The organism is Streptomyces mauvecolor (genome assembly GCF_039532965.1).
Lineage (GTDB): Bacteria > Actinomycetota > Actinomycetes > Streptomycetales > Streptomycetaceae > Streptomyces > Streptomyces violascens.
This window is the reverse complement of sequence record NZ_BAAASQ010000018.1, coordinates 1-112,946: the sequence shown is the minus strand read 5'-3', so window position 1 is coordinate 112,946 and position 112,946 is coordinate 1. Positions and strand designations below refer to the sequence as shown.

The window sequence follows — 112,946 nt, the reverse complement described above, 5'->3', positions numbered from 1 at the left end:
GGTGGCCCAGGGGCGCGCCGACGAGGAGTTCATACGGGAGCGCACATCGGGGTGGGAGGCGGCGCGGGCCGCGGTGATGGCCCACTGGCCCGAGCTGGTGGAGAAGATAACCGGCGTTCCGGTGCCCCATCTCCGCGCCGCCGTGGCCATGTTCTGCGACGCGCCGGACGGGATGGTGCTGACCGCGCGCGGCGCCGAGCAGCACTCCAAGGGCACCGACACGGTCGGCGCGTGGATCAACTTCTGTCTCGCGACGGGCCGGGCGGGCCGCCCGCTGTCCGGATACGGCTGCCTCACCGGCCAGGGCAACGGCCAGGGCGGCCGCGAACACGGCCAGAAGGCCGACCAGCTGCCCGGCTACCGCAAGCTGACCGACCCCGCGGCGCGCGCCCATGTCGCCGGGGTGTGGGGCGTCGAGGCGGACGCGCTGCCGGGGCCGGGGCGCAGCGCGTACGAGCTGCTCGACGCGCTGGGCGGTGAGGTGAAGGCGCTGCTCGTGATGGGTTCGAACCCGGTGGTGTCGGCGCCGCGCGCGGCGCACATCGAGGGCAGGCTGCGCGCGCTGGACTTCCTCGTGGTCGCGGACGTGGTGCTTTCGGAGACCGCCGAGCTCGCGGACGTGGTGCTTCCGGTGACGCAGTGGGCGGAGGAGACCGGGACCATGACCAATCTGGAGGGCCGGGTGCTGCTGCGGCGGGCCGCGCTCCCCCCTCCGGAGCACGTACGCAGCGATCTCGAAGTCCTCAACTCCCTTGCGGAGATGCTCGGTTCGGAGTCGGCGGCCAAGGGGTTCCCGGTCGATCCCGAGGAGGTGTTCGAGGAGCTGCGGCTCGCGTCGGCGGGCGGCGCCGCGGACTATTCGGGCATCAGCTATGCCCGGATCGAGGCCGAGGACGGGGTGTTCTGGCCGTGTCCCGAGGTGGGGCATCCGGGTACGCCCCGGCTGTTCCTCGACCGGTTCGCGACCGAGGACGGGCGGGCGCGTTTCGTGGAGGTCGCCCACCGCGAGCCGGACGAGGAGACCGACGCGGACTATCCGGTGGTGCTCACGACGGGCCGGGTGCTCGCCCAGTACCAGTCGGGCGCGCAGACCCGGCGGGTGCCGGAGCTCAACGCGGCCGCGCCCGGCGCGTACGTCGAGATGCATCCGCTGCTCGCCGGCCGGATCGGGGTGGGCGACGGCGACGCGGTGACGGTGACCTCGCGGCGCGGCCGGGCCACCGCCCCGGCCCGGGTGACCGGCGCGATCCGCTCGGACACCGTGTTCATGCCGTTCCACTGGGCGGGCGAGGGCCGGGCCAACAACCTGACGAACCCGGCGCTCGACCCGGTCTCGAAGATGCCCGAGTTCAAGGCGTGCGCGGTACGGGTGGAGCGGGCCGGGCCTGCCACGTGAGCCAGTCGCCGCCGGGGATCGGGGTGCCGCCCGCGATCAGCTCGCGGGCCAGGCGGGGCGCGGCGAGATAGGTCCACGCCCGTACGGGCCGGCCGTCCACCAGCGCCTCGCGCACCAGCCGGTCGTAGAGGTTGCGGGGGTGACCGGGGCCGACGTACTCCTCCAGCTCGTCCAGTGCGGCGAGGATTTCGGGGTGGTCGGCGGGCGCGACCTCGATGAGGGTGCCGGTGATGGTGCCGTCCCCGGCTATGGCGTACGGGTAGCCGGGGCCGTCGTACAGGAGGGCGCCGCTGAGCAGCGCCGGGCGCTCGGAGACCGTGCGGCCCTGCAGGAAGCGCCGGTAGTAGCGCTCGCCGGGGCGGAGCGTGCCGTACACGAAGAAGGGGAGCGGCGGCTCGGCGGCGGGGGTCATCGGCGGGTCGTCTCGGCCGTGATCCAGGACAGGTACGCCGGAGCGCCGGCCACCACCGGGGTCGCGATGATCTCGGGGGTCTCGTAGTCGTGGGCCGCCAGGAGGTGGCGTTCGAGTTCGGCGTAGCGGGCGGCTGTGGTCTTGAAGAGGACCTGCCATTCCTGCGTCGTCTCGATGCCGCCCGCCCAGTGGTAGACGGAGGTGACGGGGCCCACGATCTGCGCGCAGGCGGCGAGGCGGGCCTCCACCGCGCCGCGGGCGAGCGCCGCCGCCTTGTCGGCGCTGTCGGTCGTGGTCTGCACGGCCATGGCCTGCGCGGTCGTGCTCTGTGCGGTCAGCCGATCGGCCGATGTCACGGCGTCCTCCCTCGGTGGTGCGGCCGGGTCCGGCCGGGATGGCAAGAGTCGTCCGGCAGAGTCCTAGGTCCCGAACCTGCCGGCCGGTGCGGAGCGTACGCACGGCTGTTACATGGTGTCCCGGTTTCCGTGATGATCCGCTCCTAGTGTCGATGGGGCGGACCGGTGTCCCGGCCGCCTTCCCTACCCCGCCACCCCACCATGATCCAGACCTTCCGGATTCTCCGTGCCGCCGCCATCGCGGGCATCGCCGCCTTCGGCATCGCCGCGGTGGTGCTCGCCCTGTCCGGCTGCGGCTCGCGGTCCGGCCTGGTGGAGGGCGGACAGGCCTCCGCGGTCGCCCTCCAGCCGAGGCCGCAGGAGCTGTGGCCCGCCTGGTACGAGAGCGAGACGCGGCGCGACGGCGTGATGGCGTCCGGCCGGGGGGAGCCGCCGGTCCCGCTCCCCGCATCGCTGAAGGTGCCGAAGGAGGGGCTGCGCGGCATGGACCCGATGGCGATCCTGAAGGCCGACCCGCGCGCCAAGTCCCTCGTCCGGCTGCCGATGATCGACCGCCCGGGGCAGGCGGGCATCCGCCCGCCGGTCCTCCACGACCTGACCGGCCAGGACGGCTCGCCCGAACTGATCGTCGCGGCGGATCTGGAGACCCGGCGCACGGTCGTCATCGTCTACACGGTCCGCGACGGCCGGGTCGTCCCCGTCCTTTACACCGTCGGCACCCGCCTCGCGGTGGAGGCCGTCGGCACCGATCTGGTGACGCGCGGCGCCGCGGACGACGGCGCCGAGCAGGCGGTCCGCTACCGCTGGGACGGGGCCCGCCTCTCCCCCGTGAGTGACGTCAAGACGTACAAGGACATCGCCCCCAAGGGCCGCGACACGAAGGACACCACGGACGATCCGGAGACCCGGGAGACCCCCGGGCCGCGCACGACACCGGGACCCGCGAAGTCCGGCGGACCTGCCACGACGGGCGGGTCGGCGAAGACGTGGACGAGCGGCTCGCTCACCGGGCAGGGTGCCTCGTGACGCGCGCCGCGCGGCGCCGGTGCCGCGCCCTGCTCGCCCGCACCCGCTGCCTGCCCCAGGGCCTGAGTCTGCGCTGGAAGATCGCCGCACTGCTCGCGGCGGGCTGCGCCCTGGTGGCCGTCACCATCGGTCTGCTCATCCATCAGTCGCGCGCCGCGCAGATCGCCTCGACGGCCCGCGAGTCCGCGACCGCGCAGCTCGTCCGCGTACGCCAGCTGTACGAGCTGACCGGCCAGGTCGACCGCGGCGACACCGAGGCCGCGCTCGACCACCCGGACCTTCCCGCACCGCTGCGGAAGTCCGCCCATGACGGCAGGCGGAGCACCTTCCTGGACCTGGACGGGCCGCACCCGGCGGTGTGGGCCGCGCGGCCGGTGGGCGACCGGGTGCTCTCGGTGCGGCAGCCCTTGGACGCCATGGTGGACGAACTCCAGGAACTGGACGGCCAGTTGGTGGCCTGGGGCGCGGTCGTGGTCGGGCTCGCGGCGCTCGGCGGCGCGGGGCTCGCCAGCAGGCTGAGCCGTGAACTGCGTACGGCCGCGGCGACCGCGCGCCGGATCAGCCGGGGCGAACTCGACGCCCGGATCGGCCAGTCGGCACCCGTCGGCCGCCAGGACGAGGTGGCCGAGCTGGCCTGCGCGGTCGACACGATGGCCGCGTCGCTGCAGCGCCGCCTGGAGGCCGAGCAGCGCTTCACGGCGGACGTGGCGCACGAGCTGCGCACCCCGCTGACCGGGCTGCACACGGCCGCCGAGCTGCTGCCCCCGAGCCGCCCGACCGAGCTGGTACGCGACCGGGTCTCGGCCCTGCGCACCCTGACCGAGGACCTCCTGGAGGTCGCCCGGCTCGACGCGAACGCGGAGGAACCCCACCTGGAGGTGCTCCCGCTCGACCGCACCGTGGAAGGCATCCTCCAACGGTGCGGTCTGGCGGTGGAGTTGGCGCGACCCGAGCGGGTGCCTGATGACCCCGGCGGCGCGGACACGCTCGTACGCACCGATGCGCGCCGTCTGGAGCGGATCCTCGCCAACCTGATCGCCAATGCCCGGCGGCACGGCGCCGAGCCGGTCGAGGTGACGGTGGCCGGCACCTCGGTCAGCGTGCGCGACCACGGGCCCGGCTTCCCCGGGCGCCTCCTGAGGGACGGCCCCCAGCGCTTCGTGACCGGCGCCGAGGAACGCGGCCAGGGCACGGGCCTCGGCCTCACCATCGCCCTGGGCCAGGCCCAGGTCATCGGCGCGGAGGTGGCACTGCGGAACGCGGAGGACGGGGGCGCGGTGGCGGTGGTTTCGCTGCCGGGAGGGTGAGGTCGGGGTTGAGGGACGGGCGGTCGGCCGACGGCGATCAGCTGTCAGCTGTCAGCTGACAGCCGGCGATGGTCGACTGACAGATTCCGACCGCCCATCACTGCCCCTCAGCCCTCGTACGGACGTATCCCCTTCGCGTCCCGCAGCGCGTGCGCCCACCACGCGACCTGGTCGAGCATCTTCTTCACGGCCGCGTCGGCCTGCGAGGGCTCGCGGTGCTCGCCGTCCTCGTCGAAGAGACCGTGTGCCTGATGGAAGCTGACGGTGTCCCGCACGGTGACGGCGTGCATCTCGGCGAAGACCTGCCGCAGTTGCTCGACCGCCCGCAGGCCGCCGGAGATCCCGCCGTACGAGACGAAGCCGACGGGCTTGGCCTGCCACTGGACGTAGTGCCAGTCGATCAGGTTCTTCAGCGAGGCGGGGAAGGAGTGGTTGTACTCGGGGGTGATCACGACAAAGGCGTCGGCGTCCGCCAGCTTCGGTGAGATGACGGCGAGTTGGGCCGCCACGGCGGGCGACGGATTGTGGGAAATGGTGGTCGGCAGCTCGGCCTCGGCGAGGTCGAGCACCTCGATGTCGAGGCCCTGGTGCTCGCGGGCCCGGGCGAGGAACCAGTCGGCGACGACCGGCGCGAACCGGCCCTCACGGTTGGAGGCGACGACGACGGTGACCTTCAGAGCGGAAGAAGCAGCCGGCTCGGCTGTGGTGATGTCCATGCCGAAAAGGATTCAACCTCAAGCCTGCTTGAGGTCAAGCGCGTCCCGGCGGCGAACTATCTTGAGGGCCATGACACTTCCGTACGTCGAGATCGACGGCCGCCCCGCCGATGCCGAGAACCTGCTCGTCCCCGCGCTGACCGGCGGCTACGGCCACTTCACGGCCATGCAGGTGCGCGACGGACGGGTCCGCGGCCTCGCCCACCACCTGACCCGCCTGGACCGGGCCACCCGCGAGTTGTTCGGCCCCGGCCTCGACGGCGAACGGATCCGCTCCCTGACGAGGCAGGCACTCGAAGCCTGCGGCCGGTCCGACGCGGCGGTGCGGGTCTATGTGTACGGGCCGGCCGACGCGCCCACGCCGATGGTCGTCGTGAACGAGCCGGTCGACATGCCGTCCACCGCCCAGTCGCTGCTCTCCGTGCCGTACGAGCGCCCGGTCGCCCACCTCAAGCACCTCGGCGGCTTCGCCCAGGGCTACTACGTCCGCCTCGCGGAGCGCCAGGGCTTCACCGAGGCCCTGCTGACCGGCCCCGGCGGTGTCGTCGCCGAGGGTGCGATCACCAACGTCGCGTTCTGGGACGGCGGCTCGGTGGTCTGGCCGAACCGCCCCGCGCTGCTCGGCATCACGATGGCGGTGCTCGAACCCCGGCTCGCGGCGTACGGCCTGAAGTCGGCGCACCGCGAGGTGACCCTGGCCGGGCTCGACACGTACAGCGCGGCCTTCATCATGAACTCGCGCGGCATCGCCCCGGTGGGCCGGATCGACGAACGCGAGTTCGCCGTCGACGCGGAGCTGATGAAGGTGGTGTGGCGGGCGTACGAGGAGGCGCCCTGGGATGTGATCTGAGGCGGATCCGGGGCGGGTTGAGGCAGATCCCGGGCGGGTGACCGTCACCCGTACGGCCCACACCGCGTCACTCGTTCGACCCCCGCCGACGGGCGGAGCGGCCCGTACACCTCTTAGGTCGAAGGCAGAAGCTCTGCCGCGTCCCCGGAGGATCCATGCGTACTGCCCGACTCCTGACCAGTGCCGTGCTGGCGTCCGCCGCCGTGCTGGGTCCGGCGGTTTCGCACGCGTACGCCACCTACGAGCCGGCCGCGTCGCTGGAGCTGTGGCCCACGAGCGCCTCGCCCGGCACCACGGTGACCGCGAGCACCACGGCCTGCGGGCCGGCGGGGCGGGCCGCAGGCGATGCGAACACGGTGGGCGCGGGCGACTTCCAGATGTCGGGCTCCCCTCACAAGGAGGCGCTCGCCGGGCAGTTCCAGGTGGCCCCGAACGCCACGCCCGGCTCCTTCCGCATCAGGGTGAGCTGCGAGAACGGCAAGGTCGTCGACGGCCGGCTCACCGTCACCGAACCCGGCGACCGCGATCAGAAGGGCAGGGACAAGTCCTGGGGCGCGGGCGACCCGCAGGGCGGCAGGGACAAGTCCTGGGGCCCGGGCGACCCACAGGGCGGCAGGGACAAGACGCCGGACTGGGGCGACCGGCGGGGGCAGGACAAATCCTGGGACTGGAACGACCCGCGCGGCAATGACCAGCGCGAGCACGACAAGACCGGGGTCACCGACAAGACCGGGACCACTGGGAACACCGGGAAGACCGGGAACACCTGGGACGGCCACGACCCGCGGGGTCATGTGAAGACCGGTGCCGGCGGCAGCATCGGCCCCGACACCACCAAGATCGCGGCAGGCGCGGCGGTACTGGCCGCGGCCGCCGTGGGCAGCACCTGGCTACTGCGTCGCCGGGCGAGCGGCGCGCAGGGCCGGGGCTGACCGCCCTTGTCGGACCGGATCGCCCGGCGCAACGCGGGCTGGCTGATGGTGGTCGCCGCGTTCGCCGGCCTGTGGCTGATCGAGCGGGGCTTGGAGACCGTGGAGCCTCCGCAGCCGTCGGCGGCCGAGCGGTTCGAGGCGGGGCCGGCGTCGCAGCGGGGCGCAATCACGGCCGACTCCCGCTCCGGTTCCGCCGGACGGGCCGTGACCGAAACCCCGCCCGCCAACGGCCTGCCGCCCTCCGAACCCGTACGGATCAAGATCCCCTCGATCCAGGTCGACGCCCCCGTGATGCGGCTCGGGCTCGGCCCCGACCACACCCTGGACGTGCCGCCGCCGGGGAACACGAACATGGCCGGCTGGTACAAGGACGGCACCGCGCCGGGCGCCCGGGGCACGGCCGTGATGGCGGGCCACGTCGACGACTCCCGCGGCCCCGCCGTCTTCTACGCGCTGGGCGCGCTGAAGAAGGGCAGCCGGGTCGAGGTGACCCGCGAGGACGGCCGGACCGCGGTGTTCGCCATCGACGCGGTCGAGGTCTACGAGAACGAAGCATTCCCGGACACAAAGGTGTACGGCCCCGCCGCCCGCCCGGAACTACGCCTGATCACCTGCGGCGGAGGCTTCTCCCAACAAACGGGCTACCGAGGCAACGTAGTGGCTTTCGCCCACTTGGTGGGGGTGGCGGGCCTGTGACGTGGCGCGGCTCCGCAGCCGAGGGAGGCCAGGGCGCGGGCCTGTGACATGGTGCGGCTCCGGCGCGTGGGCGCGAGCAACCACCCACGGCCCGCGGCCGAAGTCGGCTTTAGAGGTGCGGGGAACTGCGCGAGCAACCACGCACGGCCCGCGGCCGACGAACGGGCACGTGCGCGCAGCGCGTGCCTTTGCGGGCGCGGGGCTGTGACATCGTGCGGCTCCGCCGCGGGGGCGCAACAAGCCACCCGCGGCCCGGCAGAACGACAACCGCCCCCACCACCCAGCGGGCAACTACCCCCACTGATCGAACGCCAGCTTCGCGATCAGCGAGAAAACAACCACAAGCAGCACCCCGCGCACGAACTCGCTCCCCTTGCGCAGAGCCATGCGCGCCCCGATCAGGCCCCCCGCGAGGTTGAACACCGCCATGATCGCGGCCAGCTGCCACATGACGCTGCCTTGGTAGGCGAACATGGCGAGCGCGCCAACATTCGTGCAGACGTTCACGATCTTGGCGGTGGCGCTCGCGGTCACCAGATCGAGATGGAGCACGGCGGTGAGGGCGAGGACGAGAAACGTCCCGGTGCCGGGCCCGAAGAGCCCGTCGTAGAGCCCGATGCCACCGCCGACGAGCACGATCGCGGTGACGGTACGGGCCCGGGTGACCGGCTGCCCACTGGCCCCGGTGCCGAACGCGGGCTTGAACATGACGAACGCGGCGACGCCGAGCAGCACGACCAGGATGACCGGGCGCAGCACGGCGCTGCTGATGCCTGCCGCGAAGAACGCGCCGGTCATGGAGCCCGCGAGCGCCGCCAGCCCGATCCGTAGCGCCGTCTTCACCTTCACCGGCGCCTTGCGCACATACGTCACGGCGGCCCCCGAGGTGCCGACGATGGCGACGGCCTTGTTGGTGCCGAGGATGTGCGAGGCGGGGACGTGCGGCAGCCCGAGGAGCAGCGCGGGCAGCAGGAGCAGTCCGCCGCCGCCGACCACCGCGTCGATCCACCCGGCCGCGCCCGCGGCGAGGCACAGCACGATGAGCATGGTCAGCGATATGTCGGGCATGCTGGCGACCTTAAGGAGCGATCGGCCGCTTCGTCTATTACTTTCCGGATGCCTGAGCCAGATCTGAGGTGGTGGCCGCAGGGGTCCGGTCGGGGGCGGGCGGCGCGGCCGGGGTGACGGCGACGGCCAGGAACGTCGCCCCGAGCGCGCTGACGGCGGTGAGCGCCGCGGCGAGCCGCCGCCGGGCGCGGTCGAGCGGGACGGGGACGGCGCACTTGCGGTGACGGGCCATGGCTCTGCCCTTCCTCGGTTCGGCGGGGTGGGGACGGCGGGCTTCGATGCGGGGTTCAGAAGCCGAACTGCTCGGTGTGGATGTGCTGTTCGGGCACCCCCGCCTTGATGAGCGAGGCGGTCGCGGCATCGGCCATGGGACCGGGTCCGCACAAGTAGACGTCGTGCTCGGCCAGGTCGGGGACGAGGTTGCGCAGGGCCTGCGGCGCGAGCGGGTCGAAGGACGCGTCGGACGGGCCGAGGAGGTAGTGCAGCGAGGCCTCCGGCCGGACCCGCGGCGCGCGCACATCGACGGCCACGGGCGCTGCGCCGTGCCCCTCGGCGGCCGTCGAGCCGGCGGAGCCCGGGCCGGTGGCAGGCAAGCCGCCCGGCGCGGGGGCCAACTCGCCTCCCCACGGCAGGTGTTGAGCCTGATGCGAGCAGTGCGACTGGTGGGCGAGACAGGCGGACAGGGCTGGGTACGCGGCAAGCTGCGGGTCGGTGGCCTCGATCGTCACGCCCGGCAGCCTAGGTCGGAGCGGCCGACGAAAGGCCCTGGTCAGAGGCGGATCCGGGATCCTTAAGGCGCCCTTGAGGATGCGCTGACCACCGATTAAGCGGCCTTCCCCCGACCCGGGTGTCAGCCGCCCTCAGCCGCCTTGCCGGTCCAGGTAACGCAGTACGGCGAGCACCCGGCGATGGCCCGACTCGGAGGGCGGCAGGTCCAGCTTGGCGAAGATGTTCGCGATGTGTTTCTCCACCGCCCGCTCGGACACCCCGAACGACTCGGCGATGGCATGGTTGGTGCGGCCCTCCGCCATCAGCCCGAGCACTTCCCGCTCGCGCGGGGTGAGCGCGTCGAGCGCGGCGGCCCGCCGGCTCGCCCCGAACAGCTGGGCCACCACCTCCGGGTCGAGCGCGGTGCCGCCCGCCGCCACCCGCTCCAGGGCGTTCACGAACTCCCCGATGTCCACCACCCGTTCCTTGAGCAGATAGCCCACGCCCGCCCCGCCGTCCCCGACGAGCTGCGCCGCGTACTTGGTCTCCACGTACTGCGAGAAGATCAGCACCCCGGTACCCGGCGCCGTACGGCGGATCTGCACGGCCGCCCGCAGCCCTTCGTCGGTCTGTGTCGGCGGCAGCCGGATGTCCACCACCGCCGCGTCCGGCCGGTGTTCGGCGACCGCGGCGAGCAGCGCCTCCGCGTCCCCCACGGCGGCCGCCACCTCCACCCCGCGCAACTCCAGGAGCTGGACGAGCCCGTCGCGCAGAATCGCGGAATCCTCGGCGATGACGACCCGCATGAATGACCCGCCCTGTTCTCGGTGTTCAGAGTTCTCGGTGTTCGGCTTCAAGACGGCTGCTCACCTGAAGGGAAGCAGCACGCTCACCACCGTAGGCCCCCCAGGTGGGCTGTCGCAGGTCAGGGAGCCGTCGACGGTACGGACCCGGGCCCGCAGGCCGGCCAGTCCGCTGCCCGCGCCGACCACCGCTCCCCCGCGCCCGTTGTCCTCGACGGTGAGCAGCAGCATCTTCGCCGCGCCGTGCACCGTGACCGTCACCTCCGAAGCTCCGCTGTGCTTGGCCGCGTTGGCCAGGAGTTCCGCCGTGCAGAAGTAGGCGATGGACTCCACGGCCGGGCTCGGTCTGCCCTCGATTCCGCAGCTCACCCGGACCGGCAGGGCGCTGTCCGCCGCGAGGGTGGCAAGCGCGGTGTCGAGCCCCTGGTCGAGCACGGGCGGGTGGATGCCCTTGACCAGATGGCGCAGGTCGGCGACGGCTTGCTTGGCATTGCCCTGCGCGGTCTCGACGACCTTCAGGATCCGGTCCTGTCCGGCGCCGCCCGCCACCAGTTCACGGATCATCGTGAGGTGCATGCCCAGTCCCACCAGGCGGGCCTGCGTCCCGTCGTGGAGGTCGCGCTCGATCCGGCGCAGGGTGGCGGCCGCGTCGTCGACGGCCTGGGCGCGAGTCTCCTCCAGGGTGCGGATGCGCTGGTCCGCCCGGTCCGGACCGAGCAGCGCGGTGAGCAGCAGCCGGTGCGGGGTGAGGGCATGGCGGACCAGCCACGGTGCGGCGTACAGGAGGAGCAGCCCGGCGGCGAAGGGCAGCAGCCAGCGGGGCCAGCTGTCGAGCTCCACTCCGCCCACCACCATTCCCACATGCCGTACGGAACCGTCTGGCTCCCGGATCGTGAAGTAGTCCCAGCGCTTGAGCACCGGATACAGGGTCAGAAGCACTCCGTGGACAAAGCCGGTGTATACGGAGCCCAGGGCCAGGAGGGCCGTCAGCGGGGCCGCCAGGGCGCAGCCCACCGCCCGCCATCCGGACCGGCCGCCCAGCACCGCGCGCCGCCAGTCGAAGACGCCGCTCGTCTCCGCCCGCACCGGCGGGTCGATCTCAAGCCCCAACAGGCGCTTGGCCAGGGCTCGTTGGAGGTCTCCGAGGACGAGGGCCGCGCGGACGGCCGCGGCGATGAGCCAGAGCCCCAGCGCCGTCCACGACAGCACCGCACCGATCAGCAGGACCGCAACGACCAGGGCCAGGCCGGTCAGGGCGAGCGGCAGCGCGATGAGCGAGTAGAGCGCGGCGCGGCCGATCGTGCCGAGCCGGTCTCGCCGGTAGGGGAACTCCACGGAGCTCAGAAGGCGCAGGCGGTGCATGAGGAACAACCCTAGAGGCGCTGATCAGAGCTGGTGGATCACCGGTATGGACAGGAGGGCGCAGATCGCGGCGACGGCGAGGGCGATCCCGGTGGTCTTCAGGAGCCCGGTGCGGTCCGCGCCGAGGAAGCCCTTGACCAGGCGGGCCTGGAGCGCGGTGAAGCCCTTCATCACCCAGGGAGTGATGAGCAGGAAGGACAGCCCGCCGCCTATGCCGTGCACCGCCCACGCGCCGGCCATCGTGGGACCGCCCCACGACTGGCTCGTGTCGCCGCCCCGCAGCGGATAGGCCACGTTCATGACGACGACCGTCCAGAAGTAGCCCGACACGGTCAGCGCTATCAGGTTGAGCGGCATGCTGATCACGGCGTGGGCCAGGGCGAGCGGCCCCGTGCGCTCGGGGCCCGGCACCTCCACTCCGAGCAGCCCCCGGGCGAGCCCGCGCTGGATCCGGCCCGCCGGGCCTCCCACCAGGGCTATCGGCACACACAGAATGCCGACGGGCAGGGCGAGCAGAAGATAGGCGAGCCGCAGCCACGTCACGGCCCGGAACGGCTCCCGGAGGATGTCCCTCCATCCGACGCGGGGCGCACCGCGGTGCGTGGCGTGCTGGTCGGCGCCGGCCGGGCCCACGACGGGGCGAGCCGGAGCGGGCGCCTGTGCAGATGTGCGTACAGGTGTGGATGCGGAATGCCGCTGTGCGAGGTCCATGCGTCAAGGCTCCCGCCCCCGGCCCGCCGACTCGATCGTGCCAGCACGGAACTTCATGGTTCGGTTTGCCCCACCCCCCTCCCCGCCCTCTGGCCCCGCCCGAGCCCGCGCCGGAGGGGCCGAAGCGTCGGCTCCCCTCGCACCGCTCCCCTCACACCCCGCCCCCCGCCCCGCTGAGCTCAAGGTTCCCCCGTGGAAATCGGCGGGATGCGGACGGGTAACAGCCGCCGCGCACGCTGGGCACATGAGTACGGACATCGTGGTGATCGGCGGCGGCACAGCGGGTGCCCGCCTGGCCCGGCATGTCCCGGTGACCGTCATCGGCGAGGAAACGCACGCACCGTACAACCGGGTGCTCCTCGCGGAGGTGCTCGCCGGGCGGTACGGGCCCGAGGTGATCTCGCTGCCCCCCATACCGGTGCGGCGCGGTGTGCGGGCGGTGCGGATCGACCGCGCGGCCCGCGTGGTGCACTGCGACGACGGCAGCGCCGTCCCGTACGGGCGCCTCGTGCTCGCGACCGGGTCGAACCCGGTGCTGCCGCCGCTCAGGGGCCTGCGTGAGGGCCGGCTCCCCGACGGCGTCCACCCCTTCCGCACCCTCGACGACGCGCTCGCGCTGCGCGAGAAGGCCCGCGAGGGGACCCGTGCGGTGGTCATCGGGGGCGGACTGCTCGGCGTGATGGCCGCGCGGGCGCTCGCCGAGTGCGGCGCCCAGGTCGTCCTCGCCCAGCAGGGCGAGCACCTGATGGAGCGTCAGCTGGATGTGGCCGCTTCCGCGTTGGTGCGCACTCATCTCGAACTCCTCGGTGTGGAGGTGCACACCGAGTGCCGGGTGCGCGGCCTCACCGGTCCCGCCGGCACCGACGTCGAACTCGCCGACGGATTCGTGCTCGGCGCCGAACTCGTCGTCCTGGCCACCGGGGTCCGCCCCCGCACCGGTCTCGCGCTGGCAGCCGGGCTCGACGTCCGCCAGGGCGTGGTCGTCGACGACGAGCTGCGCACCTCGGACCCGTACATCCATGCCGTCGGCGACTGCGCCGAGCATCGCGGCACGGTGTACGGACTCGCGGGGCCGGCGCTCGAACAGGCCGACGCGCTGGGCGCGTTGCTGGCCACCGGGCGCGGCTCCTACTCCGGGACACGCGGTCTGACCCGGCTCACGCTCGGCGGCCCGCGCCCCCTGGACCTCGCCTCGTTCGGCGAGCCCACGCCCCGCCCCGGCGACGACGTGGCCCATCTCGCGGACGCGACCCGGGGCGCCTACCGCAAGGTCGTCGTCCGCGGCGACCGCCTGGTCGGGGGCGTGCTCCTCGGCGATCTCGGCGCGGTCGGGGCGCTCGCCCGGACCTGGGAGGGCGACGAGCCCGTACCGGACGCGCCCCTGCTCCACCTGCTCACCCACGACGGAGGTTCCTGACGTGTCCACCGAACACCTTTCCACGATCGTGGTCGTCGGCCACGGCATGGTCGGCCAGCGCTTCCTGGAGGCGCTCGCCGAGCGCGGCGCGACCGGGCGGACCCGGGTGGTCGTGCTGTGCGAGGAACCCCGCCCCGCCTACGACCGCGTCCACCTCACCTCGTACTTCGAGGGGAAGACGCCCGACGAACTCAGCCTCGTACCGGACGACTTCATGGCGCAGCACGAGATAGAGCTGTACGTGGACGATCCCGCCGAGTCGGTCGACCGGGCCGCGCGCACGGTCACCGCCCGCTCGGGGCGGACCTTCGCGTACGACACGCTCGTCCTGGCCACCGGCTCGTACCCGTTCGTGCCGCCGGTCCCCGGCAAGGACACCCCCGGCTGCTTCGTCTACCGGACGATCGAGGACCTGCTCGCCATCGAGGAGTACGCGAAGACCGCGACGACCGGCGCGGTGGTGGGCGGCGGGCTGCTCGGCCTGGAGGCGGCCGGTGCGCTGCGCGGGCTCGGCCTGGACACGCACATCGTGGAGTTCGCGCCCCGGCTGATGCCGGTGCAGGTCGACGAGGGCGGCGGCGCGGCGCTGCTGCGCACCATCGAGAACATGGGCCTCACCGTGCACACGGGTGTCGGCACGCAGGAGATCACGGCCGGCGACGAGGGCCGCGTCAGTGGAATGACACTTTCCGACAGCTCACATCTGTCGACCGACCTGGTGGTCTTCTCCGCCGGTGTCCGCCCGCGCGACCAGCTGGCCCGCGACTGCGGCCTCGCGGTGGGCGAGCGCGGCGGCATCGTCGTCGACGAGCAGTGCCGCACCAGCGACCCCGCGGTGTTCGCGATCGGCGAGTGCGCGCTCGCCTCGGACGGCCGGGTGTACGGCCTGGTCGCGCCCGGCTACGACATGGCTCAGACGGCTGCCGACGCGATCGCCGCCGACACCGGACGCGCCTTCACCGGGGCCGACCTGTCGACGAAGCTGAAGCTGCTCGGCGTGGACGTGGCGTCGTTCGGCGACGCGCACGGCACGGCCGACGACTGCCTCGACGTCGTCTACTCGGACTCGCGTTCCGGCATCTACAAGAAGCTGGTCGTGTCGTCCGACGGCGTGCTGCTCGGCGGTGTCCTGGTCGGCGACGCCGACGCGTACGGCATGCTGCGGCCGCTCACCGGGCACGTTCCGCCGGTCTCCCCCGAGCAGCTGGTGCTGCCCGCCGGGCTCGGCGCGCCGGCCGCGCTCGGCCCGGAGGCGCTGCCCGACGACGCGGTCATCTGTTCCTGCCACAACGTCACCAAGGGCGCGATCGCCGCGTGCTCCTCGCTGCCCGAGGTCAAGAAGTGCACCAAGGCCGGTACGGGCTGCGGCAGTTGTGTCAAGACCATCGGCCTGCTGCTCCCGAAGTCCGGCGACGGCGGCCTGTGCGGCTGCTTCGCGCAGACCCGCCAGGAGCTGTACGAGATCGCGCTCGCGCTGCGCATCGGCTCGTTCACCGAGCTCCTCGACGGGCACGGGCGCACGGAAGCGCGGGGCGGCGAGGGCTGCGAGATCTGCAAGCCGGCGATCGCCTCGATCCTGGCCGGTCTCGGAAACGGTCACATCCTGGACGGCGAGCAGGCCGCACTTCAGGACACCAACGATCATTTCCTGGCCAACTTGCAGCGCAACGGCTCGTATTCGATCGTTCCGCGCATCCCGGGCGGGGAGATCACCCCGGACAAGCTCATCGTGATCGGCGAGGTGGCGCGGGACTTCGGCCTCTACACGAAGATCACCGGCGGTCAGCGCATCGACCTCTTCGGGGCGCGCGTCGACCAGCTCCCGTCCATCTGGACCCGGTTGGTGGACGCGGGCTTCGAGTCCGGGCACGCCTACGGGAAGTCGCTGCGCACGGTCAAGTCGTGCGTGGGGCAGACCTGGTGCCGTTACGGGGTGCAGGACTCGGTGCGGATGGCGATCGACCTGGAGCTGCGCTACCGGGGCCTGCGCTCGCCGCACAAGCTGAAGTCGGCGGTGTCCGGCTGCGCCCGCGAGTGCGCCGAGGCCCAGTCGAAGGACTTCGGCGTGATCGCCACGGCCAACGGCTGGAACCTGTACGTCGGCGGCAACGGCGGCGCCAGCCCCCGGCACGCCGATCTGCTGGCGCAGGACCTGACGGATGACGAACTTGTCCGTCTGATCGACAGATTCCTGATGTTCTACATCCGCACCGCCGACCGCCTGGAGCGCACCTCGGTCTGGCTGGAGCGGATCGAGGGCGGCCTGAACCACATCAAGGACGTGGTGGTGAACGACTCGCTCGGCATCTGCGCCGAGCTGGAGGCCCTGATGGCCGCGCACGTGGCGGGCTATCGCGACGAGTGGGCCGAGACCCTCGACGACCCCGAGCGGCTCGCCCGCTTCGTGTCCTTCGTGAACGCGCCCGGCGCACCCGACCCGTCGGTCCGGTTCGTCCCCGAACGCGACCAGATCAAGCCCGAGCTGCCCCTTCTCACCCTGGGAGCCACCCGATGACGATGATCCAACTCCGGATGGACGACGGCTGGCTGGAGGTCTGCGAGGCCGCCCGCCTGACCCCCGGGCGCGGAGTGGCGGCCCTGCTCCCCGACGGCCGCCAGGCCGCCGTCTTCACCGACCGCCGCGGCCGTACGTACGCGATCGACAACCGCGACCCGTTCACCGGCGCGTACGTACTCTCCCGCGGACTGCTCGGCTCCACTCCGGAGGGCCGCCCCTATGTCGCGTCCCCGCTCCTGAAACACCGCTTCGACCTGGAGACGGGGGCCTGCCTGGACGACGAGGCGCAGGCCGTCCAGACTTACTTGACCGATCGTTCCAGTTAGTTCTACTGTCTCCGTGTGGCCAGGACCAAGGAATTCGACCCCGACGCCGCGCTCCAGTCAGCCCTTGAGCTGTTCTGGCGGCGCGGCTACGAGGCGACGTCGATGGCGGACCTCGTCGAGCACCTCGGCATCGGCCGCGCCAGCATCTACGCGACGTTCGGCAACAAGCACGAGCTGTACCTGAAGGCACTGGACCGCTACGCGGAGCACCGCGACCCCGCACTGCTCGCCGAGCTGTCGGGACCGGGCCCCGCACTGCCCGCCGTGCGCGCGGTGGTGCGGCGCTTCGCCACCGAGTCGATGTCCGGCACTTCGCGCCTGACCGGCTGTTTCATCACCAACACCGCCGCCGAACTGGCCCCGCACGACAGCGCCGCGGCCCGCCGCGTCGAGCTCAGCTGGGAGCACATCGAAACCCTGCTGCACTCCGCGCTCGTACGGGCCCAGGCACAGGGCGAACTGGCGGCGGACCGCGATCCGCGCGGGCTGGCCCGGATGCTGCTCGTCTTCCTCCAGGGAGTGCGGATCGTCGGCAAGGCGTCGGGCGAGCCGGGGCGGGTGCGGGATGCGGCCGAACAGATTCTGACGGTGCTCGACTGATATCTGTCGGCCGACATCCGCTGTCGCGCCGACACGCTCCCCTTTCCCCACCCCCGGGCACCTTCACCGCCCTTCGTGCCTCACACCCCCATACCTTCATAACAGAACGATTGGTCAAGAATATGTCTGCTCGTTTCGCGCACAAGACCGTTCTCGTCACCGGCGCCGGCTCCGGGCTCGGCCGGGCCGTCGCGCTCGCCTTCGCCGCCGAGGGGGCCCGGGTCGCCGTCGCCGGGCGTACGGCCGCGACCCTCGACGAGACGGTCGCCCTGATCACGGAGGCGGGCGGCACGGCGGCCTCGTTCACCGCCGACGTGTCCGAATCCACCGCCGTGCGCGGCCTGGTGGCCGACGTGGTCGAGCGGTTCGGCTCCCTCGACGTGGCGGTCAACAACGCCGGGATCTTCCGCGGCGGCGCCCCCTTGGCCGAACTGTCGGAGAGTGACTGGCAGATACTGATATCTGTCAACCTCACCGGCGTCCTCCACGCGCTCCAGGCCGAGATCGCCCACATGCGCACCCAGGAGTCGGGCGGCGCCATCGTCAACATCGCCTCCAACCTGGGCGCCCACAGCCGCCGCCCGGGCCTGACCGCGTACGCCACCTCCAAGGCCGCCGTCAGCGCGCTGACCCGGGGCGCCGCCCTCGACCACATCCAGGACGGGGTGCGGATCAACGCGGTGAGCCCCGGCCCCATCGCCACCACCATGTCGCTGCGCCCCGGCGAGACCGAGGCCGAGCGCGCGACCCGCATGAAGGCGGAGCTGCCGCTCGGCCGGGTCTCGACGACGGCCGAGGCCGCGGCAGCCGTGCTGTACCTGGCCTCCGACGACGCCGCCTCGGTCGTCGGCGCGGACCTCGTCATCGACGGCGGCGCCTCCGCCTGAGCCGTCCGCCACCGCATCCCCGCCCTGCCCTGCCCCACCCTGCCCACCAGGCATACCCATCGGTACGGTGGGCGCATGACTCAGGGCTGGAGTGCTCAGGACATCCCCGATCAGAGCGGCCGCACGGCCGTCGTCACCGGGGCGAACAGCGGCATCGGTCTGGTCACGGCGCGGGAGCTGGCCCGCCGTGGCGCACGGGTGGTGCTCGCCTGCCGCAGCGAGGCGCGCGGCCGGGCAGCCGAGGACCGCATCAGAAGCGAAGTCCCCGGCGCGCAGGCCGAGTTCAGGACGCTCGATCTGGCCGACCTCGCCTCGGTGCGGGAGTTCGCCGCGAAGCTCCCGTACGACCGGCTCGATCTGCTCGTCAACAACGCGGGCGTGATGGCGCTCCCCTACGGGAAGACCGCCGACGGGTTCGAGACGCAGTTCGGCGTCAACCACCTCGGGCACTTCGCGCTCACCGGACTGCTGCTGCCCCGGCTGCGGGCGGCCGGGGCGGCGCGGGTCGTGAGCGTGTCCAGCGGGATGCACGCGCTGGCCAATATCGACATCGGTGATCTCAACAGCGAGCACCGCTACCGGCGCTGGATCGTGTACGGGCGGTCCAAGACGGCGAACCTGCTCTTCATCCACGAGCTCGCCCGACGGCTGCGGGCGGCGGGCTCGGACGTCGTGGCGGCGGCCGCACACCCCGGCTATGCCGCGACCAACCTCCAGACGCAGGGCGTACGGATGGAGGGCCGCAGGGCCGCCGAGCGGATCGTCGAGCTCGGCAACCGCGTCATGGCGCAGCCCGCCGAGGCCGGCGCGCTGCCCACGCTGTACGCGGCGACGGCGCCCGGGGTGCGGCCCGACTCGTTCACGGGCCCGTCCCTGATGATGTGGCGCGGCGCGCCCGCCAGGTCCTGGCGGGCCAGGTGGACGCTGAACGACGTCGCCGGTGAGCGCCTCTGGGTGGCGTCGGAGCAGCTCACCGGCGTGACGTACGAGGCGCTGTGACGCCCTTGGGCGGGGCCGGGATCAGGCGTTGATCGCGGCCGGGTCCATGTACATGACCTCCCAGTGGTGGCCGTCCGGGTCCAGGAAGGAGCGGCCGTACATGGGTCCCTGCTCCATGGTCTCCTGGGCGGGCGAGCCGCCGGAGGCGAGCGCGGTGTCGACGAGGCGGTCGACTTCCTCGCGGCTGTCGGCGCTCAGGCAGACGATCGACTCGACGGTCGTCGCGGTGTCGGCGATCTGCCGCTTGGTGAAGCCCTTGAAGAACGGCTCGGTGAGCAGCATGGCGTAGATCGTGTCGCTGATGACCAGACAGCCGGCGTTCTCGTCGGTGAACTGGGGGTTGAAGGAGTAGCCCAGCTTGCCGAAGAAGTCCTTCGAGCGGTCGAGGTCCTTCACCGGCAGGTTGACGAAGATCATGGTGGGCATGTCGGGCTCCCTCGTGGTCGGTGGCGTTGCTTACGAGGGGTAGACGGCGGCCCGCGCGAAAACTCATCGCCGCGCCGCGTTTGTTTTTCGGGCGCCCGCAGAGCCGGCGGAAGTACCACCGCCCGGGCGAGCCCCTCAGGCCGCGGCCGCGCGCCGGGTCAAGGCCGCGAGGGGGACGAAGCCGGGGCCTTCGCCGGTCGTGTCCACGTCGCGGCCGTTCAGGCGGCGCAGCATCGCGAGGGCGGTCCGTTCGCCCTGCGCCTTGGCTCGCTCGGCGTTCGGGCCCTGGTGCAGGCCGTCCACGGTGGCGTGCCACAGCTGGACCCAGCGTCCGAAGTGTTCGGCTGTGAGCGGGGCGGCCAGGTGCAGGGCGGCGTGCGGAGCGAAGGCGTCGCGGCGGTGGCCGGCCGTACGGAACAGGGCGCGTTCCCAGAAGTCGCCGATGCGGGGCAGGTGCACGTCGAGGTCGGTGGCGTCGGAGCAGGGCCCGATGAGGGGGTCGGCGAAGGCCGCGGTGCAGAAGCGCCTCAGCACCTCGTCGAGGTGGGCCCGGCCGGCGATGTCACCTCGGGCGGCCGACTCTCGTCGCCCCGCCGTGTCGTCGTCCCGTCCGGCCATCGCGTCTCGCGTCATCCCTCCACGGTGCTCCTGTGGCGGGCGTGCCTCCGGAGCCGCAGGTCCGGGGAGGCCCCGGCGCCGCCACAAGGCGGCATCGAGCCACCCCCGTCAAGAGGGCGTATGGATGCGGGCCCGCTCCGACAAGGGGGCGCCAAAGGGGGTCGGCGTCCGGCGGCGCGGGTCGCAGTGTGGGGCCCATGCTCACCACGTCGAAGGCCGTCGTCAGCGACGCGGCCCCCGAAGAACCTCCCGGAGCGGTCGACCGGCACCGGCTCACCGCCACGCAGGGTCTCGCCGCTCTCTCCCTCGACGCGATGGCCTCCGTGGCGTACGGCCCGGAGGCGATCGTCCTGGTCCTGGCCGGGGCCGGTGCGTACGGGCTCGGTTTCACGCTTCCCGTGACGCTGGCCATCGCCGGGCTGCTCGCGGTGCTGGTCGCCTCCTACCGGCAGGTCATCGCGGCCTTCCCGAACGGCGGCGGCTCCTACGCGGTGGCCCGCCGCCACCTGGGCGCCCGCACCGGCCTGGTGGCTGCCGCCTCGCTGATCCTCGACTACGTCCTGAACGTGGCCGTGTCCGTCACGGCCGGCGTGGCCGCGCTGACCTCGGCCTTCCCGGGTCTCTACGGGGACCGGCTCGTCATCTGCCTCGGCGTGCTGGTCCTGGTCACCGCGATCAACCTGCGCGGCATCGTCGACTCGGCGAAGGCGTTCATCGTCCCGACCGCGGTGTTCATCACCTCGATCCTGGCGATCGTCGTCGTCGGTCTCTTCCGCTCGTCGCCCGCGTCGACGTACACCGCCGACGGGCATGCCTCCGTCCTGGCGGGCAACGCCACCAGTGTCGGCGCGCTGCTGCTGCTCAAGGCCTTCGCGTCCGGGTGTTCCGCGCTGACCGGTGTCGAGGCCGTCGCGAACGCGGTGCCGTCCTTCCGCGCCCCGGCCGCCAGGCGCGCCCAGCGCACCGAGGTGGCGCTCGGCGCGCTGCTCGGGGTCATGCTGATCGGCCTCTCGGTGCTCATCGGCCGCTTCCACCTCCAGCCGGTCGAGGGCGTCACCGTGCTCGCCCAGCTCGCGGACGCCTCCCTCGGCCACAACTGGGCTTTCTATGTCGTGCAGTTCGCCACGGTCATCCTTCTGGCGCTCGCCGCGAACACCTCCTTCGGAGGGCTGCCCGTCCTGATGTCGCTGCTTGCCCGGGACAACTACCTGCCGCACGTGTTCGGCCTCAAGGCCGACCGCCAGGTCCACCGGCACGGTGTGCTCGCCCTTGCCGCCGTGTCCGCCGCGCTCCTGGTCTTCTCGGGCGGCGACACCAACACCCTGGTCCCGCTCTTCGCGATCGGCGTGTTCGTCGGCTTCACCATCTGCCAGACCGGCATGGTGATCCACTGGCGCGAGGAGCGCTCCCCCGGCTGGCGGTGGAAGGCCCTGCTCAACGGCTTCGGCGCGGTCCTGACGGGCGTTTCGGCGGTCGTGGTGACCGCCACCAAGTTCGCCGAGGGCGCCTGGCTGATCGTCATCGCGCTGCCGCTCCTGGTGTTCGCGTTCGAGGCGATCCACCGGGCGTACGGGCGGATCGCGGAGCGCCTCGGGCTTGGCCGGGTGCCCGAACCGCCGCGCCGCGACCGGTCGTTGGTGATCGTGCCCGTTTCGCACTTGTCCCGGCTGACCTGCGAGGCCCTGAACGCCGCGGTGTCCCTGGGCGACGAGGTGCGGGCCGTCACCGTCAGCCACCCCGACGAGGAGGACCGGCGCGACATGGAGGCGCTGCGCCGCGACTGGGAGCTGTGGAACCCGGGTGTGGAGCTGGTCGAGCTGACTTCCCAGCACCGCAGCCTGGGCCGCCCGGTCGCCGACTATGTGAGCCGCGTCCATACCTACCACCCGCACACCCGGGTCACCGTGCTGATACCGGAGGTGGAGCCCGCGCACATCTGGCAGCGGATGCTGCAGAACCAGCGCGGCGCGGTCCTCGCCCACGCCGTCCGCAAGGACACCGACGCGGTGATCTGCCGGCTGCGCTTCCGGCTCGGCCCGTCCGCGGCCCGCGTCGAGGCCTGACGCCCGCCCGCGTCGAGGCTCCCAGTGCGCCCGGCCGGCCGCATCCTGCCGGGCCGACACATCGCCGCAATACCCCTGTCGTAATCCCCCTGCATGGTTGATCGTTGAGGCGTACAGCGGGATGACGAACAGGGGGCGTACGCCATGACGATCAGCCGCCGGACACTGCTCGGCACCGGGGCCGCACTCGGACTGCTCACCGCATGCGGCTCCAACACCGGCCGGGACAACGGGAGTTCACCGGGCGGGAAGGTCGCGCTCGACCACTGGTACCACCAGTACGGGGAGGCCGGCACCGAGGCAGCCGTGCGCCGCTACGGGGCCGCGTACGACAAGGCGAAGGTCTCCGTGCAGTGGCGGCCGGGCAACTACGACCAGCAGACGGCCGCCGCGCTGCTCACGTCGTCGGGCCCGGACGTCTTCGAGGTGAACGGGCCGACCCTGGACCAGATCCAGGGCGGGCAGGTCGCCGATCTCACCGCCCTGTTCGACGGGGTGAAGGACGACTTCAATCCGGCGGTCCTCGCGCCGAAGACGTACGACGGGAAGATCTGGGGCGTACCGCAGGTCGTCGACACGCAGTTCCTCTACTACCGCAAGAGCCTCCTCAAGGACGCGGGCGTCCGGCCGCCGGCCACTCTGGACGAACTCGTCGACGCGGCCAGGGCGTTGACGCGGAACAGGGTCAAGGGCCTCTTCCTCGGCAATGACGGCGGGGCGGGTGTCCTCGGCGGTACGCCGCTGTACGCGGCCGGGCTGAGCCTGGTCACCGCCGACGGCAGAGTGGGCTTCGACGATCCGGCCGCCGCCCGCGCCCTCGGCAAGCTGCATCAGCTGTACGCCGACAAGTCGCTGCTGCTCGGCGCGCCGAGCGACTGGTCGGACCCGTCCGCGTTCCTCCAGGGGCTGACCGCGATGCAGTGGTCGGGGCTGTGGGCGCTGCCCGCCGTGCAGAAGGCGCTCGGGGACGACTTCGGGGTGCTGCCCTTCCCCAAGGACGGCCCGGGCGGCAAGCCCTCGGTGCCGGTCGGGGCGTATGCCGCCGCCGTGTCCACGCACTCGAAGCACCAGGCGGAGGCGAAGGCTTACGTGAAGTGGCTGTGGGTGGAACGCACCGATTTCCAGGAGGACTTCGCGCTGTCCTACGGTTTCCACATCCCGGCCCGGCTCTCGCTCGCCAAGAAGGCGGCCAGGCTGCGGCAGGGCGCGGCGGCCGACGCGGTGACGTATGCGACGGACCACGGCTACGCCCAGCCCCTGCTGTGGACGCCGGCGCTGCAGACGGCGTACCAGGACGCGCTGAACCGGATCATCAAGGACGGGGCGAGCCCTGACAGTGAGCTGAAATCTGTCATCCGGAAGACCAATGACGAACTTCAGCGGGTGAAGAAGAGCTGACGGCCATGCGACGGCGTGTTTCGGACAACACCCTCTGGTTCTGGATCTTCGTCGGCCCGTTCGCCGCCGGGCTCGCCCTCTTCACGTACGTCCCGCTGCTGTGGAGTGTCTACCTCAGCTTCTTCGACGCCCACAACACGGTCTCGCCGACCGACTTCGTGGGGTTCGACAACTACACGGCGATGCTGCGCGACGGCGCCTTCACGTCCAGCCTGGGGACGTTCGCGGTGTTCTCGCTGTTCATCGTGCCGGCGACGTACGCGCTCGCGCTCGGTCTCGCGCTGATGGTGAACCGTGTCCGCCGCTTCCAGGCCTTCTTCCGCTCGGTGTTCTTCCTGCCCGCGGCCTGCTCGTATGTGGTCGCCGCGCTGATCTGGAAGATGTCGATCTTCAACGGGGTACGGTTCGGGCTCGCCAACACCGTGCTCGGCTGGTTCGGCGCCGATCAGACGGCCTGGCTGTCGACGACGCATCCGCCCTGGTACTGGCTGGTGATCGTGACCGTACGGCTGTGGCTGCAGGCCGGGTTCTACATGATCCTGTTCCTGGCCGGGCTCCAGCGGATCAGCCCGCGCCTGTACGAGGCGGCCGCGGTCGACGGTGCCCGGCCGGGCTGGCAGGTGTTCCGGCACATCACGTTTCCCCAGTTGCGCACCACGTCGATCGCGGTGGTGCTGCTCCTGGTGATCAACGCGTTCCAGGCGTTCGACGAGTTCTACAACCTGCTCTCCGACGCCCGCGGTTACCCGCCCTACGCCCGGCCGCCGCTGGTCTACCTCTACTACACGGCGCTCGGCCAGGGGCAGAACCTGGGGATGGGCAGCGCGGGCGCGGTGATCCTCGCGCTGATCATCGCGGTGGTGACGGTGTTCCAGGCCCGCTGGTTCGGCCTGGGCAGGAAGGAGGCCGACTGATGACGGCGCCGCGCAGAACCACCGCACGACACGGGACCCGCCCCGACGAAGCGCTCGTACGGGTCGGCCGCGCCCTGCGGTGGGTGATCCTGGCCGCGCTCGCCCTGCTGTTCCTGGTCCCCTTCTACCTCCTCGTCCGCAACGGCCTGGCCGCCGAGCAGGACATCACCTCGCCCGGCTGGACGTTCTTCCCGTCCGCCCTGCACTGGTCGAACGTGCGCGAGCTCTTCGACGACCCGGCGGTCCCGATGGCCCGCTCGCTGCTCAACTCGGCGCTGATCGCGGTCGCCACGACGCTCGGCACGCTCCTGTTCGCCTCGCTCGCGGGGTACGGCCTCGCGCGGATCCCGTACCGCTTCGCCAACCAGGTCTTCTACGCGGTGATCGGCACGCTGATGGTTCCGGCGGCGGTCACGTTCGTACCAAGTTTCGTTCTTGTTTCGTCCCTCGGCTGGGTGTCGAGCTTGCGCGGCCTGATCATCCCCACTCTGTTCTCCGGCTTCGCGTGCTTCATCTTTCGCCAGTTCTTCACGGGATTTCCACGCGAGTTGGAGGATGCGGCCCGCGTCGACGGACTTGGATATTGGCGGACGTACTGGAGGATCGTCGTGCCCAATGCGCGCCCGGTCTTCGCGGCCGTCGGCACCATTGTGTTCATCGGCGCCTGGAATTCCTTTCTGTGGCCGCTGGTCATCGGCCAGGACCGGGACGCGTGGACGGTGCAGGTGGCGCTCTCCACCTTCACCACCGCCCAGGTGGTCAACCTGCACGAGCTGTTCGTGGCGGCGGCCGTCTCGATCGTCCCGCTGGTCCTGGTCTTCCTGCTGCTCCAGCGCTACATCGTGGCCGGCGTGGAGCGCTCGGGGATCGACGACTGACGCGGCCGGGGCACGCGCGGGGTCCCGCCGCACAGCAGCGCGGAGCCGAGCGGGGTCAGCGTATGCAATACGGAGTTGCCGTGCCGCAGCGTGACCAGGAGCCCGGCGTCGCGCAGGACTCCCGCGTGCTGGCTGGCGGAGGCGAGCGAAACGCCTGCCCTGCGGGCGAGTTCGCTGGTGGTGCAGCCGTTGCCGATGGACTGGAGCACGCTGGAGCGGGTGTGGCCGACGAGCCGGCCGAGCGAGGTGCCGCGGTCGGGGCCCGGCGGGGACTCATACGGCGCCTGGGTGTGCGTGACCGGGTAGACCAGCACGGGAGGCAGCTTCGGGTCCTGGAGGGCGACCGGGGTACGGCGACAGAAGAAGGAGGGCTGCAGGAGCAGCCCCCGCCCGTCCAGGTGGAGTTCGCGGTCGACCGGGTAGTCGGCTTCCAGGACGGGCGCGCGCCAGCGCAGCATCGGCGGCAGCGAGGCGAGGAGTTCGCCTGCGCCGCCGTCCAGCAGGGCCCGGCCACGGGCCGCCCGGTCGGCGTCGACGCGGGTCTGTATGTGCGCCCAGTACGGGGAGACGGCCGCCTGGTGGTAGGCGGTCAACGCATCGGCGAGGCGGCCGAGTTGGGCGGTGCAGCCGTCCGCGAGCGAGGCCGCCCAGCCGGTGGTCGGGCGACCGGCCGGGAGCCGGGAGAGTTCTGCGTGCAGCCGCTCGGGTCCGGTCTCGCGAATGCGTTCCAGTCCGGCCTCCAGGGAATGCGGGCCCCTGGGCGGCGTGAGAAAGTCGGGGAAATATCCCCGGCACGGGACGATTGCGGAGAGCAATCGCGTTTCTCCGCTCAACCGGCCGCGAGTTTCCTGTCGCCATTCACCGAATACGGAGGCGCCCCGCCGGTCCCTTAAGCGGTGAAAGCTGAGAATCGTTTCCCACAGCGTGTCGGGACCCGGCGCCATACGGAGCCGGGCCAGATCCTCGCCGGTGAAATGAATGCGCAGCACCGAAACCCCACCTGTCCACTGTGTTGCAACCTGTTGCGTTGTGTTGCATCCGCAATTGATCCCCCGACCGACTCGACTGAGTATGCCTCCCGTCACTGCCCGTGACCACGGGCCTTTCAGCCACAGTTGAAAGGCCTCGCGGAAGGGGCACCGGGGACGAAAAGCTGTACCTCGTCGGGCACGACACCGGGCCAACCGGAAAGATTCTGCGAAGACCGTGGGGGGCTTCACAGGCTCTGGCGGCGGTGGGCGTAGGTGGCGGCTCCGTGCTCGGCGCGGTTGACAGAGTGCGGTTCACGGGTGGGGATCCGTGAACCGCACTCTGCATTTCCGGCCACCACCCCGTTAAATGTCCGCCATTCAACAGGAATTAAGCGCCCGCACACCTGGGACGTGTACGCGAACACGCCCGGCGAACACTTACCGGGGCGGGCGGGAAGAGCCAACGCAAAAGGGGCAGCACCCCCGCACAGGGTTGCTGCCCCTTCTTGGTGAACCGGAGCCGCCGCCGGATCGGTGTTGAGGGTCGGGGACCCGGCGGCGGCTCCGGGGCTTATCGCGAGTCGCTGCCCTTCGACTCGGCGGCGGCGCGGCCCGCCTCCAGGCGCGCCACGGGGATGCGGAACGGCGAGCAGGACACGTAGTCCAGGCCCACCTCGTGGAAGAAGTGCACCGACTCGGGGTCGCCGCCGTGCTCGCCGCAGACGCCGAGCTTCAGGTCGGGGCGGGTGGCCCGGCCGGCCTCGACGGCGGAACGCACGAGCGAGCCGACGCCGTCCTTGTCGATGGTCTCGAACGGGGAGACCCCGAAGATGCCCTTCTCCAGGTACGCGGTGAAGAAGCTGGCCTCGACGTCGTCGCGGGAGAAGCCCCAGACCGTCTGCGTGAGGTCGTTGGTGCCGAAGCTGAAGAACTGGGCGGCTTCGGCGATCTGGCCGGCCGTCAGGGCGGCGCGGGGCAGCTCGATCATGGTGCCGATGGTCAGCTTGAGGTCGGTGCCGGTGGCGGCCTCGACCTCGGCGATGACGGCGTCGGCCTCCTCGCGGACGATCTCCAGCTCCTGGACGGTGCCGACCAGCGGGATCATGATCTCGGCGCGCGGGTCGCCCTTGGCGTTCTTGCGCTCGGCGGCCGCCTCGGCGATCGCCCGTACCTGCATGGCGAACAGGCCGGGGATGACCAGGCCCAGGCGTACGCCGCGCAGACCCAGCATGGGGTTCTGCTCGTGCAGCTTGTGGACGGCCTGGAGCAGGCGCAGGTCGTTCTCGTTGGCGTCCTTGCGGGACTCGGCGAGCGCGACGCGGACCGACAGCTCGGTGATGTCGGGCAGGAACTCGTGCAGCGGAGGGTCGAGCAGACGGACGGTGACGGGGAGTCCGTCCATCGCCTCGAACAGCTCGACGAAGTCCTTCTTCTGGAGCGGCAGCAGGGCACTGAGTGCCCCTTCGCGCTCGTCGTCGGTGTCGGCGAGGATGAGCCGTTCGACCATCTCGCGCCGCTCGCCGAGGAACATGTGCTCGGTGCGGCACAGGCCGATGCCCTGGGCGCCGAAGCGGCGGGCCCGCAGGGCGTCCTCGGCGTTGTCGGCGTTGGCCCGTACGCGCAGCCGGCGTACCCGGTCCGCGTACGCCATGATCCGGTGCACGGCCTGGACGAGCTCGTCGGCGTCGTCGGCGCCGGCGTGCATGCGGCCCTCGAAGTATTCGACGACCGGGGACGGCACGACGGGGACCTCGCCGAGGTAGACCTTGCCGGTGGAGCCGTCGATGGAGACGAGGTCGCCCTCCTCGATGACGACGCCGCCGGGCGCGGTCATCCGGCGCCGCTTGGTGTCGACTTCGAGGTCCTCGGCGCCGCAGACACAGGTCTTGCCCATGCCGCGCGCGACGACGGCGGCGTGCGAGGTCTTGCCGCCGCGCGAGGTCAGGATGCCCTCGGCGGCGATCATGCCGTCGAGGTCGTCGGGGTTGGTCTCGCGGCGGATGAGGATGACCTTCTCGCCCGAGCGGGACCACTTGATCGCGGTGTACGAGTCGAAGACGGCCTTGCCGACGGCCGCGCCCGGGGAGGCGGCGATGCCGCGGCCGAGCTGCTCGACCTTCGCGTCCTCGTCGAAGCGGGGGAACATCAGCTGGGCGAGCTGGGCGCCGTTGACGCGCTGGAGCGCCTCGGCCTCGTCGATGAGGCCCTGGTCCACGAGCTGCGTGGCGATCCGGAAGGCGGCGCCGGCGGTGCGCTTGCCGACCCGGGTCTGGAGCATCCAGAGCTGGCCGCGCTCGATGGTGAACTCGATGTCGCAGAGATCCTTGTAGTGGGTCTCCAGGGTCTCCATGATCTGCATGAGCTGGTCGTACGACGCCTTGTCGATCGACTCGAGCTCGGCGAGCGGCACGGTGTTGCGGATGCCCGCGACGACGTCCTCGCCCTGCGCGTTCTGCAGGTAGTCGCCGTACACGCCCTGGTGGCCGGAGGCCGGGTCGCGGGTGAAGGCGACGCCGGTGCCCGAGTCGGGACCGAGGTTGCCGAAGACCATGGAGCAGATGTTGACCGCGGTGCCCAGGTCGCCGGGGATGCGCTCCTGGCGGCGGTAGAGCTTGGCGCGGTCGGTGTTCCAGGACTCGAAGACCGAGCGGATCGCGAGGTCCATCTGCTCGCGCGGGTCCTGCGGGAAGTCGCGCCCGGCCTCGGCCTTGACGATCTTCTTGAACTGCTTGACCAGCTTCTTCAGGTCGCCGGCGTCGAGGTCGGTGTCGACGGTGACCTTCTTGGCGGCCTTGGCGTCGTCCAGGGCCTCCTCGAAGAGCTCGCCGTCCACGCCGAGCACGGTCTTGCCGAACATCTGGATCAGGCGGCGGTAGGAGTCCCAGGCGAAGCGCTCGTCGCCGGACTGCTGGGCGAGGCCGGCCACCGACTCGTCGGAGAGCCCGATGTTGAGGACGGTGTCCATCATGCCGGGCATGGAGAACTTGGCGCCCGAGCGGACGGAGACGAGCAGCGGGTCGTCGGCCTGGCCGAGCTTCTTGCCCATCGTCTGCTGGAGGGCGTCGAGGTGCGCGCCGACCTCGTCGCGCAGCTCGGCGGGCTCGTCACCGCTCTCGAGGTAGACCTTGCACGCCTCGGTGGTGATGGTGAACCCGGGAGGGACCGGGAGACCGAGATTGGTCATCTCGGCGAGGTTCGCGCCCTTGCCTCCGAGGAGGTCCTTGAGGTCCCTGTTGCCCTCGGTGAAGTCGTAGACGAACTTCTGGGTGTGCTGGAGGTCTTTGTCTTCCGACACGGGTCTCGACTCCTCGAATCCGCGGTGGCTGCCCTGACGGCGAGGAACATACCCAGATCGAAGGTGTCTGGGTACGTCCACTTGCGCGTCACGGGGGCGTAACCACTCGTCCGCCACCAGATCGAAAGTGACTGGCGCGTAACGACCGGCAGGAGCATGTCTTCATTACTTGAACGAATTAGGTCAAGAAATGGTCGAATACCGCTCAAGTGAGCGGCGTCATCGCCAAGTGAGTCCACTACTTGAACGCCGAAGGGGTGGCACTCAGTGCCACCCCTTTCAGAGATGCAGCCATGCAAAAAGTGCTCATCTGAGCGCAACCCCTATCAGGGGTGGCGAGAATCACGCGCTCGATCGAGCGGAATTCCAGCCTTCGGACCGCTCCTGAGACCGTTCCGCGCCGATCCGGACCGGCCCGGATCAGCCGCCGGAGGTGTCCAGCTCGGCTTCCATGCTGATGCCGGAGCAGTCGTACGGGTCCTTCAGCCAGCCGTCCGGCAGGACGACCCGGTTGTTTCCGGACGTTCTGCCGCGCGGGCCGTCGGCGCCGACCGGCCACGACTGGTCCAGGTCCAGCTCGCTCAACTGAGCGCCCAGTTCGGCCAGGGAGGACGTGACGGCCAGGCTCTTGCGCATCTCCGAACCGACCGCGAATCCCTTGAGGTACCAGGCGACGTGCTTGCGGAAGTCGATCACACCGCGCGTCTCGTCGCCGATCCACTCGCCGAGCAGCGTCGCGTGCCGCAGCATCACCTCGGAGACCGTGCGCAGCGTGGGGCGCGCGAAGGAGTCCGTGCCCTCGAACGCGGCCACGAGGTCGCCGAAGAGCCAGGGCCGCCCCAGGCACCCGCGGCCGACGACGACACCGTCGCAGCCGGTCTCCTTGACCATGCGCAGGGCGTCCTCGGCGGACCAGATGTCGCCGTTGCCGAGCACCGGGATCTCGGGGACGTGCTCCTTGAGGCGGGCGATGGCGTCCCAGTCGGCGGTGCCGCCGTAGTGCTGGGCGGCGGTGCGGCCGTGCAGGGCGATCGCGGTGACGCCCTCCTCCACGGCGATCCGGCCGGCGTCGAGGAAGGTGATGTGGTCGTCGTCGATGCCCTTGCGCATCTTCATGGTGACCGGCAGGTCTCCGGCGCCTGTGACGGCCTCGTGCAGGATCGCGCGCAGCAGCGGCCGCTTGTAGGGGAGGGCCGAGCCGCCGCCCTTGCGGGTCACCTTGGGGACCGGGCAGCCGAAGTTGAGGTCGATGTGGTCGGCGAGGTTCTCGTCCACGATCATGCGGACGGCCTTGCCGACGGTGACCGGGTCCACTCCGTAGAGCTGGATCGAGCGCGGGGTCTCGGTCTCGTCGAAGTGGATGAGCTGCATGGTCTTCTCATTGCGCTCGACCAGCGCCCGCGTCGTGATCATCTCGCTGACGAACAGGCCCTTGCCGCCGGAGAACTCGCGGCACAGGGTGCGGAACGGAGCGTTGGTGATGCCGGCCATGGGCGCGAGCACCACGGGCGGCTGCACGGTGTGGGGGCCGATGGAGAGCGTGGTCATCTGTTTATTGTCGCGCATGCGCCGAGCAGGCTTCTCGGGCCTGTGGACAACCGCCTGTGGACAACCGAGGTGCCGGAAGCCGGATGTTATGGCCATTAGTTAGGCGTACTATCGAAGCCATGTCCGAGCCGAACCACCGCCGACGGATGCTCATCCTGGCGATCTGCTGCATGAGCCTGCTGATCGTCAGCCTCGACAACACCGTCCTCAACGTCGCCCTCCCCTCCCTGCAGAAGGACTTCCACGCCGGCGTCTCCGGCCTGCAGTGGACGATCGACGCGTACACGCTGGTCCTCGCCTCGCTGCTGATGCTGGCAGGCTCGACCGCCGACCGCATCGGCCGCCGCAAGGTCTTCAAGGCGGGCCTGGTCGTGTTCACGATCGGCTCGGTGCTCTGCTCCCTCGCTCCCAACCTGGAATCCCTGGTGGCCTTCCGGATGGTGCAGGCGGTCGGCGGCTCGATGCTCAACCCGGTCGCGATGTCGATCATCACGAACACCTTCACCGACCCGCGTGAACGCGCCCGCGCGATAGGCGTCTGGGGCGGGGTCGTCGGCATATCGATGGCCGCGGGCCCGATCATCGGCGGTGTGCTCGTCGAGTCGGTCGGCTGGCGCTCGATCTTCTGGCTCAACCTGCCGGTCGGCCTGCTCGCCCTCTTCCTGACCTGGCGCTACATCTCCGAGTCGCGCGCGCCCAAGCCGCGCCGCCCGGACCCCGTCGGCCAGCTCCTGGTCGTCGCACTGCTCGGTTCACTGACGTACGCGATCATCGAGGTGCCCAGCGCCGGATGGGACTCGCCGGAGATCCTGGTCTTCGTCGCGATGGCCGTCGCCGCGCTCGCGGCCCTCCTGGTGTACGAGCCCCGGCGCGTCGAACCCCTCATCGACCTGCGGTTCTTCCGCAGCGCCCCGTTCAGCGGCGCCACCGTCATCGCGGTCTCGGCGTTCGCCGCGCTCGGCGGGTTCCTCTTCCTCAACACCCTGTACCTGCAGAACGCGCGCGGTCTGAGCCCGCTGGACGCCGGGCTCTACATGCTGCCCATGGCCGCGCTCACCTTCGTCTGCGCGCCCCTGTCGGGACGCCTCGTCGGCAGCCGGGGGCCGCGTCTGTCCCTGCTGGTCGCCGGGGTCGCGATGGCCGCGAGCGGGCTGCTGTTCGCGGTGTTCGACGCCGAGCGGACCACGGCCCTGCTGTTCACCGGGTACGTCCTGTTCGGGCTCGGCTTCGGCATGGTGAACGCGCCGATCACCAACACCGCGGTCTCCGGGATGCCCCGCTCCCAGGCGGGCGTGGCCGCCGCGGTCGCCTCCACCAGCCGCCAGATCGGCCAGACGCTGGGCGTGGCCGTGATCGGAGCCGTGCTTGCGGGCGGCATGGCGGGCGTCGCCTCCGGTGCGTACGCCGACAGCTTCCCCGGGGCCGCCCGGCCCGCCTGGTGGATCATCACGGGCTGCGGTCTGAGCGTGCTGTGCGTGGGGCTCGCGACCAGCGGGCGGTGGGCGCGCGCATCGGCGCTGCGGACCGCGGAGCGTCTGGAGGCTCCGTCCGTTCAGGCCCCGGCGGACGCCAACGCCTGACCGGCGTCCGCCAGTTCCTCAAGGCGCTCCAGGCGCTGACGGGTTTCGTCGTCCGTCGGCACGTACATCACCACGCGCGGGCCCGCCGAGGGCCCGAGCCACAGGTTGGTGTGCTCGACGGACAGCAGGCCGACGTGGGCGTTGCGCAGGTACTTGGTCTTGCCGCCCTGGTTGACCACCTCGTGCCGCGCCCACACCTCGCGGAACTCCTCCGATGCGCCCTGGAGGCGGGCGAGCAGCGCCTTCCAGGCCGGCTCGGTGAGGTGCTCGGCCATCGAGGCGCGGAACTTGGCGGCCATCACCCGGTTCACCTCGGCCACATCGACCACCGAGGCCCGCCAGTCGGGGTCGGTGAAGGCCAGCCACAGGCAGTTGCGGTCCTCGGGCGCTCGCGCGTCGAGGTCGCAGAGCAGCCGGCCGTAGGTGCTGTTGTAGGCGAGGATGTCGTACCGGCTGTTCTGGATGCAGGCCGGGATGGGACCCAGCTGGTCGAGCATCGCCTGCAGCGCGGGGGTCACGTTCGGGCACGCCGCGTTCGGCGCCGGGTCGAGGGCGCCGGCCAGCGAGAACAGGTGGCTGCGCTCACTGGGGTCGAGCAGCAGGGCGCGCGCGAGAGCGTCCAGGACCTGCGGGGAGACCTGGATGTCGCGGGCCTGCTCCAGCCAGGTGTACCAGGTGACACCGACAGCGGAGAGCTGGGCGACCTCCTCGCGGCGCAGCCCCGGGGTGCGCCGGCGGCGGCCGGGCGGCAGCCCCACCTGCTCGGGGGTGATGCGCTCGCGGCGGCTGCGCAGGAATTCGGCCAGCTCGTGACGGCGGACATCGCTCGCCGGGGCCACAGTGCTCATAGCCTCAGGGTGCCGCACCCGGCGATGCTTGTCAGCCGGTTGCCAGGTAGTCCTTGTACCAGGATAAGGAGACTCTGGTACCAGGCTCAGCGGAAGAGGACCGTCTTCCCCGTGAGTGAAACAACGGTACGGACGACCTCCAACCCTTCCCCCTCCACCCTTACTGTCCCGGTCACCCGGCACGGGGCTGTCATCGGGCCGCTCGGGCTGTTCACGGTACTGCTCGGCGCGGCTCTGCCCATGATCGACTTCTTCATCGTCAATGTCGCCCTGCCGTCCATGGACAGCGAACTCGCCGCGGGCCCGGCCCTGCTGGAACTCGTCGTCGCCGGATACGGCGTCGCCTACGCCGTCCTGCTCGTGCTCGGCGGGCGGCTCGGCGACATGGCCGGCCGGCGCCGGCTCTTCCTGACCGGCATGGCCGCCTTCGGCCTCACCTCGCTCGCCTGCGGCCTCGCGCCGACCGCCTGGACGCTGGTCGGCGCACGGGTGGCACAGGGTGCCGCGGCCGCGCTGATGATGCCGCAGGTCCTGGCCACCATCCAGGCCACCACCCAGGGCGCGCGCCGCGCCAAGGCGATGAGCCTGTACGGAGCGACCGCCGGACTCTCCATGGTGGCCGGGCAGATCCTCGGCGGCGTCCTGGTCGCGGCCGACGTCGCCGGGTCCGGCTGGCGCTCGGTGTTCCTGGTGAACGTGCCGGTCGTCCTGCTCGGCCTGCTCCTCACGGCCCGCACGATGCCGGAGACCCGCTCGGACCGGCCGACCACGATCGACGTGGCGGGCACGCTCCTCCTCGCGCTGTCCCTGATCTCGCTGCTGCTCCCCCTGACCGAGGGCCGGGCCGCGGGCTGGCCGCTGTGGACCTGGGTCTCGCTCGGCGTCTTCCCGTTCGCCGCCGTCGCGTTCTTCCTGGTGGAGCGGCGCGCGGACCGGCTCGGCCGGACGCCCCTCGTACCGCCGAGCCTGCTGGAGACGATCTCGCTGCGGCGCGGTCTGGCGATGGTGGTGCCGTTCTCGATCGGCTTCAGCGGCTTCATGTTCGTGGTCGCGGTGGTCCTCCAGCAGGGGCTGCGGATGGGTCCGGTCGCGGCCGGTCTCGCCCTCGTCCCGATGGCGCTCGCCTTCTTCGCCGCCTCGCTCGCCGGGCCCCGGCTCATCGGCCGCTTCGGCACCCGGGTGGTGACCGCGGGCGGAGTGATCCAGGCGGTGGGCATCGCCGTGCTCGTCCTGACCGTACGCAACGGCTGGTCGGGCCTCAGCGTTGTCGAACTCGCCCCGGGTGTGGCTGTCGCCGGACTCGGCCAGGGCCTGCAGCTCCCGGTCCTCATCCGCCTGATGCTCTCCGACATACCGGCCGACCGGGCCGGGGTGGGCAGCGGTGTGGTGGTCACCACCCAGCAGTCCTCGATCGCCCTCGGCGTCGCGGTCCTGGGCAGCCTCTTCCTCGCTCTGGCGCCTTCGCTCGGCATGCGTGACGCGCTCGTCGTCACCCTTCTCGTCCAGCTCGGCCTGATCGTCCTGACGACACTGCTGAGCCTGCGCCTGCCGCGCGCCATGCGGTGAGCCGTGAGAGCCGCGACGGCGCGGGGCCCGGAACGTGTCACACGTTCCGGGCCCCGCGGCGTACTGATGTTCCGGATGCCCCGGATTCCTCGGGTCAGCTCTCGCTCGACTCCGCAGTCGCGGGGTTGGCGCGCTCACGCATCTTGCGCAGCAACTCCTCCTTCTTGTCCACGGCCGCCTTCCGGTCGGCCGCGCTCCCTTGGACGGAGCCCTGGTCTCCGTTGCGGGACACCTTCTTTCGCTGTCCACCGACACCGAGCAGGTTGTTACGACTCTTAGCCATGAGGGCGACGGTACCTGGGTCCTGGGGGTGGGCCGTACCAGTTTTCGGCGCGGGGGTCCCGCACGACGGATCGCGGATCGGATCACGACTGACACATGACAGCTGACAGATATTGAAATCTGTCAGCTGTCATGTCATGGTGGACGCACACCCCACCACGAAGGAGCCCCCCTCATGCGAACCCGCACCCTCGGCACCACCGGCCCCCGGACCTCCGCGCTCGGCCTCGGCTGCATGGGCATGTCGGCGCTGTACGGAGACGCCGACCGGGACGAGTCGATCGCCACCATCCACGCTGCGCTCGACGCCGGCGTCACGCTTCTGGACACCGGCGACTTCTACGCCATGGGCCACAACGAGATGCTGATCGGCGAGGCGCTGCGTTCGGCCCCCGCCGCGGCCCGCGCGCAGGCCCTGACCAGCGTGAAGTTCGGCGCGCTCCGCGACCCGGACGGCGCCTGGTTCGGGTACGACGGGCGGCCCGCCGCCGTCAAGACGTTCGCCGCCTACTCGCTGCAGCGCCTCGGCGTGGACCACATCGACATCTACCGGATCGCCCGGGTCGACGAGAACGTGCCGATCGAGGAGACCGTCGGCGCCATCGCCGAGCTGGTCCAGGCCGGACACGTACGGCACATCGGGCTTTCCGAGGTCGGTGCGGCCACCCTGCGCCGGGCCGCCGCCGTGGCCCCGATCTCCGACCTCCAGATCGAGTACTCGCTCATCTCGCGCGGCATCGAGGAGGAGATCCTGCCGGCCGCGCGCGAGCTGGGCATCGGCGTCACCGCGTACGGGGTGCTCTCGCGCGGTCTGATCAGCGGGCACTTCTCGCGCGACCGGCAGCTGTCCGCGGGCGACTTCCGGGGCATGAGCCCGCGCTTCCAGGGCGAGAACCTCCAGCACAATCTGGACCTCGTCGAGGCGCTGCGGAAGATCGCCGAGCAGAAGGGCGTCTCGGTCGCCCAGACCGCGATCGCCTGGGTCCTCGCGCAGGGCCCCCGGCACGACGTGGACATCGTGCCGCTGGTCGGCGCGCGGCGCCGGGACCGGCTCGCCGAGGCGCTCGGCGCGCTGGACGTGGACCTGACCGCGGCCGACCTCGCCGCGATCGAGGCGGCGATCCCGGTCGACGCGGCCGCGGGCGACCGCTACCCGCAGGCGCAGATGGCCCACCTGGACAGTGAGCACTGAGCCCGGGCGCGGCCCCGCGCCCGGGCCCGTGACCTGTGGACAAGTCCGTGACCGGGGTTGTCCACAGGCCGGCCGGGCCCTTCCGAGCGGCAGGTAACGTCATGGCCATGAGTACGGAACCACTGACCGCCGAGCGCATCCTCGTCGCGACCGAGGAGGTGCTGCGCCGGTACGGCCCGGCGAAGGCGACGGTCGTCGATGTCGCGCGCCAGCTCGGGGTGAGCCACGGCAGCGTATACCGCCACTTCCGTACGAAGGCCGCGTTGCGCGAGGCGGTCACCGAGCGGTGGCTGAACCGTTCGACGGACCTGTTGCGGGGCATCGCGGCCCGCCAGGACCTGGAGTCGGGCGTCGTGCTGAGGCTCTGGCTGAGCGAGCTGTTCCAGGCCAAGATGCACAAGGCGGGCGACGACCCGGAGCTGTTCCAGACGTACGAGGTGCTGCTCCGGGAGAACAGCAGCGTCGTCGAGGAGCACATCGCGGAGCTGGTGGGCCAGCTCACCACGATCATCCGATTCGGTCTGGAGCGGGGGGAGTTCACGGTCCCCTACGAGTCGCCGGCCGTCTCGGCACGGGCGGTGTTCGATGCGACGGGCCGCTTCCACGACCCGGTGTACGCGGCGGAGTGGTCGCGCCGGTCCATCGTGGACGACTTCGGGGCCGTGGTGGATCTGCTGTTGCAGGGGCTGAGGAAGCGCTAGGGGGCCGGGCGTCTCAGCCCGTCGGCGCCGTCGGGTCGACCGTTGCCTGGTGGGCCGCGGTCAGGTGTTCCTCGGCCTTGAGCCAGGGCAGGAACTGGGCGCCCTTGCGCCAGCCGCAGGTCTCGCAGGTCAGCGAGCGCTGCACGCCGGCCCGTTCGACCCGTACGACGTGGCGTCTGCCGTGCTGGTCCCATCTGCTGACCGTGCTGGTCGTCGTGGCGGGCATCCGTGGCTCCTTGGCCTTCGCTTCGCGGTGCGGGCGGGGCCAGTGTGCCCCATGGACAACATCAACAGCAGGATTCCCACGGTGAATTGGTGGCGGCACGAGCCCCTCGGGTCAGGAGCCCGGGTAGCCGACCGTGACCGAGCCGGAGCCGCTGGAGACGTCGAGGATCCGGCCGGAGTTGTTGTCGACCAGTTCCTTCTGGATGCTGCGGCTACCCGATCCCGACCCTCCCGTGACCCGGTAGCGTTCGCCGTCCGGCACGGTGACCGAGGCGCTGCCCGATCCGGTCCAGACCTTGACCCGTTGCGGCGCGGCGGCGAATTGGGCGTCCACGGAGCCGGAGCCGGACGTCAAGTCGGCCTCGGGCGAGGAGAGTTGGGAGGCCTGGATCTCGCCGGAGCCGACGTCGGCCCGGACCGTGCCCTTGAGCCCGTACAGCTTCATGCTTCCCGAACCGCCCTGGAGGTCGACCGGGCCGGTCAGATCGCGGACCTTGACCGGGCCGGAGCCGCTCTTCACCTTGAGGCGGATCCCGGCGGGGACGGTCAGCTTGAGGTCGACCTGGCAGTTCTGGAGGAATTCGTCCACGAAGCCGTCGCAGTGGGTGTGCACCTTGAGAGTGTCCCCGTCCCAGGTCTGCTCGATCTTCGGCCGTTTCATCGCCCAGGTGAGCTCCCCGCCCATCGTCACCTGTCCGGCGGCGCCGGTCGTGACGGTGATCTGGGCGGCTCCGGCGTCCACTTCGACGGCCGAGACGGCGTGGGGTCGGCCGTTGTCGGGGCTCTCGTACCGGGCGGTGGTGCTGACGGCGTCGGCCATGAGCGAGATGGTGAAGGGGGCGACGACGCCCAGGGCGCCGATGACCGCGACGGCGATCCACGCGGTGCGGTGGCGGGGGCGTTCCTGCGGGGCCCGCGCCGTCTTCGGCGCCTCGCGCTGCCCGGTGGCGCTCACGCCGGTCCGCCGTCCAGGAACCGCAGGACCGCGAGGACCCGGCGGTGGTCGCCGTCGGCTATGGGCAGGTCGAGCTTGGCGAAGATGTTGTTGATGTGTTTGGCCACCGCGCTCTCGCTGACGACGAGTTCGGCGGCGATGCCCGCGTTGGACCGGCCTTCCGCCATGAGCGCGAGGACCTCGCGTTCGCGCGGGGTGAGCCGTTCCAGCGGGTCGGGTCCGCCGCGGCGAAGGAGCAGCTGGGCGACGACCTGCGGGTCGAGCGCGGTGCCGCCGGCGGCGACGCGCTTGAGGGCGTCGACGAATTCCTCGACGTCGGCGACCCGCTGCTTGAGGAGGTAGCCGATGCCGCCGGTCTGGGTGGCGAGCAGGTCGGCCGCGTACCGCTCCTCGACGTACTGCGAGAGCAGCAGCACGGCGGTGTCCGGCCATTGCTGACGGATCATGAGGGCGGCGCGTACGCCCTCGTCGGTGAAGCCGGGCGGCATCCGGACGTCGACGAGTGCCAGGTCCGGCCGGTGCTCCTCGACGGCCCGCAGCAGGCTCTCGGCGTCCCCGGTCTCGGCGGCGACCTCGAATCCGGCCATTTCCAGGACCTTGACGAGTCCTATCCGCAACAGCACCGAATCCTCGGCGATCACAGCCCGCACGGCAGCTCCACAGTGATGACGGTCGGGCCCCCGTGGGGGCTGTTGATCCTGATGGTTCCGTCGACCGACCCTACGCGTTTGCGCAGGCCGAGAAGACCGGTGCCGCCCGCCGGGTCGGCGCCGCCCACGCCGTTGTCGCTGACGATGATCGTCAGGAGCCGGTCGCGGCGGCGGACGTGGACGGAACAGCGGGTGGCCCGCGCGTGCTTGGCGACGTTGGCAAGGGTTTCGGAGACGACGAAGTAGGCGACGGCCTCGACCGTGGGCGAGGGGCGTTCGGCGAGGTCCACGGCGAGTTCGACGGGGAAGGGGGCACGGGCGGCGATGCCGGAGATCGCGGCGTCCAGGCCGCGGTCCTCCAGGACGGCCGGGTGCAGGCCCCGTACGAGGTTGCTGAGTTCTTCGATGGCTTCCTTCGCCTCGCGGTGGGCCTCGTCGATGACGGCCCGCGCTTCGGGCGGCAGGTCGGTGAGGCTGGCGCGGGCGATGCCGAGGTTCATGGCGAGGGAGACGAGGCGCTGTTGGGCGCCGTCGTGCAGGTCGCGTTCGATGCGGCGGCGCTCCAGGTCGGCGGCGTCGAGGATGCCGGCGCGGCTCTCGGCGAGGTCCTCGACGCGGCGTTCCAGTTCCTTGGCCCGGCTGGGGCCGAGCAGGACGGCCGCCGCGCGGCTGTCGAGTACGGCGACGAGGGCGGCGCACCAGGGCATGGCGATGAGCAGGAGGACGCCGAGGACGGTGAAGGCGACGTAGTCCCCGGTCCAGCCGGTGGGCCGGGAGCTCAGGGGCAGCGCCCACACCCAGGAGTAGATGAACGCGAAGGCGGCCCCCGTGGCCCAGCCGAGCACGACCAGGGCGCCGCCGACCGCGGCGAGCGGGGAGACGACCAGGTGGTAGCCGTACTGCCGCCAGGTCGATTCGGCGCGCAGCCGCGGGATCAGCCCGCCCCAGCGGTACCAGGGGCGCGCCCAGGGGATCTTCGGGATGTCGAGGCCGGTGAGCGACCAGAAGCGGCTGCGCTGGAGCCGGGTGAGCAGCGGGTTCAGGAGCAGCACGAAGGCCAGCGTCTTGAAGAGGTGCTTGGGGCTGGAGAACGTGTACGCGAGCCCGAGCACCACGGGCACCGCGACCGGTACGGACGCCGCCACGAGGGCGGTGTTGCGCCAGGCCCACGCCGACCACGGCGCGTGCGCGGCGGTCCAGTCGTACGCGCGCCGCAGCGGGCCGGGAGTTGCCATGGACACAGCGTAGTTGGGCTGGTCACGGGCCTGCCATCACGCTGCTGCCCGGTCGGGGGTATAGCCAGCACCACCCCCGGTTCGGACAGCCGCGTTACTGACCGGAGCCGTCCGGAAGGCGAGTCTTGTTGCTGTGCTCGGGCGGAGGGACCGCCGGGCCGGAAGGAGCCCGCCGCCATGACTCTCGTCGCCCCTCAGATCCGTACGAGCCGTAAGCCCCGTACCGTCGTGGGCACTTCGGGAGTCCTGCGCCGTCGGCCGCGCCTGGCGACCGTCCTGACCGGGGCCGGGATAGCGCTGGTGCCGTGGATGGTGGTGCTCGCCAAGACGCTGCCGCAGACGACGGAGGTCTCCAACTGGTCGACGGCGTGGATCGGCCTGGACGCCCTGCTCGCGGCGGGCCTGACCGGCACGGGAGTCCTGATGAGGCGCAAGGACCCCCGGGCCTCCCAGCTCGCCGCGGCGACGGCGGCGCTGCTCGTGATGGACGCGTGGTTCGACGTGACGACAGCGTCCCCCGGCGACCTCCCCACGGCCCTGACCCTGGCCCTGGCGGCGGAGCTGCCGATGGCGGTGGCGTGCGGGGTGGTGGCGCTGCGCAAGCAGTGACTCCCGTGCTGCGCAAGGAAAAGCCCCGGGCTCCAACTGGAACCCGGGGCTTGTTCATGCGGGTCTGGGGGCAGAGCCCCCAGGGGTGATCCCCCTTTAGCAGCCCAGCAGCCTGCTGCCGAGGTACTGCTGGATCTGGTCCAGGGAGACCCGCTCCTGGGCCATGGTGTCCCGCTCGCGAACGGTGACCGCGTTGTCGTCGAGCGTGTCGAAGTCGACGGTCACACAGAACGGCGTACCGATCTCGTCCTGGCGACGGTAACGGCGGCCGATGGCGCCCGCGTCGTCGAACTCGATGTTCCAGTTCTGCCGCAGGTCCGCCGCGAGGCCCTTGGCCTTCGGGGAGAGCTGCGGGTTGCGGGACAGCGGCAGGACGGCGACCTTGACCGGAGCCAGGCGCGGGTCCAGGCGCATCACGGCGCGCTTCTCCATGACGCCCTTGGCGTTGGGCGCCTCGTCCTCGCTGTAGGCGTCGAGCAGGAACGCCAGCATCGCGCGGCCGACACCGGCCGCGGGCTCGATGACGTACGGCGTCCAGCGCTCGCCGGCCTCCTGGTCGAAGTAGGAGAGGTCGTGGCCGGAGGCCTTGGAGTGCGCGGAGAGGTCGTAGTCGGTGCGGTTGGCCACGCCTTCGAGCTCGCCCCACTCGCTGCCGCCGAAGCTGAAGCGGTACTCGATGTCCGCGGTGCGCTTGGAGTAGTGCGAGAGCTTCTCGGCGGGGTGCTCGTACCAGCGCATGTTCTCTTCACGCATGCCGAGGCCCGTGTACCAGTTCCAGCGCTGCTCCATCCAGTATTCCTGCCACTGCTCGTCCTCGCCGGGCTTGACGAAGAACTCCATCTCCATCTGCTCGAACTCTCGGGTGCGGAAGATGAAGTTGCCCGGCGTGATCTCGTTGCGGAAGGACTTGCCCATCTGCGCGATGCCGAACGGCGGCTTCTTGCGGGAAGTCTGCTGGACCTGGCCGAAGTTGGTGAAGATGCCCTGGGCGGTCTCGGGGCGCAGGTAGGCGACCGAGCCGGTGTCCTGGGTCGGGCCGAGGTGGGTGGAGAGCAGGCCCGAGAAGCTCTTGGGCTCGGTGAAGGTGCCCTTGTTGCCGCAGTTGGGGCAGTTGAGGTCGGCGAGGCCGTTCGCGGGGGCCTTGCCGTGCTTCTCCTCGTACGCCTCTTCCAGGTGGTCCGCGCGGAAGCGCTTGTGGCAGGAGGTGCACTCGGTGAGCGGGTCGGTGAAGGTCGCGACGTGACCGGAGGCCTCCCAGACCTCGGAGGCCAGGATCACCGACGAGTCGATGCCGACGACGTCCTCGCGCGAGGTGACCATGTAGCGCCACCACTGGCGCTTCAGGTTCTCCTTCAGCTCGACACCCAGCGGCCCGTAGTCCCAGGCGGCACGCTGACCACCGTAGATCTCGCTGCACGGGTAGACGAAGCCACGGCGCTTGCTCAGGTTGACGATGGTGTCGATCTTGTCGGCGGCCACGGTGCTCTCTTCATTAACGACGACGACGAACGGGGGAACAGCGAATGCCCCAGATTAGCGGCGGCCGCACCCCCTCTATCAAATCGGTTACCGCGCGGGGCCCGTGCACGACCCCTCACCAAGAGCCGTCGGACGCAATTATTGACAACCGTTTCCATCTTTGTTGAAAATGGATGTCATGAACGTACGACGCCTCATACCCACGGCCGCCCTGTCCTGCGCCGCCCTCCTCGGTCTCACGGCCCTCACCGCCTGTGGGTCGGGCTCGGCCGCGGCGGACAGGAAGGGCGGCCGCCTGGACGTGGTGGCGTCGTTCTACCCGCTGCAGTTCCTGACCGAGCAGATAGGCGGCGACCACGTCTCGGTCACCGGCCTGACGAAGCCGGGCGTGGAGCCGCACGACCTGGAGATCAGCGCCAAGCAGACCGCGAAGCTCAACGACGCCGACGCGGTCGTCTACCTCAAGGGCCTGCAGCCCGCCGTGGACGAGGCCGTCCAGCAGGCCGACGTCAAGACCAAGGTCGACGCCTCGACGCTCACCACGATGGAGAAGCACGGCAACGAGGTGGGCGGGCACGCCGCCGCGCACGACCACACGGCGGCCGGCGAGGAGGACCACGCCGGCCACGGCCACAGCCACTCCGAGAGCGGCGACGACCCGCACATCTGGCTGGACCCGGTGAAGTACGCCGAGGTCGCCAAGGGCGTCGGCGCGGCCCTGGCGAAGGCCGACCCGGCCCACGCGGCGGACTACACGAAGAACACCGACGCCCTGGTGGCGAAGCTCGACGGCCTCGACAAGGAGTACGCGGCCGCCCTCAGGAACACCAGGGCGAAGGTCTTCATCACCACCCACGCCGCCTTCGGCTACCTCGCCGAGCGCTACGGGCTGACCGAGGAGGCCATCAACGGCCTCGACCCCGACTCCGAGCCGAGCCCGGCCCGGATCAAGGACCTCCAGAAGATGGCGAAGGCCGACGGGGTCACGACCGTCTTCTACGAGACGCTGGTCAGCGACAAGACCGCCAAGACCCTGGCGTCGGACGCCTCGCTCAGGACTGATGTACTCGACCCTCTTGAGGGCATCACCGACAAGTCGAAGGGCACCGACTACTTCTCGGTGATGCGGTCCAACCTGACCGCCCTGACGACGGCGCTCGGCACCAAGTGACCATCCGTCCATCCGCTTTGGAGGCACCTGCTGTGGAGCCCGTCATATCGCTCACCAAGGTGACGGCCGAGCTCGGCTCGCGCCCCGTGCTGCGCGGCATCGACCTGGCCGTGCACCGCGGCGAGGTCGTCGCGCTGCTCGGCGCGAACGGCTCGGGCAAGTCCACCGCGATCCGGACGATCATCGGGCAGGTGCCGCTCAGCGGCGGCTCGGTCGAGATCTTCGGCACCCCGCGCCGGCGCTTCCGTGACTGGGGGCGGGTCGGCTACGTCCCGCAGCGCACGACCGCGGCGGGCGGGGTGCCCGCCACGATCCGCGAGGTCGTCTCCTCGGGGCGCCTGTCGCGCACCCGCTTCGGGATCCTGCGCAGGGCCGACCGCGAGGCCGTCGACCGGGCGATCGCCGCGGTGGGCCTCGCCGACCGGGCGAAGGACTCCGTGGACGCCCTCTCCGGCGGCCAGCACCAGCGCGTGCTCATAGCCCGGGCCCTGGCGGCCGACCCGGAACTCCTGATCATGGACGAGCCGATGGCGGGCGTCGACATCGAGAGCCAGGAAATCCTGGCGGCGACCCTGCGCGAACAGGTCTCCGCGGGCGCCTCGGTCCTCCTCGTCCTGCACGAACTCGGGCCCCTGGAGCCGCTGATCGACCGGGCGGTGGTGCTGCGCGACGGGTGCGTCGTGCACGACGGCCCGCCGCCCAGGGCCGTCGGCCAGCACGCACTGCCCGGCCACGACCACGTACATCCGCACACGGCCGCCGAGCCGGTACGCACGGGACTGCTGACCTGACCATGATGGAAATCCTGAACTCCCCGTTCATGCAGCGGGCGTTGATCGCCGCGGTACTCGTCGGGATCACCGCGCCCGCCGTCGGGATCTACCTGGTCCAGCGCCGCCAGGCGCTGATGGGCGACGGCATCGGCCATGTGGCGATGACCGGCGTGGGCCTCGGCTTCCTCCTCTCCACCTCCCCGGTGTGGATGGCGACCCTGGTCTCCGTCCTCGGCGCCGTCACGATGGAACTGATCCGCTGGTACGGCAAGACGCGCGGCGACATCGCGCTCGCGATGCTGTTCTACGGCGGCATGGCGGGCGGCGTGCTCTTCATCAACCTCGCGCCGGGCGGCTCGACGGCCAACCTGAACTCCTACCTCTTCGGCTCCCTGTCGACGGTCTCCCCGTCCGACGTCTGGGCGATCGGCCTCCTGGCGGCGTTCGTCCTGGCCGTGACCGTGGGCCTGCGCCGCCAGCTCTTCGCGGTCAGCCAGGACGAGGAGTTCGCACGTGTGACGGGTCTGCCGGTACGCGCCCTGAACCTCCTGACAGCGGTGACGGCAGCGGTAACAGTGACGGTGGCCATGCGCGTGGTCGGCCTCCTCCTCGTCTCGGCCCTGATGGTGGTGCCGGTGGCGGCCGCGCAGCAGCTGTCCCGCAGCTTCGCCCTGACCTTCGCGATCGCGGTGGCGATCGGGGTGACGGTGACGCTGAGCGGCACGGTGGTGACGTACTACGAGGATGTGCCGCCGGGGGCGGTCATCGTCCTGTTCACGATCGCGATCTTCATCGTCCTGACGGGACTTGCGACGCCGCTGGCCAAGCGGCGGGCCCGGGCCGGGACGGCCGCACCGGCCGAGGGCGAGTGCGGGCTCGACGTGCCCGCCGCGGCAAAGCCTCAGGCCGGCGAGGTCACGGCCTGAGCGGGAGCTGGCACAATGGCCCAAGGAGAGTTTGTACGGGTCAAGGCTTGGAGGCACCTGTGACGACAGCGCCACTCGGCGGGTCGAATACCGCCCCCGTACGAGGCCGGTCGACCCGGCAGCGTGCCGCGGTGGCGGCGGCGCTGGACGAGGTGGACGAGTTCCGCAGCGCACAGGAACTGCACGACATGCTCAAGCACCGGGGTGACTCGGTGGGCCTGACCACCGTCTACCGCACGCTGCAGTCCCTCGCGGACGCGGGCGAGGTGGATGTGCTGCGCACCAGCGACGGGGAGTCGGTGTACCGGCGCTGCTCTTCGGGCGACCACCACCATCACCTGGTGTGCCGGGTGTGCGGGAAGGCCGTGGAGGTGGAGGGGCCGGCGGTCGAGAAGTGGGCGGAGTCGATCGCGGCGGCGCACGGGTATGTGAACGTGGCCCACACGGTAGAGATCTTCGGCACGTGTGAGGCGTGCGCGAGCCCGGGGAACTCGTAGGGAGCCTCCCCCTCCAACCCCCCTCGGGGCTCCGCCCCGCCCCTGACCCCCCTTTCGACCGCGGACCGTGGACGGCTGGTCGCGCAGTTCCCCGCGCCCCTGCCAGGGTGCGGTGCGGGCTCCCCCGGGCTGCACCCCGAACCCCGACACCTTCAGCCCGCGGACCGTGCGTGGTTGCTCGCGCAGTTCCCCGCGCCCCCAGCTGAGTTGCCCTTGGCAGGGTGCCCATGCAGGCATTCCCAGCCCGTCATGGGGGTACCCCCTGGCCCTTGAGGCCTTGGGGGAGTTTGAGGACGAGCGCCCTCAAGGCGCGATACGGGGTCTGGGGCGGAGCCCCAGGTACGACCACCGGGCCGCAGCCGAACGACGCCCCCGGAGGGTCTAGGGAAGGGGCGGGGTGGGGAGGCCCTCCCCCGCCAGCGAGCTCAGCGACACCGGGCTTCCCGCCCGCCCCGCCAGCTCCCCGTCCAGCAGGGACAACGGCCGCGGCACGCACCCCTCGTCCAACCGCTCCGCCGCCCGGATCCGGTCGAGGCGGAACCCCCGCCCGGCCCCCCGGAGCCGGCACCAGCCCACCAGGTACCAGCCGCCCTCCGCACACAGCAGCCCACCCGGCTCGACCAGCCGGGACGACTCGCACCCCGCCGCATCCGCGTAGCGAATCCGCAGCAACTTCCGCTCCAGAACGCCGAGTTCGACGGTCCGCAGCACCCCCGCCGAGGTCCGCCCCGGCAGCACGTGGATGCGCGAGGCCAGATCCCGTACCGAGGACGCCGCATCCGCGGACAGCGCCGCCGCCAGCTTGCGCATGGCGCCCGGCGCGCCCGAGGAGAACGGCGTCGAGGACTCCGCCCCGGCCGGCGCCGCGGCCACCGCGAGGGCCTCCTCGCTGGTGAGGTTGACCGGCGGCAGCGTCATCGCGGGGTCGATGAACCAGCCCCCGCGACGCCCCGCCTCGCAGCGCACCGGCGTCCCCGACGCCATCAGCGCCTGGAGGTCGCGCTGCACCGTGCGGGCCGACACCTCGAAGCGCGTCGCGAGCCAGCCCACCGTGCGCGGCCGGGGCGCGATCGCGCGGAGCTCCTCGACCAGGGCGTACAGCCGTTCCGTACGGTTCACCGTCACTGCCGGGGCAGGTCGCCGCTCTTGTCGAGCGCGGCCAGCGCCTCGTTGGGGACGGCCCCGCCGAAGCGGCGGTCGCGGGAGGCGAACTCCAGGCAGGCCCGCCACAGGTCGCGCCGGTCGAAGTCGGGCCACAGCACGTCCTGGAACACCATCTCGGCGTAACTGGACTGCCAGATCAGGTAGTTGGAGGTGCGCTGCTCGCCACTGGGGCGCAGGAACAGGTCGACGTCCGGCATGTCGGGGTAGTACAGGTACTTGGCGAAGGTCTTCTCGTTGACCTTCGACGGGTCGAGCTTGCCGGCGGCGACGTCGCGCGCGATGGCCTGCGCGGCGTCGGCGACCTCGGCCCGCCCGCCGTAGTTGACGCAGAAGTACAGCGTCATGGCGTCGTTGTCGACGGTCTGCTCCTGGGCGACCTGGAGCTCCTGGACGACGGACTTCCACATCTTGGGCATGCGGCCGACCCAGCGGATGCGGATGCCGAGCTCGTTCATCTCGTCGCGGCGGCGCCGGATGACGTCGCGGTTGAAGTTCATCAGGAAGCGGACCTCTTCGGGCGAGCGCTTCCAGTTCTCGGTCGAGAAGGCGTACAGGGAGAGGTTCTTGACGCCCATCTCCAGGCAGCCCTTGAGGACGTCCAGGACGACGCCCTCGCCGACCTTGTGGCCCTCGGTGCGGGGCAGGCCGCGCTCCTTGGCCCAGCGGCCGTTGCCGTCCATGACGCAGGCGACGTGGTTGGGCACCAGCTCCGCCGGGATCTTCGGCGGCACCGCGCCCGAGGGGTGCGGCTCGGGGGTCTTGTAATCGCGCCGCGACCGCCCGCCCAGGATTCCGCGTACTGCCATGTGGAGCTCTCTCCCTAGATGCTCAGTTCTTCTCTACGTACCGCAGGGAGCGCAGGCCGCGCTCCAAGTGCCAGTGCAGATAGGCCGATACGAGCCCGCTGCCCTCCCGCACATGCCTCGGCTCGCTCGCGTCCGCCGTCTCCCAGTCCCCCGTGAGCAGCGCGCTGAGCAGTCCGATGGCCTCCGCAGAGGGTACGACGCTGCCGGGTACGCGGCAGTCACCGCATATGACGCCGCCGCCCGCGACGGAGAAGAACCGGTTGGGGCCGTGCATGCCGCATTTCGCGCAATCCTCGAAACTCGGGGCGTATCCGTTCACGGCGAGCGAGCGCAGCAGGAAGGCGTCCAGGATGAGGTGCGGGGCGTGCTCGCCGCGGGCGAGCGTGCGCAGCCCGCCGACCAGGAGCAGGTACTGCTGCACGGCCGGCTCGCCCTCGTTGTCGGTGAACCGTTCCGCCGTCTCCAGCATGGCGGTGCCGGCGGTGTACCGGGCGTAGTCGGTGACGATGCCGCCACCGTACGGAGCGATGGTTTCACTCTGGGTGCACAAGGGGAGTCCGCGGCCGACGAGTTCGCTGCCGCGCGCGAAGAACTGCACGTCGACGTGGCTGAACGGTTCGAGCCGTGCCCCGAACTTGGACTTGGTCCGCCGCACCCCGCGGGCCACGGCCCGCACCCNTTGGTCCGCCGCACCCCGCGGGCCACGGCCCGCACCCGGCCGTGGTTGCGGGTGAGCAGCGTGATGATGCGGTCGGCTTCCCCGAGCTTCTGGGTGCGCAGCACGATGCCGTCATCACGGAACAGACTCATGTGGCCATTGTCCTGCACGGGGCGAGTCCCCCACCCCGCCCCTTCCCGCTGTGACATCCTGCGGCTCCGCCGCGTGGCCTCCGGGGGGTGAAGGACCCTGGGGCTCCGCCCCGGACCCCGTTCGCGCCTGAAGGGCGCTCGTCCTCAAACTCCCCCAAGGCCTTAAGGGCCAGGGGGTACCCCCATGACGGGCTGAAGACGCCGATGCCGGCCAGGATGGATGCTGCCAGGGGCGCGGGGAACTGCGCGACCGGCCACCCACGGCCCGCAGGGGCAGGGTCGCCGGGGTCGCCTGCGGAGGAACCGCGACCCCGTCCGGGCGACGTGGCACGGATCACCCCGGGTGCGCTCTCCCCAGGCCCCTCAAGCGGTCCGGGCGCGCCGGGATGCCCGGACCCGGTCCGGTTCACGGTGTTTGCACAGGGCGATGGGGCACCATTGCGCCAGCAGGGGGCTCTTCTCCTGTGACCTGAGTTCTTCCTCCCACCCGAACGGACCGGAATGCCGCTGCCCACGACCGCTCGCCGTGCCCGCACGGCGGTCTGCGCGTTCGCCGTGCTGGCGCTCGCGGGGTGTTCGGCGGGCGAGGGCGTGCGGGACGACGGGCCGGCGGCCACGTCGTCCGCTTCGGTGACCGCCTCCCCGCTGTGGCCCGACCACACCGCCGCCGCGGCGCCCGCCAAGCCCGGTCAGGGTTTCCACGCGCGCGGGCCCGTGCCGGGGGTCACGGTGCCGGACGGGGATCTCGCGCGGGTCGACGGCGTACGGCTCCTCGCCGCCGATCCGGCGACCGACCGTGCGGTGCAGAGCGGCCTCAAGGAGTGCCCCGACGGCTCGTCCTGCCGGCTGCGGGCGCCCGCGTACGCCGATCTCACCGGTGACGGGAAGCGCGAACTCGTGCTCGCCTACGACGACTTGGGCCGCACCATCCTCTGGGTCTACACCGCGGTGGGCGAGCAGGCCCACGCCGTCCTCGAATACGCCGGGCGGCCCGGTACGAGCGCCGCCACGCTCGGCACCGATCTCGTCGTCACCGAGCCCGCGGGCGGCCGCAACCGCGAGTCCGACACCACCCTGCGCTGGAACGGCAGCGAGCTCGCCCCGCTCCCGGCCGCCTCCGACCCCGCCAAGGGCGCCTCCAAGACCCGGCCCGCCGAGGACTCCCTGATCAAGCCGGCCGACGGGACCGACGGGCCGGGCCAGGGCTGAGCCCCGGTCCAGGCCTACGGGACCGACCGACCCCGGGCAGGGCCGAGCCCCGCCGGCCTCACCCGCCCGGCACCACAAGCCCCGACTCGTACGCCAGGATCACCAGCTGGGCCCGGTCCCGTACCCCGGATTTCCCCATGATCCGGCTGACATGGGTCTTCGCGGTCAGCGGGCTCAGGGCCAGCGCGTCCGCGATCTCCGTGTTGTTGAGGCCCCGGGCGACCAGCGTCAGGACCTCGCGTTCCCGGGAGGAGAGGGCGGTCAGGGCGCCGGGGCCGTTGCCTGCCGCCGGGCGGGGTGCTCGCAGCACCCGGGCTATCAGGCTCGCCGTCGGTCCCGGCGAGAGCAGCGCGTCGCCGGCCGCCACCGTGCGGATGGCGTCCAGGAGTTCGGCGGGGCGGGTGTCCTTCACCAGGAAGCCGGAGGCGCCTGCCCGCAGCGCCTCCAGGACGTTCTCGTCGGTGTCGTACGTCGTCAGGACCAGCACCTTCACCCCGGCGAGGTCCTCGGATGCGGCGATCAGGCGGGTCGCCTCGATGCCGTCCGTGCCCGGCATCCGCAGGTCCATGACGACCACGTCGGCCCGCGCCGAGTGGGCGAGGCCGACGGCTTCCGCTCCGGTGCCCGCCTGGCCGACGACGGTCATGTCGGGGGCCGACTCGACGAGCATCGCGAAGGCCGACCGGACCAGGGTCTGGTCGTCGGCGAGCACCACCCGGATGCTGCCGCCGTCCGGCACAGCAGCTGTCATGCGGTTGCCTCCAAGGAACGCGGCAGTACGAGGGGAGGGTTCGGCGCGGCCCGCAAAGCCCGGAAGGTGCGGAAGGCCGGGAAGTCCTGGACGCTCACGCGGTGGCCTTCAACGGGCGTGCCGCCAGCGGAAGGTCCGCCGTCACCCGGAAGCCGCCGCCCGCGCGCGGGCCCGCCTCCAGGGTGCCGCCCACGCTGCGGGCCCGCTCCTGCATTCCTACGATTCCGAAGCCGGAGCCCTCGGCGGCGCCGCCCCGGCCGTCGTCGGTGACGGTGACGCGGAGCAGTGCGCCCGCCGCCTCGACGCGGACCCGGGCGGTGGCGTCGGGGCCCGCGTGCCGTACCGCGTTGGTCAGCGACTCCTGGACGATGCGGTAGGCCGCTGCGCCCACGGCGGGCGGCACGTGCACGCCGTCGGCCTCCACGGTCAGCTCGGCCTGCGCGCTGCGGGCCAGGTCGGCGAGCCCGTCGAGGTCGGGCAGCGGCCCGTGCTCGTCGGCGCGCAGCACGGTCAGGGTGGTGCGCAGTTCGGCGCGGGCCTCGCGGCAGGTGTCGGCGATGGAGTCGAGGGCGGCCGCCACCGCCGCCCGGTCGAGCCGCTCGGGGGACGCGGTCAGGACGTGCGCGGCGACCGAGGTGCGCACGCCGATCAGGGTGATGCTGTGGGCGAGCAGGTCGTGCAGGTCGCGGGCGATGCGCAGGCGTTCCTCGGTGAGTTTGCGCTCGGTCTCGCGGGCGGCGACGGCCCGCTGTTCGGCGACGTAGGCACGGGAGTTGCGCAGGGCGACCCCGAAGACGAGGGCGGCCACCAGCCAGCCGGAGGTGCGGAACACGTCGAAGGCCCGGTGGACCCCGTTGAACGACATGCCGGTGACGGCCATGCCCACGACGCAGACGCCGGCGGTCACGGTCCGGCGGACCGTGCCGGTCACGGCGACCGTGTACAGCGCGGTCATCGCGATCGGCATGGCCCCCATGTGGGCGTTGTCGAGCAGTTGGTACGGGGCGATGCAGGCCACGACCACCGCGAGGGCCGCGACCGGGTGGCTGCGTCGCCCGGTCAGGGCGAGCGCGGCCCCCGCGAGCAGGGCCCAGCCGAGGGCGTCGGGCCGCAGCGCGGTGTCGGCGTAGGCGATGGCCGCGCCCAGCAGCCCGGCCCCGGCGGCGAGCGCCGTGTCGGCCCGCAGCGGGTGCGCGCTGTCGCCGGGTTCGCGGTGCAGCAGCGCCGTCACCCGCTCCCCGAGGCTCGGGCCCGTCAGTGTGTTCACGTCAGCCACCCTGCCATCCTCGTCCTCACCGCGGGCCGCCGACCAGTGCCGAGGACGGTCCGGCGGCCGGTTGCGGGGTGTGGGAGAGGCTGCCCGGCCACCAGACCCTGCGGGCGAGCAGCAGGTTGGCGCTGGTCACCAGGTAGGTGCGCACCAGGAAGGTGTCCAGGAGCACCCCGACCGCGATGATCGTGCCCATTTCGACGAACATCACGAGCGGCAGCGAGGCGAGCACCGCGAACGTGGCGGCGAGCACCGTGCCCGCCGAGGCGATCACGCCGCCGGTGGTGCGCAGGGCGGTCAGCGCGGCCTCACGCGGCCCGGCTCCGCGCAGGGTCTCCTCGCGGGTGCGGTGCATGAGGAAGATGCCGTAGTCGACGCCGAGGGCGACCAGGAACACGAAGGTCAGCAGGGGAAGGCCGGGGTCGAGGCCGGAGAAGCCGAGGACCGGCCCGAAGACCAGGCCGCCGATGCCCATGGCCGCTCCCCACACCGCGACGACGGCGGCGACGAGCAGCAGCGGGGCGACGAGGCTGCGCAGGAGCAGGGCGAGGACGAGCAGGACGGAGGCGAGGACGAGGGGGATGACGATCAGCCGGTCGTGGGAGTTGGTGTCGGCGAGGTCGAGGGCCTGGGCGCTGGCTCCGCCGACGTGCGCGCCGGTGAGGTGGGCTCGCAGCCGTCCGATGGTGGCGCTCTCGTCCGCCGATTCGGGGGCGGCCTTCGCGGTGACGGCGATCTCGGTCCAGCCGCCGCCGCTGCGGCCCCGTTCGGCGCTCGCGACGCCTTCGACGGACCGGGCGGCGGCGAGCGTGCGGTCCGCCTGGCCGGTCGGGGTCATGACCTCGATGGGCCGGCTGCTGCGGTCCGGGAAGGCGGTGGCGAGCGTGCCCATGGCGAGGGTCGACTCGGGCTTGGTGGTGTAGCTGTCCTCCTGCTTGAGCGCGCCGGGCAGGTGGAACGCGCCGAGCGCGAGGGCGCCGAGGAGGACAACTCCCGTGAGCAGTACGGCAGTCGGCCGCTTGCCCGCCGAGCTGCCCATCGCGGCGAACAGGTCGCGGCGGCGCCGCCTGGGTTCGCTTCCGTACGCCGGGATCAGCGGCCAGAACACCCGCCGTCCGAGCAGGACCAGGATGGCGGGCAGCAGGGTGAGCATCGCGGCGAGCGCGCACAGCACCCCGATCGCGCCGACCGGGCCGAGCCCCCTGATGTTGTTGAGGTCGGCGGCGAGCAGGCAGACCAGACCGGCCACGACCGTGCCGGACGAGGCGAGCAGGGCGGGCCCGCAACCGCGCAGGGCGGCGCGCATCGCGTCGTACGGGAGGGGGTTGCGGCGCAGTTCGTCGCGGTAGCGGGCGACGAGGAGGAGCGCGTAGTCGGTGCCCGCGCCGAAGACGAGGACGGTCATGATGCCGGCGCTCTGGCTGGTCACCGTGATCCCGGACCAGGTGGCGAGGCCGTACACGGCGGCCCGGGCGCAGACCGCGCCCGCGCCGACGACGACCAGCGGCACCAGCCACAGCACGGGGCTGCGGTAGGTGAGGACGAGGAGCAGCGCGACCACCAGGCCGGTGGCCAGCATCAGCGTCCCGTCGAGGGAGCCGAACACGCCGCGCGCGTCGACCGCGAGGGCGCCGTCCCCGCCGACCCGGACGGTCATGCCGTCGGTGTCGGCGGCGCGGGCGCGTACGTCGTCGACGAAGGCCTTCTTCGCGTCGTCGTCCTTGGCGGGTGCGGCCGTGGACACCGCGTACATGAGGGTGGCGCCGTCCTTGGACGTCACGCCGGGGCCGTGCTGGACGGCCGCGAAGTCCTTGGGGTCGTCGGCCGCGGCAAGCTCGGCGGGCGACTTGGCGGCTTCGGTGCCGGGCGGGACGGTGATCTCGGCGAGCTGCTCCGCGGCGGCGTTCCGGTCGGCGGCCGTGAGACCGCCGTCGCGGTGGTAGACGAGCACGAGGCTGGTGATCTCGCCGCCGGGCAGCTTGTCCTGGAGCTTGGCGACCTGGGTGGAGTCGGCGCCGGCCGGCAGATAGTCGGCGGTCTGGTCGCGCTGTACGTCCCCGAGCCTGCCCGCGAACGACCCGGCGACGGCGAGCACGATCACCCACAGGGCGAGCACGCCCCAGGGAACTGCCCGCCGTTTCCGGGCAGTTGATCCCCCGGTCGGCACCGATCCCACTGATACCGACCTCGTTGGTGCTGATCTCGTCGACCCCATGGCGGGTCCCCCTCCGGCTGGCATCCGGAAGACCCTCGTGGCCTGCCCGGTGTTTCCAGCGTCGGGCCCGCGGGGGGCTCTTTCGTCACGCCGACGACCGAGATCATCCGTACTTCCGGGGGCGTCCGGGCCGCCTCCGTTACTCCCCCGGGAGTAATGCGGCCCCTGACCGGCAGGCGTGGCTCACGGCACCTCGCCCCGGCTGCGCGCGTTCGCGTACGCCGTGGCCGCTCTGAGCCGCTCCGTGGTGGTCGCGGCCCGGGCGGCCTCCGGCAGGCAGTCCCACTCGCGCCCGCCGCCGAACGGCCGCAGTTGGAGGTAGGGCCCCTCGCGCCCCATCACCTGGCCCAGTCTTCCGCTCCCGGTGTCGACGACGTACGAACCCACGGGCGGGACTGCGGTCATGGGTTTCCCTCCGGCAGTACGGAACTTGGGTCCACGGGCAGTATCGGGTGCCGGGCGGCCCCGGCCGCTCCATGATCCCAGTTTTTCGTTCGGTCACCACATCGGATCGAGCAGGAGCAATCGCCGCATAATTCCGGACCGGGCGCGCACATCCTGCAATTCACCCGCGACCGATTCCGCCACCGCGTTTTCTTCCGTTACGGAGATGCGGCACGGGAGGTGGAGAGCAGGCCGGAGCCGGGCAGGGAGCCACGGACGGGCTCACGTCCCGCTGTCCGGATATCCGTTGACCCACCGGCGATTTCGAACAGGAAATTCGCAAGCAGTAAGGGGATGTTTCCGCTGGGGATCGGCCGCGCAGCTCGTAAAGAGAGGTTTCTTCGCGCGAATGTTCAGGATGTTCCGGATACCCGACAATGCATTGCCGTACGGGGATTGGCGCGCTGTCGTGTGCCGCCCTCGGGCGGTGTCCGGGCATCCGGGGGCATGATCTACGGTCTTGTGCGGGACCAGTACCGATCAGCACGACAACGGGGACGTACGCACATGCGCAAGACAGCCACCCTCGCCATCACCCTGCTCGCGGCGGCCGCGCTGCTCACCGGGTGCGGGAGCGAGAAGAAGGACGGGGGCGCGGCCAAGGCGGGCGACGCGAAGCCGAGCGCCTCGGCGGGCGGCAGCGCGAAGGGCTCGGCGCCGGACCGCAAGGGCGCGCCGCACCAGGTCGTCTTCGAGGTGGGCGGCACGGGCAGGTCGCAGGTGATGTGGATCGGCAACACCAACCACTTCGAGCAGGTGACGCTGCCCTGGACGAAGACCGAGACCGTGACGCTGGAGGACGCGGAGCTCGACGTCGGCGTCACGGTGTCGGTGGTGCCGGGCTCCGTGAAGCGCGCGGACGGCATGCTTCAGGCCGCGCCCTGCACCATCAAGGTCGACGGCAAGCAGGTCGCGGACAACCAGAACGGCGCCTCGGACAAGATCTGCGAGTACAAGATCAAGAATTAGCTCTTACGAGGGTGTGCGGGCGGCCGCGAGCAGCCGGGCGGTGTCGTCCGCGCAGAGCGAGAGCGCGCCGCCGACCGTGCTGAGCACCTCGCGTTCGGCCGCGCTGTACGGGCCGTCCGCGAGCGCGATCCGGGCCCCCTGCAACAGGATGGACTCGCGGCCGGCGGGGGCGAGGTGCGGGGCCAGCGGTTCGAGGGCCTCGTGGAGCTCGATCGCGAGGGCCGCGCCGCAGGGGTCGGTGTCGTCGACCGGGTCGGCGAGGAACCGGCCGGTGTCCGCCGCCAGGGCCTCGATGAGGGCGACGAGCTGGTCCTCGGTGCAGTCGTCGAACCCGGCCGCCCGGACGGTGGCGACGGCGGTCGTGGTGACCGTACGGGACGAAGTGCCGCCCGCCGCGAGGACGGCGAGGGCGACGGTGTGCACGGCGTCGCGGAGCATCGCGGAGAAGCGGGTCGTGGTGGGGTGGTCCAGGACTTCCGTCCCGAAGTGGCCCTGGCAGGCGGCGCATTCGACCACCGGACCGGCGGTGCCGCGGGTGGCGAGCGGGACGCCGAGCACCGTGAGGCGTCTGCGGCCGGTGCGGCGCTGGTAGTTCCGGTCGCCGCCGCAGTCGGGGCAGAAGAACTCGCCGTCTCCCACGGTGTGCCACAGGATGCGGACTGACCAGAGGCGGGGCCGGAGGCGGGGACCGGGCGTCCCGGTCGGGTTCGTACCGTTCTGTCCCCGTGCTGGCCGCACCGCGCACCTCCGTAACGCTCCGGCAACGTTGCCGCGTTGACGTGATGTTAGCCACATCCATGATGCGGCGTCAGCACCCCGGAAGGAGGAGAGGTCGGTGGATGGCGGAAAGGTGCCGTTGCCGTCGCGGGGGTGAGCGGCGTGGGCCCGCCCAAACCCTCAGCTCAGGGCGGCCCCGCGGGCGACTCTCCCCCACCCCGCCCCTTCCCGGAACCCTCCGGGGGCGAGGTCGAAAAAGGAGGTCCCCGGAGCTCCGCCCCGGCCCCCGGCGGGGGCTCCGCCCCCCTGCACCCCGTTCGCGCCTGAGCGGCGCTCGTCCTCGATCTCCCCCAAGGCCTCATGGGCCGGGGAGGGACCCCCATGACGGGCCGGGGACGCCGGTGCCGGTCGGGTCGATGCCGCTGGGGGCGCGGGGCTGCGACATTGGCGGCTCCGCCGCGTGGGCGCGGGCAACCACGCACGGTCCGCAGCCGAAGAACCGCACACACTCCGCCCCACCCGCCCCCGGAGGCCACGCGGCGGAGCCGCAGGGTGTCACAGCGGGAAGGGGTGGGGCCGGGGGGCTCGACGGGGTCCGGGGCGGAGCCCCGGCGCACCCCCGCCGTCCGCGGTCAGCGGGACGCGCGGTTGACCGCCGAGATGACCGCCTTCAGCGACGCCCGCGTCGTGTTCGCGTCGATGCCGATACCCCACAGCACGACCCCGTCGATCGCGCACTCGATGTACGACGCGGCCTGCGCGGACGCGCCCTCGCTCATCGTGTGCTCCTGGTAGTCCAGCAGCCGCGCGTCGACGCCCGTCGTGGCCAGCGCCTCGAAGAAGGCCGAGATCGGGCCGTTGCCGGTGCCGGTCAGGACCGTGTCCCGGCCGTCGACGACCGCCTCGACGGTCAGGGTGTCGCGGCCGTCCTTGTCCGTCGTCGTCTGGCCGGAGCGCAGCTGGATGCGGCCCCACGGGTTCTCGGGGTTGGGCAGGTACTCGTCCTGGAAGACCGACCAGATCGCGGTCGGAGTGACCTCGCCGCCCTCGGAGTCCGTCTTCTGCTGGATGATCTTCGAGAACTCGATCTGCATCCGGCGCGGCAGGTCCAGCTTGTGGTCGTTCTTCAGGACGTAGGCGATGCCGCCCTTGCCGGACTGCGAGTTGACCCGGATGACGGCCTCGTACGAGCGGCCGACGTCCTTCGGGTCGATGGGCAGGTACGGAACCGCCCACTCGATCTCGTCCACCGTCCTGCCCGCGGCGGCCGCGTCGGCCTCCATCGCGTCGAAGCCCTTCTTGATGGCGTCCTGGTGGGAGCCGGAGAAGGCGGTGTAGACCAGGTCGCCCGCGTAGGGGTGGCGCGGGTGGATCTCCATCTGGTTGCAGTACTCGGAGGTGCGGCGGATCTCGTCGATCTGGGAGAAGTCGATCTGCGGGTCCACGCCCTGGCTGAACAGGTTCATGCCCAGGGTCACCAGGTCGACGTTGCCGGTGCGCTCGCCCTGGCCGAACAGGCAGCCCTCGATGCGGTCGGCGCCGGCCATGATCGCCAGCTCGGCCGCCGCGACCGCCGTGCCGCGGTCGTTGTGGGGGTGCACGGACAGGCACACGTACTCGCGGCGCGACAGGTTGCGGCTCATCCACTCGAAGCGGTCCGCGTGCGTCGAGGGGGTGGAACGCTCCACCGTGGCGGGCAGGTTGAGGATGATCTCGCGGCCCTCCTCGGGCTGCCAGACGTCGCACACCGCCTCGCAGACCTCCAGCGCGAAGTCCAGCTCGGTGTCCGTGAAGATCTCCGGCGAGTACTGGTAGCCGAAGATCGTCTCGTCGCCCAGGATCTTGTCCGCGTACTCCATGACCAGCCGCGTGCCGTCCACCGCGATCTGCTTGACCTGCTCCTTGGTGCCGCGGAAGACGACCCGGCGGAAGGTGGGGGCGGTCGCGTTGTACAGGTGCACGGTGGCGCGGTGGGCGCCGCGCAGGGACTCCACGGTGCGCTCGATCAGCTCTTCGCGGGCCTGGGTCAGGACGGAGATCGTCACGTCCTCGGGGATCGCACCCTCTTCGATGATGGAGCGTACGAAGTTGAAGTCGGTCTCGCCGGAGGAGGGGAAGCCGACCTCGATCTCCTTGTAGCCCATGCGCACCAGCAGGTCGAACATCTCGCGCTTGCGGGCCGGGCTCATCGGGTCGATCAGTGCCTGGTTGCCGTCCCGCAGGTCGGTCGACAGCCAGCGCGGGGCCTTGGTGATCCGGCCGTTCGGCCAGGTGCGGTCGGGGATGTCCACGGCGTCGTACTGACCGTACTTGTGGATCGGCATCCCGGACGGCTTCTGCGCCTGGGTGGCGTTGGTGACGGGGGTCGGGCGACCAACGGGCTGGGACATGGCGTGCGGCTCCTCATGATCTCTGCGAGAGATGGGGGTCCCCCCTGCTCCTTAAGAGCTCGGGGGAGGCCGACTGTCGAGCGCAACACCAGATCCCGCGGGGAGGGGGTCGGCCTACGACTACAGGCCCTCGCCGCGGCAGCTAAGGAGAAGCAGCCCGATACGCATGATGCCGCAGCCTAGCCGAGGGACGGCGCGAGCGCCGGTCCCGTATCAGTATGCGGGACACCGAAACCGAATCGGACAAAAGGTGACGTATGCCTCGTCCGCCTGAGGTCGTCAGCATCTCGTGGGCGCGAATGGCCGGGAAGTGTCGTAGAGAAAGCACGCTTCACAATCATGGTGGCGACTAGTGACAGCCCCATGACCCAGTGCCACATTGCCCGGCATGGACGCCACCACCAACCCGGTTTTCTGCACCATCATTCCGCCCCACGTCTTCGACCGGCTCATCGAGGCCGAGGACCCCGCGCTCGCGCGCATCGCCCGCCGGACCTTCATCGCGGACGCCGCCCAGCGCACCGAACGCCGGCTGACCACCGTCCTCGGCGCCGAGCCGGTCGCCCCGCCCGCGGGCGGGGGCGCCGGCCAGCCGCAGCGCACCGTCTACGACGCCCAGCACACCACCGCCCTGCCCGGCCACAAGGTCCGCGGCGAGGGCCAGGCGCCCGTCCAGGACGCGACCGTGAACCGCGCCTACGCGGGGCTCGGCGCGACCTTCGAGCTGTACCTGAAGGCGTACCAGCGGCATTCGATCGACGGCAACGGGATGCCGCTCGACGCGACGGTCCACTTCGACCACAGCTACAACAACGCCTTCTGGAACGGCACCCAGATGGTGTTCGGCGACGGTGACGGCCAGATCTTCCTGGACTTCACGCTGCCCGTCGACGTCATCGGCCACGAGCTGACCCACGGCGTCACCCAGCACACCGCGAACCTCACCTACTTCGGCCAGCCGGGCGCCCTGAACGAGTCCATGTCGGACGTGTTCGGCTCGCTGGTCAAGCAGTACTCCCTCGACCAGGACGCCCACCAGGCCGACTGGCTCATCGGCGCGGGTCTGCTCGCGCCCGGCGTCCACGGCGACGCACTGCGCTCGATGAAGGCCCCGGGGACGGCGTACGACGACCCGGTGCTCGGCAAGGACCCGCAGCCCGCCACGATGGACCACTACGTGACCACCGGCCGCGACAACGGCGGTGTGCACATCAACTCGGGCATCCCCAACCACGCCTTCTACCTGCTCGCCGACGAGCTCGGCGGCAAGGCCTGGGAGCGCGCCGGGCAGATCTGGTACGACGTGCTCACCGGCGGGCACCTCGGCACCCAGGCGATGTTCAAGGACTTCGCGAAGCTCACGGTGGCCGCGGCCAGGGCCCGCTACGGCGAGGGCGCGGAATACCAGGCGGTGCAGAAGGCCTGGTCGCAGGTCGGGATTCCGCCCGCCTGACGCATACGCGCTGACGCGACCGAGCGGGGCTGCTAGACAGAGGCCATGCGTATCCAGGTTTCCCGCACAGGAGGATTCGCCGGCATCGAGCGCCGGGCCGAGATCGACACCTCGGGCCGGCCCGATGCCGCCGAGTGGCACGCCCTGGCGAAGGCGGCGCTCGACGAGGGCCACGCCGAGCCGTCGGTCGGCGTGCCGGACGGCTTCCACTACGAGATCACCGTGGACGGCCGCACGGTGCACTGCGCCGATCCGCGCCTGACCGAGGCCCAACGCACCCTGATCGCACGGGTGTTGAAGGAAGGCGCGTAGGCGGCGCCGAAACCCGGGTGCGGGCCGGCCGGGCGGCTGCTTTGATGCGCACCATGAGCCTGCCTGCCCACACCCAGTTGGATGATCTTGAGCGCTACTACGATGCGGCGCCCAGGAGTTCGGCCCGCGCCGAGGACTTCGGTCCGCTGACCCTCTTCGTCCGCGGGGGCGCGGGCTGGCCCTTCTACGCGCGGCCCACCCTCGGCCACGCCGGGCCGGTGACGGCCGCCGATGTCGACAGGGTACGGGCCCGCCAGCGCGAGCTCGGTGCGCCCGAGGCCTTCGAGTGGGTCGCCGAGGTGAGCCCCGGGCTGCGCGCGGCGGTCGAGGAGTCGGGCCTCGCGGTGCACGAGCACCCGCTGATGGTGCTGGACCCCGAGTCGCCGGCCGCCGAGCCGCACCCGCTGGTCCGCGTGCTGGGTCCGGACGATCCGCTGCTGCACGCGGCCCTGGTCGTGCCCCACCTCGCCTTCGCCGCGCCCGGTACGGGAGTCGGCCCGGCGGGCCCGGCCGAGCTGGCCGCCGAGATCACCGCCCGCGCGGGCGACGGCCGGGCCGGGCAGGTCGCCGAGCGGCTCCGGGCGGGCCACAGCGCGATGGCGGCGGCGATCGAGGACGGCCTTCCGCTGTGTTCCGGGATGCACAACCCGGTGGGCCCGGTCACCGAGATCGTCGGGGTGGGCACGCTGCCCGCCGCGCGGCGCCGGGGCCTCGGGCGCGCGGTCACCGCGGCGCTTGTCGCGGACGCGCGGGCGCAGGGGGCGACGACGGTGTTCCTGTCGGCGGGCGACGCGGACGTGGCCCGGATGTACGCGACCCTGGGGTTCCGCCCGGCGGGCACGGCCCTGATCGCCGAACCGGCCGACGTGTGACGGCTGTTGAGGGCGACTGGAAACCGTTCGACTGATTCCGGCCGCCCCGCACGCCGGGACCTGGCCGCGAGCGGCGCGGTTCCCGGATGTTCCGGGGAGCCGGCCGCCATGGAATGGCAGATTCCGGCCATCGGGTGTTCAACTGCTCAACCTCCCTTCGGCAGACGCGACTTGCCATGGTTGAGTTTGATCCCGATGGGATCGAAAACGGGAGGACCACCCGCTTTCACCGGGCCGTCTGGGCCGCCCGCCCCGTCGTGCCCCGCCGGGGCGGCCTCACGCGGGGTGCGTACAGTGTGCGCCCTTGCGCACACCTAACCACCTGCGTACAGTGTTCGCAGCGGGAGCACGTTGTACGCATTCTTGGAGGGAAAGCAATGTCGAAGAACGTGAGCTGGGACGAGCGGGGGAACTGGCGGGCCGAGGGCGAGTGGGGCGCCAGCGACTCAGGCGGCGAGCGCCTCTACCTCGACCAGTGGCAGGCCAAGCTCGACCGGCTGCGCCAGACCCACCACGTGCCCGGCGCCTCCCTCGCCGTGCTCACCCACGACAAGGTCCACGAGCTGGCGAGCGGGGTGCTGCACACCGGCACCGGCGTGGAGGCCACCACCGACTCGATCTTCCAGCTCGGCTCCCTCGCCAAGACGTACACCGCGACCTTGGCCATGCAGCTCGTCGACGCCGGGAAGCTGGACCTGGACGCACCGGTCCGCGCGGTGCTCCCGGACTTCACCGTCGCCGACGAGGAGGCGAGCCGGACCATCACGCCCCGCCGGCTCCTCTCCCACACGAGCGGCCTGACCTGCGACTTCACCTTCGACTCAGGGCGCGGTGACGACTGCTTGGAGTTGTACGTCGACGCCGCCAAGGGGGTCGCCCTCGACTGCCCGTCCGGCAGCGCCTGCTCCTACAGCAGCCTCGGCTTCAATGTGCTCGGCCGCATGATCGAGGTGATCACCGGCTCGACCTGGGACCAGGCGCTCAAGGACCTGCTGCTCGCCCCGCTCGGCGTGACCAGCACGATGACGCTGCCCGAGGAGGCGCTCCAGTTCCGGGCCGCGATGGGCCACCTCGGCGAGTACGGCCAGGACCCGGCGCCGGCTCCGGCCTGGGACCTCATGCCGCGTTCGGCGGGCCCGTACGGCCGGGTGCTCGCCACCGCCGGCGACGTGGCCCGGCTCGCGCAGATGCACCTCGCGGGCGGCACCGCCCCCGACGGGACCCGGCTGCTCACCCCGGGCAGCGTCATCGCGATGCAGACCCGCGAGGTCGACTCCCCCGACAAGTGGACCGTCCACGCGGACGGCTGGGGCCTGGGCTGGACCCTCTACGACTGGAACGGCATCACGGGCTTCGGCCACGACGGCGCCTCCATCGGCCAGTACGGCTTCCTGCGCGTGGTGCCGAGCGCGGGCGTCGCCCTCGTCCTGCTCACCAACGGCGGCGACGCGCGCCGCCTCTACGAGGAGCTCTTCGCCGAACTCCTCGGCGAGCTGGCCGGGGTCGAGATGCCCGCGCCGTTCGAGCCGCCGGCCGAGCCGGTCGAGGTGGACTTCGCGCCGCTCACCGGCACGTACGAGCGCGAGGGCGTCCTCATCACCGTCTCCGAGAAGGAGGACGGCAAGCCGCACCTGGTGTACGAGTTCGTCGGCGGCATGAAGGACTTCTCGCCGCCGCTGGAGATGGACCTCGTCGCGGTCACGGACAAGGTGTTCGCGGGCGCGGGCTCCGGCGCGTACAGCGCGGACTGGATGCCGGTGGTCTTCTCCGAACTCCAGGACGGCACGGGCGTCTGCTACATCGGCATGCGCTGCGCACCGAAGGTGTCGTAACCCCACGCGGCTGTACGTCGGCCCCCGCCGGAACGATGTTCCGGCGGGGGCCGCGTCGTTTCCCGGATCAGAACCCGAGCTTGCGGAGCTGCTTGGGGTCGCGCTGCCAGTCCTTGGCCACCTTGACGTGGAGGTCGAGGAAGACCGGCGTGCCGAGCAGGGCCTCGATGTGCTTGCGGGACTTCATGCCGACCTCCTTGAGGCGCTTGCCCTTGGGGCCGATGATGATGCCCTTCTGACTGGGGCGCTCGATGTAGACGTTGGCGTGGATGTCCAGGAGCGGCTTGTCGGCGGGCCTGTCCTCGCGCGGAATCATTTCCTCCACGACGACGGCGATGGAGTGCGGCAGCTCGTCCCGTACGCCTTCGAGGGCGGCCTCGCGGATCAGCTCGGCGACCATGACCTGCTCGGGCTCGTCGGTGAGGTCGCCCTCGGGGTAGAGCGGCGGGCTGTCCGGAAGCAGCGGGATGATCAGGTCCGCGACGAGCTGGACCTGCTTGTCGCCGACCGCCGAGACCGGCACGATCTGCGCCCACTCGAAGCCGAGCTCCTTGGAGAGCTGGTCGACGGCGATGAGCTGTTCTGCGAGCGTCTTGGAGTCGACCAGGTCGGTCTTGGTGATGATCGCGATCTTGGGGGTCTTCTTGATCCCGGCGAGTTCCTTGGCGATGAACTTGTCGCCGGGGCCGAGCTTCTGGTCGGCGGGCAGACAGAAGCCGATCACGTCGACCTCGGCCCAGGTGGTGCGCACCACGTCGTTGAGGCGCTCGCCGAGCAGGGTGCGCGGCTTGTGGAGGCCGGGGGTGTCCACCAGGATCAGCTGGGCGTCCGGGCGGTGCACGATGCCGCGCACGGTGTGCCGGGTGGTCTGCGGGCGGTTGGAGGTGATGGCCACCTTCTGCCCGACCAGAGCGTTCGTGAGGGTGGACTTGCCCGCGTTGGGGCGGCCGACGAAGCAGGCGAAGCCGGCCCGGTGGGTGGGGGCGGCGGCGGTGTCGGCGGCAGGGGTACGAGCGCTCATGCCGCCCATTCTCCCCGATCCCGGGGGCCCCGCCGCCCAGCCCTGCGGTTTCCCGCCCCTGAGCGGGCCCGGCCCCACGCCCCGGCCCGCCGGAATCGGGGGGCGAAAAGGGGCAGGCATCTGCAAAAGGTCAGGGTCGGGGCGTTGCGCCCTGGGTCACGGTGTGGAGGCGGGCGGCGGCCTTGGCCAGCAAGGAGGGAAGCAGGGCCGGGTCCGCCGGGGCCTGGGCGGCGAAGGTGACCGTGGAGACGTTCGCCCCCTCGCGGACCGTCAGGACCTGCATGTGGAGCTCGGTGCCCGGCACCGAGGCGAGCGCCGCCGTCACCCGCATCCCCACCGCCTCGTCCCCCAGCTTCGCCACACTCTCCGCCTTGACCTCGCTCTTCTCGGGCCCGCCCCAGTTGAAGTCGAGCGAGCCCCCGTCGCAGGCGGCGGGCAGGGCGCGGGAGGCCGCGACCGCCTTGGCCGCCTCCTCGGCGGAGGGGTACGCCACGACCCGGAAGGTGAGGTGCTCGGCGCCGGAGTCCTTGGCGTAGTCGCGGGTCGAACTCGCCGTGTCCTGGCCCTCCTTGGGCCCGTTCCACGTCTCCATGTACGTGTCGCACTGCGCGCTGTTGGCGCTCTCGGTGCCGCCCTCGGCACCGACGTCCGAGTTGTCGCCCCCGCTGACGTCCTCGGAGGGGCTGTCCGCCGGGTCCTCGTCCTCGGCCCAGCCGGCGCCGAGGTCCTGCGCGGTGAGCAGGGCCGCGTCGGTCTGCGCCTGGGTGAACGGCTTGCCCCCGACGGCGGCCTTCGCCGCACCCTGGGCGGGCGACGCGGTTTTCTCCGAATCCGCGCCGTCCGAGCCGCCGCATCCCGCGAGCGTGGCCAGTGCCACCAGCACCGCCGCGCACCCCGTCAGCTTTTCCCTGCGCCCCGTCCGCATGACGGTTGCCCCTCACCTGCCGTACGTGTCATGACCGGGCCACGATACGACGGCGCACGATCCGCTGGGCGACCAAGGCGAGGGCGGCGGCGAGGAGGACTGCTCCGGCCAGCCAGGGCAGCGCCAGGAAGGAGGCCGTCGCCGAGCCCCGCGCGTCCTTGGCGCTGGCCGTCAACTTGACCTCACCCCAGTCGAGTTGGGGCGATCCGTGCCATGCCTCGGTGAGTGTGACCTGCTGCCCGGGCAGCAGTTCGGAGGGGACTTTGGTCAGGCCGCGGCTGAGCAGCGTACGGCCGAAAAGTCCGGTGGCGCTCAGGTCGACCTTCGGGTCGAGGGTGACGTTGCCGCGGTTGTGCAGGGTGTACGTGATGTCGGTGCGGCTCTCCCCGGTGCCGGGGACCAGCGGCCGGTGCTGGGCGAGCGAGACGCGCTCGACGGCGAGGGCGGGGACGGTGGGGCCGCCGACGCGCAGATAGACGCGGGCGCCCACGGCCTGCTGGATGCCGACGGCGACCTTGCCGTCGGCGGCCTGTCCCGGCGCGACGTGGTCGTCGAGCGCGACCAGGGCGCCGACGTGGTCGCCGGGTTCGGCGTCCGGCGGCACGGCGAGCGTGAAGGGCACGGTGACCGAGGACCGGGCGGGGACGGTGACCGTGTTCTGGGCGGGTTTCGCCCAGGCTCCCACCCCGGTCTGCTTCTCCTTCTCGGTGCGCACGGCGAACCCGCCGTCGCGCTCGGTGTTGTACGCGTCCGCCCCGTAGAGGCGGAAGCTCAGCGGCGCCGCCGTCTTGTTGGTGACGGTCACCTTGTCGGCGAGGGTGGTTCCGGGGTCGGCCGAGAGGTAGAAGTACGGGCGCTGAGAGCTGCCCGTGGAGGCGGGGAAGACGGACCAGTTGCCGTTGTCGGCGGCGCGGGCCGCGGGTGCGGCGAGCAGGGCGAGCACGGCAGCCAGGAGGAGTGCGGACAGCTTGCGCACGGTGCGGGACCCCCGGGGACGGGTGGGCCGGCCGGGTGCGCGTCCGGCCCACGGGTGGTGGAGTTAGGTGAGGGTGAGGGTCAGTACGCCGCTGTAGGCGCCGGGCGCGGTGAACGCCGGCACGTCCAGCGAGAGCTTCGCGTCCACGGTGAACTCGCCGCCGGTGAGCGCCGCGTTCGGGGTGGAGGCGAGGGTCGCGCCCGCGCTGCCCACGCTGCCGGCCGAGCCCGCGGCACACACGGACGGGGAGCCGGGCTTGGTGGCGCAGGCCGGGGTCCAGCTGAGCTTGCCCGCGTCGATGGAGCCGCCGGGGCCGGTGAAGTTGGTGACCTTGCCGGTCAGGGACCAGCCCGCGGGGCCGCCGCGGAAGTCCTGGACCGTCACCGTCTTCAGATCGCCGGTGGAGGCGCCGCCCTTGCCGAAGTCGACGGCGCCCAGATTCACGCTGTCACCGGCCTGGGACATCGCGAGCGTGCCCGCGGTGACGGCCGCGTTGAGCTTCTGGCTCGGTCCGGTCGGCGGCGGCCCGCTGTTGACGTGGTACGCCACCGGGCCCGCGCCGTTCGCCGGGTCCCAGGCCGCTCCTTCGTAGGCCACGATCCCGGTGGTCGCCGGGTCCGTGATCGCCGGCCGGGCGGTGAAGCCGCCGTTGGCGTCCGACTTGAAGGTGATCTTGTCGGCGGTGGTGGCGGTGCCGTTCCAGCCCGCGACGGTGATGTCCGCGTTGGGGGTGAACTTGGACCCGGTCACCGTCGTGCGGTCACCGGCGTTGCCCGAGGCCGGGGCGGCCGTGATGGTCCGCTGGTTGACCTGTCCGCCGCCGTCCGTCGCGTTGACCGTCTCGGAGACGGGGGCGGGCGGGTTGGTCACGGTGCAGGGCGTGTCCAGCTCCATGATGTAGCTGGTGTGGATGTTGTAGTCGCCGGGCGACAGGGTGATCGCGCCGGCCTTGGTGGCGGTGAAGCTGCCGCTCATGGAGAACGCCGGGAAGGCGCCCTTGCCGGGCACCGGGTCGTTCTTCTTCGGGCCCGCCACGTCCACGGTGCCGGTCTGGGCGCCCGCGAGGACGACCTTTCCGGTCGGGGTCATGATGTCGGCGGGCAGGGCGATGTCGACGGGGTTGCTGGCGGCGGGCTTGTTCACCGTGTAGGTGACGGTGACCTTGTCGCCGACCTTGGGTGCCGCGTTGTCGACGGTGACGGTCGCGTTCGTGGTGCCGTCGATCGGCGGGATTCCGGCGATGGCCGGCGGGATGCAGTGCGTGGCGAAGTCGACGGGCGTCGCGGCCAGTGCGCTCGCGGGTGCGGCGAGCACGCCGGTTCCGGCGGCGAGTGCGACCGCCCCCAATACGGCGGCCAGACGCCGTCTTCGACGTTCCGACATGGGCTTGCCCCCCTTCCTGAAGTGGCACAGCGCGGCTCGGCTGCGCCGGCAGGGGGCCATTGACGGCTCGCCGCGAAAAGAAGTCAATGCCATCCCGGCGCAGCAACTGATGACCCATCAGATACTGTCAAGATCCTGGCATTTCACACCACTTGGGCGTGGTCGCACGGGGGCGCCGAGGGCACACGAAAGCCGGCGCCGCCCGGGACGGCACCGGCTCGTTCTGCGTGGTGCGTGGTGTTTCCGGTGCCCGGATCAGTCGAAGACGAACGGGCCCGGCGCCTGCGAGGTCGTCGCATCGCAGTTCACCGAGACCCCGAAGATCGTCATCGACAGGGCGGTGCCGGCGAAGTACGAGTCGAGGCTGTCGCCGGAGGCGACGGTCCCGTTCAGCGGGCCGATCGTGACCGGGTCGCCCGCGTTCAGGGCGGGGTTGGCCTTGCCGCTGAACACCGTGGTGCCACCGGCGCCCTTGGCGAGGGTCAGGTTCGCGCTGATCTGGTTGGCGCCGACGGCGACCGGCGTGGTGACGGCCGAGGTCAGCGTGATGGTCGCGGCCGTACCGCTCTGGGTGGCGGTGAGCGTGGCACTGCCGCCGCCCCAGGTTCCGCAGTCGTACGTGGCGGTCGCCGAGCCCGGCGAGACGGCGGCCGCGCCCGGTGCGAAGGCGAGGCCCGCCACGGCCACCGCCCCCACCGCGAGTGCGGCCCGCGCGACCGGCCTTCTGATGCTCTTACGCATGATTCCCCTTCCCGTTACAGGGAGTTGATCGTCTGCCGCGTCATCGGCACACGACCGCGCAGCGGCCCCCGATGGCCCACGTGCACGGGTGCGCGGGCGTGCGGGCATGGCTCTGCAGGGGCTGCTTCAACTGCGCGGAGGGAGCGCATCCGACTCCGGCGCGGGGCTGCGGCTCTGCACCCCGTGCCGACCGCCCGCGAATCTGACGGACCGTCGGATCGACTGTGCGTCCATTGATGCGCGGGGCGCGCCGGATTGCAAGGGGCATCGCCTTGATTCTTACGGGGCGGGTGGGGCGGGGTTTCTGCGCAGTTCCCCGCGCCCCTCAATGGGTTCGCCGTCGGGTGCGGGCCGTACGTGGCCGGCCGCTCCCCCAAGTTCCCGGCTCCGCTCGAACAGGGGGACCCCCATCGCGGCGGAGCCGCACATGTCACAGCCCCGCGCCCCTTCGGGGCGCTGAACAGCCCAGCCCTGACGTCTACAGGGGCGCGGGGAACTGCGCGAGCAGCTCGGTCAGGCCCTGGCGCGTACTTCCCCGTCCGGGCCCGCCAGCAGTACCGGGGTCTCGGGGCCGCCCAGGTCTCGTACTGCTGACAGGTCCGCCTCCGCGGGGCGGGACGCCTCGGTCACCACCGCCGCCGCCTCCAGGGACTTCGCGCCGCTGGCCACGGCCATGGCGACCGCGGTCTGGAGGGCGGACAGTTTCAGGGAGGCGAGCTCGACCGTCCCGGCGACGTACGTGCGGCCGGTCTCGTCGCGCACGGCAGCGCCCTCGGCCACGCCGTTGCGGGCCCGGGCGCTGCGCGCGAGCGTGATGATCTTGCGGTCCTCGGGGTCGAGTTCGGTGCTCTGAGTCATGCCCCGAGCATAAGGAGTGCCGGGCCCCGAGGCCGCGGGGGCTCAGCCCTTGACCGCCTGGTCCAGCTTCTTGGCGACGGTGGCGGTGACGGTCTTGAAGTCGGCCTCCGGGAGGCCGACCGGCTGCTTGCCCTTCGTCGAGAGCGTGCTCAGAGCGCCGCCCTTGCGGACCACGTAATTGTGGAAGCCCATCTTGATCGGGCCCATGTCCAGAACCAGCTCGTAGCCGTGAGCCTCGTCGCCCGCCTTGTCCACGGTCAGCGGCTTGACGGCGGCGGGGTACTTCTCGCCCTCCATGTCGACGGTGAAGGCGGCACACTGGGCGAGGGTCGCCTCGAAACCCTTGAGGTACCCGGCGGCCTTGTCGCCGTCGAAGCCGAAGACCTGCTGCAGGCCGTATTCGAAGTTGCTCGTCTGCCGGGCGGCGGCACCCATCGGGGCGGACTCGCTCTGCATCAGCTCCAGGAGCTTCTGGCACTCGGGCTTGGTGGCCTTGCCGAAGGTGAGGCCACCGGTGCTCGGGCCCGCCTTCCAGCCCGCCGGGACGTCCTTCTCGGTCAGCAGGGCCGCCTTCAATTGAGCCTCGGTGACGGACGACTTGGCCGCACCGGAGGATGCCGTGGACTTGGCGCCGTCCTTCTCGGCAGGCTTGTCGCTCTTGGCGTCCGAACCTCCGCACGCTGCGGCGAACAGCAGGGACGAGGCGGCCAGGGCCACGGCGGCGGTGCGTCTGGCGGAAGCGGAGACAGAGAAGGAAACGGGCATGCTTATCCCCCCACGGGAGCAGAAACAGGACATGTGGTGACTTCTGCACCCTACGTGACGGCCCGCCCGCCCCCCGCGCAGGGCCTCACCCCGCGATCGGATACATCGACCCCCGCCGGCCCTCCGGGGAGGTCAGCCACTCCAGCTTCTCGGCGGTGTCCGTGTGCGGCAGCGGGGTGTGCAGCACGATCACCAGGTCCGGGCGGGCCGGGACGCGCAGTTGGGTCGACTCGACGTGCAGCGCGCCGACGACCGGGTGCTCCATCTCCTTGCGGACCAGCCCGCCGGGCTGGACGTCGCGCCGCTCCCACAGCTCCACGAACTCCGGGCTGAGCTCCTTGGCCTGTTCGACGACCGCCCGGAACCCCTCGTCGTCGGGCCGCTCCGAGCAGGCCGCCCGGAACTGGGCGACGACCGTGCAGGCGATCTCGTCCCAACGCTTGGCGCGGGCACGGTAGATGGGGTCGGTGAAGAACGCGATCAGACAGTTCTGCACGATCTCCGGGCGCATCCCGAGGACGAGCGCGGCCGCGTCGTTGTACATCACCGTGTTCCAGTACGCGTCCATGATGTGCGCGGGGAACGGCATCCAGGCGTCGATCAGGCGCTGGAGTCCGTGGCACATGTCGACGTTCGCCGGGTCGACCTCGGGCGCCGGCGGGTTGAGCCCGGCGAGCACGTACAGGTGGCGGCGCTCGGCGCTGGTCAGCTGGAGGACCCGGCCCACCGAGTCGAGCACCTGCGGGGACACCGTGATGTCGCGGCCCTGCTCCAGCCACTGGTACCAGGAGACGCCGACCCCGGCGAGCACGGCGACCTCCTCGCGGCGCAGCCCGGGGGTGCGGCGACGGGCCCCGCCGTCGGGCAGCCCGGCCTGCGTGGGGGTGATCCTGGCCCGCCTGCTCATGAGGAACTCGCGCAGCTCGCTGCGCCGGTGCTGGTCGATCGGTGTAGCCACGAACTCCCCCTGTCGGCTGCCTGGTGGTGCCACCAACAGGATAAGTTCCCACTCTCCACGGGCATTCCCGGGCCGCGAAGGTAGTGGCCATGGCGATCGATACACAGACGACAATCACCGGGCCGCACACGGCGGCTCCTCAGGTGGACCGGCTGACCGGCCGGGCCAAGCTGGTCCTTTTCGTGCTCTGCGCCGCCCAGTTCATGGTGGCGCTCGACTTCTCCGTGCTGAACGTGGCGCTGCCCGCGCTCGGCAAGGACCTGGGCCTGAGCCGGTCCGCACTCCAGTGGGCGGTCACCGCGTTCGCCCTGCCCTCGGGCGGCTTCCTGCTCCTGTTCGGCCGCATCGCCGACCTCTTCGGCCGCAAGAAGCTGTTCCTGACCGGCCTGGCCCTGTTCGGCACGGCCTCGCTGCTCGCCACCCTCGCCTGGGACCCGGCGTCCTTCCTGACCGGGCGCGCGCTGCAGGGCCTGGGCGCGGCCGTCATCGTGCCGACCGGCATGTCCCTGCTGACCACGACGTTCCCCGAGGGCCCGCTGCGCGACAAGGCGCTGGGCATCTCCGGCACCCTGCTGTCGCTGGGCTTCACCATCGGCATGGTCCTCGGCGGCATCATGACCGACACCCTGGGCTGGCGCTCCACGATGGGCCTGCTGGTGGCCTTCGCGGTGATCGTGCTTGTGCTCGCCCCCGGCCTGCTGCCCGAGTCCCGCACCCCCGAGCGGCCGCGCCTGGACGTGCCCGGCGCCGTCACCGTCACCGGCGGTCTGCTCGCGGTGATCTACGCCCTGTCGACGGCGGCCCAGCGCGGCTTCGGCGGCGCCGACGTGTGGGGCACCCTGCTCGCGGGCCTCGCCCTGCTCGTCGCCTTCGTGATCGTCGAGTCGAAGGCCTCGGCCCCGCTGGTCTCGCTGCCGATGCTGAAGCGCCGCACGGTGGCCTGGGGCAACCTGGGCGGCCTGGTCACCTTCTCGATGATGTCCGCGGTCGTCTTCGTCCTGACCCTCTACCTGCAGGAGACCCTGGGGCTCTCGTCCTTCGAGACCGGCCTGGTCTTCGGCGTCCAGGGCGTCGCCTCGGCCGTCGCCGGTGCGTACGCCGCCAGGTTCATCGGCCGCTTCGGCGCCCGGCGGGTCCTGGTCGGCTCGCTGCTCGGCCAGGGCGTCTTCATCGCCGCCCTGCTCGGCCTGGGCACCGAGTCGGGCGCCCTGCTCGCCACCGTCGCCGTCTCGCTGGCCAGCATGTGCCACCTCGGCGCGATCATCTCGTACGGCGTGACCGTGACCAGCGGCGTCCCGAACGAGGAGCAGGGCCTGGCGACCGGCCTCGTCACCACCACCCAGCAGGTCGGCCTGACCGTCGGCATCCCGCTGCTCGGCGTGCTCGCCACGACGCAGGCCTCGCTGTTCGACGGGGTGCGCACGGTGCTCGCGATCGACGCGGTGATCGTGGTCGCGGCGGCCGCCCTGATCGGCCTCGGCCTGCGCAAGCGGGCCTGAGTGCTCAGGCCCTGCGTCAGGCCCGGTCGAGCCGGAGCCGCTCGGCCTTCGGCAGACCGGCGACCACCAGGTCGTACGAGTCCTCGATGAGCTCCCGGACCAGCCGGTCCGGGAGCCCGGCCACGTCCACGGTGTTCCAGTGCCGCTTGTTCATGTGCCAGCCCGGCACGATCGCGGCGTGCTCCTCGCGCAGCCGGACCGCGTCGTCCGGGTCGCACTTGAGATTGACGGTGAGCGGCTTCCCGTCGAGCGCGGTGAGCGCGAACACCTTCCCGAGCACCTTGAAGACGGAGGTCTCCGGGCCGAACGGGAACTCCTCCGTCGCGGCGTTGAACTCCAGGCAGAACGCTCTCAGTTGCTTCGGTGTCACTCCGCGCTCCCCTTCTCCTCGTCGTCCTTGACCGGCTCCACCAGTACGGTGACGATCTTGTTGCGGCGGCCCGCCGGGGACTCGGCGGTGAGCCGCAGCCTGCGGGCGTCGGGCAGTTCCACCACGGCCGATGCGCCCGCGATCGGCACCCGGCCGAGCGACTTGGCGAGCAGCCCGCCGACGGTCTCCACGTCCTCGTCGTCGAACTCGTCGAAGCCGAACAGCTCGCCCAGGTCGCCGATGTCGAGCCGGGCGGTCACCCGGAAGCATCCGTCCGCGAGCTCGGTCACCGGCGGCAGCTCGCGGTCGTACTCGTCGGTGATCTCGCCGACGATCTCCTCCAGGATGTCCTCGATGGTGACGATGCCGGCGGTGCCGCCGTATTCGTCGATGACGACCGCGACGTGGCTGCGCTGCTGCTGCATCTCGCGCAGCAGGTCACCGGCGTTCTTGGTGTCGGGCACGAAGGCGGCGGGCCGCATCGCGGTGGAGACGAGGTCGGCCTCGGAGTCCCGGTTGATGTGCGTCTTGCGGACCAGGTCCTTCACATACACGATTCCGACGATGTCGTCCTCGTTCTCGCCGGTCACCGGGATGCGCGAGAAACCGGAGCGCAGCGCGAGGGTGAGGGCCTGGCGGATCGTCTTGTACCGCTCGATGCAGACGAGGTCGGTGCGCGGCACCATGACCTCGCGCACCAGGGTGTCGCCCAGCTCGAACACCGAGTGCACCATCCGGCGCTCGTCGTCCTCGATCAGCGACTCCTGCTCGGCGAGGTCGACCATCGCCCGCAGCTCGGCCTCGGACGCGAACGGCCCCTTGCGGAAGCCCTTTCCGGGGGTGAGCGCGTTGCCGAGCAGGATCAGGAGCTGCGGGATCGGCCCCATGACCCTGGCCAGCGGCAGCAGCACGTACGCGGCCGCCGTCGCGGTGTTCAGGGGGTGCTGGCGGCCGATGGTGCGGGGCGAGACGCCGACGGCGACGTACGAGACGAGCACCATCACGCCGATGGCGACGAGCAGCGCGGCCCAGGTCTCGCCGAACTCGTTGAGGCACACGTACGTGACGAGGACCCCCGCGGCCATCTCGCAGGCGACCCGCACCAGCAGCGCCACGTTGAGGTAGCGCGTCGGGTCCGAGGCGATCTGGGCGAGCTTGGCGCTGCCGCGCCGGCCGGTGCGTACGGCCTCCTCCGCGCGGAAGGAGGTCGTACGGGCGATGCCGGCCTCGGCGCAGGCCGCGAGCCAGGCGACGACGACCAGCGCGACGGCGCCCGCGATGAGTTGGCCGGTCATGAGACGGTCGGCGCCGGGGAGGGACCGGTCAGGCCCTTCTCCGCGCGCCAGCCGTCCACGATGGCCGCCTGGAGGCCGAACATCTCGGCCTTCTCGTCCGGCTCCTCGTGGTCGTAGCCGAGCAGGTGCAGCACCCCGTGGACGGTGAGGAGCTGGAGCTCCTCGTCCATGGAGTGCTGCGTCTCGGCGTCCTCGCCCTGCTTCTTGGCGACCTCCGGGCACAGGACGATGTCACCGAGGAGGCCCTGCGGGGGCTCCTCGTCGTCCTTCGACGGCGGACGCAGCTCGTCCATCGGGAAGGACATGACATCGGTGGGGCCCGGCAGGTCCATCCACTGGATGTGCAGCTGCTCCATGGCCTCGGCGTCCACGACGATCACCGAGAGCTCGGAGAGCGGGTGGATCCGCATCCGTGTGAGGGCGTAGCGGGCGATGTCGAGGATCGCCTGCTCGTCGACCTCGGTTCCGGACTCGTTGTTGACGTCGATCGACATGGTGCGCTCTGCTCTACTTCCCGTTCCGGCCGCCCCGGCCGTTCTGGTCCTGGCGGCTGTCGTACTGCTCGTACGCGTCGACGATACGGCCGACGAGCTTGTGCCGTACGACATCCTGCGAGGTGAGCCGGGAGAAGTGCACGTCCTCGACGCCGTCCAGGATGTCCTGGACCTGCCGCAGACCGCTCTTCGTGCCGCCCGGAAGGTCGACCTGGGTGATGTCACCCGTGATGACGATCTTCGAGTCGAAGCCGAGCCTGGTCAGGAACATCTTCATCTGCTCGGCGCTGGTGTTCTGCGCCTCGTCGAGGATGATGAAGGCGTCGTTCAGGGTCCTGCCTCGCATGTACGCCAGCGGGGCGACCTCGATCGTTCCGGCCGCCATCAGGCGCGGGATCGAGTCCGGGTCGAGCATGTCGTGCAGGGCGTCGTACAGCGGGCGCAGGTACGGGTCGATCTTCTCGTAGAGCGTGCCGGGCAGGAAGCCCAGGCGCTCGCCGGCCTCCACGGCCGGTCTGGTCAGGATGATCCGGGTGACCTGCTTGGACTGCAGGGCCTGGACCGCCTTGGCCATGGCGAGGTAGGTCTTGCCGGTACCGGCGGGGCCGATGCCGAAGACGATCGTGTGCTTGTCGATCGCGTCGACGTACCGCTTCTGGTTCAGGGTCTTGGGGCGGATGGTGCGGCCGCGGCTGGAGAGGATGTTCTGCGTGAGCACCTCTGCGGGTGTCTCGCGGTGTCCGTCCCCATGGGCTCCGTTGCCGTTGGCGCTGCCATTGGCCCGGAGCATGGCGATCGAGCGTTCCACTGCGTCCTCCGTCATCGACTGTCCGGTGCGGAGCACCAGCATCATCTCGTCGAACAGTCGCTGGATGAGGGCGACTTCCGTCGCGTCCCCCACGGCGCTGATCACATTGCCCCGTACGTGTATGTCGGCCGACGGGAAGGCCTTCTCGATCACGCGCAGCAGGGAGTCGCTCGAACCCAGGATCGTCACCATGGGGTGCTTGGCAGGGATGGTGATCTGGGCGTGCGCCTGCGGGTGTGTGGGTGTCTGAGTCATGGGCCGGCTCTGTGGCCTGCACATACCTCCCGTTGCAGGGTTCTCGCTGCTCGGGAACCTCTGGGATACCAAGCGTACGACTTGCCGCGCGAGCCTCCGAGGGGTTTTCCGCCCTGCGCCCGGCCGGGGTGCCCCTGCCGACCTCACTGGGGCTGAGCCCCCTCCCCCGTTTCCCTTCGTCCGCGGGCCGCGTCCGGGGGCTCTGCCCCCGCGTGCAGGGTCAGACCGGGTGGCGGAAGCCCAGGGTGGGGACCGCTCGGCGCAGGGGCCAGGTGCGGGCGGCGCCTGGGAGCAGGTCGGTCAGGAAGGTGTAGCGGCGAAGGGCCGCGGGGTCCTGGTGAGCCAGGGTGCGGACCTTTTCCCACCAGCCCGCGATCTCCGCCCAGCCCGGCGCCGACAGCGAGCCCCCGAACTCCTGGACCGACAGCGCCGCCGTGAGCCCCGCGAAGGCGAGCCGGTCCGCGAGCGGCCAGCCGGCCAGGGTGCCGGTGACGAAGCCCGCCACGAAGACGTCGCCCGCTCCGGTCGGGTCGAGGGCCTCGACCTCGATGGCCGGGACGTCCGCCGTCTCGCCCGTCGCGCCGTCCACCGCGTACGCGCCTTCCGGCCCCAGCGTCACCACCGCCAGCGGCACCTTCTCGGCCAGGGCGCGGGCCGCCGCGCGCGGGCAGTCGGTCCGGGTGTAGGCCATCGCCTCGGCCGCGTTGGGCAGGAACGCCTCGCAGTGTTCGAGGTCGGGGAGCCCCGCCAGGTCCCAGCGGCCCGTGTCGTCCCAGCCGACGTCCGCGAAGACCCGCGCGCCGGAGCTCGCCGCGTCCGCGATCCAGCCCTCGCTCCGCCCCGGCACCAGGGAGGCGACCGCGGCCCGGGCGCGGGGCGGGCAGTTGGGCGCGGACAGTTCGTGCGGCGCCTCGTGGCCGTGGGTGACCATCGTGCGTTCGCCCTCGTACGCCATGGAGACGGTGACCGGGGAGTGCCAGCCGGGCACGGTGCGCGACAGCGAGAGGTCGATGCCCTCGCCCTGTTCGAGCGCGTCCCAGCAGTACTCGCCGTAGTGGTCGTCGCCGAAGGCCGCGGCCAGGGACGTGCGCAGGCCGAGGCGGGCGAGCGCGGTGGCCATGTTGGCGACGCCGCCGGGGCTCGACCCCATGCCGCGCGCCCAGGACTCGGTGCCGCGTACGGGGGCGGAGTCGAGCCCGGTGAAGATGATGTCGAGGAAGACCGTGCCGGTGAGGAAGACGTCGCAGGGCGGGTCGTGCGGGTCGCGCAGCCCGTCGAGCGGGTCGAGCCGGGAGGACCGGCGGGGCTCGGCACCCGCGGCGTGACGGCGCTCGGTCAGGGAGTCGGCGCCGCCTGGACGGTGCCATTCGGCGGGCGTGCGGTCGCGCTCGGGCGCATATTCCGGGCGGGGCCGCTGGGGCTCGTGGGGCGGCTGCTCTCTGCTGGGTCGTGTCGTCACGGCGGGCTCTCCGTTCGCGTACAGATCTGGCAAGTCTGCCCGATGTACGCCGACCGGGGGCCGCTACCAGCGGGGCAGCACCGGACTTGTCCAGGTCGCGTGCTCCGGCGCCCGGCGCATCGCGGCCGCGTCGTCGCGGTCGCGCAGGGTGCCGTCGTCGTCGAGCCAGCGCCGGTGGAGGCGGGCGAGTGCGGCGGGGTCGAGTTCGACGCCGAGTCCGGGGGCGTCAGGGACGTCCAGGCGTCCGTCGCGGAACACGTGCCGGGCGGTGATCACGTCCTCGGTCCCCCACGGGTAGTGGCTGTCGCAGGCGTAGTCGAGGTTGGGGACGGTGGCCGCGACATGGGTCATCGCGGCGAGGCTGATCCCCATGTGGGTGTTGGAGTGCATGGACATGCCGACCCCGAACACCCGGCAGATCGCGGCGAGTTCACGGGTGTTGCGCAGGCCGCCCCAGTAGTGGTGGTCGGACAGGACCACCTGGACGGCGTCGGTCAGGAACGCCTGCCTGATCTCCGGGAACGTCGTCACGCACATGTTGGTGGCGAGCGGCACGCCGGTGCCCCGCGACACCTCGGCCATCGCGGCCGTGCCCGGCGCCGGGTCCTCCAGGTATTCGAGTACGTCCGCGAGTTCGGCGGCGACCTTGAGCGAGGTCCGGGGCGTCCAGCCGCCGTTGGGGTCGAGCCGGAGCGGGTGGCCGGGGAAGGCGTCGGCCAGGGCGCGGATCGCGGCGACCTCCTGCTCGGGCGGGAAGACGCCGCCCTTGAGCTTGAAGGACGTGAAGCCGTGCTCGCGCACGAAGCGGCGGGCCTGCTCGACGATCCCGGCGGGGTCGAGGGCCGCGCCCCAGGCGTCCTTCTCGCCCGCGCCGCCCGGGTGTTCGGCCCAGCGGTAGAAGAGATACGCGCTGTACTCCACGGCGTCGCGGACCTTGCCGCCGAGCAGGGTGTGCACGGGCACGCCCTGGATCTTGCCGAGCGCGTCCAGGCAGGCCACCTCGAACGCGGAGACGACGGACAGGCGCAGCTTGTCGGCGCTCTGGACGCCGCGCAGCCCGCCGACGTCGACCGAGTGGTCGATCCGGGAGTCGGCCACCCCGATCTTGTTCATGGATGTAAACAGCCCATTGAGGTCGGCGATGTCGTGGCCGACCACGGCCCGGGCGTACGGGCGGGCGAGTTCGAGGTACTTGGTGTCGCCGTACGTCTCGCCGACTCCGGTGGCCCCGTCAACCGTGACGATCTCGACAACCAGGCGGGGAGTGTAGGGCTGATGCACGCCCTGGACGTTGAGGAGCGGGGGGTCGGAAATGAGGACCGGGGTCAGCCGCACCTCGGCAATCCGCTGTCCGCGCACGGCGCCGCCTCTCCTCCGCGATCTCGTCCACCCAGAAGCAACTGGTCCACCAATGAAAATGGAGACTAGATATGTGAACAGCCGGTCGTCAAGGGGCCCGTCCGCCGACGACCGCCCCCAACCCCCCTCCCTCCTAACGAAATTCGCTCGTCTACCCGACCGACCCCAGGCCAAACAACATGTGACCCAGATCACTCACTCTCGGCTTTTCGCGCACTCGGGACGCTTGATACAAATTGGGCCCGCGATCCCGCACAACACCGGGCGCATCCCCCTCTTTGGCCTCCCTGCCCCACGGGCACTGTTCCTTGGAACGCCCATGTCCGCACGCTCTCGTGCCGCCTGGCCCCTGGTCGCCGTCTTCACCACCGGTTACCTCGCCGCGTACCTCCTTCCCACCGTCGTCGGCCGCCTCTCGGCGGGGCTCGGGCTCTCGCCGACAGAGGCCGGACTGATCGGCTCCACCCTGCTGTTGAGCTCGGCGACGGCCGGCTTCGGCCTCGCCTCCAGAGTGGAGCGGCACGGCCCGCGCCGCCTCGCCGGGCTCGGCCTGCTCCTCATGATCACGGGGTACGGCGGCGCCGCCCTGACCACCCTGGTCCCGCTCGTCGTGGCCGGCGCGGTGGTCGGCGGCCTCGGCTCCGGTACTGCCACGGCGGTGGCCGCGGCCGGCATCGCCGCCCAGCGCAACCCCCACCGCACCTCCACGCTGGGCCTGCTCTCGGTCTCCGCGACGGCGGGCGCGCTGTATCTGACGATCCCTCACCTCGGCGGCGGGCATGCGATCCCGCTCGCCGCGATCGCGGTGGTGGCGGCGCTGGTGTGGCCCGCGACGCGACGGCTTCCGGACACCTGCGGTCCGAGCCGGCCGGCGGAGACCGGGGAGACCTCCGAGGCCACGGGCGTACGGCTCCCGCACCGCCGCTCCGGTACGGTCCTGGCCGCGACCATGCTCTGCTGGTCCCTCGCGCAGAACGCGCTGTGGGGGGTGAGCGGGCGGATCGGCCTCACCCAGGCCGGGCTGACCGAGGTCACCGTCGGCATGGTGTTCGCGGCGGGGCTCGGCGCGGGACTGCTCGGCGTGCTGGGCGCCGGTGCGCTCGGCGCGCGGCTCGGGCGGGCGGTGCCGATCGGGGCGGGCACGGCGGTCATCGCGTGCTGCATCGTGGCGAGTTCGTCGGCTCGGGGCCTGGTGTCCTTCGCGTCCGGCGAGATCCTCTGGAACGTCTTCTACCCGGTGGTTCTCTCCTACCTGATCGGCCTGTCCGCCTCGCTCGACCCGCGCGGCCGCTGGGCGGTGCTCGCGGGTTCGGCCTCCTCCCTCGGGGTGGCCTGCGGCCCCCTCACGGGCAGCCTGCTCTCCGAGTACGCGGGGTACCGGGGGATGGGGCTGGTGCTGTGCACGCTGCTCCTGCTGATCGCCGCGCCGATGACGGCGGTCGCGCTGCATACGGCCGGGCGGCCGCTGGTGCCCGGCTCCATCCGGCGCCGGGGTGGTGCGGCGGCGGCCGTCGCGGCGGGCCGGGCGGGGGCCTCGTCCGCGCTGCTTCCGCAGATCGGGGTGCCGGAGCAGGAGGTCGCGGAGATCCCGATCACTTCGCGAGCGAAACGCCGCCGCAAGGTCCTGGCGTCCTGAGCCTTCCCCACCCCGCCCCTTCCCCAGACCCGCCGGGGGTGGGGAAGGTGAAGCGGGGTTTCCCGGGGCTCCGCCCCAGACCCCGGGGGCTGCCCCACCCCGCCCCTCCCCGAAACCCTCCGGGGGTTGTGAAGAGGTGAAGCCGGGTTCTCCGGGGCTCCGCCCCAGACCCCGTTCGCGCCTCAAGGGCGCTCGTCCTCAAACGCCGGACAGGCTAGGAGTGGTCCGACATCCATGACCGTCCACCAGCCGAGGATGCCCGCCTGGGCACCAGAGCCAAGGACGGCACCGCCCGGGGCGCGGGGAACTGCGCGACCCCGCCGCGCGATGGACGCGACCGACAGTGCTGGGTGCCCTACCGGGGCGCGGGGAACCGCGCGAGCAACCACCCACGGCCCGCACGCCGACGGACGTCGTGAGTCCGGGGCACAGACCGAGGGAGGCGACACCAACCCTGCCAGGGGCGCGGGGAACTGCGCGACCAGCCACCCACGGTCGCCGGCCGAAATCCGTCCACAACGTCCAGCCCGCCGGCGAGTGCGGGGCGGGGAACTGGGTCGGGCCCAGAGCTCAGCCCTTCCGATCCCCGTCATGGGGCGGGAGGGCGAGCCCGCCCCGGGGTTCGGAGGCAGAGCCTCCGATGCGAACATGGGGCAAAGCCCCCTGGAGTCTGGGGCGGAGCCCCGGGGTTCGGCCTCTCGACTCCCTGCACGGGCGGGCGGGTGGGCAAACCCGCTGGGGCCTCGGGCACAGCCCCGGGAGCTCAGCCCCTCAACACTGAGGCACGGGCGGGCGGGTGGGCAAACCCGCCGGGGCCCGAGGCACAGCCCCAGGAGCTCAGCCCCTCAACACTGAGCCACAGGCGGGCGGGCAGGCCCGCTGGGGCCTGGGGCAAAGCCCCAGGGGCTCGGGCTCTCCACGCTGGGGCGGTGGTGGGCGGGCAGGCCCGCCGAAGGGGGTCGGGGTGGAGCCCGGGAGGTCAGGCTCTCGGGGCTGGGAGCCACCCTGCACCCCCCAGCCCACTACTCCGCGTCGAAGTCGTACGCCTCCACCTCCGCCAGATACCGCTCCCTCCGCCCCTCCTCCCCCTCCAGGAACGCCGCCTCGAACGAGTTCCGCGCCAGCTCCCTCAGGCGCTCGCGGGACACCCCGAGCGCCTCCCGCACCGCGTGGAACGTGTCGTCCACGTACCCCCCGAAGTACGCCGGGTCATCGGAGTTGACCGTGCACAGCAGCCCCGCGTCCATCATCGCGGGCAGCGGGTGCTCCTCCAGGGTGTCGACCGCGCGCAGGCGTACGTTCGAGAGAGGGCACAGAGTGAGGGGGATGCGGTCGCGGACCAGGCGGGCCACCAAATCCGGGGATTCCAGGGCGCGCAGGCCGTGGTCGATGCGCTCCACGCCCAGGACGTCGAGCGCCTCGGTGATGTACTCCGGCGGCCCCTCCTCCCCCGCGTGCGCGACCCGGCGCAGCCCGAGCGAGGCGGCCAGCTCGTACACCTCGCGGAACTTGGCCGGCGGGTGGCCGACCTCCGCCGAGTCGAGTCCGACGCCCGTGATCCGGTCCAGGTACGGCCGTGCCGCCTCCAGCGTGAGCAGCGCCGACTCGGCCGGCTCGTCCCGCAGGAAGCAGAGGATCAGGCGGGTGGAGATGCCGTGCCGCTCCTCGCTCACCGACAGGGCGCGCCACAGTCCTTCCACCACCGTCCCGATGGACACGCCCCGCGCGATGTGCGCCTGCGGGTCGAAGAAGATCTCGGCGTGGCGCACGCCCTGGGCGGCTGCGCGGGTCAGATACGCGTCGGCCAGCGAGGCGAAGTCGTCCTCGGTCCGCAGCACCGTCATCAGCGAGTAGTACAGGTTGAGGAAGGACTGCAGGTCGTCGAAGAGGTACGCCTTGCGGAGTTCCTCGGTGTCGGCGTACGGCAGCTCGATGCCGTTGCGCGCGGCGAGTTCGAAGGCCAGCTCGGGTTCGAGGGTGCCTTCGATATGGAGGTGGAGTTCGGCCTTGGGGAGGGGGAGGGGCATGGGGGGCTCTCTGGGGTGGTGCGTCAGGGGGTGGTGCGTCAGGTGGTCGTGCGTTTCGGGACCGGGACCCTGATCAGGTCCGCGGCCACGGTCAGTTCGCCCTCGTACCCGGCGGCCCGTGCCTGCCGCTCGAATTCCTCGGGGTCGGAATACCGCTGCGAGAAGTGCGTGAGGACGAGGTGGCGCACGCCCGCGTCGCGGGCCACCGCCGCCGCCTGTCCGGCCGTCAAGTGGCCGTGGTCCACGGCGAGTTGAAAGTCGCCGTCCAGGAACGTCGACTCGATGACCAGCATGTCGCAGCCGTCCGCGAGGGCGCTCACGCCCTCGCACAGGCGGGTGTCCATGACGAACGCGAACCGCTGCCCTCGCCGGACCTCGCTGACATCGTCGAGGGTGACGCCGTTCAGCTCGCCCTCGCGCTGGAGGCGCCCCACGTCGGGGCCCTTGATGCCGCGCTCGGCGAGGAGCTCCGGCAGTATCCGCCGCCCGTCCGGCTCGACGATCCGGTAGCCGTACGACTCGACGGGGTGCGACAGCCGGCGTGCCTCAAGGGTGTACGAGGCTGTCGCCGCCAGCACCGCGCCCTCCCCCGCGACCGGCTCCTGGGCCAGCTGCACGGATTCGCGGTAGGCCGTGGCGTACCGCAGCCGCTCGAAGAAGTGCTCGCCGCTGAGCGGGTAGTGCGCGGTGACCGGGTGCGGGACCCGGTCGAGGTTGATCCGCTGGATCACCCCGGCCAGGCCCAGCGAGTGGTCGCCGTGGAAGTGCGTGACGCAGATCCGGTTGATGTCGTGGGCGGCGACCCCGGCCCGCAGCATCTGCCGCTGGGTGCCCTCGCCGGGATCGAAGAGGATGCCCTCGCCGTCCCAGCGCAGCAGATAGCCGTTGTGGTTGCGGTGCCGGGTGGGGACCTGGCTGGCGGTGCCGAGCACCACCAATTCACGTACGGACACGGTGAGTCGCCTTGCTGTGCGGGCTGTACGAGGTGGTTATCCGGGCGGCCACTGGAGGCCACGGCCGCCCAGGACGTGCGCGTGCGCGTGGAAGACGGTCTGGCCCGCGCCGCTGCCGGTGTTGAAGACGATCCGGTAGCCGGTGCCGTCGACCTTCTCCTCGCGGGCGACCTCCCCGGCCTCGCGCACCACGTCCGCGAGGATCGCCGGTTCGGCGGCGGCGAGCGCGGCGGCGTCGGGGTGGTGGACCTTCGGGATGACCAGGACGTGAGTGGGCGCCTGGGGGTTGATGTCGCGGAAGGCCACGGTCGTCTCGGTCTCCCGCACGACGGTCGCCGGGACATCGCCCGAGACGATTTTGCAGAACAGGCAGTCGGCCTGCGGCTCTCCGGCCACGGTCCGGTCCTCCTTGGTCGCGTTGATCAGGTAACCGCATGCTACTCAACGCGTTCTGGCGTTCCGGCTCATGGAGGGGGTGGCCCGGCTGGTGCGCAGCGTGCTACTTGCCTTGGAAGGACTCCGTGACCGTGACGGTCACCGTGACCGTGGGGCGGCCGCCGGGGGCGGGGCTCGCGGGGCCCGTCGTCGGGGCGGGGGCGTTGCAGTTGCCGAGCACACTGGCGCGGAACACGGTCTTGTCGGCGACCTTGGCGGTCAGGTCACCCTTCACACAGCGGCCCTCGACCTCCTGCGTGACCGTTCCCTTGACCGTGATCGGCTTGCCGTCCTTGGTCTCGCCCTGGCAGTTCACGTCGGCGACCTGCTGGGTGGTGCTGCCGGCCGAAGGGGTCGCGCTGGGGCCGCCCTTGAGGTTGGCGGTGCAGGTGAGCCACTTGATGCTGACGTGCTGGTGCTGGAGCGCGGCGGTCGCCGTCTGGTCGGTGGTGACCGCGACCGCGGCGGAGTTGAGCCCGCCGACGGGGTCGCAGGCCGCCGCGCCGCCGACGGCCAGCGCGGCCATGGCTGCGGCGGGCAGGGTTCGGTATGCCCTGCGGCGGGCGGTGTGCGGTGCTCGGCGGTGCGACCTCTTGGCCCCCATGAGCGCCAGGGTGCCACCGCGGCGCGGGGTGCGATAGACCTCCTGCGGCCATCCCCCTCGCCTTCCGGGCGCGCCCCGGCCGCGGTCCGGTCCAGCTCTGGTCGCGGTCCGGCCGCCGCCCGGTGGGCGCGGGGCTCCGCCCCGGACCCCGGTGGCCCCTCCCCGCCCCTTCCCGAAACCCTCCCGGGGGGTGGGGTCGGCTCCGGCCGGTGACGGGTGGAGATTCGGCTGCGGACCGGGGGTGGTTGCTCGCGCAGTTCCCCGCGCCCCTCAACCCGATTCGGCCCCGGCACCCGGCCAGGACCAACCCTGTCAGGGGCGCGGGGAACTGCGCGACCAGCCACGTACCGGCCGCGGCCGAACAACCGCACCTGGCCAGGCCGTCCCACCCCCGGCGGGTCTCGGGAAGGGGCGGGGAGGGGCCGGGATCCGGGGCCGAGCCCCGGCCTCGCTCACTCGCCCCCGAGGGGCTGAAGGGCCGTCAGGACCAGCGACCCGTCCTCGCCATCAGCACCGCCGCCCCCACCGTCCCCGCCGTCGACGTACGCAGCACACTGCGCCCCAGCCGGTACGGCATCGCGCCCGCCGCGGCGAACGTGGCCAGTTCCTCCGGGGACACTCCGCCCTCCGGGCCCACCACCAGCACGATCTCACCCCGCGCGGGGAGGTCCGCCGTGGCCAGGGCCGCCGAGCCCAGAGCGCGGTCCTCGTGCAGGACCATCGCCAGGTCCGCCCCCGCCAGCAGCGCCGCGACCTGCTTCGTCGTCATCGCCTCCCGTACGTCCGGAAAGCGCACCCGGCGGGACTGCTTGCCCGCCTCCCGGGCCGTACTGCGCCATTTCGCAAGGGACTTGAGGCCCCGCTCGCCCTTCCACTGCGTGATGCAGCGCCTGGCCTGCCAGGGCACGATCGCATCGACCCCGGTCTCCGTCATCGTCTCCACCGCGACCTCGCCCCGGTCGCCCTTGGGCAGCGCCTGCACCACGGTGATCCGTACCGCCGGCTCGTCCTCGGTGGCGTGCGCCGTGATCCGTACGACCAGGCGGTCCTTGCCCTCGGCCGCGACGACCACCGCGTCCGCCCAGTTCCCTGCGCCGTCGGTCAGGGTCACTTCCTCGTCGGCGTGCAGCCGCTTGACGGAGACGGCGTGCCGGCCCTCCGCCCCGTCCAGGACGAACTCGCCGCCGCCCGGCACCTTGTCGACAACGAAGACCGGGGCGGTCATGACGCACTCCTCATGTTCTTCAGGTTCTGCAGTTTCTGGGTCAACTCCGCTGCCGCGTCGTCGAGTTCGGCGGCCAGGACTTCGACGAGCCTGCCCGCCGGGAGCTCCCGGGCGAGCCGGTGGCCCTGGCCCGCCCAGAGCGCCATGCCCTGAGGGTCGCCCGCCTCGGCCGCCGCCTTGCGCAGACCCGCGGTGAGCTGGTGCACCTGCGGATACGCGGCGGGCGCGTAGGGCCCGTGCTCCCGCATGAAACGGTTCACCAGGCCCCGCGCGGGCCGCCCGGAGAACGCCCGCGTCAACTCCGTACGGACGAAAAGGGGGTTGGTCAGCGCCTGCTTGTGCAGCACGTTCGCGCCCGACTCCGGGCACGCCAGGAACGCCGTGCCCAGCTGCGCCGCGTCCGCGCCCGCCGCGAGGACCGCCGCGATCTGCGCACCCCGCATCAGGCCGCCCGCCGCCACGATCGGCAGCTGCACCGTCTCCCGGACGAGCCCGATCAGCGTGAGCAGCCCGATGCCGGCCCCGCCGACCTGCGGATCGTCCCGGTACGTGCCCTGGTGACCGCCCGCCTCGATGCCCTGCACACACACCGCGTCCGCCCCCGCCCACTGCGCGGCCTGCGCCTCCTGCGGGGTGGTCACGGTGACGATCGTGTACGTACCGGCCTTCGCGAACGCGTCGAACACCGGGCGCTCGGGGCAGCCGAAGGTGAACGAGACCACCGGCACCGGGTCCTCGCGCAGGATCGCCAGCTTGGCCTCGTAGTTGTCGTCGCCCCCGGTGTCGGCGTCGCCCAGCGGGGTCTCGTACCAGGAGGCCTCGCCGGCCAGCTGGTGGCGGTACACCTCAAGGGCGGCGGGGTCGGTGTGCGGGTCCTGGGGCATGAACAGGTTGACTCCGAAGGGCTGGTTCGTCAGCCCGCGCATCTGCTTGATCTCCTGGTACATGCCGTCGGCGGTCTTGTACCCGGCCGCCAGGAACCCGAGCCCCCCGGCCTCGGAGACGGCCGCGGCCAGCGCCGGACCGGAGGCGCCGCCCGCCATGGGCGCCTGCACGATCGGATACCGGCAGAGATCGGTCAAAGCCATGCCCGCATCGTGCCACGGCGTTGCTCTCGCACCGAATCGCCCGCCCCTCCCAGGGTGAGTGACCCCGGCCACCCTGCTCCTCAAGAGCTCGGGGGAGGGTGGGCACAACCGGACACGGTCCGCAGACCAAGGGGACGGGGTTCGGGGCGCAGCCCCAAAAGAAGAGGGGGGCTGCGGGGGTCACCCCCGTAGCCCCCCTCCCCCACCGGCTCAACGTCCGTTGAACGCGTCCTTCAGGCGGGAGAACAGACCCTGCTGCCCCGGCTGGAACTGGCCCGTGGGGCGTTCCTCGCCGCGGAGTTTGGCCAGCTGCCGCAGCAGGTCCTCCTGCGCGGGGTCGAGCTTGCTCGGGGTCATGACCTCGACGTGCACGATGAGGTCACCGCGCCCGCCGCCGCGCAGGTGCGTGATGCCGCGCCCGTGCAGCGGGATGGACTGGCCGGACTGGGTGCCCGGGCGGATGTCCACTTCCTCCATGCCGTCCAGGGTCTGCAGCGGCACCTTCGTGCCGAGCGCCGCCGCCGTCATGGGGATGGTGACCGTGCAGTGCAGGTCGTCGCCGCGGCGCTGGAACACGTCGTGCGCGAGCTCGTGGATCTCCACGTACAGGTCGCCGGCGGGGCCGCCGCCGGGGCCGACCTCGCCCTCGCCCGCGAGCTGGATCCGGGTGCCGTTGTCGACACCGGCCGGGATCTTCACGGTGAGGGTGCGGCGGGAGCGGATGCGCCCGTCGCCCGCGCACTCGGGGCACGGGGTGGGGACCACGGTGCCGAAGCCCTGGCACTGGGGGCAGGGCCGCGAGGTCATGACCTGACCCAGGAAGGACCGGGTGACCTGGGACACCTCGCCGCGGCCGCGGCACATGTCACACGTCTGCGCGGAGGTGCCGGGCGCGGCGCCCTCGCCCGAACAGGTCGTACACACCACGGCGGTGTCGACCTGGATCTCCTTGGTGGTGCCGAAGGCCGCCTCGTTGAGGTCGATCTCCAGGCGGATCATGGCGTCCTGGCCGCGGCGGGTCCGCGAGCGCGGGCCGCGCTGCGATGCCGTGCCGAAGAAGGCATCCATGATGTCCGAGAAGTTGCCGAAGCCGCCCGCTCCGAAGCCGCCGGCCCCGCCGCCGCCCGACGACGACAGCGGGTCCCCGCCGAGGTCGTAGACCTGCTTCTTCTGCGGGTCCGACAGCACCTCGTACGCGGCGTTGATCTCCTTGAAGCGCTCCTGCGTCTTCGGGTCCGGATTCACATCCGGGTGGAGTTCGCGTGCGAGGCGCCGGAACGCCTTCTTGATCTCGTCCTGTGATGCGTCGCGGCGCACGCCGAGTACGGCGTAGTAGTCCGTGGCCACTTACGACTCCGCCAGGATCTGTCCGACGTAACGTGCCACTGCGCGTACCGCTCCCATCGTTCCGGGGTAATCCATGCGGGTCGGTCCGACCACGCCGAGTTTGGCGACCGCCTCGCCGCCGGAACCGTAGCCGACCGATACGACGGACGTGGAGTTCAGTCCTTCGTGGGCGTTGTTCTCGTGCCCGATGCGTACGGTCATGCCCGATTCCTTGGCCTCGCCGAGCAGCTTGAGGAGCACGACCTGCTCCTCCAGCGCCTCCAGCACCGGCCTGATGGTCAGCGGGAAGTCGTGTCCGAAGCGGGTGAGATTGGCGGTGCCGCCGATCATCAGCCGCTCCTCGGTCTCTTCGACCAGGGTTTCGAGGAGGGTGGCGAGGACCGTCGAAACGGTTCCTCGGTCCTCCGGTTCAAAGGACTCCGGCAGGTCCTGCACCAGCTGCGGCACGTCCGCGAAGCGGCGTCCCACCACCCGTGCGTTGAGCCGGGCCCGCAGGTCCGCGAGCGAGGCCTCGCCGAACGGCGCCGGGCAGTCGACCATGCGCTGCTCGACGCGGCCGGTGTCGGTGATCAGCACCAGCATCAGCCGGGCCGCGGCGAGTGAGAGAAGCTCCACATGCCGCACCGTGGACCGGGTCAGCGACGGGTACTGGACGACCGCCACCTGCCGGGTCAGCTGCGCGAGCAGCCGCACCGTACGGGCCACGACGTCGTCCAGGTCCACCGCGCTGTCCAGGAAGTTCTGGATCGCCCGGCGCTCCGGCGACGACAGGGGCTTGACGCCCGCCAGCCGGTCCACGAAGAGCCGGTAGCCCTTGTCGGTCGGGATCCGGCCGGCGCTGGTGTGGGGCTGGGCGATGAAGCCCTCCTCCTCCAGTACGGCCATGTCGTTGCGCACGGTCGCCGGGGACACGCCGAGGGCGTGCCGCTCGGTGAGGGCCTTGGACCCCACCGGTTCCTCGGTGCCGACATAGTCCTGGACGATGGCGCGCAGCACCTCGAGCCTGCGTTCACTGAGCATCGCGCACACCTCCAGTTGCCGTCCGTTTGGCACTCACTGTGTTCGAGTGCCAGCAATCCCCCGGCCAGTGTACGGCCGACCGGTACGCCCCTAGCAAGGGCGGCCGACCACGCTACCGTGCGGCGTCGCCGGTCGATTGCGGATAGCGTCGCGTCATGGACGTCAGTTGGGAAGAGTTCGGCTGGGAGCGCCTCGGCGACGGAGTCGGGCGCAGGCGCCTGCCCGTCTGGGACGCCACGGCCGCGCTGATCGCCGGGGAGAGCTCGCTCCTCTTGTACGACACCGGTGCGACGCTCCGCGAGGGCGCCGAACTCCGGGCGCAGGCCGAGGCTCTGTTCGGCCGCCGTGTGACCCATATCGCGCTCAGCCACCCCCACTTCGACCACGTTCTGGGGACGGCGGCGTTCTCCGGGGCCGAGGTGTACGGGGCGGTCGGCATCGAGCGGGCGCTGGTGCGCGAGGCGCTGCGTGACGACGCGGCCCGCCAGGGCGTGTCCGTCGAGGAGGCGGCCGAGGCGGCCGACCTGCTGGTGCTTCCGCACCACGCGGTGTGCGGCGAGTGGACGCTGGACCTGGGCGGCCGTCAGGTGCTGCTCGCCAATGTCGGCCCCGGTCACAGCGGCCACGACCTCGCGGTCCTGGTCCCCGCCACCGGCGACTCGCCGGAGATCGTCTTCTGCGGCGACCTGGTCGAGGAGTCGGGCGAGCCCCAGGCGGGCTCCGACGCGGTGGCCTCGCGCTGGCCGGCCGCCCTGGACCGGCTGCTTTCGCTGGGCGGAGAGGACGCGGTGTACGTGCCGGGGCACGGGGCGGTGGTGGACGCGGCCTTCGTACGGGCCCAGCGGGACCAACTCGCGGTGCGTTTCGGGGTGTTGTAGCCCCAGCGCCGGTCCGGCCCGGCGCCCCCCGAATAATGGGGCCCATGCGCAGCTACAGCCCTGATCTCACCCCGCCGTGGCTGCATCTCCCGGGGGCCAACCCCCGGGCCCCCGGCCGGAGCCCCGAATAATGAGCACCATGCGCAGCTACAGCCCTGATCTGACCCCGCCGTGGAAAAGGAAGCAGACGCCTGTTCCCGAGGTGCCTGCCGAGGTCGACCTCGTCGTCGAGGAGGTCTCCACGGGATTCTGCGGAGCCGTGATCCGCTGCGAGAAGACCGCCCAGGGGCCGACGGTCACCCTGGAGGACCGCTTCGGCAAGCACCGCGTCTTCCCGCTCGCACCCCGCGGCTTCCTCCTGGAGGGCAAGGTCGTCACGCTCGTACGCCCCTCCTCCTCCGCTCCCGCGGGGCCCGCCCGTACGGCCTCCGGATCGCTGGCCGTGCCGGGGGCGCGGGCCCGGGTCGCCCGGGCGGGGCGGATCTATGTCGAGGGGCGCCATGACGCGGAGCTCGTGGAGCGGGTGTGGGGGGACGACCTCCGGATCGAGGGCGTGGTCGTCGAGTACCTGGAGGGCATCGACGACCTTCCGGCGATCGTGGCCGAGTTCTCTCCCGGGCCGGATGCGCGGCTCGGGGTTCTGGTGGACCACCTGGTCCCGGGCTCGAAGGAGTCCCGCATCGCGGCGTCCGTGACGCATCCGGATGTGCTGGTTGTCGGCCACCCGTACATCGACGTGTGGGAGGCGGTGAAGCCGGCGTCCGTGGGGATCGCGGGGTGGCCGGTTGTGCCGCGGGGGCAGGACTGGAAGACGGGGGTCTGCCGGGCGCTGGGGTGGCCCGAGAACACGGGGGCCGCTTGGCAGCGGATCCTTTCGGGGGTGCGGTCGTACAAGGATCTGGATCCGTCGCTGCTGGGATCGGTGGAGCACCTGATCGACTTCGTGACGGCGCCGTAGCCCTCCGGGGGTGGGTGCTGGGGCCGGGCGGGATGGCTGGGGCTCCGCCCCAGTCCCCGTTAGCGCCTGAAGGGCGCTCGTCCCCAATCGCCGGACGGGCTGAAGATGCCGGTGCAGAGCAGCACCGACCCTGCTCAGGGGCGCGGGGAACTGCGCGACCAGCCACCCACGGCCCGCATCCCGAAAGACGCCCCCTCAAGGGGCGCGGGGAACTGCGCAAGCAGCCCCGCACCACCCGCAGCCCCGCCCCGCTCAGTCCACCAGGTCCCGAACCACCGCATCGGCCAACAGCCGGCCCCGCAGGGTCAGCACAGCCTGCCCGGACGCGAAGGACGCCGCGTCCAAGAGGCCCTCCTCCGCCGCCCGGCGCGCCGCAGCGAGGCCCGCCGGGTGCAGCAGGGTCAGCGGGCAGCCCTCGCGCAGGCGGAGTTCCAGGAGGATGCGTTCCACCCTGCGGTCCTCCGGAGGCAGTACCTCCCGCCCCGCGCCGGGGGAGCGGCCGGACGCCAGAGCCGCCGCGTAGGCGCCCGGGTGCTTCACGTTCCACCACCGCACCCCGCCCACATGGCTGTGCGCGCCGGGCCCCGCCCCCCACCAGTCCGCCCCGCGCCAGTACAGCTCGTTGTGCAGGCAGCGCCCGGCAGCCGTCGTGGCCCAGTTCGAGACCTCGTACCAGGAGTAGCCCGCCGCTGCGAGGACCTCGTCCGCGATCAGGTACCGGTCCGCGTGCTCGTCGTCGTCCGTCATCGGCACCTCGCCGCGCCGGATGCGGCGGGCGAGCTGGGTGCCCTCCTCGACGATCAGGGCGTACGCGCTGATGTGGTCCGGGCCCGCGCCGACGGCCGCGTCGAGCGAGGCCCGCCAGTCCTCGTCGCTCTCGCCCGGGGTGCCGTAGATCAGGTCCAGGTTGACGTGGTCGAAGCCCGCCGCGCGGGCCTCCGCGACGCATGCCTCGGGCCGGCCCGGCGTGTGCGTACGGTCGAGGACCTTCAGGACGTGCTGCCGGGCGCTCTGCATGCCGAAGGAGATCCGGTTGAAGCCGCCCGCCCGCAGCTCCGCGAGATACGCCGGGTTCACCGACTCCGGGTTCGCCTCGGTCGTGACCTCCGCGTCCTTTGCCAGGCCGAACTCGTCCCGTACCGCAGCCAGCATGCGTACCAGGTCGGCCGCCGCGAGCAGCGTGGGCGTGCCGCCGCCCACGAACACCGTCCGCACCGGGCGGGGGTCCTCGCCAAGGACCTTCCGGGCCAGGCGGATCTCCTCGACGACCATGTCCGCGTAGTTGTCGCGGGAGGCCAGGACGCCGCCCTTGCCCACCAGCTCGCTCGCCGTGTACGTGTTGAAATCGCAGTAGCCGCAGCGTGTCGCGCAGTACGGAACGTGCAGGTAGAAGCCGAGCGGCCGCTCCCCGGCGCCTTCCAGGGCATGGCGGGGCAGCGACCCGTCCTCGGGCATGGGCTCACCATCGGGCAGTACGGAAGGCATGCCCCCATTGTCCGCCACCCCGGCCATTCCCCTGACCGCCCCCACACGGGCACCGCTGGGGACGCGGGGCTGTGACATGTGCGCGCCGCCGCGACGGGGGTCCCCCTGTTCGGGCGGAGCCGAGAACGTGGGGGCACGACCAGCCACCCACGGTCCGCACCCGGACACCGTCCGTCCGCCACTGTTCACGTCCCCCCTCTCCCTCCCGACCCCGCCCATACGCCATCGTGTCCCGCGGAACAGACACACCCCCAGCCACCCGAAGGGCATCCCGCCCCGACTCACCGAAGGGCAACCGCACATGATGACCCGTCAGCGCACCCTCATCGCCTCCGGCGCCCTCGCCGCCGCCTCCCTCCTCGCCCTCGCCGGGACTGCGGACGCCGCCGTCGTCAAGCTCAGCCAGTCCGCCGCCGCCTCCCAGCTGTCGGCGGCGGGGGTGACCCACTCCTCCAGTGGCGGCTGCACCACCCGGTCCAACGCGACCTGCACCTCGTACGAGCAGATCAACCAGGCCACCGTGGACGGGCTCAAGACGCTGAAGTCCGCAAGCACGTGCGCGATCAATGTCACCGGCGGTACCGAGGTGGGTCACGCATCCGGCACGTACAGCCACTACAACGGCTACAAGGCCGACATCTCGCGCAACAGCTGCATCGACTCCTATGTCATGAACAGCTTCACGCACATCGCCACCCGCAGTGACGGCGCCACCCGCTGGCGGTCCTCGGCCGGGAACGTGTACGCCAACGAGGGCAGCCACTGGGACATCACCTACTGCGGCGGCAACGCGTCCTGCACCGCCGCCGCCAGCGCCTGACCTGCGAGGACGAGGGACCCGGCCCGTCCACCGGTCCGGGTCAGTCCGCCCGCAGGACGAGCAGCGCCAGATCGTCCGCGGGCGGGGCATCGCCGAACTCGTACACCGCCTGCTTGATCCGGCCGGCCACTCCGGACGCGGTCAGCCCGACGCAGCCGGACAGTTCCGTGGCGAGCCCGTCGGCGTCGTCGAACATGCGCGGGCCCGAGCGGCGCTCGGTCACCCCGTCCGTCACGCACAGCAGGGTGTCGCCCGAGGCAAGGCGCAGGCTCTCGCTCTCGTAGCGGGCGCCTTCGACCACGCCGAGCAGGACCTGCGGGACGGCCGCCGCCCGGACCGAGCCGTCGGGCCGAAGGAGCAGGGGCAGCGGGTGTCCGGCGCTGGCCAGGGTGCAGCGCACTCCCTGGGCGTCCGGCACCAGCTCTCCGTACAGGAGGGAGAGGAAGCGGGCCTGCGGCCCTTCGTCCTCCCCCATGGGCTCGGCCGTGGCGAGGCGGACCGCCGACTCGGCGGCTTCGGTGGCGTCGTCGACGAGCAGCTGGTTGAGCCGGTCGAGGACCTCGTGCACCGCGTACCCCTCGCGGGCGAGCAGCCGCAGCCAGGGCCGGGCGAGGCCGGTGACCACGGCGGCTTCGGGGCCGCTGCCCTGGACGTCGCCGAGTGCGAAGCACCAGCGTCCGCCGGCGCCGGGGAAGACGTCGTAGAAGTCGCCGCCGGCCAGCGCCTCGTTGCTCGGCTCGTAGACGAAGGCGCTGTCGATGCCCGGGATCTCGGCGACCCGGGTGGGCAGCAGGCCGCGCTGGAGCACCCTGCTGATGGTGGCCTGCCGGGTGTACTGGCGGGCCGCGCCGATCGCGAGGGCCACCCGGCGCAGGAAGTCCTCGATGAGGCCGGTGACCTCGTCGGGGATGCGCGACAGACCGGCCCGTCCGAGCAGCAGTACGCCCATGTCGCTGCCGCCCGCGACCAGGCGGTACGCGAGCGCCGCGCCGTCCGCGCCGAGCTCGGGCGTCCGGGGCCAGGGCATCGGCACCGGGCCGCCGCGGGCGGAGGCGGGCAGCCGGGGCGGCTCCTTCTCGACGGCGGCCCGCAGCGGCTCCATGGCGGCTTCCTTCGCGTGCCAGACCCGGGCCAGGCGGGGCGCGGTGAGCGGGCCGCCCGCGTCCTCGTCGAGCCAGATCGCGCACCAGTCGGCGAGCCGGGGCACCAGGAGCTGGCCGGCCAGGGCCGCGATCATGTCCTCGTCGAACTGTCCGGCCAGGAGGTCGGAGGCCTCGGCGAGGAAGGAGAGGGCGCCCCGGTTGACCCAGTCGTGGTCGTGCCGGCGCGGGGTGCGGTGCGGAGTCGGAGCGAGGATCTCGGCGGCGCGCAGGCCGCGCTGGAGGAGTTCGTCGCGGTGGCCGTCGGGTGGCTCGGGCGGCCCGTCGGCGTCCGCGGTGAGGCGGGCCCAGACGGTCTTGAGCCCGCTGCGGTAGGTGATGCCCCAGCATTCGGCGAGGGCGGCGACGACATGGAGGCCGCGTCCGTACTCGCATGCCGCGTGCTCGTCCCGGGCCCGCTGCGGTTCGCTGCGTACCGCACGGGAGGGATGGTGGTCGGAGACCTCGATGACGAGGGCGGCGGGTTCCTGGCCGTCGCCGCTCTCCAGGCGGCACAGCACGTCCACGGTGGTGCCCGCGTGCACGACCGCGTTGGTGACCAGCTCGTTGACGAGGATGGCCGCGTCGTAGGTGAACTGCTCGGAGAATCGGGGTAGTTGACCCGCAACCGGCGGGCCGAGCCCGGCCCAGTCGGCGAGCGCGGCCCGTATGAACCGCCGGGCGGCCCCGGGGGCGAGCGGATTGCCGGGCAGGCTGGTGCGGGCGGTCGGGCAGGCGCCGGGCTTCGCCGCGGCGGACCGCACCTGTGCGCCTTCGGCGGGGTCGTAGGAAGTGGGAGGATACGGCCGGTTCATGCTCCCCCGCTGCGCTGGTAAGGGTCCCACGGTGCGGCTCCTGACCGGTTCTCGCGAATGCGCCGCTCACGACACCGACAGAGTGACAGACTGAGCGGGCCCATAAGCACCGAGTCACCGAAGTGGGCCTGCATGAACAGAGACAGTGGTATGCCACCGGACGAGGGCGGCTGGGTCCGCGCCTCCGAGCTCCGCCCGTTGATCGCGGCGATGACGGCTCTGCGCGACGGCGACTTCCGGGTGCGCCTCCAGGAAACCCACGAGGGAGTGCCGGCCGAGCTGGTCGCGCTCTTCAACCAAGTGGCGGTACGCAACCAGCATTTCACCGACGAGCTGATGCGGGTGCGCCGCGAGGTGGTCCGGCACGGGCGTCTCGACGAGCGGCTCGCGGCCAGCCCCGGCCAGGGCGCCTGGACGGCCGGCATCGGCCATGCGAACACGCTGCTCGACGCCCTGGTGGTGCCGGCGGCGAACGCGACGCGGGTCCTGGACGCGGTGGCGGGCGGTGATCTGACCCAGCGGGTCGATCTGCACGACGGCAACCGGCAGTTGCGCGGCGAGCTGCGCCGGCTCGGCCGGGCGGTCAACAAGATGGTCGACCAGCTGTCGCTGTTCACGGGTGAGGTGACGCGGGTCGCGCGGGAGGTGGGCACCGAGGGGCGGCTCGGCGGGCGCGCCAAGGTGCAGGGCCTGAGCGGGAGCTGGCGCGATGTCACCGAGGCCGTGAACACCATGGCCTCGCGCCTCACCGCGCAGGTCCGCGACATCGCGGCGGTGACCACTGCGGTGGCCCGCGGCGATCTGACGCGTACGGTCACGGTCGAGGCGACCGGTGAGCTGCTCGAACTGAAGCTGACCGTGAACACGATGGTCGACCAGCTGTCCGCCTTCGCCGACGAGGTCACCCGCGTCGCCCGCGAGGTCGGCACCGAGGGCCAGCTGGGCGGCCGGGCGCAGGTGCGGGGCGTGTCCGGGGTCTGGAAGGACCTGACGGACAACGTCAACTTCATGGCCTCCAACCTGACCTCCCAGGTACGCAACATCGCCCAGGTCACCACCGCCGTCGCCAACGGCGACCTGTCCCAGAAGATCACCGTCGACGCACAGGGCGAGATCCTGGAGCTCAAGTCGACGATCAACACCATGGTCGACCAGCTCTCCGCCTTCGCCGACGAAGTCACCCGCGTCGCCCGCGAAGTGGGCACGGAAGGCAACCTCGGCGGGCGCGCCCAGGTGCGCGGGGTGTCCGGGGTCTGGAAGGACCTGACCGAGAACGTCAACTTCATGGCGGACAACCTGACCTCTCAGGTCCGCAACATCGCCCTCGTGTCGACCGCCGTCGCCCAGGGCGACCTCGGCAAGAAGATCACGGTGGAGGCGAAGGGCGAGATCCTGGAGCTCAAGTCGACGATCAACACCATGGTCGACCAGCTCTCCGCCTTCGCCGACGAAGTCACCCGCGTCGCCCGCGAAGTGGGCACGGAAGGCAACCTCGGCGGTCAGGCGCAGGTGCGGGGCGTGTCCGGGGTCTGGAAGGACCTGACGGACAACGTCAACTTCATGGCCTCCAACCTGACCTCCCAGGTACGCAACATCGCCCAGGTCACCACCGCCGTCGCCAACGGCGACCTGTCGAAGAAGATCACCGTGGATGCCCGGGGCGAGATCCTGGAACTGAAGGACACCGTCAACACGATGGTGGAGCAGCTGCGCGCCTTCGCCGACGAAGTCACCCGCGTGGCCCGCGAGGTGGGTACGGACGGCCGGCTCGGCGGGCGCGCCCAGGTGCTCGGCGTGTCGGGCGTGTGGAAGGACCTCACCGACAACGTCAACTACATGGCGGACAACCTGACTTCACAGGTGCGCAACATCGCGCAGGTCGCCACGGCGGTGGCCCAGGGCGACCTGTCGAAGAAGATCGACGTGGATGCGCGCGGCGAGATCCTGGAGCTGAAGACCACCATCAACACCATGGTGGACACGCTGTCCTCGTTCTCCTCCGAGGTCACCCGGGTGGCCCGCGAGGTGGGCTCCGAGGGGCAGCTCGGCGGCCAGGCGCGGGTCGAGGGCGTGTACGGGACGTGGAAGCGCCTGACGACCAACGTCAACGAGCTCGCCCTCAACCTCACCACCCAGGTCCGCGCGATCGCCGAGGTGGCCTCGGCCGTCGCCCAGGGCGACATGTCCCGCTCGATCACCGTGGAGACCCGGGGCGAGGTCTCCGAGCTGAAGGACAACATCAACCTGATGGTGTCCAACCTGCGCGAGACGACCCGCGCGAAGGACTGGCTGGAGTCCAACCTGGCCCGTCTGGCCGGGCTGATGCAGGGCCACCGGGACCTGATGGAGGTCGCCGACCTGATCCTGCGCGAGCTGACGCCGCTGGTGAACGCCCAGTACGGCGCGTTCTTCCTGGCGGACCCGGAGAACGAGGGCGCGCCTTCCCGCATCACCAGCGCCACCAAGGGGCTCGCCTTCATCGCCGGGTACGGCTCGGCGCAGGGCGCGACGGTGGACACGACCGGCATGCCGGGGCACGGTCTGGTCCGGCAGGCGGCCCTGGAGAAGAAGCGGATCCTCCTGGAGGAGGCGCCGCCGGACTACATCAAGATCAACTCGGGGCTCGGCGAGGCATCGCCCGCCAGCGTCGTGATCATCCCGATCCTCTTCGAGGACAAGCTGCTCGGCGTGATCGAGCTGGCCTCCTTCTCCCGCTTCTCCGATGTCCACCTGGCCTTCTTCGACCAGTTCGTGAACACCATCGGCGTCGCGATCAACACCATCATCGCCAACTCCCGTACGGAATCGCTCCTGAGCGAGTCCCAGCGGCTCGCCGTCCAGCTCCAGGAGCGTTCGGACGAACTCCAGCGCCAGCAGGCCGAGTTGCAGCGCTCGAACGCCGAACTGGAGGAGAAGGCAGCCCTGTTGGCGACCAGCTCCCAGTACAAGTCCGAGTTCCTGGCGAACATGTCGCACGAGCTGCGCACCCCGCTCAACTCGCTGCTCATCCTCGCCCGGCTGCTCTCCGACAACCCGGACGCCCATCTGTCCGACCAGGAAGTGCAGTTCGCCACCACCATCCACCGCTCGGGCTCCGACCTGCTCCAGCTGATCAACGACATCCTGGACCTGTCGAAGATCGAGGCCGGCCGCATGGACGTACGCCCCAAGAAGCTCCCGCTCATCAAGGTCCTGGACTACGTCCACGCCACCTTCCGCCCCATCACCCTCGACCGCGGCCTCGCCTTCGACGTGGCGGTGGGCGAGGAGGTGCCGCGCGAGATGTACTCCGACGAGCAGCGCCTCCAGCAGATCCTGCGCAACCTGCTGTCCAACGCGATCAAGTTCACCTCCTCGGGCCGCGTCGAGCTGCGCGTCAGCCGCATCAAGGACCCGGAGGACGGGGTGCTGCACGGCTCCGACGACCTGATCGCCTTCGCCGTACGGGACACCGGCATCGGCATCGCGCCCGAGAAGCTCCCGGTGATCTTCGAGGCGTTCCAGCAGGCCGACGGCACCACCAACCGCAAGTACGGCGGCACCGGCCTCGGCCTGTCCATCAGCCGCGAGATCGCCGGGCTGCTCGGCGGCCGCATCATCGCCGAGAGCGAGCCGGGGCGCGGCTCCACCTTCACCCTGTACGTCCCGGTTCTCTACCCGGGCCACGTGCCCAGCGAGGCCGAGCAGCAGGGCCCCGAGCTCACCCTCGACACCTCCGACCGGCTCTCCGACGATCACCTGCTGCTGCCCGACCAGGACGACGGCTGGCCGACGGCCAACAAGCTGGAGGAGTGGAAGCGGGGCCGGGCGGGTCAAGTCCTGCCCGGGCGGAGGGTGTTGATCGTCGACGACGACATCCGCAATGTGTTCGCACTCACCCATGTGCTCGGCCGGGTCGGCATGCCGGTCCTGTACGCGGAGAACGGGCGGGAGGGCATCGAGACCCTGGAGCGCAACCCCGACATCGAGCTCGTCCTGATGGACATCATGATGCCGGAGATGGACGGCTACGAGACCATCGAGGCGATCCGGCGCAGCCCGCTGTGGACGGATCTGCCGATCGTCGCGCTCACCGCGAAGGCGATGCCCGGCGACCGGGAGAAGTCGATCGCCCAGGGCGCCAACGAGTACGTACCCAAGCCCGTGGATGTGGACCTGCTCCTCGGTGTCGCCTGTGCCCTGCTGGATCCCGAGGGCCAGCCGGACGAGGCCGACGGCACCACCCCGTCCGTCCCGGAGCAGTCGAGCGGCACCGGGGAGTCCGCGGCCGCGCCACCGAGCACGCGAGGCGAGCCGGCATGAGCACTGAGGCACCACCCGGCGAGCGGGCGAGCATCCTCCTCGTCGACGACATGGAGGACAACCTGGTCGCCCTGGAGGCCGTGCTCGGCTCCCTCAACGAGCCGCTGGTCAGGGCGCGTTCGGGCGAGGAGGCGATGAAGGCTCTGCTGCGGCGGAAGTTCGCGGTGGTGCTGCTCGATGTGCGGATGCCGGGGATGGACGGCTTCGAGACGGCGTCCAACATCAAGCGGCTCGACCAGACGAAGGACGTGCCGATCATCTTCCTGACCGGCACGGACGGTGACGACGGCTATGCGTTCCGCGGGTACGCCACAGGCGCGGCCGACTTCCTGACCAAGCCCTTCGACCCCTGGGTGCTGCGCGCCAAGGTGAACGTGTTCCTCGAACTGCACCGCAAGAACCGGCAGTTGGAGCGGATGCTGGCCGGCGAGCAGAAGCAGTTCGACCAGATTTCCGCGCGGCTCGGGGCGATCGAGGACGAACTGGCCCGGGGCGGGCTCGCCGAGGTGCCGGAGCTGCGCCACCAGATGGCCTGTCTGGAGGACGCCCTGCGGGCCCTCAGACGGGCCCGCAGTCTTCCTTGAGCGGGCTCAGGCCTCGCGGGAGCCCGCGTACATCTCGTCGATCAGGGCCCGGTACTGGCGCTCGACGACCGGCCGCTTCAGCTTGAGGCTGGGCGTCAGCTCGCCGTGCTCCACGTCGAGGTCGCGCGGGAGCAGCCGGAACTTCTTGATCGTCTGCCAGCGCTGGAGGCCCTCGTTGAGGCGCTTGATGTAGCCGTCGACCAGCTCCACGGTCTTCGGGGAGGCCACGACCTCGGCGTAGGAGCCCTGGATGCCCTGCTCCTTGGCCCAGCCGAGGATGGTGGGCTCGTCGAGCGAGATCAGCGCGGTGCAGAAGTTCCGGTCGGCGCCGTGCACCAGGATGTTGGAGACGAACGGGCAGACCGCCTTGAACTGGCCCTCGACCTCGGCGGGTGCGATGTACTTGCCGCCCGACGTCTTGATCAGGTCCTTCTTGCGGTCGGTGATACGCAGGTAGCCGTCCGCGGACAGCTCGCCGATGTCGCCGGTGTGGAACCAGCCGTCGGACTCCAGGACCTCGGCGGTCTTCTCGGGCAGCCCGTGGTAGCCCTGCATGATGCCGGGGCCGCGCAGCAGGATCTCGCCGTCGTCCGCGATCCGCACCTCGGTGCCGGGCAGCGGCTTGCCGACGGTGCCGGTGCGGTAGGCCTCGCCCGGGTTGACGAAGGAGGCGGCCGAGGACTCGGTGAGGCCGTAGCCCTCCAGGATGTGGATGCCGGCGCCGGCGAAGAAGAAGCCGATCTCGGGGGCGAGCGCCGCCGAGCCGGAGACACAGGCCCGCAGCCGCCCGCCGAACGCCTCGCGGATCTTGCTGTAGACGAGCGCGTCGGCGACCTTGTGCTTGGCCGAGAGCGCGAAGGGGGCGCCGGGCCGGCCGGTGCGGCGGAAGTTGTCCTGGCTGGCCTTCGCGTACTCGCGGGCCACCCCGGCCGCCCACTGGAAGATCTTGTACTTGGCCCCGCCGCCCTCGCGGGCCTTGCCCGCGACGCCGTTGTAGACCTTCTCGAAGATGCGGGGCACCGCGGCCATGTAGGTCGGCTGGACCACCGGGAGATTCTCGATGATCTTGTCGATGCGGCCGTCGACGGCGGTCACGTGCCCGACCTCGATCTGGCCCGAGGTGAGCACCTTGCCGAAGACGTGCGCGAGCGGCAGCCACAGGTACTGCACGTCCTCGCCGGTGACGAGGCCCGTCGCGGCGATCGCCTTGGCCATGTACGACCAGTTGTCGTGCGGCAGCCGTACGCCCTTGGGCTTGCCGGTGGTGCCGGAGGTGTAGATGAGGGTGGCGAGCTGGTCGGCGGTGATGGCCGCGATCCGCTCCTCGACCGCCGCGGGGTTCTTCTCCAGGTGGGCGGCGCCGCGTGCCTCCAGGTCGGCGAGGCTGAGCACCCAGCCCTCCGGGTCGCCCTCCACGGGCTCGGCGCCGGCCGGGTCGACGACCACGACGTGCTTCAGGTTCGGCAGCTCGGCGCGGCGCTCGCGGGCCTTGGCCAGCTGGGCCGCGTCCTCGGCGATCAGGACCCGGCTCTCGGAGTCGGCCAGGATGAACGCCGACTCCTCGGCGTTGGTGGAGGGGTAGATCGTGGTCGTGGCGGCGCCCGCGCACATCACCCCGAGGTCGGCCAGGATCCACTCGACGCGGGTGGAGGAGGCGAGCGCGACCCGCTCCTCGCCGCGCACCCCGAGGTCGGCCAGGCCCGCGGCGATGGCGTAGACCCGCTCGGCGGCCTGGGCCCAGCTGAGCGACTTCCACTCGTCGGGGGCCTGCCCCGCACCCGGCACGGGGTAGCGGTAGGCCTCCGCGTCGGGCGTGGCGTCCACGCGCTGGACGAAGAGGGCCGCCACGGACGGCGGCCGATTCTCGATCAAGGTCTGTGTGTCGCTCACGACGTCCTCCGGGCTGGCCTGCGGCAAGGCTGCGCGACTGGTTGGTTCTCCGGGTGCTCTGGCTGTCCGACGCTTGTTTAACTGGCGAGTAACCATCGGGCCGTGATCAGAGTAGAGCGCCGTCGCCCGGCGCGTAAGAGGCAACGGAGAGTGGTTTCATAACGAACGGACCCCCGTGCGAAGGCGCGGGGGTCCGTTGTGGCGGTAGTGCGGAGAGCCGGTGATCGAGGGCCTGCTACTTCTTCTTGCCGCCCGAGTCGTCGCTGGAGAGCACCGCGATGAAGGCCTCCTGCGGGACCTCCACGGAGCCCACCATCTTCATCCGCTTCTTGCCCTCCTTCTGCTTCTCCAGAAGCTTCCGCTTACGGGAGATGTCGCCGCCGTAGCACTTGGCGAGGACGTCCTTGCGGATGGCGCGGATCGTCTCGCGGGCGATGACCCGGGAGCCGATGGCGGCCTGGACGGGCACCTCGAAGGCCTGGCGCGGGATGAGTTCGCGCAGCTTGGCGACCAGGCGCACGCCGTAGGCGTAGGCCGCGTCCTTGTGGCAGACCGCGGAGAAGGCGTCGACCTTGTCGCCGTGCAGCAGGATGTCGACCTTGACCAGGCTGGCGGCCTGCTCGCCGGTGGGCTCGTAGTCGAGCGAGGCGTAGCCGCGCGTCTTGGACTTCAGCTGGTCGAAGAAGTCGAAGACGATCTCCGCGAGCGGCAGCGTGTAGCGGATCTCGACCCGGTCCTCGGAGAGGTAGTCCATGCCGAGCAGGGTGCCGCGCCGGGTCTGGCACAGCTCCATGATCGAGCCGATGAACTCCGACGGCGCGAGGATGGTGGCCCGCACGACCGGCTCGTACACGTCCGAGATCTTGCCCTCGGGGAACTCGCTCGGGTTGGTGACGGTGACTTCCTTGCCGTCCTCCAGGACGACCCGGTAGACCACGTTCGGCGCCGTCGCGATCAGGTCGAGGCCGAACTCGCGCTCCAGGCGCTCGCGGATCACGTCCAGGTGCAGCAGGCCGAGGAAGCCGACGCGGAAGCCGAAGCCGAGCGCCGCCGACGTCTCGGGCTCGTACACCAGGGCGGCGTCGTTGAGCTGGAGCTTGTCGAGGGCCTCGCGCAGGTCCGGGTAGTCCGAGCCGTCCAGCGGATACAGACCGGAGAAGACCATCGGCTTCGGGTCCTTGTAACCGCCGAGGGCTTCCGTCGCGCCGTTGTGGAGGCTGGTGATGGTGTCACCGACCTTGGACTGACGGACGTCCTTCACGCCGGTGATGATGTAGCCCACCTCGCCGACGCCGATGCCGTCGGACGGGGTCATCTCGGGGGACGAGACGCCGATCTCGAGGAGCTCGTGGGTGGCGCCGGTCGACATCATGCGGATGCGCTCGCGCTTGTTGAGCTGGCCGTCCACCACACGGACGTAGGTGACGACGCCGCGGTAGGAGTCGTACACCGAGTCGAAGATCATCGCGCGGGCGGGCGCGTCGGCGACGCCGACCGGGGCGGGCACGTCGCGGACCACGCGGTCCAGGAGCGCGTCCACGCCGACGCCGGTCTTCGCCGAGACCTTCAGCACGTCCTCCGGCTGGCAGCCGATGAGGTTGGCGAGCTCCTCTGAGAACTTCTCGGGCTGGGCGGCCGGCAGGTCGATCTTGTTGAGGACGGGAACGATGGTGAGGTCGTTCTCCATGGCCAGGTACAGGTTGGCCAGCGTCTGCGCCTCGATGCCCTGGGCGGCGTCGACCAGGAGGACGGTGCCCTCGCAGGCGGCGAGCGAGCGCGACACCTCGTACGTGAAGTCCACGTGGCCCGGGGTGTCGATCATGTTCAGGATGTGGGCCCGGCCCTGGCCGGGGCCTTCGGTGGGGGCCCACGGCAGCCGGACCGCCTGGCTCTTGATCGTGATGCCGCGCTCGCGCTCGATGTCCATGCGGTCGAGGTACTGAGCACGCATCTGCCGCTGCTCGACCACGCCGGTCAGCTGGAGCATCCGGTCGGCAAGGGTCGACTTGCCGTGGTCGATGTGCGCGATGATGCAGAAGTTGCGGATCAGCGCCGGGTCGGTACGGCTCGGCTCGGGCACGTTGGGAGGAGTCGCGGGCACGCAGGGTCCTGATTCTTGAGGCCCGCGGTCAAATCGCGGCGCCTCGTCTCGGGTCGACGACGGTTCGATACGTAAGGAACAGCCTCTATCGTCCCACGCCTGCGGGCCTGTGCTCGGTTTGGGCCGGTCGGGAGGCGGCTGGTACCGTGGACAGCTGTGTCTCGTCACCCTTGTGGCGGCGGGCACGACCGAAGATCGAATCATCGAACCTGCAAAGGCTCTTTCGTGGCGAACATCAAGTCCCAGATCAAGCGGAACAAGACGAACGAGAAGGCGCGCCTGCGCAACAAGTCCGTCAAGTCCTCCCTGCGCACCTTCATCCGCAAGGCCAACGAGGCCGTCGCCGCCGGTGACGTCGAGAAGGCCACGGCTGCGACCCGCGCCGCCTCGCGTCAGCTGGACAAGGCTGTCTCGAAGGGCGTCATCCACAAGAACGCCGCCGCCAACAAGAAGTCGGCGCTGGCGCACAAGGTGGCCGGCCTCCAGGGCTGAAAACCCCGCTTCATCTGATCGACCCGCCCGACGGGACCAAGCGGCCCCTCTACCGCTCCCCGAGGGCACCCCAGTGCCGCGCGCGGACGCGTTCGCCACGCGGGCGCGGTGCTAGTGCCAGAAGTACCCGAAGGCCCCGTTTCCTCCTTCCCCAGGAGGAAACGGGGCCTTCGCGCTGCCCGGGATCAGTGCTGGACGCGGCCGACCAGGTCGACGACCTCACCGAGGAAGCCCTCGTCGAGCATGGTGGACACGGCCGTGTCGCCCTCGTCGCGCAGCCCCGTGTCGTGGCAGGCGACACCGACCAGATAGCCGCCCTCCAGCTCGAAGGTGGCGAAGGCCCACTCGCCGTGCGAGGCGGGCTCGCCCTGCGGGGTGAGCAGGGTGGTGGCCTCCGCGTCGAAGCCGAACTGGGTGAAGCCCATCCGCATGCCCTGGCCGAGCGCCTTGGTGTACGCCTCCTTCAGCGTCCAGGTGCGCACCAGGCGGCGCTGCTGCTCGGCCTCGTCGAGGGCGCCGAGCCAGCGGCGCTCGGCGGGGGTGCACAGATGGCGCTGGACGGCGGAGTACTGGATGCGGCGGTCGGCGAGCTCGGTGTCGACGCCGACCCGGCCGCGCCGGTTCAGGCCCACCACCAGGAGGTCCCGGGTGTGGCTGAGGCTGACCTCGATCTGGTCGCAGCCGCGCAGATAGGGGCGCCCGCCCGCCTTGGAGGCGAGCTCCACGGTCTCGGGCGGGGTCTGCAGGGCGGCGCCCGCGGTGTACTTCACCAGGAGCCGGGAGGCGGCGAAGCGGTCGCGGGCCTCGGGGTCCTGGAGGTTGTTGAGGCGCTGCCAGTCGCGGGCGCCGAGCAGGGGGCGCAGCTGGGGGTCGGCGACGGCCGCGGGCAGCCAGTCGCGCCAGTTCGCGTGGACGACGACATGGCCGTGCCACGCCATGGACTGCCGCACCCGGCTCCATGGGCTGTCGGGTCCCGGCATCAGAAGGGGTTCGGCGATGCCCGTCCTTGTGAGGGGGCTCATGGGGTACCTGCTTCCGCCAGAGGCGCGTCGTGAAGATCGAAACTGCGGCCGGCCCGAAAGCGCGCCAGCAGCTCCTCCGCGACCCGGTCGACGCAGTCCGGCGGCAGCGGAGGAAGGGTGAGGCCGAGCCTGCGGCCGTAGCGGTGCAGGGCGAGCACCAGCCAGGCGGGGTCGGCGAGGAATCCGGCGGTGCCCCGGTGGCTCTCCCACACGGCGAGCGCCGCGCCGGCCGCGACAAGGACGGAGTGCCGGTCGGCGAGTGCCGCGGTCGCGGGGCTCGCGAGCGCCGCCCGGTCGCCGGGTTCGATGAGGAGACAGGCCTCGCGCACGGCGAGCAGGTCGGCGTGGAAGGCGGCGGCCATCGTCCGGAGCACCTCGCCGTACGGGCCGTCGGCGGGCGATCCGGTGAGGCGGGCGGCGGACGCGATGAGCGATGCGGCCAGGAAGTCGCCACCGCCCGCGACTTCGAGGCCGCCGATGTCGAGGTGGGGTACGGGCTCGGCGGCGCGGAACAGCGCGGCGGGCGGCTCGGCCTCCCGGCCCCAGGAGTGCCGGGCCAGGACGGGGAGTTGGGGGATGACCACGGCCTGGCAGGAGGCGGTCCCGGCGTGGCCGAGCCCGGCGGCGGGCAGGTCGCGCAGGAGCTTGGTGAGGGTGCCCTGGTCGGTGTCGCGGCTGTAGCCGCCGGCCCCGAGCACGGTGGCGAGCTCTTCCAGGTCGTCCCTGAGCAGGTCCGGTACGAGGTACTTGAGTTCGGCGGCGGCCAGATGGGCGGCTCCCGGCAGCAGCGACAGGGCGCGCAGCACGGCGGTGGCCATGGCGTCGCCCGCGAGCAGATCGGCGAACACTCCGGCAAGCACGCCGCGTTGGCGCCTGCCGAGGCTCTCCCCGGCGAGCGCGGCCCGCACCGCCGCGCGCAGCACCGTGTCGACGGAGGCGATGACGGCGCCGGTGATGAGGGTGCGGTTGAGCTGGAACGTACGCAGGGACAGGCGTACGCCCGCGCCGAGTTCGCCGACCAGCGCGTCGCCCGGCACCGCGCACGCGTCGAACTCGTACCCGGCGAAACGGCAGCCGCGCATGCCCGTGGTGGGCTGTCGCTTCAGCAACCGCACGCCGTCGGAGGGGAGCTGGGCGGGATCGAGCAGGAACACCGAGTGCGAGGCGGGGCCCGGCGCGGGGTCGGTGCGGACGTAGGCGACGACGGCGCCGGCGCGTTCGGCGTTGATGACGACGTCCTTGCGGCCGTCCAGGACGAAGCCGCCGGAGTACTCCATGGCGGTGAGTTCACCGCGCAGCATGGCGGTGCCGTGGGCGAGCGAGCGGTGCACGATGGCCGCGCGGCCGCCCGACACCAGGAGCCGGGCCACGCTCTCGCGCTGCCGGTCCGACCCGGCGGCGAACACCGGGGCGGCCGCGAACAGCGAGGTGATGCCGTAGCCGAAGGCGAGTGCGACATCGCGGCGGAAGACCGGGCGCAGCATCCGCATCAGCTGGTCGGCGTCGCGCAGCCGGCCGCCGAGGGCGACCGGCACCAGTTCGGCGCCGAAGCCCTCCTCGCCGAGCAACTCCTCTGCGGCGTCCAGGAGTCGACTGTCGCCGTCGGCGGCGAGCAGGGCGCGGAAGCCCAGCGGGTTGGCCGGGTCGCAGGGGTCGCCGAAGCGGAGTTCGAGCCGCTCGGCGCGGCGGCCTACGTCCGGGTCCGCGGGGGCCCGGACGGCGGTGTCGGGCATGGCTCAGCCTCCTTCAGCGGCGTACGGCGGCGCCGACGCGTACAGCGGGCGCAGTTCGCCGCGCAGATAGAGCTCGCGCATCAGTGAGCGGCGGACCTTGCCGCTGGTGGTGCGGCGGACGGTGCCGGGGCGGACCAGGACGACGCCGCCGAGCGATGCGCCGAACTCCTCGCGCAGGCAGCCGCGGACGCGTTCGGCGAGGTCGGCGAGCTGGCCGCGGCTCCAGCCGGCGCCGCGGATCTCCTGGATGGCGACGATCTCCTCGCGTTCGGCGGGCGCGGAGAGCACCACGGCGGAGCCGAACGGGGCGCCGGAGTGGGCGAGTTGGCGCTCGGCCTCCTGCGGGTGCAGGGTGCGGCCGTCGACGAGGAGGGCGTCCTTGATGCGGCCGGTGAGGTAGAGCTCGCCGTCGCGCAGCGCGCCGAGGTCTCCGGTGCGCAGGAAGCCGTACTCGCCCGAGGAGGTGGCGTGGCCGAAGGCGGCGGCGGTCTCCAGGGGGCGGCGCCAGTAGCCGTCGGCGACGGCCTCGCCGCGCACCCAGATCTCGCCGACGGCCCCCTCGGGAAGCACGGCCGAGCTGTCCGGGTCGACGATGCGTACGGTGACGCCGCGCGCGGGTCCGCAGCCGGCCAGGGTGCGCACGGGGTGGCCCGGCACCGGCGGTCTCAGCTCGCCCTGCTCCAGGCCTTCGGCGGACACGGTGGCCGGGGCGGGCGGCAGTCGGTCGGCGAGGCTGACCAGGAGGGTGGCCTCGGCGAGCCCGTATCCGGCGGCGAGCGCGCCGGGGCGCAGGCCCGCGGCGGCGAAGCGGTGGGCGAAGGCGCTGAGGGTGACGGCGGAGACCGGCTCGGAGGCGTTGACGGCGGTGGCAAGGGCGCTCAGGTCCAGGCCCGCGAGGTCGTCGTCGCCTGCTTCGGCGAGGCAGCGGGCGTATGCGGAGTCGGGGGCGGCGGTGACGGTGACGCGGTGCCGGGCCACCTCGCGCAGCCAGCTCAGCGGGTCGGCGGCGAACAGCCGTTGCGGCATCAGGACGGCGGTGGCTCCGAGCCAGAGCGGGTGGAGGAGCTGGCCGATCAGCCCGAGGTCGTGGTGGAGCGGGAGCCAGCCGCCGATGCGGGCGTCCTCGTCGGTGCCGAGCGCGGTGCGCAGGCTCTCCATGGTGGCGAGCAGGTTGGCGTGGGTGACCTGGACGCCGCGCGGGGCGGCGGTGGACCCGGAGGTGTATTGCAGGAGTGCGGTGTCGGTGCCGGTCACGGCGGGCGGCTGCCAGTCGGCGCCCTCGTCGGGCAGGCAGTCGACGGCCAGGCACACCACTGCGGAGCGTCCGGCCTCCGCGAGGCGCCGGGAGAGTTCGGGGGCGTGCGCGGACGAGGTGAGCATGACGGCGGCGTCGGTCTCGGCGGCGATCGCGGCGGTGCGTTCGGTGGCGGCCCGTGAGCTGTCCGGCGGCGGCACGGGCACGGCGACGGCGCCCGCGTACAGGCAGCCGACGAGGGCGGCGACGGTGTGCGGGCCGCCGTCCATCGAGATGAGGACGGGCGCGCCGGCCGCGCGGCGGCGCAGCAGCGCGGCCGCGACGGACCTGGCCCGTACGTCCAACTCCCGGTAGGTTCGGCGGTCGGCGTTGCCGTCACCGTCCAGGCAGAGCAGAGCGGTCCGTGCGGCCCGGTCGGCGAACCGCGCCGCCAGTGCCTGCGTGAAGCTCTTCGCTGGGGTCATCCTCTGCTCCCTGGTGCTCGGACGGATGCTTCGTCCTCCTACTCTGTTCCTCGCCCCTAGACGGGTACTTGAAGATCAACTGTGCTGGGGCGGCTAGGGGGTGTCCGATGGGTCAGGGTCGGATAGGGCGCGGCGTCTGGTGCGGTGCATCGCAAGGCGCCGGAGCGTCCCGATAGCGGAGCTCTCGGGACGTTTCGGCAACGCGGCGAGGTGCCGTGCCAGGCGTCGCGACCCCGGCCATGACCCATCGGACACCCCCTAGGCCGCTCATCCTCTGCGTCCGGGCACCTCGTTCAGCAGGTCCTGCAGGAGCAGGAGTTCCTGGCGGGTGAGCGGGACGTCGGGGCGCAGCCGCTCGGGGTGGCCCGGCGGCGGGCCGTCGTCGTCGGTGCGCAGCATCAGGCGGAACCCGCTGTCGAGCGAGCGCAGCCGGGCCCTGTTCCCGTCGGCGGCGGTCAGATACATGTCGACGCCGCCGTGCACCATGAGGGCCTCGCCCACGGGGCGCAGGAAGCGGCCGATGAGGCGGCGCCAGGTGCCCTTGGGACGGCGGCGGGTCACGCCGCCCTGTCCGTCCGGAACATCCGGGTTCTTCCGGCGGGCCATGTCAGAGAACACCTTCCGAGCTGGGGTGTCCGTTCATGTTCACGTCACCTCTCCCTTCCCCCTGGCCGCCGGACGGCGCCTGGGTGGAGGGAGGATGGGAGCGGCCACTTGAGCGGTGGTCGGGTTCTGGCTGAAAGCTGCGGGTGCGGAACTGCTCGTACCAGTCCTGAAACGGCATGTGCCGGATTGGCCTCAGCCCCGGGACTTGGCCGCCGCCTATTGCATAATCGCTAGCAACCGACCCATGATCCAGCACAACGGGGGGCACCATGGTGCGAGTTCTGATTGCCGAAGACATGCATATGCTGCGCAAGGCATTGGTGTCACTCATTGAACTGGAGCCCGACCTGGAAGTGGTCGCCGAGTTGTCGTCCGGTACGGACATCGTGCCGACCGCGATGGCCATGCGGCCGGATGTCGCCGTTCTCGACATCGACCTGCCCGGCACCGACGGAATCACCGCCGCCGCCGGGCTGCACACCTCGGTACCGGAGTGCCGCACGCTCATCCTGACCAGCCTGGGCAGACCCGGAAACCTCAGACGGGCGCTGGCCGCCCATGTCTCCGGTTTCCTTCCCAAGGACTCCGACCCCGACAGCCTCTGCGCCGCGATCCGCCAGGTGGCGGCGGGCGAGCGCGTCATCGATCCACAGCTGGCACTCGCCACGCTCGACTCCGGCCCCTCCCCGCTCACCGACCGCGAGCAGGAAGTCCTCCAGCTCGCCTCGGAGGGCATGGAAGCCGGCCAGATCGCATCCCGGCTCCATCTGTCGTCCGGCACCGTGCGCAACTATCTGACCTCGGCCGTCAGCAAGCTCAACGCGCGTAACCGGGTCGATGCCATCCGAATCGCCCGCGAGGCGGGCTGGCTGCACTCGGTCTGAGGACCGGGCCGGAGCTGCCGCATCAGCCCCGGCCGAAACGTTCCTGCCGTCCCTGGTCTCAGGCCGCGAGGAGTTCGACCTCGGCCCTGAGCTCGAACCGGCCGTCGGGCCGCGGCCCCGCCGTGAGCCGGCCGTTGACCGCCTCGACGCGCGTCGTCAGATTCCCGATCCCGCTGCCACCGCCCATCCGTGAGGCGAGCGAGGGATCTCCCTTCAGACCCGCCCCGTCGTTGACGAGGGTCAGCCGCACCGCGCCGGCCGTCCGCTCGGCGGTGATCTCGCAGCACTCCGGGCTGCTGTGCCGCAGCATGTTGGTCAGGCCCTCGCGTACGAGGGTGGCGAGCACGGTCTCCACATCGCCGGGGAGTTCACCGCAGTCGAGCCGGACGGTGGCGTGGATGCCGGCCCCGGCGAGCATGGCCATGGCGTGCTCGGCCTCGGTGCTCAGACACATCCGCCGGCTTCCGCCCGCCATGGTGCGGACATCGGCGAGCGCCTCGCGGACGATGCCGAGCACCTCGGTCAGCTCGTGGCGCGCCTGCACCGGCTCGGCCTGCGCGAGCCGGCGCACCAGCTCGCACTTGAGGGTGATCGCGGAGAGACTGAACCCGAGCAGATCGTGCAGGTCACGGGCGAACCGCAGCCGCTCGGTCGTCACCGCGAGCCGGGCGATCTCGGCGCGGGAGCGGTGCAGTTCGGTGGCGAGCTGCGCCATCCTGGTCAGCCCGAACACGACCACGGCACAGATCGGCGTGTACGCGGTCTCGTAGATCACGTCCTGCGTCGAGACGCCCACCGCGTACTGCGCGGCGTCGCTCGCCACGGTGACCAGGACGAGCACCGGCCAGCCGGCCACCGCGGGCAGGGCGAGCAGCGCCGACCCGGCGAGGAAACCGGGGATGCCCGCCCAGGCCTTGCCGAACACCAGGAACGGCACGAACTGGAGCAGCGCCTGCGCCCCCAGCGCCCCGTAGCGCACCGGCCCGCTCCAGCGCGGCCCCCAGGCGAAACGCCGGTGGAAGGACTCGGCGAGCTGGAGCGCGAGGCAGCCGAGCAGACAGAGTTCGACGGTGGGCAGCCCGCGCGCGTACGGCTCGTACGACCAGCCCTCGGCGGAGTACGACAGGAAGTAGCCGACCAGCACAGCGAGGGTGATCGCGCCCGCGGCCCGGGGCATCATGTCGGTGCGGCCCGGCCGGGCCGCCCTGCTCCGGTCGCCGGTGGCCGGGCCGCGCCGCCGCGACGTGGGCGCCTCGGCGTCCTGCCGCAGCGGTACGACCGCGCGCAGCCGGAACCAGCCCCGGCCGTCGGCACCGTGGGTGAGGGTGCCGCCGAGTTCCTTGAGCCGGGAGTCGAGCGTGGCGAGGCCCCCGCCCGGCTCCGGCTCGGTCGTACGGCCACGTCCGACACCGTCGTTGCCGAGAACCAGGACGGCGACGCCGCCGCCGCACTCGGTGCTGATCACACAGCGCGCGGCCTTGCTGTGCCGCAGCATGTTCGTCAGGCCCTCGCCGAGCACGGCGGCGAGCACGGTGTCCACGGAGGCGGGCAGGTCGCCGCAGCGGTGGCGCACGGTGGTGTCGATGCCGGCCGCCGAGAGCATCGGGACCGCCGCGTTCGCCTCGTCCGACAGGGACATCTGGCGGTAGCCGCGGCTGACCGAACGCACATCGGCGAGCGCCTTGCGCGAAGTGCGCAGCACCTCACCGACCTCTTCGTACGCCCTGGCGGCCTCCTGCGACGCGTCCGCGAGCAGCCGGTAGGCGAGTTCGCACTTGAGGGAGATCGCGGAGAGGCTGAGCCCGAGCACCTCGTGCAGATCGCGGGCGAACCGTAACCGCTCCCCCGCCACCGCGAGGCGCGACAGTTCCTCGCGCGAGGCGTGCAGCCGGTCGATCATGTCGGACATCCGCGAGAGCCCGATGACGACCAGCGGAATCAGCACCGCCTCGATGCCCCCGTACACGAAGTCCCCGGCGTCGAACCCGAAGTGCTCGAACAGCGCGAGCTCCCCGGCGACCGCGCAGCCGAACAGCGGCCAGCCGAGGGCAGCCGGGAAGACGAGCACCGCCGAAGCCGCGAAGAACTCCGTCATCCCGCCCCACGCTGCCCCGAACGCGATGATCGGCAGATAGGCGAGCAGTCCTTGGAGCACCCAGGTCGCATACCGGTAGCGGCCGAGCCGGAGGATGAACCCCGGGAAGGAATGGACCAGTTGGAGCCCCATGATCGCGGCGAACCCGAGCACGGCGGCCACGGCGTGCCACACCGTGCGGTGCTCGGCCCAGACATGACTGCCGTCGATCACGAAGAAGCCGAGCAGCACGCCGGCGGTGATGGCGATGGCGGTACGCCGCGGCAGCGCCCGCCCGGCCCCGCGTACGGCCGGGTCCCGGTCGGCCGGCTGTGCGCCCGCCGATTTTGCGCCCGCCGGTCTCCCGCGCGATCGGCCGACTGCATCGGTCCTCAAGTGTCCCCCATGAGCTTGCTTCTTCGGATGTCGGTGGTGCGTGTGATGCGCGCTGCTCCGTCTTCAGGCCGCGGCGAGGAGTTCGACCTCCGCCTTCAGCTCGAACCAGCCATCGGGACGCGCCCCGGCTTCCAGACGTCCGTTCACCGCGTTGACCCGGGTGGTCAGATTGCCGATCCCGCTGCCGCCGTTGACCTCCACCCCGAGGGCGGTCGCGGCGCCCGTGTCCACGCCGTCGTTGACGAGCGTGAGCCGCACGCCGGCGGCGGTGCGCTCCGCCGTGATCCGGCAATGCTCGGCTCTGCTGTGCCGCAGCATGTTGGTCAGGCCCTCACGCAGCATGGTGGCCAGGACGGTGTCGACCTCCTCGGGCAGCTCACCGCAGTCGGTGTCGACGGTCGCCCGGATCCCCACCCCGGCCAGCATCGCGGTAGCACTCTCCG

101 protein-coding genes and 1 pseudogene (1 of these 102 running past the window's edge) are annotated in these 112,946 nt (G+C 71.6%); 40 read left to right on the top strand and 62 right to left on the bottom strand.

Annotation, left to right across the window (positions count from 1 at the left end):
* On the top strand, window positions 1-1,396 hold the 3' portion of the coding sequence (locus ABD346_RS23525; protein WP_344377422.1) for a molybdopterin oxidoreductase family protein. It extends 719 nt beyond the left edge of the window; 1,396 of the gene's 2,115 nt are visible here — the last part of the coding sequence; the start codon falls outside the window, past its left edge; the stop codon is at window positions 1,394-1,396.
* Here the strand turns inward: ABD346_RS23525 and ABD346_RS23520 are convergent.
* Complete coding sequence (locus ABD346_RS23520) at window positions 1,350-1,808, bottom strand: gamma-glutamylcyclotransferase family protein (RefSeq protein WP_344377421.1); 459 nt, start codon at window positions 1,806-1,808, stop codon at window positions 1,350-1,352. The genes ABD346_RS23525 and ABD346_RS23520 overlap by 47 nt on opposite strands.
* Window positions 1,805-2,116, bottom strand: a complete 312-nt coding sequence (gene cutA / locus ABD346_RS23515) for a divalent-cation tolerance protein CutA (protein WP_344377693.1) — start codon at window positions 2,114-2,116, stop codon at window positions 1,805-1,807. Before cutA ends, ABD346_RS23520 begins: the two co-directional genes overlap by 4 nt.
* Window positions 2,117-2,365: 249 nt before the next feature.
* Here cutA and ABD346_RS23510 point away from each other — a divergent pair, with 249 nt between their 5' ends.
* Window positions 2,366-3,190, top strand: coding sequence for a hypothetical protein (locus tag ABD346_RS23510; protein WP_344377420.1), 825 nt, complete (start codon window positions 2,366-2,368; stop codon window positions 3,188-3,190).
* Entirely contained in the window at window positions 3,187-4,497 is a 1,311-nt protein-coding gene (locus ABD346_RS23505) for an ATP-binding protein (RefSeq protein WP_344377418.1), read from the top strand. Before ABD346_RS23510 ends, ABD346_RS23505 begins: the two co-directional genes overlap by 4 nt.
* Window positions 4,498-4,604: 107 nt before the next feature.
* Here ABD346_RS23505 and ABD346_RS23500 read toward each other — a convergent pair whose 3' ends face one another.
* Entirely contained in the window at window positions 4,605-5,213 is a 609-nt protein-coding gene (locus ABD346_RS23500; RefSeq protein WP_344377417.1) for an NADPH-dependent FMN reductase, read from the bottom strand.
* Between the two features lie 70 nt (window positions 5,214-5,283).
* Between ABD346_RS23500 and ABD346_RS23495 the strand changes: the two genes are divergently transcribed.
* The 3 genes from ABD346_RS23495 (at window position 5,284) to ABD346_RS23485 (ending at window position 7,691) form a co-directional block, all read left to right on the top strand.
* A complete protein-coding gene (locus ABD346_RS23495; RefSeq protein ID WP_344377416.1) occupies window positions 5,284-6,063 on the top strand; it encodes an aminotransferase class IV in 780 nt (259 codons plus the stop codon).
* Between the two features lie 155 nt (window positions 6,064-6,218).
* Window positions 6,219-6,995, top strand: coding sequence for a hypothetical protein (locus tag ABD346_RS23490; protein WP_344377716.1), 777 nt, complete (start codon window positions 6,219-6,221; stop codon window positions 6,993-6,995).
* 45 nt (window positions 6,996-7,040) lie between these two features.
* Window positions 7,041-7,691 (top strand): class F sortase, encoded by a 651-nt coding sequence (locus ABD346_RS23485; protein ID WP_381226942.1) that lies wholly within the window; start codon window positions 7,041-7,043, stop codon window positions 7,689-7,691.
* Between the two features lie 291 nt (window positions 7,692-7,982).
* Here the strand turns inward: ABD346_RS23485 and ABD346_RS23480 are convergent, their stop codons facing one another.
* From ABD346_RS23480 to ABD346_RS23455, 6 genes are all read right to left on the bottom strand, one after another.
* A complete protein-coding gene (locus ABD346_RS23480) occupies window positions 7,983-8,759 on the bottom strand; it encodes a sulfite exporter TauE/SafE family protein (RefSeq protein ID WP_344377415.1) in 777 nt (258 codons plus the stop codon).
* Between the two features lie 37 nt (window positions 8,760-8,796).
* Window positions 8,797-8,991: a hypothetical protein gene (locus tag ABD346_RS23475; protein ID WP_344377414.1), complete on the bottom strand. Its 195-nt coding sequence runs from the start codon at window positions 8,989-8,991 to the stop codon at window positions 8,797-8,799.
* A gap of 55 nt (window positions 8,992-9,046) precedes the next feature.
* A complete protein-coding gene (locus ABD346_RS23470) occupies window positions 9,047-9,487 on the bottom strand; it encodes a hypothetical protein (protein ID WP_344377413.1) in 441 nt (146 codons plus the stop codon).
* Between the two features lie 132 nt (window positions 9,488-9,619).
* Window positions 9,620-10,273, bottom strand: a complete 654-nt coding sequence (locus ABD346_RS23465; protein WP_344377412.1) for a LuxR C-terminal-related transcriptional regulator — start codon at window positions 10,271-10,273, stop codon at window positions 9,620-9,622.
* A 60-nt stretch (window positions 10,274-10,333) separates the two neighbouring features.
* Complete coding sequence (locus tag ABD346_RS23460) at window positions 10,334-11,632, bottom strand: sensor histidine kinase (protein WP_344377411.1); 1,299 nt, start codon at window positions 11,630-11,632, stop codon at window positions 10,334-10,336.
* 24 nt (window positions 11,633-11,656) lie between these two features.
* Window positions 11,657-12,175 (bottom strand): sensor domain-containing protein, encoded by a 519-nt coding sequence (locus ABD346_RS23455; protein ID WP_344377409.1) that lies wholly within the window; start codon window positions 12,173-12,175, stop codon window positions 11,657-11,659.
* Window positions 12,176-12,587: 412 nt separating this feature from the next.
* Here ABD346_RS23455 and ABD346_RS23450 point away from each other — a divergent pair, with 412 nt between their 5' ends.
* The 6 genes from ABD346_RS23450 (at window position 12,588) to ABD346_RS23425 (ending at window position 19,090) form a co-directional block, all read left to right on the top strand.
* A complete protein-coding gene (locus tag ABD346_RS23450) occupies window positions 12,588-13,760 on the top strand; it encodes an NAD(P)/FAD-dependent oxidoreductase (RefSeq protein WP_344377408.1) in 1,173 nt (390 codons plus the stop codon).
* 46 nt (window positions 13,761-13,806) lie between these two features.
* Window positions 13,807-16,275 (top strand): nitrite reductase large subunit NirB, encoded by a 2,469-nt coding sequence (gene nirB / locus ABD346_RS23445; protein WP_344377689.1) that lies wholly within the window; start codon window positions 13,807-13,809, stop codon window positions 16,273-16,275.
* On the top strand, window positions 16,272-16,604 hold the full coding sequence (nirD, locus tag ABD346_RS23440) for a nitrite reductase small subunit NirD (RefSeq protein WP_344377406.1): 333 nt from the start codon (window positions 16,272-16,274) through the stop codon (window positions 16,602-16,604). The genes nirB and nirD overlap by 4 nt, the downstream gene beginning before the upstream one ends.
* 15 nt (window positions 16,605-16,619) lie before the next feature.
* On the top strand, window positions 16,620-17,204 hold the full coding sequence (locus tag ABD346_RS23435) for a TetR/AcrR family transcriptional regulator (RefSeq protein WP_344377405.1): 585 nt from the start codon (window positions 16,620-16,622) through the stop codon (window positions 17,202-17,204).
* Between the two features lie 122 nt (window positions 17,205-17,326).
* Window positions 17,327-18,091: an SDR family NAD(P)-dependent oxidoreductase gene (locus ABD346_RS23430; RefSeq protein ID WP_344377403.1), complete on the top strand. Its 765-nt coding sequence runs from the start codon at window positions 17,327-17,329 to the stop codon at window positions 18,089-18,091.
* 75 nt (window positions 18,092-18,166) lie between these two features.
* Window positions 18,167-19,090: an oxidoreductase gene (locus ABD346_RS23425; protein ID WP_344377402.1), complete on the top strand. Its 924-nt coding sequence runs from the start codon at window positions 18,167-18,169 to the stop codon at window positions 19,088-19,090.
* 21 nt (window positions 19,091-19,111) lie between these two features.
* Here ABD346_RS23425 and ABD346_RS23420 read toward each other — a convergent pair whose 3' ends face one another.
* A complete protein-coding gene (locus ABD346_RS23420; RefSeq protein WP_053727554.1) occupies window positions 19,112-19,516 on the bottom strand; it encodes a VOC family protein in 405 nt (134 codons plus the stop codon).
* 135 nt (window positions 19,517-19,651) lie between these two features.
* The gene (locus ABD346_RS23415) at window positions 19,652-20,149 is read right to left on the bottom strand and encodes a group III truncated hemoglobin (protein ID WP_344377401.1); all 498 of its coding nucleotides are present in this window, start codon (window positions 20,147-20,149) and stop codon (window positions 19,652-19,654) included.
* Between the two features lie 182 nt (window positions 20,150-20,331).
* Between ABD346_RS23415 and ABD346_RS23410 the strand changes: the two genes are divergently transcribed.
* The 4 genes from ABD346_RS23410 to ABD346_RS23395 all read left to right on the top strand — a co-directional run bounded on the left by ABD346_RS23410 (window position 20,332) and on the right by ABD346_RS23395 (window position 25,387).
* Window positions 20,332-22,197: an APC family permease gene (locus ABD346_RS23410; RefSeq protein WP_344377399.1), complete on the top strand. Its 1,866-nt coding sequence runs from the start codon at window positions 20,332-20,334 to the stop codon at window positions 22,195-22,197.
* 144 nt (window positions 22,198-22,341) lie between these two features.
* Window positions 22,342-23,595, top strand: coding sequence for an ABC transporter substrate-binding protein (locus tag ABD346_RS23405; protein WP_344377398.1), 1,254 nt, complete (start codon window positions 22,342-22,344; stop codon window positions 23,593-23,595).
* 5 nt (window positions 23,596-23,600) lie between these two features.
* Window positions 23,601-24,509, top strand: coding sequence for a carbohydrate ABC transporter permease (locus ABD346_RS23400; protein WP_344377397.1), 909 nt, complete (start codon window positions 23,601-23,603; stop codon window positions 24,507-24,509).
* Window positions 24,509-25,387 (top strand): carbohydrate ABC transporter permease, encoded by an 879-nt coding sequence (locus ABD346_RS23395; protein ID WP_344377395.1) that lies wholly within the window; start codon window positions 24,509-24,511, stop codon window positions 25,385-25,387. The genes ABD346_RS23400 and ABD346_RS23395 overlap by 1 nt, the downstream gene beginning before the upstream one ends.
* Here the strand turns inward: ABD346_RS23395 and ABD346_RS23390 are convergent.
* From ABD346_RS23390 to dusB, 3 genes are all read right to left on the bottom strand, one after another.
* Window positions 25,345-26,376, bottom strand: a complete 1,032-nt coding sequence (locus ABD346_RS23390) for an ArsR/SmtB family transcription factor (RefSeq protein ID WP_344377394.1) — start codon at window positions 26,374-26,376, stop codon at window positions 25,345-25,347. The genes ABD346_RS23395 and ABD346_RS23390 overlap by 43 nt on opposite strands.
* Before the next feature lie 553 nt (window positions 26,377-26,929).
* Window positions 26,930-29,653: a pyruvate, phosphate dikinase gene (ppdK, locus tag ABD346_RS23385; RefSeq protein WP_344377393.1), complete on the bottom strand. Its 2,724-nt coding sequence runs from the start codon at window positions 29,651-29,653 to the stop codon at window positions 26,930-26,932.
* A gap of 420 nt (window positions 29,654-30,073) precedes the next feature.
* Entirely contained in the window at window positions 30,074-31,219 is a 1,146-nt protein-coding gene (dusB, locus tag ABD346_RS23380) for a tRNA dihydrouridine synthase DusB (RefSeq protein WP_344377392.1), read from the bottom strand.
* A gap of 101 nt (window positions 31,220-31,320) precedes the next feature.
* On the opposite strand from dusB, the gene ABD346_RS23375 reads away from it, so the two are divergent.
* Window positions 31,321-32,781 (top strand): MFS transporter, encoded by a 1,461-nt coding sequence (locus ABD346_RS23375; protein ID WP_344377390.1) that lies wholly within the window; start codon window positions 31,321-31,323, stop codon window positions 32,779-32,781.
* On the opposite strand, the gene ABD346_RS23370 is transcribed toward ABD346_RS23375, so the two are convergent.
* On the bottom strand, window positions 32,754-33,629 hold the full coding sequence (locus tag ABD346_RS23370; protein WP_344377389.1) for an MmyB family transcriptional regulator: 876 nt from the start codon (window positions 33,627-33,629) through the stop codon (window positions 32,754-32,756). The genes ABD346_RS23375 and ABD346_RS23370 overlap by 28 nt on opposite strands.
* Window positions 33,630-33,740: 111 nt before the next feature.
* Here ABD346_RS23370 and ABD346_RS23365 point away from each other — a divergent pair, with 111 nt between their 5' ends.
* Window positions 33,741-35,195: an MFS transporter gene (locus ABD346_RS23365; RefSeq protein WP_344377388.1), complete on the top strand. Its 1,455-nt coding sequence runs from the start codon at window positions 33,741-33,743 to the stop codon at window positions 35,193-35,195.
* A 94-nt stretch (window positions 35,196-35,289) separates the two neighbouring features.
* On the opposite strand, the gene ABD346_RS23360 is transcribed toward ABD346_RS23365, so the two are convergent.
* Window positions 35,290-35,478, bottom strand: a complete 189-nt coding sequence (locus ABD346_RS23360; RefSeq protein WP_344377387.1) for a DUF6243 family protein — start codon at window positions 35,476-35,478, stop codon at window positions 35,290-35,292.
* Window positions 35,479-35,652: 174 nt separating this feature from the next.
* Here ABD346_RS23360 and ABD346_RS23355 point away from each other — a divergent pair, with 174 nt between their 5' ends.
* The gene (locus ABD346_RS23355) at window positions 35,653-36,669 is read left to right on the top strand and encodes an aldo/keto reductase (RefSeq protein ID WP_344377385.1); all 1,017 of its coding nucleotides are present in this window, start codon (window positions 35,653-35,655) and stop codon (window positions 36,667-36,669) included.
* Window positions 36,670-36,770: 101 nt separating this feature from the next.
* Window positions 36,771-37,370 carry a TetR/AcrR family transcriptional regulator gene (locus ABD346_RS23350; protein WP_344377384.1) on the top strand — a complete coding sequence of 200 codons (600 nt, stop codon included), beginning with the start codon at window positions 36,771-36,773 and terminating at the stop codon, window positions 37,368-37,370.
* A 13-nt stretch (window positions 37,371-37,383) separates the two neighbouring features.
* Here the strand turns inward: ABD346_RS23350 and ABD346_RS23345 are convergent, their stop codons facing one another.
* The 4 genes from ABD346_RS23345 to ABD346_RS23330 form a co-directional block, all read right to left on the bottom strand.
* Entirely contained in the window at window positions 37,384-37,596 is a 213-nt protein-coding gene (locus ABD346_RS23345) for a hypothetical protein (RefSeq protein ID WP_344377383.1), read from the bottom strand.
* 111 nt (window positions 37,597-37,707) lie between these two features.
* Window positions 37,708-38,550, bottom strand: coding sequence for a DUF4097 family beta strand repeat-containing protein (locus tag ABD346_RS23340; protein ID WP_344377381.1), 843 nt, complete (start codon window positions 38,548-38,550; stop codon window positions 37,708-37,710).
* Complete coding sequence (locus ABD346_RS23335) at window positions 38,547-39,200, bottom strand: response regulator (protein ID WP_344377380.1); 654 nt, start codon at window positions 39,198-39,200, stop codon at window positions 38,547-38,549. The genes ABD346_RS23340 and ABD346_RS23335 overlap by 4 nt, the downstream gene beginning before the upstream one ends.
* Window positions 39,188-40,435 carry a sensor histidine kinase gene (locus ABD346_RS23330; protein WP_344377377.1) on the bottom strand — a complete coding sequence of 416 codons (1,248 nt, stop codon included), beginning with the start codon at window positions 40,433-40,435 and terminating at the stop codon, window positions 39,188-39,190. The genes ABD346_RS23335 and ABD346_RS23330 overlap by 13 nt, the downstream gene beginning before the upstream one ends.
* Before the next feature lie 177 nt (window positions 40,436-40,612).
* Between ABD346_RS23330 and ABD346_RS23325 the strand changes: the two genes are divergently transcribed.
* On the top strand, window positions 40,613-41,044 hold the full coding sequence (locus ABD346_RS23325) for an LPXTG cell wall anchor domain-containing protein (RefSeq protein WP_344377376.1): 432 nt from the start codon (window positions 40,613-40,615) through the stop codon (window positions 41,042-41,044).
* A 96-nt stretch (window positions 41,045-41,140) separates the two neighbouring features.
* Here the strand turns inward: ABD346_RS23325 and ABD346_RS23320 are convergent, their stop codons facing one another.
* Window positions 41,141-42,523: a glycine--tRNA ligase gene (locus ABD346_RS23320; protein WP_344377374.1), complete on the bottom strand. Its 1,383-nt coding sequence runs from the start codon at window positions 42,521-42,523 to the stop codon at window positions 41,141-41,143.
* 178 nt (window positions 42,524-42,701) lie between these two features.
* On the opposite strand from ABD346_RS23320, the gene ABD346_RS23315 reads away from it, so the two are divergent.
* The 4 genes from ABD346_RS23315 to ABD346_RS23300 are packed head-to-tail and all read left to right on the top strand — an operon-like array spanning window position 42,702 to window position 45,890.
* Window positions 42,702-43,694 carry a metal ABC transporter substrate-binding protein gene (locus ABD346_RS23315; RefSeq protein ID WP_344377373.1) on the top strand — a complete coding sequence of 331 codons (993 nt, stop codon included), beginning with the start codon at window positions 42,702-42,704 and terminating at the stop codon, window positions 43,692-43,694.
* Between the two features lie 17 nt (window positions 43,695-43,711).
* Window positions 43,712-44,485 carry a metal ABC transporter ATP-binding protein gene (locus tag ABD346_RS23310; RefSeq protein ID WP_344377371.1) on the top strand — a complete coding sequence of 258 codons (774 nt, stop codon included), beginning with the start codon at window positions 43,712-43,714 and terminating at the stop codon, window positions 44,483-44,485.
* Between the two features lie 5 nt (window positions 44,486-44,490).
* A complete protein-coding gene (locus ABD346_RS23305; RefSeq protein WP_344377688.1) occupies window positions 44,491-45,393 on the top strand; it encodes a metal ABC transporter permease in 903 nt (300 codons plus the stop codon).
* 59 nt (window positions 45,394-45,452) lie between these two features.
* Window positions 45,453-45,890: a Fur family transcriptional regulator gene (locus ABD346_RS23300; protein WP_344377370.1), complete on the top strand. Its 438-nt coding sequence runs from the start codon at window positions 45,453-45,455 to the stop codon at window positions 45,888-45,890.
* 381 nt (window positions 45,891-46,271) lie between these two features.
* On the opposite strand, the gene ABD346_RS23295 is transcribed toward ABD346_RS23300, so the two are convergent.
* From ABD346_RS23295 to recO, 3 genes and pseudogenes are all read right to left on the bottom strand, one after another.
* Window positions 46,272-47,009 carry a helix-turn-helix transcriptional regulator gene (locus ABD346_RS23295; protein WP_344377368.1) on the bottom strand — a complete coding sequence of 246 codons (738 nt, stop codon included), beginning with the start codon at window positions 47,007-47,009 and terminating at the stop codon, window positions 46,272-46,274.
* 2 nt (window positions 47,010-47,011) lie between these two features.
* Window positions 47,012-47,860, bottom strand: a complete 849-nt coding sequence (locus ABD346_RS23290; protein WP_344377365.1) for an isoprenyl transferase — start codon at window positions 47,858-47,860, stop codon at window positions 47,012-47,014.
* Between the two features lie 22 nt (window positions 47,861-47,882).
* Window positions 47,883-48,670: pseudogene (gene recO / locus ABD346_RS23285) on the bottom strand (DNA repair protein RecO).
* Window positions 48,671-49,171: 501 nt separating this feature from the next.
* On the opposite strand from recO, the gene ABD346_RS23280 reads away from it, so the two are divergent.
* Window positions 49,172-49,879, top strand: a complete 708-nt coding sequence (locus ABD346_RS23280) for a hypothetical protein (protein WP_344377364.1) — start codon at window positions 49,172-49,174, stop codon at window positions 49,877-49,879.
* Window positions 49,880-49,937: 58 nt separating this feature from the next.
* Here the strand turns inward: ABD346_RS23280 and ABD346_RS23275 are convergent, their stop codons facing one another.
* The 4 genes from ABD346_RS23275 to ABD346_RS23260 all read right to left on the bottom strand — a co-directional run bounded on the left by ABD346_RS23275 (window position 49,938) and on the right by ABD346_RS23260 (window position 54,520).
* The gene (locus ABD346_RS23275) at window positions 49,938-50,630 is read right to left on the bottom strand and encodes a response regulator (RefSeq protein WP_344377363.1); all 693 of its coding nucleotides are present in this window, start codon (window positions 50,628-50,630) and stop codon (window positions 49,938-49,940) included.
* A gap of 94 nt (window positions 50,631-50,724) precedes the next feature.
* Entirely contained in the window at window positions 50,725-51,897 is a 1,173-nt protein-coding gene (locus ABD346_RS23270; protein WP_344377362.1) for a sensor histidine kinase, read from the bottom strand.
* A 25-nt stretch (window positions 51,898-51,922) separates the two neighbouring features.
* Entirely contained in the window at window positions 51,923-54,115 is a 2,193-nt protein-coding gene (locus tag ABD346_RS23265; protein ID WP_381226703.1) for an MMPL family transporter, read from the bottom strand.
* A gap of 183 nt (window positions 54,116-54,298) precedes the next feature.
* Window positions 54,299-54,520, bottom strand: coding sequence for a hypothetical protein (locus ABD346_RS23260; RefSeq protein WP_344377359.1), 222 nt, complete (start codon window positions 54,518-54,520; stop codon window positions 54,299-54,301).
* Between the two features lie 546 nt (window positions 54,521-55,066).
* Here ABD346_RS23260 and ABD346_RS23255 point away from each other — a divergent pair.
* The gene (locus tag ABD346_RS23255) at window positions 55,067-55,528 is read left to right on the top strand and encodes a hypothetical protein (protein WP_344377358.1); all 462 of its coding nucleotides are present in this window, start codon (window positions 55,067-55,069) and stop codon (window positions 55,526-55,528) included.
* A gap of 3 nt (window positions 55,529-55,531) precedes the next feature.
* On the opposite strand, the gene ABD346_RS23250 is transcribed toward ABD346_RS23255, so the two are convergent.
* Complete coding sequence (locus tag ABD346_RS23250) at window positions 55,532-56,266, bottom strand: tellurite resistance TerB family protein (RefSeq protein WP_344377356.1); 735 nt, start codon at window positions 56,264-56,266, stop codon at window positions 55,532-55,534.
* 611 nt (window positions 56,267-56,877) lie between these two features.
* Window positions 56,878-58,635, bottom strand: coding sequence for a 2-isopropylmalate synthase (gene leuA, locus ABD346_RS23245; RefSeq protein WP_344377354.1), 1,758 nt, complete (start codon window positions 58,633-58,635; stop codon window positions 56,878-56,880).
* 388 nt (window positions 58,636-59,023) lie between these two features.
* Here leuA and ABD346_RS23240 point away from each other — a divergent pair, with 388 nt between their 5' ends.
* From ABD346_RS23240 to ABD346_RS23225, 4 genes are all read left to right on the top strand, one after another.
* Entirely contained in the window at window positions 59,024-60,088 is a 1,065-nt protein-coding gene (locus tag ABD346_RS23240; RefSeq protein WP_344377353.1) for a M4 family metallopeptidase, read from the top strand.
* 45 nt (window positions 60,089-60,133) lie between these two features.
* Window positions 60,134-60,400 (top strand): protealysin inhibitor emfourin, encoded by a 267-nt coding sequence (locus tag ABD346_RS23235; RefSeq protein WP_344377352.1) that lies wholly within the window; start codon window positions 60,134-60,136, stop codon window positions 60,398-60,400.
* A gap of 53 nt (window positions 60,401-60,453) precedes the next feature.
* Window positions 60,454-61,272 (top strand): GNAT family N-acetyltransferase, encoded by an 819-nt coding sequence (locus ABD346_RS23230; RefSeq protein WP_344377350.1) that lies wholly within the window; start codon window positions 60,454-60,456, stop codon window positions 61,270-61,272.
* A gap of 377 nt (window positions 61,273-61,649) precedes the next feature.
* On the top strand, window positions 61,650-63,104 hold the full coding sequence (locus tag ABD346_RS23225; protein WP_344377349.1) for a serine hydrolase domain-containing protein: 1,455 nt from the start codon (window positions 61,650-61,652) through the stop codon (window positions 63,102-63,104).
* Window positions 63,105-63,171: 67 nt separating this feature from the next.
* Here ABD346_RS23225 and era read toward each other — a convergent pair whose 3' ends face one another.
* The 8 genes from era to ABD346_RS23185 form a co-directional block, all read right to left on the bottom strand.
* Window positions 63,172-64,125: a GTPase Era gene (gene era / locus ABD346_RS23220; protein WP_189964105.1), complete on the bottom strand. Its 954-nt coding sequence runs from the start codon at window positions 64,123-64,125 to the stop codon at window positions 63,172-63,174.
* Window positions 64,126-64,255: 130 nt separating this feature from the next.
* Window positions 64,256-65,050, bottom strand: coding sequence for a hypothetical protein (locus ABD346_RS23215; RefSeq protein WP_344377346.1), 795 nt, complete (start codon window positions 65,048-65,050; stop codon window positions 64,256-64,258).
* A gap of 28 nt (window positions 65,051-65,078) precedes the next feature.
* Window positions 65,079-66,026 (bottom strand): WxL protein peptidoglycan domain-containing protein, encoded by a 948-nt coding sequence (locus tag ABD346_RS23210; protein WP_344377345.1) that lies wholly within the window; start codon window positions 66,024-66,026, stop codon window positions 65,079-65,081.
* Between the two features lie 63 nt (window positions 66,027-66,089).
* The gene (locus tag ABD346_RS23205) at window positions 66,090-67,409 is read right to left on the bottom strand and encodes a beta-xylosidase (RefSeq protein ID WP_344377343.1); all 1,320 of its coding nucleotides are present in this window, start codon (window positions 67,407-67,409) and stop codon (window positions 66,090-66,092) included.
* 255 nt (window positions 67,410-67,664) lie between these two features.
* Window positions 67,665-68,150, bottom strand: coding sequence for a hypothetical protein (locus ABD346_RS23200; RefSeq protein WP_344377342.1), 486 nt, complete (start codon window positions 68,148-68,150; stop codon window positions 67,665-67,667).
* A 513-nt stretch (window positions 68,151-68,663) separates the two neighbouring features.
* On the bottom strand, window positions 68,664-69,008 hold the full coding sequence (locus tag ABD346_RS23195) for a cytidine deaminase (protein WP_344377341.1): 345 nt from the start codon (window positions 69,006-69,008) through the stop codon (window positions 68,664-68,666).
* A 42-nt stretch (window positions 69,009-69,050) separates the two neighbouring features.
* Entirely contained in the window at window positions 69,051-69,773 is a 723-nt protein-coding gene (locus ABD346_RS23190; RefSeq protein WP_344377339.1) for a hypothetical protein, read from the bottom strand.
* 85 nt (window positions 69,774-69,858) lie between these two features.
* Window positions 69,859-70,680: a helix-turn-helix transcriptional regulator gene (locus ABD346_RS23185; protein WP_189964489.1), complete on the bottom strand. Its 822-nt coding sequence runs from the start codon at window positions 70,678-70,680 to the stop codon at window positions 69,859-69,861.
* Between the two features lie 140 nt (window positions 70,681-70,820).
* Here ABD346_RS23185 and ABD346_RS23180 point away from each other — a divergent pair, with 140 nt between their 5' ends.
* On the top strand, window positions 70,821-72,230 hold the full coding sequence (locus ABD346_RS23180; protein ID WP_344377338.1) for an MFS transporter: 1,410 nt from the start codon (window positions 70,821-70,823) through the stop codon (window positions 72,228-72,230).
* A gap of 16 nt (window positions 72,231-72,246) precedes the next feature.
* Here the strand turns inward: ABD346_RS23180 and ABD346_RS23175 are convergent, their stop codons facing one another.
* The 6 genes from ABD346_RS23175 to ABD346_RS23150 all read right to left on the bottom strand — a co-directional run bounded on the left by ABD346_RS23175 (window position 72,247) and on the right by ABD346_RS23150 (window position 78,270).
* Window positions 72,247-72,600, bottom strand: a complete 354-nt coding sequence (locus tag ABD346_RS23175) for an MmcQ/YjbR family DNA-binding protein (protein ID WP_344377337.1) — start codon at window positions 72,598-72,600, stop codon at window positions 72,247-72,249.
* Window positions 72,597-73,895, bottom strand: coding sequence for a hemolysin family protein (locus ABD346_RS23170; protein WP_344377336.1), 1,299 nt, complete (start codon window positions 73,893-73,895; stop codon window positions 72,597-72,599). Before ABD346_RS23170 ends, ABD346_RS23175 begins: the two co-directional genes overlap by 4 nt.
* Window positions 73,892-74,389, bottom strand: coding sequence for an rRNA maturation RNase YbeY (gene ybeY / locus ABD346_RS23165; RefSeq protein WP_100578292.1), 498 nt, complete (start codon window positions 74,387-74,389; stop codon window positions 73,892-73,894). The genes ABD346_RS23170 and ybeY overlap by 4 nt, the downstream gene beginning before the upstream one ends.
* A gap of 13 nt (window positions 74,390-74,402) precedes the next feature.
* A complete protein-coding gene (locus ABD346_RS23160; protein WP_344377334.1) occupies window positions 74,403-75,452 on the bottom strand; it encodes a PhoH family protein in 1,050 nt (349 codons plus the stop codon).
* Between the two features lie 220 nt (window positions 75,453-75,672).
* Window positions 75,673-76,791: a carbohydrate kinase family protein gene (locus ABD346_RS23155; protein ID WP_344377685.1), complete on the bottom strand. Its 1,119-nt coding sequence runs from the start codon at window positions 76,789-76,791 to the stop codon at window positions 75,673-75,675.
* 183 nt (window positions 76,792-76,974) lie between these two features.
* Window positions 76,975-78,270, bottom strand: a complete 1,296-nt coding sequence (locus ABD346_RS23150) for a glucarate dehydratase family protein (RefSeq protein WP_344377332.1) — start codon at window positions 78,268-78,270, stop codon at window positions 76,975-76,977.
* 319 nt (window positions 78,271-78,589) lie between these two features.
* On the opposite strand from ABD346_RS23150, the gene ABD346_RS23145 reads away from it, so the two are divergent.
* Complete coding sequence (locus ABD346_RS23145) at window positions 78,590-79,906, top strand: MFS transporter (RefSeq protein WP_344377331.1); 1,317 nt, start codon at window positions 78,590-78,592, stop codon at window positions 79,904-79,906.
* Between the two features lie 1,022 nt (window positions 79,907-80,928).
* On the opposite strand, the gene ABD346_RS23140 is transcribed toward ABD346_RS23145, so the two are convergent.
* The 8 genes from ABD346_RS23140 to hrcA all read right to left on the bottom strand — a co-directional run bounded on the left by ABD346_RS23140 (window position 80,929) and on the right by hrcA (window position 88,605).
* Window positions 80,929-81,933 (bottom strand): adenosine deaminase, encoded by a 1,005-nt coding sequence (locus ABD346_RS23140; protein ID WP_344377329.1) that lies wholly within the window; start codon window positions 81,931-81,933, stop codon window positions 80,929-80,931.
* A 38-nt stretch (window positions 81,934-81,971) separates the two neighbouring features.
* Window positions 81,972-82,886, bottom strand: coding sequence for a ribonuclease Z (locus ABD346_RS23135; protein ID WP_344377328.1), 915 nt, complete (start codon window positions 82,884-82,886; stop codon window positions 81,972-81,974).
* A gap of 36 nt (window positions 82,887-82,922) precedes the next feature.
* A complete protein-coding gene (locus ABD346_RS23130; RefSeq protein ID WP_344377326.1) occupies window positions 82,923-83,282 on the bottom strand; it encodes a histidine triad nucleotide-binding protein in 360 nt (119 codons plus the stop codon).
* A gap of 103 nt (window positions 83,283-83,385) precedes the next feature.
* On the bottom strand, window positions 83,386-83,925 hold the full coding sequence (locus ABD346_RS23125; RefSeq protein ID WP_344377324.1) for a hypothetical protein: 540 nt from the start codon (window positions 83,923-83,925) through the stop codon (window positions 83,386-83,388).
* 481 nt (window positions 83,926-84,406) lie between these two features.
* Window positions 84,407-85,150 carry a 16S rRNA (uracil(1498)-N(3))-methyltransferase gene (locus ABD346_RS23120; RefSeq protein WP_344377323.1) on the bottom strand — a complete coding sequence of 248 codons (744 nt, stop codon included), beginning with the start codon at window positions 85,148-85,150 and terminating at the stop codon, window positions 84,407-84,409.
* Complete coding sequence (locus tag ABD346_RS23115; RefSeq protein WP_344377322.1) at window positions 85,147-86,238, bottom strand: nitronate monooxygenase; 1,092 nt, start codon at window positions 86,236-86,238, stop codon at window positions 85,147-85,149. The genes ABD346_RS23120 and ABD346_RS23115 overlap by 4 nt, the downstream gene beginning before the upstream one ends.
* Window positions 86,239-86,448: 210 nt before the next feature.
* Window positions 86,449-87,585, bottom strand: a complete 1,137-nt coding sequence (gene dnaJ, locus ABD346_RS23110) for a molecular chaperone DnaJ (protein ID WP_344377320.1) — start codon at window positions 87,583-87,585, stop codon at window positions 86,449-86,451.
* Complete coding sequence (gene hrcA / locus ABD346_RS23105) at window positions 87,586-88,605, bottom strand: heat-inducible transcriptional repressor HrcA (RefSeq protein ID WP_053726096.1); 1,020 nt, start codon at window positions 88,603-88,605, stop codon at window positions 87,586-87,588.
* A 155-nt stretch (window positions 88,606-88,760) separates the two neighbouring features.
* On the opposite strand from hrcA, the gene ABD346_RS23100 reads away from it, so the two are divergent.
* Window positions 88,761-89,483, top strand: a complete 723-nt coding sequence (locus tag ABD346_RS23100) for an MBL fold metallo-hydrolase (protein WP_344377319.1) — start codon at window positions 88,761-88,763, stop codon at window positions 89,481-89,483.
* Window positions 89,484-89,622: 139 nt separating this feature from the next.
* Window positions 89,623-90,441 carry a DUF3097 domain-containing protein gene (locus ABD346_RS23095; RefSeq protein WP_344377317.1) on the top strand — a complete coding sequence of 273 codons (819 nt, stop codon included), beginning with the start codon at window positions 89,623-89,625 and terminating at the stop codon, window positions 90,439-90,441.
* Window positions 90,442-90,693: 252 nt separating this feature from the next.
* Here the strand turns inward: ABD346_RS23095 and hemW are convergent, their stop codons facing one another.
* Window positions 90,694-91,926, bottom strand: a complete 1,233-nt coding sequence (hemW, locus tag ABD346_RS23090) for a radical SAM family heme chaperone HemW (RefSeq protein WP_344377316.1) — start codon at window positions 91,924-91,926, stop codon at window positions 90,694-90,696.
* Between the two features lie 301 nt (window positions 91,927-92,227).
* Here hemW and ABD346_RS23085 point away from each other — a divergent pair, with 301 nt between their 5' ends.
* Window positions 92,228-92,746: a hypothetical protein gene (locus ABD346_RS23085; RefSeq protein WP_344377315.1), complete on the top strand. Its 519-nt coding sequence runs from the start codon at window positions 92,228-92,230 to the stop codon at window positions 92,744-92,746.
* 40 nt (window positions 92,747-92,786) lie between these two features.
* Here the strand turns inward: ABD346_RS23085 and ABD346_RS23080 are convergent, their stop codons facing one another.
* Window positions 92,787-94,700: a SpoIIE family protein phosphatase gene (locus ABD346_RS23080; protein ID WP_344377313.1), complete on the bottom strand. Its 1,914-nt coding sequence runs from the start codon at window positions 94,698-94,700 to the stop codon at window positions 92,787-92,789.
* 210 nt (window positions 94,701-94,910) lie between these two features.
* Here ABD346_RS23080 and ABD346_RS23075 point away from each other — a divergent pair, with 210 nt between their 5' ends.
* Window positions 94,911-99,002 (top strand): HAMP domain-containing protein, encoded by a 4,092-nt coding sequence (locus tag ABD346_RS23075; protein WP_344377684.1) that lies wholly within the window; start codon window positions 94,911-94,913, stop codon window positions 99,000-99,002.
* A complete protein-coding gene (locus ABD346_RS23070; protein WP_344377311.1) occupies window positions 98,999-99,586 on the top strand; it encodes a response regulator in 588 nt (195 codons plus the stop codon). The genes ABD346_RS23075 and ABD346_RS23070 overlap by 4 nt, the downstream gene beginning before the upstream one ends.
* 6 nt (window positions 99,587-99,592) lie before the next feature.
* Here ABD346_RS23070 and ABD346_RS23065 read toward each other — a convergent pair whose 3' ends face one another.
* Entirely contained in the window at window positions 99,593-101,476 is a 1,884-nt protein-coding gene (locus ABD346_RS23065) for an AMP-dependent synthetase/ligase (RefSeq protein WP_344377310.1), read from the bottom strand.
* A 235-nt stretch (window positions 101,477-101,711) separates the two neighbouring features.
* Window positions 101,712-103,577, bottom strand: coding sequence for a translation elongation factor 4 (gene lepA / locus ABD346_RS23060; RefSeq protein ID WP_189964157.1), 1,866 nt, complete (start codon window positions 103,575-103,577; stop codon window positions 101,712-101,714).
* A gap of 225 nt (window positions 103,578-103,802) precedes the next feature.
* On the opposite strand from lepA, the gene rpsT reads away from it, so the two are divergent.
* A complete protein-coding gene (gene rpsT / locus ABD346_RS23055; protein WP_053726104.1) occupies window positions 103,803-104,069 on the top strand; it encodes a 30S ribosomal protein S20 in 267 nt (88 codons plus the stop codon).
* A gap of 185 nt (window positions 104,070-104,254) precedes the next feature.
* Here rpsT and ABD346_RS23050 read toward each other — a convergent pair whose 3' ends face one another.
* From ABD346_RS23050 to ABD346_RS23035, 4 genes are all read right to left on the bottom strand, one after another.
* A complete protein-coding gene (locus ABD346_RS23050; protein ID WP_344377307.1) occupies window positions 104,255-105,091 on the bottom strand; it encodes a 4'-phosphopantetheinyl transferase family protein in 837 nt (278 codons plus the stop codon).
* Window positions 105,088-106,824, bottom strand: coding sequence for an acyl-CoA dehydrogenase (locus tag ABD346_RS23045; RefSeq protein ID WP_344377305.1), 1,737 nt, complete (start codon window positions 106,822-106,824; stop codon window positions 105,088-105,090). Before ABD346_RS23045 ends, ABD346_RS23050 begins: the two co-directional genes overlap by 4 nt.
* A 3-nt stretch (window positions 106,825-106,827) precedes the next feature.
* Window positions 106,828-108,543: a fatty acyl-AMP ligase gene (locus ABD346_RS23040; RefSeq protein ID WP_344377304.1), complete on the bottom strand. Its 1,716-nt coding sequence runs from the start codon at window positions 108,541-108,543 to the stop codon at window positions 106,828-106,830.
* 267 nt (window positions 108,544-108,810) lie between these two features.
* Entirely contained in the window at window positions 108,811-109,149 is a 339-nt protein-coding gene (locus ABD346_RS23035) for a DUF6059 family protein (RefSeq protein ID WP_344377302.1), read from the bottom strand.
* Between the two features lie 269 nt (window positions 109,150-109,418).
* Between ABD346_RS23035 and ABD346_RS23030 the strand changes: the two genes are divergently transcribed.
* Window positions 109,419-110,033, top strand: coding sequence for a response regulator transcription factor (locus ABD346_RS23030; RefSeq protein WP_344377301.1), 615 nt, complete (start codon window positions 109,419-109,421; stop codon window positions 110,031-110,033).
* Window positions 110,034-110,091: 58 nt separating this feature from the next.
* Here the strand turns inward: ABD346_RS23030 and ABD346_RS23025 are convergent, their stop codons facing one another.
* Both ABD346_RS23025 and ABD346_RS23020 read right to left on the bottom strand, forming a co-directional pair.
* Window positions 110,092-112,503 carry a sensor histidine kinase gene (locus ABD346_RS23025; RefSeq protein WP_344377299.1) on the bottom strand — a complete coding sequence of 804 codons (2,412 nt, stop codon included), beginning with the start codon at window positions 112,501-112,503 and terminating at the stop codon, window positions 110,092-110,094.
* Between the two features lie 63 nt (window positions 112,504-112,566).
* Window positions 112,567-112,946 (bottom strand): sensor histidine kinase (locus ABD346_RS23020; RefSeq protein WP_425583022.1); only part of this gene is annotated, 380 nt, incomplete at its 5' end.

Excerpts from the sequence above, each read along its gene's own strand:
- ABD346_RS23450 (WP_344377408.1), top strand. The coding sequence starts at position 12,588 with ATGAGTACGGACATCGTGGTGATCGGCGGCGGCACAGCGGGTGCCCGC.
- ABD346_RS23265 (WP_381226703.1), bottom strand. The coding sequence starts at position 54,115 with ATGGGGTCGACGAGATCAGCACCAACGAGGTCGGTATCAGTGGGATCG.
- dusB (WP_344377392.1), bottom strand. The coding sequence starts at position 31,219 with ATGCGCGACAATAAACAGATGACCACGCTCTCCATCGGCCCCCACACC.
- ABD346_RS23375 (WP_344377390.1), top strand. The coding sequence starts at position 31,321 with ATGTCCGAGCCGAACCACCGCCGACGGATGCTCATCCTGGCGATCTGC.
- ABD346_RS23235 (WP_344377352.1), top strand. The coding sequence starts at position 60,134 with ATGCGTATCCAGGTTTCCCGCACAGGAGGATTCGCCGGCATCGAGCGC.
- ABD346_RS23075 (WP_344377684.1), top strand. The coding sequence starts at position 94,911 with ATGACGGCTCTGCGCGACGGCGACTTCCGGGTGCGCCTCCAGGAAACC.
- ABD346_RS23465 (WP_344377412.1), bottom strand. The coding sequence starts at position 10,273 with ATGCGGGTCGTCATCGCCGAGGATTCCGCGATTCTGCGCGACGGGCTC.
- ABD346_RS23195 (WP_344377341.1), bottom strand. The coding sequence starts at position 69,008 with ATGACTCAGAGCACCGAACTCGACCCCGAGGACCGCAAGATCATCACG.
- ABD346_RS23345 (WP_344377383.1), bottom strand. The coding sequence starts at position 37,596 with ATGCCCGCCACGACGACCAGCACGGTCAGCAGATGGGACCAGCACGGC.
- ABD346_RS23355 (WP_344377385.1), top strand. The coding sequence starts at position 35,653 with ATGCGAACCCGCACCCTCGGCACCACCGGCCCCCGGACCTCCGCGCTC.
- ABD346_RS23290 (WP_344377365.1), bottom strand. The coding sequence starts at position 47,860 with ATGGCAGTACGCGGAATCCTGGGCGGGCGGTCGCGGCGCGATTACAAG.
- ABD346_RS23360 (WP_344377387.1), bottom strand. The coding sequence starts at position 35,478 with ATGGCTAAGAGTCGTAACAACCTGCTCGGTGTCGGTGGACAGCGAAAG.
- ABD346_RS23480 (WP_344377415.1), bottom strand. The coding sequence starts at position 8,759 with ATGCCCGACATATCGCTGACCATGCTCATCGTGCTGTGCCTCGCCGCG.
- ABD346_RS23190 (WP_344377339.1), bottom strand. The coding sequence starts at position 69,773 with ATGCCCGTTTCCTTCTCTGTCTCCGCTTCCGCCAGACGCACCGCCGCC.
- ABD346_RS23180 (WP_344377338.1), top strand. The coding sequence starts at position 70,821 with ATGGCGATCGATACACAGACGACAATCACCGGGCCGCACACGGCGGCT.
- ABD346_RS23045 (WP_344377305.1), bottom strand. The coding sequence starts at position 106,824 with ATGCCCGACACCGCCGTCCGGGCCCCCGCGGACCCGGACGTAGGCCGC.
- ABD346_RS23495 (WP_344377416.1), top strand. The coding sequence starts at position 5,284 with ATGACACTTCCGTACGTCGAGATCGACGGCCGCCCCGCCGATGCCGAG.
- ABD346_RS23205 (WP_344377343.1), bottom strand. The coding sequence starts at position 67,409 with ATGTCGGAACGTCGAAGACGGCGTCTGGCCGCCGTATTGGGGGCGGTC.
- ABD346_RS23170 (WP_344377336.1), bottom strand. The coding sequence starts at position 73,895 with ATGACCGGCCAACTCATCGCGGGCGCCGTCGCGCTGGTCGTCGTCGCC.
- ABD346_RS23485 (WP_381226942.1), top strand. The coding sequence starts at position 7,041 with ATGGTGGTCGCCGCGTTCGCCGGCCTGTGGCTGATCGAGCGGGGCTTG.
- ABD346_RS23305 (WP_344377688.1), top strand. The coding sequence starts at position 44,491 with ATGGAAATCCTGAACTCCCCGTTCATGCAGCGGGCGTTGATCGCCGCG.
- ABD346_RS23420 (WP_053727554.1), bottom strand. The coding sequence starts at position 19,516 with ATGCCCACCATGATCTTCGTCAACCTGCCGGTGAAGGACCTCGACCGC.
- ABD346_RS23370 (WP_344377389.1), bottom strand. The coding sequence starts at position 33,629 with ATGAGCACTGTGGCCCCGGCGAGCGATGTCCGCCGTCACGAGCTGGCC.
- ABD346_RS23085 (WP_344377315.1), top strand. The coding sequence starts at position 92,228 with ATGATGACCCGTCAGCGCACCCTCATCGCCTCCGGCGCCCTCGCCGCC.
- ABD346_RS23030 (WP_344377301.1), top strand. The coding sequence starts at position 109,419 with ATGGTGCGAGTTCTGATTGCCGAAGACATGCATATGCTGCGCAAGGCA.
- ABD346_RS23430 (WP_344377403.1), top strand. The coding sequence starts at position 17,327 with ATGTCTGCTCGTTTCGCGCACAAGACCGTTCTCGTCACCGGCGCCGGC.
- ABD346_RS23415 (WP_344377401.1), bottom strand. The coding sequence starts at position 20,149 with ATGACGCGAGACGCGATGGCCGGACGGGACGACGACACGGCGGGGCGA.
- ABD346_RS23500 (WP_344377417.1), bottom strand. The coding sequence starts at position 5,213 with ATGGACATCACCACAGCCGAGCCGGCTGCTTCTTCCGCTCTGAAGGTC.
- ABD346_RS23215 (WP_344377346.1), bottom strand. The coding sequence starts at position 65,050 with ATGCGGACGGGGCGCAGGGAAAAGCTGACGGGGTGCGCGGCGGTGCTG.
- ABD346_RS23315 (WP_344377373.1), top strand. The coding sequence starts at position 42,702 with ATGAACGTACGACGCCTCATACCCACGGCCGCCCTGTCCTGCGCCGCC.
- ABD346_RS23275 (WP_344377363.1), bottom strand. The coding sequence starts at position 50,630 with ATGACAGCTGCTGTGCCGGACGGCGGCAGCATCCGGGTGGTGCTCGCC.
- ABD346_RS23040 (WP_344377304.1), bottom strand. The coding sequence starts at position 108,543 with ATGACCCCAGCGAAGAGCTTCACGCAGGCACTGGCGGCGCGGTTCGCC.
- ABD346_RS23050 (WP_344377307.1), bottom strand. The coding sequence starts at position 105,091 with ATGAGCCCCCTCACAAGGACGGGCATCGCCGAACCCCTTCTGATGCCG.
- era (WP_189964105.1), bottom strand. The coding sequence starts at position 64,125 with ATGAGCGCTCGTACCCCTGCCGCCGACACCGCCGCCGCCCCCACCCAC.
- ABD346_RS23425 (WP_344377402.1), top strand. The coding sequence starts at position 18,167 with ATGACTCAGGGCTGGAGTGCTCAGGACATCCCCGATCAGAGCGGCCGC.
- ABD346_RS23240 (WP_344377353.1), top strand. The coding sequence starts at position 59,024 with ATGGACGCCACCACCAACCCGGTTTTCTGCACCATCATTCCGCCCCAC.
- ABD346_RS23475 (WP_344377414.1), bottom strand. The coding sequence starts at position 8,991 with ATGGCCCGTCACCGCAAGTGCGCCGTCCCCGTCCCGCTCGACCGCGCC.
- ABD346_RS23330 (WP_344377377.1), bottom strand. The coding sequence starts at position 40,435 with ATGGCAACTCCCGGCCCGCTGCGGCGCGCGTACGACTGGACCGCCGCG.
- ABD346_RS23405 (WP_344377398.1), top strand. The coding sequence starts at position 22,342 with ATGACGATCAGCCGCCGGACACTGCTCGGCACCGGGGCCGCACTCGGA.
- ABD346_RS23255 (WP_344377358.1), top strand. The coding sequence starts at position 55,067 with ATGCGCAAGACAGCCACCCTCGCCATCACCCTGCTCGCGGCGGCCGCG.
- ABD346_RS23120 (WP_344377323.1), bottom strand. The coding sequence starts at position 85,150 with ATGACCGCCCCGGTCTTCGTTGTCGACAAGGTGCCGGGCGGCGGCGAG.
- ABD346_RS23325 (WP_344377376.1), top strand. The coding sequence starts at position 40,613 with ATGACTCTCGTCGCCCCTCAGATCCGTACGAGCCGTAAGCCCCGTACC.
- ybeY (WP_100578292.1), bottom strand. The coding sequence starts at position 74,389 with ATGTCGATCGACGTCAACAACGAGTCCGGAACCGAGGTCGACGAGCAG.
- ABD346_RS23395 (WP_344377395.1), top strand. The coding sequence starts at position 24,509 with ATGACGGCGCCGCGCAGAACCACCGCACGACACGGGACCCGCCCCGAC.
- ABD346_RS23260 (WP_344377359.1), bottom strand. The coding sequence starts at position 54,520 with ATGACCGCAGTCCCGCCCGTGGGTTCGTACGTCGTCGACACCGGGAGC.
- ABD346_RS23200 (WP_344377342.1), bottom strand. The coding sequence starts at position 68,150 with ATGCGTAAGAGCATCAGAAGGCCGGTCGCGCGGGCCGCACTCGCGGTG.
- ABD346_RS23520 (WP_344377421.1), bottom strand. The coding sequence starts at position 1,808 with ATGACCCCCGCCGCCGAGCCGCCGCTCCCCTTCTTCGTGTACGGCACG.
- ABD346_RS23350 (WP_344377384.1), top strand. The coding sequence starts at position 36,771 with ATGGCCATGAGTACGGAACCACTGACCGCCGAGCGCATCCTCGTCGCG.
- ABD346_RS23185 (WP_189964489.1), bottom strand. The coding sequence starts at position 70,680 with ATGAGCAGGCGGGCCAGGATCACCCCCACGCAGGCCGGGCTGCCCGAC.
- nirD (WP_344377406.1), top strand. The coding sequence starts at position 16,272 with ATGACGATGATCCAACTCCGGATGGACGACGGCTGGCTGGAGGTCTGC.
- hrcA (WP_053726096.1), bottom strand. The coding sequence starts at position 88,605 with ATGCTCAGTGAACGCAGGCTCGAGGTGCTGCGCGCCATCGTCCAGGAC.
- ABD346_RS23410 (WP_344377399.1), top strand. The coding sequence starts at position 20,332 with ATGCTCACCACGTCGAAGGCCGTCGTCAGCGACGCGGCCCCCGAAGAA.
- ABD346_RS23100 (WP_344377319.1), top strand. The coding sequence starts at position 88,761 with ATGGACGTCAGTTGGGAAGAGTTCGGCTGGGAGCGCCTCGGCGACGGA.
- nirB (WP_344377689.1), top strand. The coding sequence starts at position 13,807 with ATGGTCGGCCAGCGCTTCCTGGAGGCGCTCGCCGAGCGCGGCGCGACC.
- ABD346_RS23140 (WP_344377329.1), bottom strand. The coding sequence starts at position 81,933 with ATGCCCCTCCCCCTCCCCAAGGCCGAACTCCACCTCCATATCGAAGGC.
- ABD346_RS23115 (WP_344377322.1), bottom strand. The coding sequence starts at position 86,238 with ATGGCTTTGACCGATCTCTGCCGGTATCCGATCGTGCAGGCGCCCATG.
- ABD346_RS23035 (WP_344377302.1), bottom strand. The coding sequence starts at position 109,149 with ATGGCCCGCCGGAAGAACCCGGATGTTCCGGACGGACAGGGCGGCGTG.
- ABD346_RS23225 (WP_344377349.1), top strand. The coding sequence starts at position 61,650 with ATGTCGAAGAACGTGAGCTGGGACGAGCGGGGGAACTGGCGGGCCGAG.
- ABD346_RS23400 (WP_344377397.1), top strand. The coding sequence starts at position 23,601 with ATGCGACGGCGTGTTTCGGACAACACCCTCTGGTTCTGGATCTTCGTC.
- cutA (WP_344377693.1), bottom strand. The coding sequence starts at position 2,116 with ATGGCCGTGCAGACCACGACCGACAGCGCCGACAAGGCGGCGGCGCTC.
- ABD346_RS23280 (WP_344377364.1), top strand. The coding sequence starts at position 49,172 with ATGCCGCTGCCCACGACCGCTCGCCGTGCCCGCACGGCGGTCTGCGCG.
- ABD346_RS23460 (WP_344377411.1), bottom strand. The coding sequence starts at position 11,632 with ATGCACCGCCTGCGCCTTCTGAGCTCCGTGGAGTTCCCCTACCGGCGA.
- ABD346_RS23080 (WP_344377313.1), bottom strand. The coding sequence starts at position 94,700 with ATGAACCGGCCGTATCCTCCCACTTCCTACGACCCCGCCGAAGGCGCA.
- ABD346_RS23510 (WP_344377420.1), top strand. The coding sequence starts at position 2,366 with ATGATCCAGACCTTCCGGATTCTCCGTGCCGCCGCCATCGCGGGCATC.
- ABD346_RS23095 (WP_344377317.1), top strand. The coding sequence starts at position 89,623 with ATGCGCAGCTACAGCCCTGATCTGACCCCGCCGTGGAAAAGGAAGCAG.
- ABD346_RS23490 (WP_344377716.1), top strand. The coding sequence starts at position 6,219 with ATGCGTACTGCCCGACTCCTGACCAGTGCCGTGCTGGCGTCCGCCGCC.
- ABD346_RS23160 (WP_344377334.1), bottom strand. The coding sequence starts at position 75,452 with ATGACTCAGACACCCACACACCCGCAGGCGCACGCCCAGATCACCATC.
- leuA (WP_344377354.1), bottom strand. The coding sequence starts at position 58,635 with ATGTCCCAGCCCGTTGGTCGCCCGACCCCCGTCACCAACGCCACCCAG.
- hemW (WP_344377316.1), bottom strand. The coding sequence starts at position 91,926 with ATGCCTTCCGTACTGCCCGATGGTGAGCCCATGCCCGAGGACGGGTCG.
- ABD346_RS23125 (WP_344377324.1), bottom strand. The coding sequence starts at position 83,925 with ATGGGGGCCAAGAGGTCGCACCGCCGAGCACCGCACACCGCCCGCCGC.
- ABD346_RS23230 (WP_344377350.1), top strand. The coding sequence starts at position 60,454 with ATGAGCCTGCCTGCCCACACCCAGTTGGATGATCTTGAGCGCTACTAC.
- ABD346_RS23145 (WP_344377331.1), top strand. The coding sequence starts at position 78,590 with ATGTCCGCACGCTCTCGTGCCGCCTGGCCCCTGGTCGCCGTCTTCACC.
- ABD346_RS23070 (WP_344377311.1), top strand. The coding sequence starts at position 98,999 with ATGAGCACTGAGGCACCACCCGGCGAGCGGGCGAGCATCCTCCTCGTC.